At 74.0% G+C, this 115,343-nt stretch carries 93 protein-coding genes and 1 pseudogene (1 of these 94 only partly in view); 54 read left to right on the top strand and 40 right to left on the bottom strand.

The features are described from left to right. A protein-coding gene (locus tag STTU_RS01615; protein WP_009070712.1) for a PPOX class F420-dependent oxidoreductase crosses the window boundary here: on the bottom strand, positions 1-306 show its 5' portion. Its footprint begins 123 nt before the window's first position; only the first 306 of its 429 coding nucleotides appear in the window; the start codon lies at positions 304-306; its stop codon lies beyond the left edge, outside the window. Positions 307-402: 96 nt separating this feature from the next. On the opposite strand from STTU_RS01615, the gene STTU_RS01610 reads away from it, so the two are divergent. Beyond that, entirely contained in the window at positions 403-804 is a 402-nt protein-coding gene (locus STTU_RS01610) for a roadblock/LC7 domain-containing protein (protein ID WP_007819158.1), read from the top strand. A gap of 211 nt (positions 805-1,015) precedes the next feature. Next, positions 1,016-3,064 carry a DUF6397 family protein gene (locus tag STTU_RS36135; protein WP_420713541.1) on the top strand — a complete coding sequence of 683 codons (2,049 nt, stop codon included), beginning with the start codon at positions 1,016-1,018 and terminating at the stop codon, positions 3,062-3,064. A 68-nt stretch (positions 3,065-3,132) separates the two neighbouring features. On the opposite strand, the gene STTU_RS01605 is transcribed toward STTU_RS36135, so the two are convergent. Together STTU_RS01605 and STTU_RS01600 are read right to left on the bottom strand one after the other, a co-directional pair. Then, complete coding sequence (locus STTU_RS01605; RefSeq protein WP_043253747.1) at positions 3,133-4,059, bottom strand: acyl-CoA thioesterase; 927 nt, start codon at positions 4,057-4,059, stop codon at positions 3,133-3,135. 111 nt (positions 4,060-4,170) lie between these two features. Beyond that, positions 4,171-6,744: a DEAD/DEAH box helicase gene (locus tag STTU_RS01600; protein WP_007819153.1), complete on the bottom strand. Its 2,574-nt coding sequence runs from the start codon at positions 6,742-6,744 to the stop codon at positions 4,171-4,173. A 93-nt stretch (positions 6,745-6,837) separates the two neighbouring features. Between STTU_RS01600 and STTU_RS01595 the strand changes: the two genes are divergently transcribed. After that, complete coding sequence (locus STTU_RS01595; protein WP_043256988.1) at positions 6,838-7,629, top strand: metal-dependent hydrolase; 792 nt, start codon at positions 6,838-6,840, stop codon at positions 7,627-7,629. A gap of 794 nt (positions 7,630-8,423) precedes the next feature. On the opposite strand, the gene STTU_RS01590 is transcribed toward STTU_RS01595, so the two are convergent. Together STTU_RS01590 and STTU_RS01585 are read right to left on the bottom strand one after the other, a co-directional pair. After that, positions 8,424-10,205 (bottom strand): ABC transporter ATP-binding protein, encoded by a 1,782-nt coding sequence (locus STTU_RS01590; protein WP_043253743.1) that lies wholly within the window; start codon positions 10,203-10,205, stop codon positions 8,424-8,426. Next, a complete protein-coding gene (locus tag STTU_RS01585; protein ID WP_007819150.1) occupies positions 10,202-12,169 on the bottom strand; it encodes an ABC transporter transmembrane domain-containing protein in 1,968 nt (655 codons plus the stop codon). The genes STTU_RS01590 and STTU_RS01585 overlap by 4 nt, the downstream gene beginning before the upstream one ends. Positions 12,170-12,329: 160 nt before the next feature. On the opposite strand from STTU_RS01585, the gene STTU_RS01580 reads away from it, so the two are divergent. Next, entirely contained in the window at positions 12,330-13,064 is a 735-nt protein-coding gene (locus STTU_RS01580) for a lipoprotein (protein WP_043253741.1), read from the top strand. Positions 13,065-13,148: 84 nt separating this feature from the next. Here STTU_RS01580 and STTU_RS01575 read toward each other — a convergent pair whose 3' ends face one another. Both STTU_RS01575 and STTU_RS01570 read right to left on the bottom strand, forming a co-directional pair. After that, entirely contained in the window at positions 13,149-16,085 is a 2,937-nt protein-coding gene (locus STTU_RS01575; RefSeq protein WP_007819148.1) for an FAD-binding and (Fe-S)-binding domain-containing protein, read from the bottom strand. A 67-nt stretch (positions 16,086-16,152) separates the two neighbouring features. Next, the gene (locus STTU_RS01570; RefSeq protein ID WP_007819147.1) at positions 16,153-16,680 is read right to left on the bottom strand and encodes a MarR family winged helix-turn-helix transcriptional regulator; all 528 of its coding nucleotides are present in this window, start codon (positions 16,678-16,680) and stop codon (positions 16,153-16,155) included. A gap of 108 nt (positions 16,681-16,788) precedes the next feature. Between STTU_RS01570 and STTU_RS01565 the strand changes: the two genes are divergently transcribed. Together STTU_RS01565 and mltG are read left to right on the top strand one after the other, a co-directional pair. Further along, positions 16,789-18,651, top strand: a complete 1,863-nt coding sequence (locus STTU_RS01565; protein WP_007819146.1) for an ABC transporter ATP-binding protein — start codon at positions 16,789-16,791, stop codon at positions 18,649-18,651. Between the two features lie 31 nt (positions 18,652-18,682). After that, the gene (gene mltG, locus STTU_RS01560) at positions 18,683-19,582 is read left to right on the top strand and encodes an endolytic transglycosylase MltG (protein WP_007819145.1); all 900 of its coding nucleotides are present in this window, start codon (positions 18,683-18,685) and stop codon (positions 19,580-19,582) included. Between the two features lie 45 nt (positions 19,583-19,627). On the opposite strand, the gene STTU_RS01555 is transcribed toward mltG, so the two are convergent. Further along, a complete protein-coding gene (locus tag STTU_RS01555; protein WP_007819144.1) occupies positions 19,628-20,746 on the bottom strand; it encodes an FAD-dependent oxidoreductase in 1,119 nt (372 codons plus the stop codon). A 71-nt stretch (positions 20,747-20,817) separates the two neighbouring features. Between STTU_RS01555 and STTU_RS01550 the strand changes: the two genes are divergently transcribed. Continuing rightward, positions 20,818-21,246, top strand: a complete 429-nt coding sequence (locus STTU_RS01550) for a YjbQ family protein (RefSeq protein ID WP_007819142.1) — start codon at positions 20,818-20,820, stop codon at positions 21,244-21,246. A gap of 560 nt (positions 21,247-21,806) precedes the next feature. On the opposite strand, the gene STTU_RS01545 is transcribed toward STTU_RS01550, so the two are convergent. From STTU_RS01545 to STTU_RS01540, 3 genes and pseudogenes are all read right to left on the bottom strand, one after another. Then, the gene (locus tag STTU_RS01545; RefSeq protein ID WP_007819137.1) at positions 21,807-23,093 is read right to left on the bottom strand and encodes a saccharopine dehydrogenase family protein; all 1,287 of its coding nucleotides are present in this window, start codon (positions 23,091-23,093) and stop codon (positions 21,807-21,809) included. 822 nt (positions 23,094-23,915) lie between these two features. Then, positions 23,916-24,807, bottom strand: a pseudogene (locus tag STTU_RS32555) (IS5 family transposase). A gap of 103 nt (positions 24,808-24,910) precedes the next feature. Next, entirely contained in the window at positions 24,911-25,789 is an 879-nt protein-coding gene (locus STTU_RS01540; RefSeq protein WP_043253739.1) for an aldo/keto reductase, read from the bottom strand. Between the two features lie 86 nt (positions 25,790-25,875). Here STTU_RS01540 and STTU_RS01535 point away from each other — a divergent pair, with 86 nt between their 5' ends. Together STTU_RS01535 and STTU_RS01530 are read left to right on the top strand one after the other, a co-directional pair. After that, on the top strand, positions 25,876-26,577 hold the full coding sequence (locus STTU_RS01535) for a TetR/AcrR family transcriptional regulator (protein ID WP_043253738.1): 702 nt from the start codon (positions 25,876-25,878) through the stop codon (positions 26,575-26,577). 259 nt (positions 26,578-26,836) lie between these two features. Continuing rightward, positions 26,837-27,163, top strand: a complete 327-nt coding sequence (locus tag STTU_RS01530; RefSeq protein ID WP_007819128.1) for a hypothetical protein — start codon at positions 26,837-26,839, stop codon at positions 27,161-27,163. 43 nt (positions 27,164-27,206) lie between these two features. Here STTU_RS01530 and STTU_RS01525 read toward each other — a convergent pair whose 3' ends face one another. Together STTU_RS01525 and STTU_RS34820 are read right to left on the bottom strand one after the other, a co-directional pair. Beyond that, positions 27,207-28,409 carry a cytochrome P450 family protein gene (locus STTU_RS01525; RefSeq protein WP_052862306.1) on the bottom strand — a complete coding sequence of 401 codons (1,203 nt, stop codon included), beginning with the start codon at positions 28,407-28,409 and terminating at the stop codon, positions 27,207-27,209. A 557-nt stretch (positions 28,410-28,966) separates the two neighbouring features. Further along, positions 28,967-29,302 carry a hypothetical protein gene (locus tag STTU_RS34820; RefSeq protein ID WP_139121385.1) on the bottom strand — a complete coding sequence of 112 codons (336 nt, stop codon included), beginning with the start codon at positions 29,300-29,302 and terminating at the stop codon, positions 28,967-28,969. On the opposite strand from STTU_RS34820, the gene STTU_RS01520 reads away from it, so the two are divergent. From STTU_RS01520 to STTU_RS01500, 5 genes are all read left to right on the top strand, one after another. Next, on the top strand, positions 29,301-30,878 hold the full coding sequence (locus tag STTU_RS01520; protein WP_420713540.1) for a PP2C family protein-serine/threonine phosphatase: 1,578 nt from the start codon (positions 29,301-29,303) through the stop codon (positions 30,876-30,878). The two genes, STTU_RS34820 and STTU_RS01520, sit on opposite strands and share 2 nt — an antisense overlap. Continuing rightward, a complete protein-coding gene (locus STTU_RS01515; RefSeq protein ID WP_078518892.1) occupies positions 30,875-31,969 on the top strand; it encodes a cobalamin B12-binding domain-containing protein in 1,095 nt (364 codons plus the stop codon). The genes STTU_RS01520 and STTU_RS01515 overlap by 4 nt, the downstream gene beginning before the upstream one ends. Positions 31,970-31,992: 23 nt before the next feature. Then, complete coding sequence (locus tag STTU_RS01510; protein ID WP_007819118.1) at positions 31,993-32,349, top strand: STAS domain-containing protein; 357 nt, start codon at positions 31,993-31,995, stop codon at positions 32,347-32,349. Between the two features lie 393 nt (positions 32,350-32,742). After that, positions 32,743-34,119, top strand: coding sequence for an FAD-dependent oxidoreductase (locus STTU_RS01505; RefSeq protein ID WP_007819116.1), 1,377 nt, complete (start codon positions 32,743-32,745; stop codon positions 34,117-34,119). A gap of 47 nt (positions 34,120-34,166) precedes the next feature. Continuing rightward, the gene (locus STTU_RS01500) at positions 34,167-34,481 is read left to right on the top strand and encodes an antibiotic biosynthesis monooxygenase family protein (RefSeq protein ID WP_052862305.1); all 315 of its coding nucleotides are present in this window, start codon (positions 34,167-34,169) and stop codon (positions 34,479-34,481) included. 54 nt (positions 34,482-34,535) lie between these two features. On the opposite strand, the gene STTU_RS34475 is transcribed toward STTU_RS01500, so the two are convergent. The 3 genes from STTU_RS34475 to STTU_RS01490 all read right to left on the bottom strand — a co-directional run bounded on the left by STTU_RS34475 (position 34,536) and on the right by STTU_RS01490 (position 37,650). Further along, positions 34,536-34,712 carry a hypothetical protein gene (locus tag STTU_RS34475; protein WP_158678762.1) on the bottom strand — a complete coding sequence of 59 codons (177 nt, stop codon included), beginning with the start codon at positions 34,710-34,712 and terminating at the stop codon, positions 34,536-34,538. A gap of 84 nt (positions 34,713-34,796) precedes the next feature. Further along, complete coding sequence (locus tag STTU_RS01495; protein WP_007819111.1) at positions 34,797-36,041, bottom strand: M20 family metallopeptidase; 1,245 nt, start codon at positions 36,039-36,041, stop codon at positions 34,797-34,799. 118 nt (positions 36,042-36,159) lie between these two features. Further along, on the bottom strand, positions 36,160-37,650 hold the full coding sequence (locus STTU_RS01490; protein WP_234019112.1) for an MFS transporter: 1,491 nt from the start codon (positions 37,648-37,650) through the stop codon (positions 36,160-36,162). Positions 37,651-37,837: 187 nt separating this feature from the next. On the opposite strand from STTU_RS01490, the gene STTU_RS01485 reads away from it, so the two are divergent. The 5 genes from STTU_RS01485 to STTU_RS01465 all read left to right on the top strand — a co-directional run bounded on the left by STTU_RS01485 (position 37,838) and on the right by STTU_RS01465 (position 43,110). After that, complete coding sequence (locus STTU_RS01485; RefSeq protein ID WP_043253735.1) at positions 37,838-38,860, top strand: Lrp/AsnC family transcriptional regulator; 1,023 nt, start codon at positions 37,838-37,840, stop codon at positions 38,858-38,860. A 534-nt stretch (positions 38,861-39,394) separates the two neighbouring features. Further along, positions 39,395-39,856, top strand: coding sequence for an SsgA family sporulation/cell division regulator (locus STTU_RS01480; RefSeq protein ID WP_007819103.1), 462 nt, complete (start codon positions 39,395-39,397; stop codon positions 39,854-39,856). A gap of 250 nt (positions 39,857-40,106) precedes the next feature. After that, positions 40,107-40,934 carry a SigB/SigF/SigG family RNA polymerase sigma factor gene (locus STTU_RS01475; protein ID WP_007819101.1) on the top strand — a complete coding sequence of 276 codons (828 nt, stop codon included), beginning with the start codon at positions 40,107-40,109 and terminating at the stop codon, positions 40,932-40,934. Positions 40,935-41,124: 190 nt separating this feature from the next. Continuing rightward, on the top strand, positions 41,125-41,844 hold the full coding sequence (locus tag STTU_RS01470) for a GAF and ANTAR domain-containing protein (protein WP_007819099.1): 720 nt from the start codon (positions 41,125-41,127) through the stop codon (positions 41,842-41,844). Positions 41,845-41,976: 132 nt separating this feature from the next. Continuing rightward, positions 41,977-43,110: an ANTAR domain-containing protein gene (locus tag STTU_RS01465; RefSeq protein ID WP_007819097.1), complete on the top strand. Its 1,134-nt coding sequence runs from the start codon at positions 41,977-41,979 to the stop codon at positions 43,108-43,110. Between the two features lie 226 nt (positions 43,111-43,336). Here the strand turns inward: STTU_RS01465 and STTU_RS01460 are convergent, their stop codons facing one another. Further along, positions 43,337-43,936, bottom strand: a complete 600-nt coding sequence (locus STTU_RS01460; RefSeq protein ID WP_007819090.1) for a flavodoxin family protein — start codon at positions 43,934-43,936, stop codon at positions 43,337-43,339. 245 nt (positions 43,937-44,181) lie between these two features. On the opposite strand from STTU_RS01460, the gene STTU_RS01455 reads away from it, so the two are divergent. The 5 genes from STTU_RS01455 (at position 44,182) to STTU_RS01435 (ending at position 50,624) form a co-directional block, all read left to right on the top strand. Beyond that, a complete protein-coding gene (locus STTU_RS01455) occupies positions 44,182-44,631 on the top strand; it encodes an STAS domain-containing protein (RefSeq protein WP_234019111.1) in 450 nt (149 codons plus the stop codon). Between the two features lie 114 nt (positions 44,632-44,745). Next, positions 44,746-45,396: a PadR family transcriptional regulator gene (locus STTU_RS01450; RefSeq protein ID WP_007819085.1), complete on the top strand. Its 651-nt coding sequence runs from the start codon at positions 44,746-44,748 to the stop codon at positions 45,394-45,396. 171 nt (positions 45,397-45,567) lie between these two features. Then, the gene (locus STTU_RS01445; RefSeq protein WP_007819083.1) at positions 45,568-48,423 is read left to right on the top strand and encodes a DEAD/DEAH box helicase; all 2,856 of its coding nucleotides are present in this window, start codon (positions 45,568-45,570) and stop codon (positions 48,421-48,423) included. After that, positions 48,420-49,679, top strand: coding sequence for a hypothetical protein (locus STTU_RS01440; RefSeq protein ID WP_043253733.1), 1,260 nt, complete (start codon positions 48,420-48,422; stop codon positions 49,677-49,679). The genes STTU_RS01445 and STTU_RS01440 overlap by 4 nt, the downstream gene beginning before the upstream one ends. Before the next feature lie 159 nt (positions 49,680-49,838). After that, positions 49,839-50,624 carry a hypothetical protein gene (locus STTU_RS01435; RefSeq protein WP_007819078.1) on the top strand — a complete coding sequence of 262 codons (786 nt, stop codon included), beginning with the start codon at positions 49,839-49,841 and terminating at the stop codon, positions 50,622-50,624. Between the two features lie 127 nt (positions 50,625-50,751). On the opposite strand, the gene STTU_RS01430 is transcribed toward STTU_RS01435, so the two are convergent. The 4 genes from STTU_RS01430 to STTU_RS01415 form a co-directional block, all read right to left on the bottom strand. Next, entirely contained in the window at positions 50,752-53,046 is a 2,295-nt protein-coding gene (locus STTU_RS01430) for an ABC transporter permease (RefSeq protein ID WP_052862304.1), read from the bottom strand. Beyond that, positions 53,043-53,762 (bottom strand): ABC transporter ATP-binding protein, encoded by a 720-nt coding sequence (locus STTU_RS01425; protein WP_043253732.1) that lies wholly within the window; start codon positions 53,760-53,762, stop codon positions 53,043-53,045. The genes STTU_RS01430 and STTU_RS01425 overlap by 4 nt, the downstream gene beginning before the upstream one ends. Positions 53,763-53,791: 29 nt before the next feature. Then, entirely contained in the window at positions 53,792-54,199 is a 408-nt protein-coding gene (locus tag STTU_RS01420; RefSeq protein ID WP_007819072.1) for a hypothetical protein, read from the bottom strand. A 215-nt stretch (positions 54,200-54,414) separates the two neighbouring features. After that, a complete protein-coding gene (locus tag STTU_RS01415; protein WP_234019110.1) occupies positions 54,415-55,206 on the bottom strand; it encodes a DUF3592 domain-containing protein in 792 nt (263 codons plus the stop codon). Positions 55,207-55,468: 262 nt separating this feature from the next. On the opposite strand from STTU_RS01415, the gene STTU_RS01410 reads away from it, so the two are divergent. From STTU_RS01410 to STTU_RS01365, 10 genes are all read left to right on the top strand, one after another. After that, a complete protein-coding gene (locus STTU_RS01410) occupies positions 55,469-55,723 on the top strand; it encodes a type B 50S ribosomal protein L31 (protein ID WP_007819070.1) in 255 nt (84 codons plus the stop codon). Then, positions 55,720-56,880, top strand: a complete 1,161-nt coding sequence (locus tag STTU_RS01405) for a CobW family GTP-binding protein (protein ID WP_043253730.1) — start codon at positions 55,720-55,722, stop codon at positions 56,878-56,880. The genes STTU_RS01410 and STTU_RS01405 overlap by 4 nt, the downstream gene beginning before the upstream one ends. A gap of 116 nt (positions 56,881-56,996) precedes the next feature. Then, entirely contained in the window at positions 56,997-57,236 is a 240-nt protein-coding gene (rpsR, locus tag STTU_RS01400; protein WP_007819068.1) for a 30S ribosomal protein S18, read from the top strand. A gap of 119 nt (positions 57,237-57,355) precedes the next feature. Further along, positions 57,356-57,526, top strand: coding sequence for a 50S ribosomal protein L32 (gene rpmF, locus STTU_RS01395; protein WP_007819067.1), 171 nt, complete (start codon positions 57,356-57,358; stop codon positions 57,524-57,526). Between the two features lie 5 nt (positions 57,527-57,531). Next, a complete protein-coding gene (locus tag STTU_RS01390) occupies positions 57,532-58,704 on the top strand; it encodes a GTP-binding protein (protein ID WP_007819066.1) in 1,173 nt (390 codons plus the stop codon). After that, on the top strand, positions 58,701-58,931 hold the full coding sequence (locus STTU_RS01385) for a ferredoxin (RefSeq protein ID WP_052862452.1): 231 nt from the start codon (positions 58,701-58,703) through the stop codon (positions 58,929-58,931). The genes STTU_RS01390 and STTU_RS01385 overlap by 4 nt, the downstream gene beginning before the upstream one ends. 56 nt (positions 58,932-58,987) lie before the next feature. Continuing rightward, entirely contained in the window at positions 58,988-60,580 is a 1,593-nt protein-coding gene (locus STTU_RS01380) for an ABC transporter substrate-binding protein (protein WP_007819064.1), read from the top strand. Next, on the top strand, positions 60,577-61,530 hold the full coding sequence (locus STTU_RS01375; RefSeq protein ID WP_043253727.1) for an ABC transporter permease: 954 nt from the start codon (positions 60,577-60,579) through the stop codon (positions 61,528-61,530). The genes STTU_RS01380 and STTU_RS01375 overlap by 4 nt, the downstream gene beginning before the upstream one ends. Next, a complete protein-coding gene (locus STTU_RS01370) occupies positions 61,527-62,366 on the top strand; it encodes an ABC transporter permease (protein ID WP_043253726.1) in 840 nt (279 codons plus the stop codon). Before STTU_RS01375 ends, STTU_RS01370 begins: the two co-directional genes overlap by 4 nt. A 104-nt stretch (positions 62,367-62,470) precedes the next feature. After that, complete coding sequence (locus STTU_RS01365) at positions 62,471-64,003, top strand: ABC transporter ATP-binding protein (RefSeq protein WP_043253724.1); 1,533 nt, start codon at positions 62,471-62,473, stop codon at positions 64,001-64,003. 50 nt (positions 64,004-64,053) lie between these two features. Here the strand turns inward: STTU_RS01365 and STTU_RS01360 are convergent, their stop codons facing one another. Next, positions 64,054-65,727, bottom strand: coding sequence for a (2,3-dihydroxybenzoyl)adenylate synthase (locus STTU_RS01360; protein ID WP_007819056.1), 1,674 nt, complete (start codon positions 65,725-65,727; stop codon positions 64,054-64,056). Between the two features lie 217 nt (positions 65,728-65,944). Between STTU_RS01360 and STTU_RS01355 the strand changes: the two genes are divergently transcribed. The 13 genes from STTU_RS01355 to STTU_RS01295 all read left to right on the top strand — a co-directional run bounded on the left by STTU_RS01355 (position 65,945) and on the right by STTU_RS01295 (position 92,079). Further along, positions 65,945-72,586, top strand: a complete 6,642-nt coding sequence (locus STTU_RS01355; protein WP_007819054.1) for a non-ribosomal peptide synthetase — start codon at positions 65,945-65,947, stop codon at positions 72,584-72,586. Continuing rightward, on the top strand, positions 72,583-78,099 hold the full coding sequence (locus tag STTU_RS01350) for a non-ribosomal peptide synthetase (protein ID WP_043253723.1): 5,517 nt from the start codon (positions 72,583-72,585) through the stop codon (positions 78,097-78,099). The genes STTU_RS01355 and STTU_RS01350 overlap by 4 nt, the downstream gene beginning before the upstream one ends. Next, positions 78,096-79,268: a saccharopine dehydrogenase NADP-binding domain-containing protein gene (locus STTU_RS01345; RefSeq protein ID WP_234019109.1), complete on the top strand. Its 1,173-nt coding sequence runs from the start codon at positions 78,096-78,098 to the stop codon at positions 79,266-79,268. Before STTU_RS01350 ends, STTU_RS01345 begins: the two co-directional genes overlap by 4 nt. Next, the gene (locus tag STTU_RS01340; RefSeq protein ID WP_078518890.1) at positions 79,265-81,250 is read left to right on the top strand and encodes a Gfo/Idh/MocA family oxidoreductase; all 1,986 of its coding nucleotides are present in this window, start codon (positions 79,265-79,267) and stop codon (positions 81,248-81,250) included. The genes STTU_RS01345 and STTU_RS01340 overlap by 4 nt, the downstream gene beginning before the upstream one ends. Continuing rightward, positions 81,247-82,464 (top strand): cytochrome P450, encoded by a 1,218-nt coding sequence (locus tag STTU_RS01335; protein ID WP_043253721.1) that lies wholly within the window; start codon positions 81,247-81,249, stop codon positions 82,462-82,464. The genes STTU_RS01340 and STTU_RS01335 overlap by 4 nt, the downstream gene beginning before the upstream one ends. After that, the gene (locus tag STTU_RS01330) at positions 82,461-83,273 is read left to right on the top strand and encodes a thioesterase II family protein (RefSeq protein ID WP_234019108.1); all 813 of its coding nucleotides are present in this window, start codon (positions 82,461-82,463) and stop codon (positions 83,271-83,273) included. Before STTU_RS01335 ends, STTU_RS01330 begins: the two co-directional genes overlap by 4 nt. 64 nt (positions 83,274-83,337) lie before the next feature. Continuing rightward, on the top strand, positions 83,338-84,066 hold the full coding sequence (locus tag STTU_RS01325; RefSeq protein WP_007819033.1) for a class I SAM-dependent methyltransferase: 729 nt from the start codon (positions 83,338-83,340) through the stop codon (positions 84,064-84,066). Further along, positions 84,063-85,943 carry an ABC transporter ATP-binding protein gene (locus tag STTU_RS01320; RefSeq protein ID WP_078518889.1) on the top strand — a complete coding sequence of 627 codons (1,881 nt, stop codon included), beginning with the start codon at positions 84,063-84,065 and terminating at the stop codon, positions 85,941-85,943. Before STTU_RS01325 ends, STTU_RS01320 begins: the two co-directional genes overlap by 4 nt. Next, positions 85,940-87,775 carry an ABC transporter ATP-binding protein gene (locus STTU_RS01315; RefSeq protein ID WP_078518888.1) on the top strand — a complete coding sequence of 612 codons (1,836 nt, stop codon included), beginning with the start codon at positions 85,940-85,942 and terminating at the stop codon, positions 87,773-87,775. The genes STTU_RS01320 and STTU_RS01315 overlap by 4 nt, the downstream gene beginning before the upstream one ends. Beyond that, on the top strand, positions 87,772-89,136 hold the full coding sequence (locus STTU_RS01310; RefSeq protein ID WP_043253719.1) for a salicylate synthase: 1,365 nt from the start codon (positions 87,772-87,774) through the stop codon (positions 89,134-89,136). The genes STTU_RS01315 and STTU_RS01310 overlap by 4 nt, the downstream gene beginning before the upstream one ends. Positions 89,137-89,300: 164 nt before the next feature. Continuing rightward, positions 89,301-90,254, top strand: a complete 954-nt coding sequence (locus tag STTU_RS01305; protein WP_043253718.1) for a metal ABC transporter solute-binding protein, Zn/Mn family — start codon at positions 89,301-89,303, stop codon at positions 90,252-90,254. Between the two features lie 11 nt (positions 90,255-90,265). Beyond that, complete coding sequence (locus tag STTU_RS01300) at positions 90,266-91,174, top strand: metal ABC transporter ATP-binding protein (RefSeq protein ID WP_007819024.1); 909 nt, start codon at positions 90,266-90,268, stop codon at positions 91,172-91,174. Then, the gene (locus STTU_RS01295; protein WP_043253716.1) at positions 91,171-92,079 is read left to right on the top strand and encodes a metal ABC transporter permease; all 909 of its coding nucleotides are present in this window, start codon (positions 91,171-91,173) and stop codon (positions 92,077-92,079) included. The genes STTU_RS01300 and STTU_RS01295 overlap by 4 nt, the downstream gene beginning before the upstream one ends. A gap of 123 nt (positions 92,080-92,202) precedes the next feature. On the opposite strand, the gene STTU_RS01290 is transcribed toward STTU_RS01295, so the two are convergent. Together STTU_RS01290 and rpmG are read right to left on the bottom strand one after the other, a co-directional pair. Then, entirely contained in the window at positions 92,203-92,631 is a 429-nt protein-coding gene (locus STTU_RS01290) for a Fur family transcriptional regulator (protein ID WP_043253715.1), read from the bottom strand. A 72-nt stretch (positions 92,632-92,703) separates the two neighbouring features. Further along, on the bottom strand, positions 92,704-92,868 hold the full coding sequence (gene rpmG / locus STTU_RS01285; RefSeq protein ID WP_007819013.1) for a 50S ribosomal protein L33: 165 nt from the start codon (positions 92,866-92,868) through the stop codon (positions 92,704-92,706). A 70-nt stretch (positions 92,869-92,938) separates the two neighbouring features. Here rpmG and rpmB point away from each other — a divergent pair, with 70 nt between their 5' ends. The 3 genes from rpmB (at position 92,939) to STTU_RS01270 (ending at position 94,792) form a co-directional block, all read left to right on the top strand. Next, positions 92,939-93,175, top strand: a complete 237-nt coding sequence (gene rpmB / locus STTU_RS01280; protein WP_007819011.1) for a 50S ribosomal protein L28 — start codon at positions 92,939-92,941, stop codon at positions 93,173-93,175. After that, positions 93,175-93,480, top strand: a complete 306-nt coding sequence (gene rpsN / locus STTU_RS01275) for a 30S ribosomal protein S14 (protein ID WP_007819009.1) — start codon at positions 93,175-93,177, stop codon at positions 93,478-93,480. Before rpmB ends, rpsN begins: the two co-directional genes overlap by 1 nt. Positions 93,481-93,757: 277 nt before the next feature. Next, the gene (locus STTU_RS01270; RefSeq protein ID WP_007819007.1) at positions 93,758-94,792 is read left to right on the top strand and encodes a polysaccharide deacetylase family protein; all 1,035 of its coding nucleotides are present in this window, start codon (positions 93,758-93,760) and stop codon (positions 94,790-94,792) included. Positions 94,793-94,865: 73 nt separating this feature from the next. On the opposite strand, the gene STTU_RS01265 is transcribed toward STTU_RS01270, so the two are convergent. From STTU_RS01265 to STTU_RS01230, 8 genes are all read right to left on the bottom strand, one after another. Further along, a complete protein-coding gene (locus STTU_RS01265; RefSeq protein ID WP_043253712.1) occupies positions 94,866-95,561 on the bottom strand; it encodes a polysaccharide deacetylase family protein in 696 nt (231 codons plus the stop codon). Further along, positions 95,558-95,854 carry a hypothetical protein gene (locus tag STTU_RS01260; RefSeq protein ID WP_007819003.1) on the bottom strand — a complete coding sequence of 99 codons (297 nt, stop codon included), beginning with the start codon at positions 95,852-95,854 and terminating at the stop codon, positions 95,558-95,560. The genes STTU_RS01265 and STTU_RS01260 overlap by 4 nt, the downstream gene beginning before the upstream one ends. Positions 95,855-95,936: 82 nt before the next feature. Next, positions 95,937-96,785 (bottom strand): class II fructose-bisphosphate aldolase, encoded by an 849-nt coding sequence (locus STTU_RS01255; protein WP_007819001.1) that lies wholly within the window; start codon positions 96,783-96,785, stop codon positions 95,937-95,939. 49 nt (positions 96,786-96,834) lie between these two features. Further along, positions 96,835-97,608, bottom strand: coding sequence for a DeoR/GlpR family DNA-binding transcription regulator (locus STTU_RS01250; RefSeq protein WP_043253711.1), 774 nt, complete (start codon positions 97,606-97,608; stop codon positions 96,835-96,837). Beyond that, a complete protein-coding gene (locus STTU_RS01245) occupies positions 97,598-98,617 on the bottom strand; it encodes a D-2-hydroxyacid dehydrogenase (protein WP_052862302.1) in 1,020 nt (339 codons plus the stop codon). Before STTU_RS01245 ends, STTU_RS01250 begins: the two co-directional genes overlap by 11 nt. Then, positions 98,614-99,471 carry a carbohydrate ABC transporter permease gene (locus tag STTU_RS01240; protein ID WP_007818995.1) on the bottom strand — a complete coding sequence of 286 codons (858 nt, stop codon included), beginning with the start codon at positions 99,469-99,471 and terminating at the stop codon, positions 98,614-98,616. The genes STTU_RS01245 and STTU_RS01240 overlap by 4 nt, the downstream gene beginning before the upstream one ends. 51 nt (positions 99,472-99,522) lie before the next feature. Continuing rightward, on the bottom strand, positions 99,523-100,476 hold the full coding sequence (locus STTU_RS01235; protein WP_007818992.1) for a carbohydrate ABC transporter permease: 954 nt from the start codon (positions 100,474-100,476) through the stop codon (positions 99,523-99,525). A gap of 24 nt (positions 100,477-100,500) precedes the next feature. After that, positions 100,501-101,802, bottom strand: a complete 1,302-nt coding sequence (locus STTU_RS01230) for an ABC transporter substrate-binding protein (RefSeq protein WP_158678761.1) — start codon at positions 101,800-101,802, stop codon at positions 100,501-100,503. Positions 101,803-102,110: 308 nt separating this feature from the next. Between STTU_RS01230 and STTU_RS01225 the strand changes: the two genes are divergently transcribed. After that, positions 102,111-102,440, top strand: a complete 330-nt coding sequence (locus tag STTU_RS01225; protein ID WP_043253709.1) for a hypothetical protein — start codon at positions 102,111-102,113, stop codon at positions 102,438-102,440. 35 nt (positions 102,441-102,475) lie between these two features. Here the strand turns inward: STTU_RS01225 and STTU_RS01220 are convergent, their stop codons facing one another. Together STTU_RS01220 and STTU_RS01215 are read right to left on the bottom strand one after the other, a co-directional pair. After that, positions 102,476-103,234: a DeoR/GlpR family DNA-binding transcription regulator gene (locus tag STTU_RS01220; RefSeq protein ID WP_007818987.1), complete on the bottom strand. Its 759-nt coding sequence runs from the start codon at positions 103,232-103,234 to the stop codon at positions 102,476-102,478. Between the two features lie 187 nt (positions 103,235-103,421). Further along, the gene (locus STTU_RS01215) at positions 103,422-104,033 is read right to left on the bottom strand and encodes a hypothetical protein (RefSeq protein WP_043253707.1); all 612 of its coding nucleotides are present in this window, start codon (positions 104,031-104,033) and stop codon (positions 103,422-103,424) included. Between the two features lie 250 nt (positions 104,034-104,283). Here STTU_RS01215 and STTU_RS01210 point away from each other — a divergent pair, with 250 nt between their 5' ends. Then, positions 104,284-105,264: a hypothetical protein gene (locus STTU_RS01210; RefSeq protein WP_007818985.1), complete on the top strand. Its 981-nt coding sequence runs from the start codon at positions 104,284-104,286 to the stop codon at positions 105,262-105,264. 95 nt (positions 105,265-105,359) lie between these two features. After that, the gene (locus STTU_RS01205; RefSeq protein ID WP_007818984.1) at positions 105,360-106,562 is read left to right on the top strand and encodes a saccharopine dehydrogenase family protein; all 1,203 of its coding nucleotides are present in this window, start codon (positions 105,360-105,362) and stop codon (positions 106,560-106,562) included. 65 nt (positions 106,563-106,627) lie between these two features. Here STTU_RS01205 and ilvD read toward each other — a convergent pair whose 3' ends face one another. The 6 genes from ilvD to STTU_RS01175 form a co-directional block, all read right to left on the bottom strand. Beyond that, complete coding sequence (gene ilvD / locus STTU_RS01200; protein WP_007818983.1) at positions 106,628-108,274, bottom strand: dihydroxy-acid dehydratase; 1,647 nt, start codon at positions 108,272-108,274, stop codon at positions 106,628-106,630. A gap of 163 nt (positions 108,275-108,437) precedes the next feature. Further along, a complete protein-coding gene (locus tag STTU_RS01195) occupies positions 108,438-109,286 on the bottom strand; it encodes a fumarylacetoacetate hydrolase family protein (RefSeq protein ID WP_007818979.1) in 849 nt (282 codons plus the stop codon). 125 nt (positions 109,287-109,411) lie between these two features. Beyond that, complete coding sequence (locus STTU_RS01190) at positions 109,412-110,785, bottom strand: glycoside hydrolase family 4 (protein WP_007818977.1); 1,374 nt, start codon at positions 110,783-110,785, stop codon at positions 109,412-109,414. A 108-nt stretch (positions 110,786-110,893) separates the two neighbouring features. Continuing rightward, entirely contained in the window at positions 110,894-111,859 is a 966-nt protein-coding gene (locus tag STTU_RS01185) for an N-acetylglucosamine kinase (RefSeq protein WP_007818975.1), read from the bottom strand. Between the two features lie 69 nt (positions 111,860-111,928). After that, positions 111,929-113,086, bottom strand: a complete 1,158-nt coding sequence (locus STTU_RS01180; protein ID WP_043253705.1) for an SIS domain-containing protein — start codon at positions 113,084-113,086, stop codon at positions 111,929-111,931. Further along, positions 113,083-114,375 (bottom strand): D-tagatose-bisphosphate aldolase, class II, non-catalytic subunit, encoded by a 1,293-nt coding sequence (locus tag STTU_RS01175; protein ID WP_007818957.1) that lies wholly within the window; start codon positions 114,373-114,375, stop codon positions 113,083-113,085. The genes STTU_RS01180 and STTU_RS01175 overlap by 4 nt, the downstream gene beginning before the upstream one ends. A gap of 100 nt (positions 114,376-114,475) precedes the next feature. Between STTU_RS01175 and STTU_RS01170 the strand changes: the two genes are divergently transcribed. Further along, positions 114,476-115,255, top strand: coding sequence for a GntR family transcriptional regulator (locus STTU_RS01170; protein ID WP_267880717.1), 780 nt, complete (start codon positions 114,476-114,478; stop codon positions 115,253-115,255). Positions 115,256-115,343 lie beyond the last annotated feature (88 nt).

The following is a 115,343-nucleotide window of genomic DNA, read 5'->3' as shown; positions in this document are numbered from 1 at the left end:
GATCTTCGTCGCCCAGCGCAGCAACTCCTCGGGGTCCTCGCTGATTTCGGCGGAACCCTCGATCGTGACGAAGGAGAACGGCGGTCGCTCGTCGTCCACGCACAGTGCGACACGCCCGTCACGGGCCAGATTCCGCCCCTTGACGGTGCCCTTGCCGGTGTTGAGGACCAGGTCCGAACCATCCAGAACGAACCAGATCGGGGCGATGTGCGGACTTCCGTCAGCCCGCACCGTGGCCAGCTTCGCCGTCCGCGTGCCGTCCGAAACGAAGGCTCGCCATTCTTCATCGGTCATTTTATGGGTCATATGCTCATCATCCTTGCTGTCCGCCGAGTGGTGGGGAAGGCTTGCCGAAGGGTTCCTCCGAACAGGGGGAGCGGCTGCGGACGGGGAGAGCGGAACGTGGAACGGAACGCAAGACTCGGCTGGCTTCTCGACGAACTGACCCAGCGCGTCGAGCACATCAGGCACGCTCTGGTGCTCTCCAACGACGGCCTGGTCACGGGCCTCAGTGCCGATCTCGCACGCGAGGACGCCGAGCATCTCGCGGCAGTCGCCTCGGGCCTGCACAGCCTCGCCAAGGGCTCGGGCGCGCATTTCAAGGTGGGCAAGGTCCGCCAGACGGTCATCGAGTTCGACGAGGCGCTCCTCTTCGTCACGGCGGCGGGTGACGGCAGTTGCCTGTGCGTGCTGAGCGGCTCGGACGCGGACGTGGGGCAGGTGGCCTACGAGATGACGCTGCTCGTGAGCAAGGTGGGGGAGCATTTGGGGGTGGATTCCCGGCGGCCGGGGGCGGCTGGGTGAGGGGGTGGGGGCGCGGGGGAGGGGGGAGTCGCGGGGAGGCACCGGGGTGGGTGCGCGGGGATGGGTGCGAGGGGCGGGGTGATTTTCCGATCTTCGTCATGTTGATGAGCAGATCATCCGGTTACGGCTGAGTTATCCACAGGCGGGAAGAAGGTGGTGTCCGTCCCGCCCCATACGGTCTGTCCCAAGGTTCGGCTCCGAGGGGGACGGTATGGCGGTACGCGGCATGACGACGGCGGCGACGGTGGGCGGTAGGCCGGTCCGGGGTGACTTGCTCAATCCTGAACAGGCTTCCTCGCTGCTGGAGTTGACGAACGAAGAGGTGGAGCGGGCGGCAGTGCTCGACGTGCTGCCCTCCGTACCGGGGCGCGGCACGCTCCCGCGCCGTTTCACGGCCGGGGAGATCGCACGGCAGCGGGCGATGCCGGGCTTCCCCCATGCTCTCCGCGAGGCGGTACGGTGCGTCGGCACCGCCGACGCCGCCGACCTGCTCGGCATCGCCCCGCACCGCTTCACCCGCCTCGCCAAGCTGGGCCTGCTCGCGCCGGTCGACTTCCGCCTCAACCGCTACCGCGCCGTCGTGTGGGCGTACCTCGTCACGGAAGTGGAGGAGCTGGGACGGCGCAGGCCGGAGCTGCTGGTGGGCAGGCTTCCGGCCGAACTGCGCTCCATGGCGGAGGGGGACCGGCGCGCGCCGCGGTGGCGGGAGCGGCGGCGCGGTCACCTGCACCGGCTCAGCTCCGACCCGTGGGAGCGAGCGGCTCTCCTAGCGGTCCAGCTCGGCCCCGAGGAAACGGCGCGCGCGGCGGACCCCGACGAATGCGGTTACCTGCGGCGCCTCCTTCCCGCACAGGGAGCCCAGGCCCTCACCTCACTGACAATCGCTCAGGGGGCGGACGAACTCCGCTCCCTGCGGGCGCAGTTCCTGGATGAACTGCGTCTCGCGCGAGCCGACCGCCCGGCACCTCGTGCGGGGCGGAAGGCCGGGGCGGGGGCAGCGCGGGGCCCGGGGACGGAGGCAGCGGGAGGAGCGGCCAGGGCCGCGCTGCCACGCCGCTCCGCATCCCGTACCGGCCACTCGGCCTCACGCCCGCCCCTTTCGCCGTCCGTCGCGTCCCCGGCTCCTGCCGCGCAAACCGTGGCGCTCCCGGCACCGGCAAGCTTTCCCATGCCGCTGCCGACCTTCCCGGTATCCGCCACCGCGCAGCCGGGTCGCCCGGACCCGTCAGTCGCCGGACGGCCGTCAGCTTCGTCTTCGTCGCGGGTCCCGATGGGCCCAGAGACCGACGTGCCGTCTCCCGCCGCGAGGGGAGGGGCACCGTTCGCATCGGCGGCCTCGGAAACGGCGTCCGCCGCCCCGTCACGTGTGGATTCGCTCTCGGCCGGGCCTTCGCTCCCTCTCCCGCCCCCGCTTCCGTCCCGGGCGGCCGGTTCGTCCTCCTCGGCACCGCTCGCGCCCCGGCCGGAGGTCGCGTCCGGGCAGCCCGAGCCCGTTGGGCCGCCGACAGCCGTGCGAGGGACGGCCTCGCCCTCGGGCCGACCGCCGTCTCCGGTTCCGGCAGCGCCGGAGTCCGGGGGCCCGTTGCCCGCCGCGCCGCCCGCGCCCTCGTCCCCGGACGAGCCCGCGCTTATCGGAGCCGCTGGCCCCTCGTGCCAGGCGCCGCGCGTGGCCTCGCCTTGTGGCTCTCTTCGCCCCCCGGTGGGCCTGGAGACGGGCGATCTGTCCGCTGCCGGGCCGACCTCGGCTATGCCCGCGCCTTGGGCTGTGGAGGCCGGTGGGTCGTGTGCCACCGCACCGACCCCGGCTGTCGAAGCTGGTGACCCGTTTCCCGCCGCACCAGCCCCGGCTGGGTCCGCCCCCTCGGCTGCCGGTGCCAGCCCGTCCTTCGCGGCGTCGGTCCCGACTGTGTCCGCGCCCCCGCACGCCGAAGCCGGCAGCCCGTGTCTCTCCGCGCCGGTCGCGGCTGTGTCCGCGCCCTCGCCCGCCGAAGCCGTCGCCGCTTCACCCGGCGCGTCGCTCCCGGACCATCCCTCGGCGCCGACTCCGCGCCACTGCTGCGTCTACGCGTGCGCCCCGGCTTCTGCCTTCGGACCGCCCTCCTGCTGTCCCTCACTGCGCACCTCGTTGCCAGTCGAAGAGGGCGCTGACCTCGTGGTGCGGCGTGCGCGGCGACGGTTCGTGCCGTGGCCCCGGCGGGACAGCGGCATGCCGGACCGCGAGTGCCGCCGGACCGGCGCCGGGCAGGGACGGTGCCGGTGAACACGGCGATCGGAGTGCTCGTTGTCGTCCGGCGGCGGTGCGCCCAGCTCGTGCGGCGACCGCACGCCCTACTCGTGCGGTGGGGCCTCGCCGGAGAGCACCTGGATGCCGCCGCGCGAGCGGAACAGCCCCTCCTGCACGACCGAGACGAGCAGTCGCCCCGCCCGGTCGTAGATTCGGCCCCTGGCCAGCCCGAGCCCACCCGTGGCGACCGGCGACTCCTGCTCGTACAGCAGCCACTCGTCCGCCCGGAAGGGCCGGTGGAACCACATCGCGTGGTCGAGCGAGGCGAGGTCGAGCAGCCGCTCGCCCCACAGCGGCTCCACCGGCAGCCGCACGGCGTCGAGCAGCGTCGTGTCGCTCACGTAGGCGAGCGCGCACGTGTGCACGAGCGGGTCGTCGCCGAGCGGCGTCACCGCCCGCATCCACACGGCGCTGCGCGGCTCGGCGCCCGCGGTCTCCTCCGGCGTCCACCGCAGGCGGTTCACGTAACGGATGTCGAAGGGCTGCCTGCGGGCCATGCGCTCCAGCTCGTCCGGCACCCCGCCGAGGTGGGCGCGGACCTCGTCCGCGAGCCGGGGCAGCGACTCGGGGTCGACGAGCGGCCCGGGGCCGGCCGGAGGCAACTGGTGCGCGAAGGCGCCCTCTTCGGGCACGTGGAAGGAAGCGGTGAGCGCGAAGATCGTGCGGCCCTGCTGCACGGCGGTCACCCGCCGCGTCGTGAAGCTCCGCCCGTCCCGTACCCGCTCCACCTCGTAGGCGATCGGCACCCCGGGACGGCCCGGACGCAGGAAGTAGGCGTGCAGCGAGTGCACGGGACGGTCCGCGTCCACGGTCCGGCCGGCCGCGACGAGCGCCTGTCCGGCGACCTGCCCGCCGAAGACGCGTTGCAGCGATTCGTCGGGGCTCCGGCCGCGGAAGATGTTCACCTCGATCCGCTCCAGGTCGAGGAGGTCCACCAGACGCTCGGGCACGGGTCCGCCCGTGTCGGTCATGGTCACGTACGCCCTTTCACACAGCACGCCCCGCACCGGACCGGTACGGGCTCGGGGACGGAGGAGGAAGACCGGCGCGGGCGCGGGGGCCGCGCTCGCAGGGGGTCCGGCTCAGAGCTGCCCCACGGAAGTGACCCGGACCACCGCCCGGCCCTCCGCGTCCGACGCGGTGAGGTCCACCTCGGCGCTGATGCCCCAGTCGTGGTCGTCCTCCGGGTCGTCGAAGATCTGCCGCACGCGCCACAGCGCCTCCTGCGGCCGTTCCTCGATGAGCAGCAGCTTCGGGCCGCGCGCGTCGGGCCCCGTGCCCAGCTCCTCGTGCGCGTCCCAGTAGGCGTCCATCGCCTCGCCCCAGGCGTCCGCGTCCCAGCCCGCCTCGCCGTCCATCGCGCCCAGCTCGTCCACCCGGTCGAGCGCCGCGAGCTCGACGCGCCGGAACATCGCGTTGCGCACGAGCACCCGGAAGGCGCGCGCGTTGGCGGTCACCGGCTTGACCTGGTCCGCCTTCTCCTGCGCCTCCTCGGCGGTCATCTCGCCGGGATTGGCGAGCTGCTCCCACTCGTCGAGCAGGCTGGAGTCCACCTGGCGCACCAGCTCGCCGAGCCACGCGATGAGGTCCTCCAGGTCCTCCGACTTGAGGTCGTCGGGGACGGTGTGCTCCAGGGCCTTGTACGCGGAGGCCAGGTACCGCAGCACGATGCCCTCGGTGCGGGCCAGCTCGTACAGCGAGACGTACTCGGTGAAGGTCAGCGCGCGCTCGTACATGTCCCGCACCACGGACTTCGGCGAGAGCGGGTGGTCACCGACCCACGGGTGGCTCCTGCGGTACGTGTCGTAGGCGTGGAAGAGCAGCTCCTCCAGAGGCTTCGGGTAGCCGATCTCCTGGAGTCGCTCCATCCGCTCCTCGTACTCGACGCCGTCCGCCTTCATCGCGCCGACCGCCTCGCCGCGCGCCTTGTTCTGCTGCGCGGCCAGGATCTGGCGCGGGTCGTCGAGCGTCGACTCGACGACCGAGACGAGGTCGAGGGCGTACGAGGGCGAATCGGGGTCGAGCAGGTCGAAGGCCGCGAGCGCGAACGTGGAGAGCGGCTGGTTGAGCGCGAAGTCCTGCTGGAGGTCCACGGTGAGCCGGACGATGCGGCCCTCGGCGTCCGGCTCGTCGAGACGCTCCACGATGCCGCCGTCGAGAAGCGAGCGGTAGATCGCGATGGCCCTGCGGATGTGGCGGAGCTGCTGCCGGCGCGGCTCGTGGTTGTCCTCCAGGAGGTGGCGCATCGCGTCGAAGGCGTTGCCCGGACGGGCGATCACCGCGAGCAGCATCGTGTGCGTCACCCGGAACCGCGAGGTCAGCGGCTCGGGGTCGGAGGCGATGAGCTTCTCGAAGGTCTTGTCGCTCCAGGCGACGAAACCCTCCGGAGCCTTCTTGCGCACGATCTTGCGCCGCTTCTTCGGATCGTCCCCGGCCTTCGCGAGCGCCTTCTCGTTCTCGATGACATGCTCGGGCGCCTGCCCCACGACGAGCCCCGCCGTGTCGAAGCCCGCGCGCCCCGCGCGGCCCGCGATCTGGTGGAACTCCCGCGCGCGCAGCGTGCGCACCCGGTTCCCGTCGTACTTCGTCAGCGCGGTGAACAACACCGTGCGGATCGGCACGTTGACGCCGACGCCGAGGGTGTCCGTACCGCAGATGACCTTGAGCAGCCCGGCCTGCGCCAGCTTCTCGACGAGCCGCCGGTACTTCGGCAGCATCCCCGCGTGGTGCACCCCGATCCCGTGCCGTACATAGCGCGAGAGGTTGCGGCCGAACTTGGTGGTGAAGCGGAAGTTGCCGATCAGCTCCGCGATGTGGTCCTTCTCCTCGCGCGTGCACATGTTGATGCTCATGAGCGCCTGCGCCCGCTCAACGGCCTGCGCCTGCGTGAAGTGCACGATGTAGACCGGCGCCTGCCGCGTGTCGAGCAGCTCGGTCAGCGTCTCCGTGAGCGGCGTCAGCTTGTACTCGTACGAGAGCGGCACCGGGCGGGTCGCGGAGCGCACGACGGACGTCGGCCGGCCCGTGCGCCGGGTGAGGTCCTTCTCGAAGAGCGCGACGTCCCCGAGCGTCGCCGACATCAGCACGAACTGTGCCTGCGGCAGTTCGAGCAGCGGGATCTGCCAGGCCCAGCCGCGGTCGGGCTCCGCGTAGAAGTGGAACTCGTCCATGACGACCTGGCCGACGTCCGCGTCCTTGCCGTCGCGCAGCGCGATCGAGGCGAGGACCTCGGCGGTGCAGCAGATCACGGGGGCGTCGGCGTTGACCGAGGCGTCGCCGGTGAGCATCCCGACGTTCTCGGTGCCGAACATCTTGCACAGGTCGAAGAACTTCTCCGAGACGAGTGCCTTGATCGGGGCGGTGTAGAAGGTGACCTTGTCCTGCGCGAGCGCGGTGAAGTGCGCCCCCGCCGCGACCAGGCTCTTGCCGGAGCCTGTCGGCGTCGACAGGATGACGTTCGCCCCCGAGACCACCTCGATCAGCGCCTCCTCCTGAGCCGGGTACAGAGTGATCCCCCGGCTCTCGGTCCACGAGGCGAAGGCTTCGTAGAGGGCGTCGGGATCGGGGGTCGCAGGGAGCTGATCGATAAGGGTCACGCCCCCATCTTGCCCTTTCGCCGCCGGGGAGGGGGAATCGGCGGACGGCACGAAGATCACGACCGGTAGGGTGAGGGACCGCTCGTCCGGGCGAAGGGAAGCGGGACGGGCCGTCAACTGCACAGCGGTGCGTCGAAGGTGGGGGACACGCTCATGATGGGACCGGCACACTCGCTCTCCGGGGCCGCGGCCTGGCTCGGGGTCGGGGCGCTCGCGGAGGCCAACGGGCACGAGATGCCCTGGCCGGTACTGCTCGTCGGTGCGCTCATCACCGCCGGGGCGGCCCTCGCGCCGGACCTCGACCACAAGTCGGCGACGATATCCAGGGCCTTCGGGCCGGTCAGCAAAGCGCTCTGCACCTTCGTGGACGCCCTCTCCTACGGGATCTACAAGGCCACCCGCGGCAAGAAGGACCCCCGCAGGAACGGCGGGCACCGCACCCTGACGCACACCCTCGTCTGGGCCGTCCTCATGGGGGCGGGGGCCTCCGCGCTCGCCGTCGCGGTCGGACGCTGGGCCGTGCTCGGCATCCTTTTCGTACACATGGTGCTCGCCATCGAGGGGCTGCTGTGGCGGCAGGCGCGGGTCTCCAGCGACGTGCTCGTCTGGCTCCTCGGCGCGACCAGCGCGTGGATGCTCGCCGACTTCCTCGACCGGCCCGGGAACGGGGCGCACTGGCTCTTCACAGGTGATGGCCAGGCGTACATGTGGCTCGGCCTGCCGATCCTGCTCGGGGCACTGGTGCACGACATCGGCGACGCCATCACCGTCTCGGGCGCGCCCATCCTGTGGCCGCTCCCGATAGCCCGCAGGCTCTGGTATCCGCTCGGCCCCCCGAAGTTCATGCGCTTCCGGGCCGGCAGCTGGGTCGAACTGAAGATCCTCATGCCCGTCTTCATGGCCCTCGGCGCGGTCGGCGGCCTCTTCGCCCTCAACGTGGTCTGACCCGGCCCCGTCCATGTGCACAGCCGGAGGCGCGGATAAGTCGTACCCGTGGCCGGACCAGGGCGAGCGATGCGCGCCCGAACGACGCGGCTTGCCTGGAGTCCCCCCCCGGGCGAGTGCGCGCCCGGTCCGAGGGGAGACGCGCCGGACAGCCACACAGGCCCGGTGCCGCCGGGTACGGGCCCCGCCCACGTCCCCGGCGCAAGGCCCAGGCGTCAAGGCCCCGCGCACGCCCCCAGCGCAGAAACCCCGAGCCCGGACCTCGCACCGCGCGCCTACGACGGCGGTCCGCTCGCCCAGCACACCCTCCGGGGACCACCGTCACGCGCGCCGCCCCGGGCGAGAACCGCCCCGCCACCACCAGGGACGCGGGTCCGGTCCTGAACCGTTTTCTCCGGGGGCAGCTCAGCGAGAAACCGCCCCCGGTTCACCGCCGCGCGAAGCCGTCTCCGGCGAGCATCCCCGCGCGTGAAGCCGTCTCCGGCGACCATCCCCGCGCGCGAGTCCCGGGACGACGGCCCTGCGCAGGCTCTCGGTGCCCGCGCGGGCCCTGGAATCCCTCCCGCCAGGACGCCGCCGAGAAGCGGCTCCGCCTCACAGCCTGGCCCGGAACCGGCCCGCGCGCCTGCGAGGAAGAACTACGCGCCGAGCCGTCTCCCAGGAGCACCCCGCGAAAGCCCCCGGAGCGACAGCCCGGCCCCTGGACTCGTGCGCAGCCGGTTCCAAGGTCCGCGCCTGAGGCTCCTGCCCCCGCCGCGCGAACCCCCTCACCTCACACCCCCACCCCCCTCTCCTCACCCATGCCACGACTCCCAGAGCCTCGCGTACGCTCCCTCCGCCGCGACCAGTTCCTCGTGGCTGCCCAGCTCGCTGATGCGGCCGTCCTCCACCACCGCGATGATGTCCGCGTCGTGTGCTGTGTGCAGGCGGTGTGCGATGGCCACGACTGTGCGGCCCTCCAGGACCTTGCCGAGCGAGCGTTCCAGGTGGCGGGCCGCGCGGGGGTCGAGCAGGGACGTGGCCTCGTCCAGGACGAGGGTGTGCGGGTCGGCCAGGACGAGTCGGGCCAGTGCGATCTGCTGGGCCTGCGCGGGTGTCAGGGTGGCCGCGCCGGAGCCCACCTCCGTGTCGAGGCCCTTGTCGAGCGCGCGGGCCCACGGTGTCGCGTCCACGGCGGCGAGGGCCGCCCAGAGGTCCTCGTCATCCGTTCCGGCCCTGGCGAGGCGCAGGTTGTCGCGCAGGGAGCCGACGAAGACGTGGTGCTCCTGGTTGACGAGCGCGACGTGGCTGCGTACCGCCTCCGCCGTCATCTCCGACAGCGCTGCTTCCCCCAGCGTCACCGCGCCCGTGCGAGGTGCGTAGATACCGGCGAGCAGCCGCCCGAGCGTGGACTTGCCCGCGCCCGAGGGGCCCACGAGCGCGAGCCGGGTGCCCGGCTCGACCGCGAGCGTCACCTCGCGCAGGACGTCGACCCCCTCCCGGTACCCGAAGTGGACGTCGGCGGCGTCGAGCACGCGGCCCTGCGGCGCGACGCTCTCGTCCCCGGCGGCGGGCTCGATGTCCCGTACCCCCACCAGGCGCGCGAGCGAGACCTGCGCGACCTGCAACTCGTCGTACCAGCGCAGGATCAGCCCCACCGGCTCGACGAGCATCTGCGCGAGCAGCGCGGCGGTCGTCAGCTGGCCGACGTCGATCCACCCCTGGAGCACGAAGGCCCCGCCGACCATGAGCACCGAGGCGAGCACGGTGGTGTGCGTGACGTTGATGACCGGGAAGAGCACGGAGCGCAGCGAGAGCGTGTAGTTCTCCCACCGGGTCCACTGGGAGACCCGCTGGTCCGTCAGGGCGACGCGGCGCGCGCCGAGGCGGTGCGCCTCGACCGTGCGGCCCGCGTCGACCGTCTCGGCGAGTGCGGCGGCGACGGCCGCGTACCCGGCCGCCTCGGAGCGGTAGGCGGAGGGGGCGCGCTTGAAGTACCAGCGGCAGCCCACGACGGCGAGCGGTACGGCGACGAGCACGGCGGGCGCGAGCGGCGGCGCCGTCACGACGAGACCGCCGAGCAGCAGCACCGCCCACACGAGCCCGATCGAGAGCTGCGGCACCGCCTCGCGCATCGCGTTGGCGAGCCGGTCGATGTCCGTCGTGATCCGTGAGAGCAGGTCGCCCGTGCCCGCGCGCTCCAGGACCCCGGGCGGCAGCTTCACGGAGCGTACGAGGAAGTCCTCGCGCAGGTCGGCGAGCATCTCCTCACCCAGCATCGCGCCGCGCAGCCGCACCATCCGGATGAACACCGTCTGCACGAGCAGCGCGAGCGCGAAGAGGCCGAGCGTGCGCGGCAGATGGATCTCGTCCGCGTGGTCCGAGACCCGGCCGACGAGGTCGCCGAGCAGGTACGGGCCGATCATGGAGGCGATCACGGCGACCGCGTTCACCGAGATGAGGACGACGAAGGCGGTGCGGTGCCGGCGGAACAGGGCGCCGATGTAGGCGCGTACGGTCGCCGCGCTGCCGACGGGCAGCGTCTCGGCCGTCGTCGGCGCGGCCGGGTCGTACGCGGGGGGCTTGGGCCCGGTCATGCGGTTTCCTCGATCCGTACGGTGTCCTTGCCGGGCAGTTCATCGGCGGGAGCCGTCACGACGGCGCCCCCGGCGGGGCCGTCGACCGCGCTCCGGCTCTCCACGACCTCGACCTCGATGCCGGCCTCGACCTCGCGCGGCGTGCCGGGATCAGCCCTCTCCTCGTCGGTCTCGCGGGTCACGACCGCCCGGTAGCGCGGTTCGGCGGCGAGCAGTTCGCGGTGCGCGCCCTCGGCCACGACCGTGTCGCCGAGGACGAGCACAACCCGGTCGGCCGCGTCGAGCAGCAGCGGCGACGAGGTGAGGACGACGGTGGTGCGGCCCGCGCGCAGCGCGGCGAGGCCGCCCGCGATACGGGACTCGGTGTGCGCGTCGACGGCCGAGGTCGGCTCGTCGAGCACGAGGACGTCCGGGTCGGCGACGAGGGAGCGCGCGAGCGCGAGCCGCTGCCGCTGGCCGCCCGAGAGCGACCTGCCGCGCTCGGTGATCCGGGTCCGCAGCGGATCGCCGCCGCTCGCCCCCGGATCGGGGTCGGCCTGCGCGAGCGCCGCGAGCACGTCAGCGCACTGCGCCGCCGCGAGCGCCGCGGCGGGCGCGACGGCACCGGAGGAGGGCACGTCGAGCAGTTCCCGCAACGTCCCCGAGAGCAGCACGGGGTCCTTGTCCTGTACGAGCACGACGCGTCGCGCCTCGGCGAGCGGCAGCCCGTCGAGGGCCACGGTGCCGAGGAGTACGGAGGGCTCGGCCACGTGCTCGGGGGAGTGGCCGCCGAGCCGGTCGGCCAGGCGTCCCGCGGCGTCCGGGTCCCCGCACACGACGGCCGTGAGCCGTCCCTCGGGCACCCGGAGCCCGGTCAGCGGGTCGTACAGCTCGGCGAGGCCCGCGTACGCCACGGCGTCGGACATACCCGTACCCGATCCCCCGCCCGGGGACTCCGCCTGCCCGCCCGCGGGCTCCGCGACCCGCCGCAGCGCCAGCACGCGCGCCGCGCGCCGCGCCGAGGGACGCGAGAAGGAGTAGGCCATGGCGATCTCCTCGAAGTGGCGCATCGGCCACGCGAGCAGCGTCACCATGCTGTACACGGTGACGAGTTCCCCGACCGACACGGTGCCCTCGCGCGCGAGCCGCACCCCGTACCAGACCACCGCGATGAGCAGCAGCCCCGGGATGAGCACCTGCACCGCCGCGATGAGCGACCACAGCCGCGCGCTGCGCACGGCGGCGCCGCGCACCTCCTGCGAGGCCGCCCGGTAACGGCCGAGGAACAGCTCCTCGCCGCCGATGCCGCGCAGCACCCGCAGCCCGGCCACGGTGTCCGAGGCGAGTTCCGTCGCGCGCCCCGCCTTCTCGCGCTGGACGTCGGCGCGGCGCACCGAGGGCGGCAGGAGCGGCAGGACCGACAGCGCCACGACAGGTGCGCCGATCGCGACGACGAGCGCGAGGTGCGGCTCGTAGAAGAAGAGCCCCACGCAGATGAGGACGACGGTGAGCGCCGCCGCCATGAAGCGCGAGAGCGCCTCGACGAACCATCCGATCTTCTCGACATCACCTGTGGAAACCGCTACGACTTCTCCCGCCGCGACCCTGCGGGTGAGTGTCGAGCCCAGCTCCGCGCTCTTGCGGATGAGGAGCTGCTGGATGCGCGCCGCGGCGGTGATCCAGTTGGTGACGGCCGTGCGGTGCAGCATGACGTCGCCGAGCGCGACACCCGCGCCGCACAGGGCGAGCAGCAACCCCGCGAGCACGAGCCGCCGACCGGCCCCGTCCCCGCCGTCGGACACCGCCTCGACGGCGATGCCCACGGGGTACGGCAGCGCCGAGAGCGAGCCGAAGTTGAGCAGCCCCCAGGCGAGCGCGCGGAACTGGCCGCCCCGTTGCTGCCGCCCCAGCCAGTACAGGAAACGGGGGCCTGACCGTACGTCGGGGTTGCCGGGGTCCGCGTACGGAAGATCCTTGATGCGCATGAGAGTCCAGGGCCGGAGAGTCGAGCAAATGAGGTAAGCCTTACTTGCCGGACCCGGAAGAGCAAATGACTTTTCGCCGATCGGTAAAGGAATCGGCAGGTCCGGGCGCCGGGCGGCCCTCCGGCGGGGTGTCCCTGGGCGCGGGTGGGAGTATGACCGTATGCACAGTACGGGTGGCACGGTGAAGGTCCTGATCGGTACGGCGGCGGTGCTCGCGCTGCTCACCTCCTGCTCCGGGCAGGACGGCGGGGACGGTGCCAAGAAGGACGCCGCCGCGTCCTCGCCCGCCGCGCACCGCGCGCCCGAGGCCGACCCGACCCGCGTCCCCGGCGTCGGCGACCGCCTCCAGGGGCAGATCCCCGCCGCGAGCCGCCAGGTCGTCGCCGTCTACGGCAAGGGCGTCGACTCCGCCGACTCGACCGTCGTGCTCTACACGAAGACCGGGAAGACGTGGAAGAAGTCCGCCTCCTGGCAGGGCCACAACGGCAAGAAGGGCTGGACCACGGCCCACCACGAGAACGACAAGCGCAGCCCCGTCGGCGTCTACACGCTGAGCGACGCGGGCGGCGTCCTCGCCGATCCGGGCGCCCGGCTCCCGTACACGCAGACCGCGTCGATCCAGGCGCCGCACTACTGGTCGAAGTCCCACTGGCACGACTTCGACTACGTCATCGCCATCGACTACAACCGCGTCAAGGGCACCGCGCCCAACGACCCCACGCGCCCCGAGGGCCAGACCAAGGGCGGCAGCATCTGGCTGCACATGGACCACGGCAGCGGCACGTCGGCGTGCGTGAGCATCTCCAAGGCGGGCATGAAGTCCCTGCTCACGACTCTCGACCCGGCGCGGCACCCGGTCGTGGTCATGGGGGACAAGAAGAACCTGGCGGCCTGAGCGGCTCCTCCCGGCAGTACGGGTACGGGGCCGGGCCCGGCGGTACGGAACCGGCCGCCCCGGTCCCGTACCGCCCCGCCTCCCTCAGCCGCGCGGCGGCCGTGTCGCCCGCTCCAGCTGCATGAGCACCGAGGCGTACCCCTTGCCGCCCGTCGCGTGGTCCATGCCGACCTCGCACATGCGGTTCGCCGAGAGGTAGGCGTCGAACGGGCGGGCCGTCACCTCGGCCGCCTCCGCCGCCGTCGCCGACTCGGTCAGCTCCCGGTGCAGCATGCCCCGGTCGCCCGCGAAGGCGCAGCAGCCCACATCGTCCGGCACGACGACCTCGTGGGCGCACGCCCCCGCCAGCTCCACGAGCTGGTCGACGTCGCCGAGGTGCTGCATCGAGCACGTCGGGTGGACGACGGCGGACTCCACCCTGTGATGGACGGTCAGCTCCGGAAGCAGCTCCTCGGCCGCCCACACGAGCGAGTCCACGATCGTGAGCGCCTCGTGCAGCTCCTTGTTCTCGGGGGTCAGGTACGGGACCACCTCGTGGGCGATCCCGAGCGTGCACGAGGAGGCGTCCACGACGAGCGGCAGCCGCCCGCCACCCGTCCAGCCCCACGCCGCCTCGACGACGCGGTTGGCCATGACGGTGTTGGCGTCCTCGTAGCCCTTCGAGTGCCAGATCGTCGAGCAGCACGTGCCCGAGACGTCCTCGGGAATCCACACCGGCTTGCCCGCGCGCCCCGCGAGCAGCACGACGGCCTGCGGCAGCGAGGGCTCGTAGTCGCCCTCCGGACCGCCGAAGATGCGGTTGACGCACGCCGGGTAGTACACGGCCGTCGCCGCCGACTTCTCCGTACGGGGCAGCCGCCGCGCCGCCGCGCCGGGGATCTCGGGCAGCCACTCCGGTACGAGGTCCGGGCGGACCGCCTTGCGCGCCGTGCGGGTCACGGCCGTGAGCAGCCGGTCGCTGATCTTCTCCGCCGAGGCCACCGCGAGCCGCGCCCCGCCCTCCACGACCTTGAAATCCTTCGCCGTGTACGTGGCGATCCTCTCCTCGCGGTCGCTGTGCCGCTGGTGGCGGAACTCCTTCATCATGGCGCCCGTGTCGATGCCCACGGGGCACGCGAGCTTGCACGTCGAGTCACCCGCGCACGTGTCCACGGCGTCGTAACCGTACGCGTCGAGCAGCCCGTTCTCGACGGCCGAGCCGCCGGGCTGGCGCATCATCTCGCGGCGCAGCACGATGCGCTGGCGCGGCGTCGTGGTGAGGTTGTGGCTCGGGCAGGTCGGCTCGCAGAAACCGCACTCGATGCACGGATCGGCGACCGCCTCGACCTTCGGGATCGTCTTGAGCCCGCGCAGGTGGGCCTTCGGGTCGCGGTCGAGCACGATGCGCGGGGCGAGGACGCCCTCGGGGTCCATGACCTGCTTGATCCGCCACATCAGCTCGGTCGCGCGCGGACCCCACTCCAGCTCCAGGAACGGCGCGATGTTGCGGCCCGTCGCGTGCTCGGCCTTCAGCGAGCCGTCGAAGCGCTCGACGGTGCTCGCGCAGAAGGCGTCCATGAAGTCCGCGTAGCGGCGCACGTCCTCGGGCTTCGCCGCGTCGAAGGCGAGGAGGAAGTGCAGGTTGCCGTGCGCGGCGTGACCGGCGACCGCGGCGTCGAATCCGTGGGCGGTCTGGAGTTCGAGCAGCGCCTCGCACGCCTCGGCGAGGCGCGAGGGCGGTACGGCGAAGTCCTCCGTGATGAGCGTCGTGCCCGAGGGCCGCGTGCCGCCCACGGCGGTCACGAACGCCTTGCGCGCCTTCCAGTACCCGCCGATGACCTTCGCCTCGCGCGTGAAGGCGTTGGTCACCGAGGCCACCGGGGTGACCAGTTCAAGGCTCTCCATCACCCCTGCGGCGGCCCGCTCGTTCGCCTCCCGCCCCGCCTCGTCGGACGCGCGGAACTCCACGAGCAGCGCCGCCGTGTCCTTCGGCAGGTCCGCCCAGTCCGCCGGTACCCCGGCGACGCTCGTCGAGGCGCGCAGCGTGTTCCCGTCCATCAGCTCGACGGCGATCGCCCCGGCTTCGTTGAACTTCGGCACGGCCGCCGCCGCGGCGGGCAGCGAGGGGAAGAAGAGCAGCGCGGTGGAGTTGAGGCGCTCCAGCGGCAGCGTGTCGAAGACGACCTCGGAGATGAAGCCGAAGGTCCCCTCGGAGCCGACCATGAGCCCGCGCAGGATCGACACCGGGTCGTCGCCGTCGAGGAAGGCGTCGAGCCGGTAGCCGTTGGTGTTCTTGATCTCGTACTTCGCGCGGATACGGGCCATGAGCGCCGCGTCCGCCTCGATCTCCGCCTTCAGCGCCATGAGCCCCGCGCACAGCTCGGGCTCCGCCGCCGCGAGCCGCTCCGCGGCGTCCGGCGCGCCCGTGTCCACGACCGTGCCCGAGGGCAGCACGACGGTCAGCGAGCTGACCAGGCGGTACGAGTTCCGCGTCGTCCCCGCCGTCATGCCCGACGCGTTGTTCGCGACGACCCCGCCGACCGTGCACGCGATGGCGCTCGCCGGGTCGGGCCCGAGCACGCGCCCGTACCGGGCGAGCGTCGTATTTGCCCGTACGATCGTCGTACCGGGACCGAGTCGTACGCGCGCGCCCTCGTCCAGCACCTCGACGCCCGCCCAGTGCCGCCGCACGTCCACGAGGATGTCCTCGCCCTGGGCCTGCCCGTTGAGCGAGGTTCCCGCGGCGCGGAAGACGACCTTGCGGCCCTTGTCCCGTGCGTACCGCATGACCGCCGCGACGTCCTCGGCCGATTCGGGGACCACCACGACCTGGGGCAGGAAGCGGTAAGGGCTCGCGTCGGACGCGTACCGCACGAGGTCCGAGATGCCGGAGAGGACCTTCCCCGGCCCGAGCAGCGCGCTCAGCTCACCGCGCAACGGTTCCGGCGTGCCGCCCGCGAGCCCGGCGGGAACCAGGTCCGGTGCGGACTCCTCGCGCTCCGAGGGGCGCAGCGCGTTCGGGCTCGGTTCCAGCAGTGGCATGGGGCGGCGCTCCTTCGTCGACGGTTCGCCACCGCGAGCGCGGGGGCGTCCGGCGGCGGGGTCCCGCCTATTCTCGCCCTTCGCCCTCCCGCCCGGACGTCCGGGGCGGGTGCGCGCAGTGCCCGTGCGCGTCCACGGGGCCCGCGCTGACCAGCAGCTCCAGCAGTTCGCCGAGCTGGGCGCGCTGCCCGGGGGCCAGCGGCGAGAGCACCTCCTGGGCCGCCTCGCGCCGTGCCCGGCGCAGCGCCTCCAGGGTCTCGCGCCCCTCGTCGGTCAGCTCGATGCGCGTCACCCGGCGGTTGCCCGGGTCGGGCACCCTGCGCACCCGGTCGCTGGCCTCCAGGGCGTCCACGAGCGTCGTGATCGCGCGCGGGACGACGTCGAGCCGCGCGGCGAGATCCGCCATGCGCGGCGGCTCGGCGAAGACGGTGACGGCTCGCAGGAGGCGGCTCTGCGCGGGGGTGATGCCGAGTGGCCCGAACTGGTGGCGCTGGAGGCGGTGCAGGCGGCGGTTGAGGCGGAGCAACTGCTCGGCGAGGGCGGCGTCGCTGTCGCGGGCGGGGCCCGGGTCGGCCGACGGGGAGGGGGAGCGCATGGCGGGAACAATATCAGGACCACGTTCATTGTGTACATAGGTAACAATGAACTATGCTCCCCGAGAACCGCCCGTTCCTCCCCTGTCCGTCACCCCCTGAAGGAGCCCATGCGCCCGCCCGAGATCAACTGGACCCCACCCGGCAAAACCGCTCGTGAGGACCAGGAACCGCGCCAGATCCGCCGCATTCTGCGGCTCTTCCGCCCCTACCGGGGCCGCCTCGCCGTCGTCGGCCTGCTCGTCGGCGCCTCCTCGCTCGTCTCCGTCGTCACCCCCTTCCTCCTCCGCGAGATCCTCGACACCGCGATCCCCGACGGGCGTACGGGCCTGCTGAGCCTCCTCGCGCTCGGCATGATCCTCAGCGCCGTCCTGTCGAGCGTCTTCAACGTCCTCCAGACGCTCCTGTCGACCACGGTCGGCCAGCGCGTCATGCACGACCTGCGCACCGGCGTCTACGCGCGCCTCCAGCGCATGTCCCTCGCCTTCTTCACGCGCACGCGCACGGGCGAGGTCCAGTCGCGCATCGCCAACGACATCGGCGGCATGCAGGCCACGGTCACGTCCACGGCCACGAGCCTCGTCTCCAACCTCACGTCCGTCACCGCGACCGTCGTGGCGATGCTCGCGCTCGACTGGCGCCTCACCGTCGTCTCGCTCGTCCTGCTCCCCGTCTTCGTCCTCGTCAGCCGCCGCGTCGGCCGCGAGCGCAAGCGCATCACGAGCGAGCGCCAGCGCCAGATGGCCACCATGGCCGCGACCGTCACCGAGTCGCTGTCGGTGAGCGGCATCCTGCTCGGCCGCACGATGGGCCGCGCCGACTCCCTCACCCGGTCCTTCGCGCGCGAGTCCGAGGAACTCGTCGACCTCGAAGTGCGCTCCAGCATGGCAGGCCGCTGGCGGATGTCCGTCATCAGCGTGGTCATGGCCGCGATGCCGGCGTTCCTCTACTGGGCGGCCGGACTCGCCCAGGCGCACGGCGCGGCGATCTCGCTCGGCACCCTCGTCGCCTTCGTCTCGCTCCAGCAGGGCCTCTTCCGCCCGACGGTGAGCCTGCTCGCGACCGGCGTGCAGGTGCAGACCTCGCTCGCGCTCTTCCAGCGCATCTTCGAGTACCTCGACCTCCCGGTCGACATCACCGAACGCGAACACCCCGTTCACATCGACCGGGTCGAGGGCGAGGTCCGCTTCGAGAAGGTCGCTTTCCGGTACGGGGACGACAGTCCCGTACTCGACGGCATCGACCTGACCCTCCCGGCCGGCGGCTCCCTCGCCGTCGTCGGCCCCACCGGGTCCGGCAAGAGCACCCTGAGCCAGCTCGTGCCCCGCCTGTACGACGTCAGCGGCGGGCGCGTCACACTCGACGGCGTCGACGTGCGCGACCTCGACTTCGACACCCTCGCCCGCGCCGTCGGCGTCGTCTCGCAGGAGACGTACCTCTTCCACGCCTCCGTCGCCGACAACCTCCGCTTCGCCAAGCCGGACGCGAGCGACGAGGAACTCCGCGCGGCGGCCCGCGCCGCCCAGATCCACGACCACATCGCGGGGCTTCCCCAGGGCTACGACACCGTCGTCGGCGAGCGCGGACACCGCTTCTCGGGCGGCGAGAAGCAGCGCCTCGCCCTCGCCCGCACGATCCTGCGCGACCCGCCCGTGCTCGTGCTCGACGAGGCCACGAGCGCCCTCGACACCCGCACCGAGCGCGCCGTGCAGGAAGCCCTCGACACCCTCGCCGCGGGACGTACGACGCTCACCATCGCCCACCGCCTCTCCACCATCAGGAACGCCGACCAGATCGTCGTGCTCGACGGCGGGCGCATCGCGGAGCGCGGCACCCACGAGGAACTCCTCGCGCGCGACGGCGCCTACGCGGCCCTCGTACGCAGCGACTCCCGCAAGAGCGAGGCGCACGCGGACGAAGCACCCGGGCCGGTGATCCTGCCTTCCGCGCCGCCGTCCACCGTCAAGGCGTAGAAAACGGGTGATAAGTGATTAACGTGCCCTTATGACCGACCCCTCGCGCCCCTCGCGCTCGCGCTCCACGCCCGCTCCCGGCCGCCCGGGCCCTCCGGACGGCCGCCGGACCCGTATCACCCGGCGCGGCAGACTCGTCCTCCTCGCCACGGCCCTCGCCGCCGTCGCCGCCGCGATCGCCGTGCCGTTCGTCCTCGGCGGGGCCGAGGACGAGGGCCCGCGGCACGCCGGAACGCTCACCGTCCCCGAGGGTTGGCGCGCGAGCCAGGTGTACGCGGCCGTCGACACCGCCCTGCACCTGAAGAAGGGCACGACCGGGAAGAAGGCCGCCGACGCGGGGCTCGCGCTCCCCGGCGACGCGGGCGGCAATCCGGAGGGTTACCTCTACCCCGCGACGTACCCGATCACGGACGGGACCACTCCGGAGCGGCTGCTGACCGCGATGGTGGACACGGCCAACCGCACCTACGCGGGCGGCACCGTCGCAGCGGGCGCCGAGCAGAACGCTGTCTCGCGCTACCAGCTCGTCACCGTCGCGAGCATCGTCCAGTCCGAGGCCGCCACCGACAAGGACATGGCGCGCGTCGCCCGCGTCGTCTACAACCGGCTCGACGAGGGCATGCCCCTTCAGATGGACTCGACGCTGAACTACGGGCTCGGCCGCAGCACCCTGCACACCAAGACCTCGGAGACCCGCAGCAAGACCCCCTACAACACGTACGTCCACAAGGGCCTGCCGCCCACGCCCATCGCCAACCCGGGCGCCCAGGCCCTGCGCGCGGCGACCCGCCCCGCCGAGGGCGACTGGCTGTACTTCGTCACGGTCAAGCACGGCGACACCCGCTTCACCAGCGACTACGCGGAACACCAGAAGAACGTGGCCGAGTTCAACAAGCTGCACAGCTCGCCGAGCGCGAGCGCTTCGTCCTGAGCGGGGGAGGGGCCTGAAGCGGTTGCTGGTGCGGGGCGACAGTTCTCAGACGGTTGCCGGTGCGGGGCCGGGTGCGAGCGAGGCGGCGGGTGTGGGTACGGCTACGGGGGTGGGCGATGACGAGGACGAGGGCACCTCGCCGAGCAGGGCGCGGATGTCCCGTACGGCCGACCGCCCCGCCCGGTTGGCGCCGATCGTGCTCGCCGAAGGCCCGTACCCGACCAGGTGCACCCGGGGATCGCGCACGACCTTCGTGTCCTCCATGCGCACGCCGCCTCCCGGCTCCCGCAGGCCGAGCGGGCGCAGGTGCTCCAGGGCGGGCCGGAAGCCGGTCGCCCACAGGATGACGTCGGCATCGAAGCGGCTCCCGTCCGCCCACTCGACGCCCTCGGGCGTGATCCGCGCGAACATCGGGTGCCGGTCGAGAGTGCCGTCGGCGAGCCCCGCGCGGATCGCGTCGTTGAGGGGCAGCCCCGTCACGGAGACGACACTGCGCGGCGGCAGCCCGTCCCGTACCCGCGCGTCCACGAGCGCCACGGCGGCGCGCCCCTCCTCCTCGCCGAACGGCCCCTCGCGGAAGACCGGTTCCCGCCGCGTCACCCAGCGGGTCGCCGCCGCGTAGGGCGCGAGTTCGAGCAGGTGCTGCGTCGCCGATATCCCGCCGCCGACCACGACGACGCGTTTGCCCGCGAAGTACTCGGGACCCGGGTACCGCACGGTGTGCGGCTGCTCACCGAGGAACGTGTCCTGCCCCGGGTAGTGCGGCCGGAAGGGGCGGTCCCAGGTGCCGGTCGCGCTGATGACGGCGCGCGCCGACCACGTACCGTCCGAGGTCTCCACACGCAGCCGGCCGCCTCCGCCCTCGCGCACCGCGCGCACGTCGACGGGCCGCCGCACCGGCAGCGCGAACCGCTCCTCGTAGGCGCGGAAGTACCCGGCGACGACCTCGGACGAGGGCCGCGAGGGATCGGCCCCGGTCAGCTCCATGCCCGGCAGCGAGTGCATCCCGTTGACCTTGCCGTACGTGAGCGAGGGCCAGCGGAACTGCCAGGCCCCGCCGGGCGCGGGCGCGTGGTCGAGCACGACGAAGTCCATCCCCGCCCGCCGCAGGTGATACGCGGCCGAGAGCCCCGCCTGCCCGGCACCGACCACGACGACGTCCACCGCTCTGTCCTCACTCACACCCGCACCAACGACGCCGTGCCGCCGGATCTTCCCGCACGCGGTGCGCGAGGATGCCCCTCATGACCTTCCACACCGAGACCCTCCGCGTCCGCACCGGGAACCACGAGACCGTCCACGACCTGACCGCCGACTGCGAAAGCTTCCTCGCCGCCCACGCGGCCGGCCGCGACGGCCTCCTCAACCTCTTCGTTCCCCACGCGACAGCGGGACTCGCGATCCTCGAAACCGGCGCGGGCAGCGACGACGACCTCCTCGCGATCCTCCAGACCCTCCTCCCGCCCACCCACCCCTGGCACCACCGCCACGGCACCCCCGGCCACGGCCGCGACCACGTCCTCCCCGCCCTCGTCCCCCCGCACGCCACCCTCCCGGTCACCTCCGGCCACCTGGCCCTGGGCACCTGGCAGTCGGTGTGCCTGGTGGATACCAATGTGGACAATCCGGACAGGAAGGTGCGGCTGAGTTTCCTGGGCGCGTGATCCGGTGCGGCCGGGTGGGGTGGCCGAACGCTCAATGGTGTCCCTTGTCATGGGGCGGGACCGCGTACCAGATGAGCCCCACCCAGTTCGCCGACCCCGTCAACGAGGCGAAGGCAGGCAGCCTGGACGGGGTCTTCGCCGCCTGACGACGAGCTGCCCCGGAGCCCCCGCTCGCACGCCGGCCACAACGCCGACCGGCGCATGCTCCTCGGTTGTGTCACCGTCCCGGGAGCGCCGGCGAATGGCGGTAGCCATCGTCTCCGCCTCGCCTTCGTCGGCGGCCGTGCAGCTGCTCCGGCCGGGTCTCCGCGTCACGAACGTCCCGGCCTCCAGTATCCGTTGACCTCGAAGGGCGCGGGTCTGGTCGGCGCCGAGCGTCAAGGCCGCGGATGAGCGCGGTAGACGTCCGCCATCTCGGGCGCCGCGGTGTGCCGTTGGTGATGAGTCGAGGTATCTCGCTCACGCAGGAGAGGGCCGACGTCCGGGAACTCCATCCTGATGCCACAGGGCATGTGGGCGGCAGTGTCGTCGGAGCACCCTCCGCTCTCCCCACGCGTCCCTCAACGCCGGGCAGCCTCCCGGATGACCAGGCCCGCGGCGCGCAGCCGCGCGGTGAGCGCCTCGCCCATGGCGACCGCGGTCGTCACCTGACCCGCGACGTCCGGCAGCGGGTCGAGAGCGAGGCACAGGGCCGCCTCGCCGAGCATCCGAGAGGACTCGTCGTACCCCGGGTCGCCGCCGCTCACCTCGGTGTAGACGCGTCGGCCGCCGCCTTCCCCGATGAAGCGCATCGCGAACGAGCTGCGCGCCCGGCGCGCCTCGTCGGGGCCGGTGCCGGGCGCGATCCGCGCCGACAGCGCCCGGCGCGCCGCCGGCACCTGGGACGCCGCGACCAGCCCTGCCGCGCCGAGCAGGGTGCCCGCCGCCACCGGCAGGCGCCGCACGCTGAGGTGATGCCGGTAGCGGAAGTCGGGGCCGTACCGATCCAGGGCCCGCGCCGAGCGCTGCACCACGTATGGATCGAGGACCGGGAACGGCAGCGCCCACGCGTCGAGTTCGCCGACGTACCGCGGAACCCCGGGCGGTGTGCGCACCCGCCTGCCTTCTGTGGCGGGCGGTTCCACAGCGGCGCGCTCGCGTGCGGCCCGGGCCGTCGGGACGGGACGTCCCAGGACGGTCAGCACCGAGTCCAGCGTGCCGCCCGAGACGGCCCCGCTCGTCCGCATGAACCCGTCCACCTTCAGCGGCACTCCCTCCGGCAGACGTCCGACGGTGAAGAGCGCGCCGAGATCCGCGGGGAGCGAGTCGAACCCGCACGCGTGCACCAGCCGGGCACCGCTGCGCACGGCGCGCTCGTGGTGGCGCAGATAGGTGAGGTCGACGAACTCGGGCTCGCCGGTGAGGTCGGCGTAGTCCGTGCCCTCCGCGGCGCAGGCCGCGACCGTCGCGTCCCCGTGGCGCAGGAACGGGCCGACCGTCGAGGCCAGCACCCGCGTGCGGGCGGCGAGCGCGCGCAGGGCGCCGGTGTCCGTGGCGTCCGCGGTGAGCAGCGGCAGCTCCGCCGCGTGCGGCACACGGGTCGCGAGCCGCGCGCGCACGGCGCCGAGCCGTCCGGAGTCGCGTCCCGCCAGCGCCCACCGCAGATCCGCGGGGGCGTGCGCGGCCAAGTACGCGGCCGTCAGTTCGCCGACGAAGCCGCTCGCGCCGTAGAGCACCACATCGAACTCGCGGTCCCTGACCGGCTGCCGCGTCCCGGGCACGTCCCGCGCCTGCGCGTCGAGCGGCCCGGGCCGCTCATGGGCGCCGCCCTGCCCGGGGTGGTCGAAGTGCACCGGCTCTTCGGACATCGTCCGTTCCTCCGCTCTTTCGCGGGGCACCTCCGGGCAGCCGCCTCGCGTCCTGTCCGCTCATCTCGCCCCGGAAACCTGCCGGTTCCCCGTCGCCGCCGATCCATCCGCGCGGGTCGCGATCCGCCTCGAACACTGCCCCCGCGGACCCGCGCCGGGGCACCGGAAAGAGGTGCCGGGCACGGGTGACGCTGTGGCGCGGAGACGCCGACGAAACCCAGGGCGACGGGGTGCCCGCCGGCCGACAGTGAGCTGCCCCGGAGCCCCCGCTCGTACGCCGTCCTCGACGCCGACCGGCACATGCTCCCTGTCGTGGCTCCGCCTCGCGCCCGCCCAGGTTCTGTCTCCGGTGGCCTGAGCCGGAGATTCGTCGGCAGTGGGCGGCGACTTTGTCGAGGATCTCGTCGGCGGTCTGCGTCCGGCTCAGCCGCGAGGCCACCCGCCTCAACCGGGCTGGCGAGTTGGCACCCAGGACCACCTCAACGCGATGTGCCGCAAGCCGCCGGGCGGCCGAGCGCGATCCCTCAGAGCCGGAAGAGCAATCTCCTGTCGAAGGCCGCGCTCGGCTACTTGACGCACCAGAAGAAGCCCGTGCTCGGTGTGAAGGATGGCGACCCTGTCAAGTTGTGCGAAGGGTTCCGGGACCGAGGGCGCAGGAGTCGCTCGCACGTGGCACTACAGGATGGGCACGGTCTACCGGCGCACGGACCTGCGCAGGCAATACGGTGCTGTGCGGTATGAAGCGACACAGGAGGGAATGGTCTCTGACTGACGCGCGACTCCTCGGTCCCGTTCGCGGCTCTGGGCCGTGTCTGACAATGATCACGATGCTGGTTGGCGGAGCCACAGGATGAGCGAGGCGAGTTCGAGTCCGGCCTGGCAGCGGGTGGCGAGTTTGCCGAAGCGGGTTGCGACGGAGCGGAACTGTTTGAGCCGGTTGAAGCATCTTTCCACGACGTTGCGGCGTCTGTACGCCTGTGTGTCGAAGACGGGCGGACGGCCTCCCTGTGTGCCCCGGCGGAGCCGATTTGGCCTGCCGGTCTCGACGTTCCGGGATGGTGGCGGCGATGCCGTGGCGTCTGCACCACGCGCGAATAGCCCGGGATGAGCACACCTTGTCGCCCAGGACTCTGTCCGGACGAGTACGGGGACGGCCCCGCCCGGCGCGTGGGATGCGGATCGCGTCCATCACCGGGTACGAACACGGTGGAGTCGTTGATGTTGCCCGGCGTGAGGACCAGGGCGAGCGGGAGACCGCGGCCGTCGACAATCAGGCGGACCTTGGTGGTCAGACCGCCCCGGGACCGCCCGAGTGCCTGCCGCGTCGCCGCGCGTTCCGAATCCGCCGGTTCGTCGCCGCCGGCCTCCCTTTTTCGCGGGCGCCGGCGGCGTGCTGATGTGCACGGTTGATCGTCGAGTCCACCGAGACGGTCCATTCGACCTCGCCTACCGAATCGTTGCGGACCTGGACGTGCTCCTGGAGCTTCGCCCAGGTGCCGTCCGCCTCCCAGCGGGCGAAGCGTTCGTAAGCTGTCTGCCAGGGCCCGTACCGTGCAGGCAGATCCCGCCATGGTGCACCCGTGCGCAGCCGCCATAGCACCCCGTTGACCACCTGCCGGTGGTCCCGCCATGGCCGTCCACATCCATCAGCCCGAGGAAGCAGCGGCTCTATCTGCTCCCACGCCGTATCCGTCAACTCGCCACGGTCCGCCATGACATGCATCATCCCGGACGGCGACATGGGCGTTGCCACAGAGCCCCGAAGATCGTTCGTCAGATCGGCCGAGGGTCGATGGAGACATCCCCAGGGCCTCTGTTCAGCGGTGGCTACGAGCTGGAGGCGCGGGCTGGCCGAGGGTTGCTTGCGACTCGTCGACGAGTCCGGTCAGGCGGGCGACCTCGGTCTCGGTCAACTGTTCGGCAACCTCGGAAGCGGCGATGTCGGACCGGAGGTGGTCGGCACTGCTCGTGCCGGGGATGACGACCATGGAGGGCGAACGGCGCAGCAGCCAGGACAGTGCGATCTGGGCCGGTGTGGCACCCAGGCGTTCTGCCGGGCCGGTTAGCTCCTGGTGGTCACTGAGCCGTCCGGCGGCCAGCGGGAAGTAGGGGATGAAGAGGATGTCCTGGGTCTCGCAGTCGGCGAGGACCTGGACGCCGCTGCGGTCAAGCAGGTTGAAGCGGTTCTGCACCGCCGCGATGGGGGTCATCTGCTGGGCGCGGGCCAGCATTTGCGGTGACGCGCCGGAGAGGCCGATGCGGCGGATCAGTCCCTGGTCGCGCAGTTCGACGAGTGCGCCGAGCGACTCCTCCAGCGGTACGTCGTGGTGCGCGCCGGGGGTGTCGCCGACGAGTCGGAGGTAGGTCAGCTCGCTCAGGTCCGTTCCCATGTCGGTGAGGGCCTCGTGGACCTGCCGCCGGATCGTTTCCGGGCGGCCGTCGACGACCCAGGACTTGTCCAGGCCGCGCTTCGCGCCGACCTTGTTCCCCACGATCACGCCCTCGGGGATCGGTCCCAGTGCCTGCCCGATCAGCTGGTTCACCGTTCGCGGCCCGTAGGCGTTCGCGGTGTCGAAGAAGGTCACGCCCAGCTCTACGGCCAGGCGCAGCACCCGCCGCGCCTTCTCCGTGTCGTCCGGGAATCCCCAGACTTGAGGGCCCGCGAGCTGCATGGCGCCGTATCCCACACGATTCATCAATCTCTCCTGCCGTATCGCTGCGACGGTATTTTCCGTATCACTGAATGAATCAGTGATACGCCTTGTGCCGTAGCATTGCAACCATGGATGATGCGAAGACCCGCAGTCGCCGGCAGATCTTGGAGGTGGCAGCCGAGCTCTTGGAACGGGAGGGTGCCCAGGCGCTCTCCACCCGTGCCGTCGCGGCGGCAGCGGGCATCCGTGCCGCCTCCTTGTACCAGCTCTTCGGCGACAAGGACGGGCTCCTCTCGGCGCTGGCCATCCACGCTTTCGACCTTTACTTGGCGCAGAAGCACGCCTTTTCGTCGAGCGGCGACCCGGTCGACGACATGCGCCGCGGATGGGACATGCATGTCGACTTCGGCCTGAAGCATCCCGCCTTCTACCTGCTGATGTACGGCACCGACCGCCCTGGCCGCCGCCCACCTGCCGCGCGGGAGGCTCAGGAACTCCTTATGGGGTTCCTCGGCCGCACCGCCTCCAGCGGCCGCCTACGGGTACCGCCCGTCCTTGCCGCCCACCTCACGCTGGCGGCGGTGACCGGCGTCACGCTCTCCCTCATCGGCATCCCTGAGAGCGAACGCGACCCAGAGGTCTCACCACGCATGCGGGAAGCACTCATCGACGCCCTGACCACCGACGCGAGCCCAGCCTCAGACTCCACCCTCGCCGCTCGCGCCCTCGCGCTCGATGCCACCCTCAACGGGGCGAATCCAGCTACCATCCCGCTCCGCCCCGTTGAGACCGCACTCCTGCAGGACTGGCTCCAGCATCTCGCAAACTAGGATGAGCCGGGCACTTGAAGGTCATTTGTCAGACACGTCCCAGCAGCCGAGAGGCGCGAGCCCGTAGAGCCACTGGGTTCCGGCTGCCGTGGAGTTCCTGCTGGCGCGCCCGTAGCAGCTCGGCCCGGATGCGTGCCTCACGTCGAGCCAGTTCGTCCAGCGGATGACGCCAGGCGGGAAGATAGATCAATTTGAAATGGTTATTCCGCGCGATTCCATGGCTATCGGCCAGGCGAGAGGTCGCCGTCCCCAGCTGGCGGTGAGGGAGACACTTTCCTCGGCGCGCCTCGCCGAGCGGGCCGACGAGATCCGGGAAGCGGCGCTCGCCCGTACGTACGGCAACATGCGGGTGGCCACCCGCAAGCCTGCCACCGCAGCCGCGACGCCTGGGCTCGCCCGACCGCTCGCGGGAATGGTGCAGGCCGAGCGCCTACGCCTGGCACTCGCCTTCCAGTGCGATGTACGGGAGTGGACCACCGACGTGGCGGCCTGGACGACCGAGGTCTTCGCGGACTCGATCCGGACGGTGACCGGACTCTCCGGCCTTGTCCTCATCGCGGTGTCTTCGGACCCGGCCACGGCCTGACCGGCGCCCGTCCCGCCGCGACGCTGACCCCCCTCCCCTCGCGTCAGCCGCGCGGGCGAAGAGGCGCCACGTCCTCCGCTCCGCTGTGCAGGACCGGAAGCGACTCTGGGCCGCGGACCAGGCGGGTCCGGCGCCAGGGGATGTGTTCGGGCGGGACGGCGAGTTGGATGGCGGGGAAGCGGCGCAGTACCGCCCCCAGGGCGATCTCGGCTTCCGCCTTTGCCAGGGGGGCGCCGAGGCAGCGGTGGATGCCGTGGCCGAAGGCGAGGTGTCCCGCGGCGTCGCGGGTGAGGTCGAGGGTGTCCGGGGCCGCGAAGCGGGCGGGGTCGCGGTTGGCGGCGCCGAGCGCGATGAGGACGGGGCGGCCCGCGGGGATCTCCGTGCCGCCGAGCGTGAGCCGCTCGGTCGTGAAGCGGAAGGTGGCCGTGCTGACCGGGGAGTCGTAGCGGAGCAGTTCGTCGAGCGCGGCCGGGATCGCGTCGGGGTGCGCACGGAGGCGGTCGCGCTCGGCGGGGTGCAGGAGGAGAGCCAGGAGGGCGTTGCCGAGGTAGTTGGTGGTGGTCTCGTGGCCCGCGACGAGAAGCAGCACCGCGAGGGAGACGAGTTCGTTCTCGGTGAGCGCGTCGTCCCCGGCGTGGGCGGCGATGAGGCGGTCAAGGAGGTTGGTACCGGGGTGTGCGCGTTTCGACGCGACGAGTTCGGTCATGTACGTCGCGAGGGAGTGCGAGGCCGCGTCGATGACGTCGGGCGCGGCTGCCGCGAAGAGTTCGGCGGACCAGCGCCGGATGCTGGGCCGGTCCTCGTCCGGGACGCCGAGCAGTTCGCAGATCACGGTGACGGGCAGGGGGCCCGCGAGGCCGGCGACGAAGTCGAAGGGCTCGTCGGGCGTCCAGCGGTCGAGCAGTTCGTCGGTGATCCGGGTGATCGCCGGACGGAGTTCGGCGACGGCCCCGGTGGTGAACGCCCCGGTCACGAGTTTGCGCAGCCTGGTGTGCTCGGGCGGATCGCTGGCGAGCATGTGGTGCACCAGGGCCGGGTGAAGGGCGCGGCTTGATCCCTTGCCCGCGAAGAAGGCGGCCGTGTCCTTCGAGAGCCGGGCGTCGCCGAGGGCCTGCCGGGCCTCGGCGTAGCCGGTGACCAGGTAACTGCTTCTGCCGGTCGGCCCGGAGGAGACGACTTGCACGGGGCAGGCGGAGCGGGCTGCTGTGCAGGCGGTGTACGGGCCGTGGTGTGCGGGCTCGGTCATGGACTCAGGCTCCTACGGGTGGAGGCTCACCGCCGTCGGCGACGGGGCCGCTCTGACAGTTGTAGACGCGGGCTACGCGGACGAGCCACTTCGCCTCTCCGCGCAGGTCGGTCCGGGCGAGGACTCGGGGTGACGGAGGGGCTAGTTCGACGGGCGGCAGTTCGCGTTGAACGCGGCCAGGGCTGCCCTGACGAGCGCTGCTTTTACGGCCGCGGCGCTCTCGTCCGTGTCGGCTGTTTAGATGCGCTCCGCGCTCTTCCCACAAGGGTTCGAGTGCGGCCAGAGACCCCGTCTCCCAACGCATTCTCCGCGTGTGACTGATCGGGTACGCGATAGCGGGCAGAGTGAGGCCGACGCCGATCAGGATCACCGCGAGCGCGGGAGCGGTGACGCTGAAGGCGCGGGTACCGCTCACGAGCGAGGAACATGCGGTGTGGTGGACGAGACCGACGCCGACGGCCGTGGAGACGAGCCACCTTGTACGTGACGTACACCAGTGCGAACAGGCAACCTGCAGCGGCGATCCGGAGCCCGGGGCGAAGGCTCGCGTGACGGGCTCATTGCGACCGGCGCACCGCTTGGAGGAGGAAGTCCATGGCGGCGCTGCCGAGCTGGGAAACGAATACGAGGAGGTAGAGCGCGCGGAGTCGTGGCTTTTCACGTGCCGCGCGACGCGGGTCGGTCGTCAACAACGCGAGACCTCTGTCGGGCCAGGACGGCTGGTTGTCCACCGCGCGGAAACCGCGCTTGCCGTCGGTCGTTGTACACAGCGAGGCAAAGAGAGGATAGTTGTCTAGCGACAACAGTTCCCCCGTCGCCCTGAGAGGTGCAGATCCGCGCGTAGTGGGTTTATCTATGGCCTTTACCCCAGCAAGTACCCGCTCCAGTGCCATGAGCCTGGTGTCAGCGGCCTCGGCTCCCTACCCGGTGGTACTGGTGAACAGCGAGGGGCGCGCCGTGGAGGCGAACGCGGCGGCCCGCGAGGTGCTGGACACGGGGCGGGACGGCCTGCCGGTGCTGCCTGAGTGGCTGGTGGAGTCCGGCAGCGCACCGCACGTATTGTCCGGGCAGGTGGGGGGCAGTTCCTTCTCCGCTCACCCGACGGTGCTGGACGCGGCCACGACGGCGTGGTGGCTGATCGAGGAGACCGAGTTGCGGGCGGCGGCCGACGCGCTGCGCTCGCACCGCAGTCACTCGGCTTTCCTGATCGAGGCGTCCGGTGCTCTGCTCGCGTCGCTGAATCTCCAGCGGTCCATGGAGACGACGGCGCGTCTGGCGGCCGAACACCTGGCGGACGCGGCCGTGGTGATCGCTCCCGGCCGAGCCCGCCGCATGCCGCTCGTCCTCTGCGACCGGGACGGTGTGCTCAGCACGGGCAAACTGAGGGAGCCGCCTTCCGCGGTGCCGGGGCTGGCCGAAGCGTTGGAAGGCTTCCCCCCGCTGCCCGCCCGCTGGATCGATCCCACCGCGGCACCCTCGTGGATGGTTCCCGAGGGTTTCGGGCCGGTCGGCTCGGTGTCCATCGCGCCGTTGCCCGGCCACGGTGTCGCGGCCGGCGCGCTCGTGCTGCTGCGTCGCGCCGAGCGGCCCGCGTTCAGTGAGCGGGAGGAGGAGCTGGGGCGGCTGTTCGCGGCGCGGGCGGGTGCGGCGATGTCTGCGGCACGCCTGTACGAGGAGCGGGACGCGATCACGCGAGTGCTGATGCGCGAGCTCCTGGCACCGGAGCTGGCGCAGGTGCGCGGGGTGGAGTTCGCGGGCGGCTACCGCTCCAGCGAGGACGCCGAGCAGATCGGCGGCGACTTCTACGACGTTCACCCCCCGGCCGACGAGGACGGGGAGACGTTCGCACTGCTGGGCGATGTGTCGGGCAAGGGCCTGGAGGCCGCGGTCCTGACCGGGAAGATCCGTAACACCCTCCACGCGCTGCACACGATGTCGGCGGACCACCAGCACGTGCTGGGCCTGCTCAACGACACACTCCTCAGCCGCAGCGGGCCGATACGCTTCGCGACTCTCGTCCTGGCGTCCGCGCGCCGGGAGGGGTCGGACGTGAGGCTGCGGCTGACGTCCGCAGGTCACCCCACGCCGCTCATCGTGCGCCAGGACGGCCGGGTGGAGGAAGCGGCCACCTCCGGCAGTCTCATCGGCGTACTGCCCCACGTCACCTCCCGGACGGCCACCGTGCGTCTGGCGCCCGGTGAGTCGTGCGTGCTCTACACCGACGGCGTCACCGAGGCCCGGGGCGGACGCCGCGGCGACAGCATGTACGGCGAGGAGCGCCTGCGACGGCTGTTGGAGGGCTGCGCGGGAATGCCGGCGGAGGCGGTGGTGGAGCGGGTGCAGATGGCGACCGCGCAGTGGATCGGCAAGAACGCCCACGACGACATCGCCGTCATGGCGATCACGGCACCGCGCTCCCACCATCTGACAGCCGTTGACGGCACGACCCGAGGCAGGTACACCGCATGAGTTCCCCCACCAGACAGCAGCCGGCCCACCGCGTGGGTTCTCGCGCGCTGGAGGCTGCCGACGCCGAGCAGGCCCGCCCCTGGGCGGACAAGCTGTGGAGCGCGGTGCGCTCCCGGGACGAGTACGCCGCCCTCGACATCGTGCAGAGCGCGCTCGACGCGGGGCTGGATGCGGAAACGGTTCTGCTGGACGTGATCGGAGCGGCCCAGCACCGGGTGGGCGTCGAGTGGGCGGCGAACAGGATGAGCGTCGCGGACGAGCACACCGCGACCGCGATCAACGAACGCGCCGTCGCCGCCCTGCCCGTCCCCCGGCCCGACGGCTCCCGGGGCCAGGTCATGGTCGCGTGCGTGGACGAGGAGTGGCACGCGCTGCCCGCCCGGATGCTCGCCGAGACGCTGAAGCTGCGCGGCTGGCGCGTGGACTACCTCGGCGCCCAGGTACCCACCGGTCACCTGGTCGCCCAGGCCCGCAGCGCCGATCCGGACCTGGTGTGCCTGTCCAGCTCGATCCCGACCCGCCTGCCGATGGCCCACCGGGCGATCACCGCCGTCCAGGCCGCCGGGATCCCCGTCATGGTCGGCGGAGCCGCCTTCGGTCACGACGGGCGCTACGCCCGCCTGCTGGGCGCCGACACCTGGGCCTCCGAGGCCCGTTCCGCGGCCGACCAGCTCACCCGGGCGCTGCCCGACCGGCCGGACACCGCCCGGCTGACCGTCAACGACCTGCCGCATCTGGAGGACCAGGAGTACACGCATGTGGTGCGCTCCGCCGTCCGGCTGCTGGGGCACACCTTCGACGGCCTAGAGCAGCGCTTCCCCGCGATGAAGGACTACAGCGAGGATCAGCGTGACCGCACCGAGGAGGACCTGGGGCAGATCATCGACTTCCTGGGCGCCGCCCTCTACATGAACGAGGAGGACATCTTCACCCGCTTCCTCGCCTGGACCGCCCAGATCCTCGAAGTACGGCGCGTCCCCGCCCGCTCACTGCTGCCCGCCCTGGACCTGCTGGCCGAACAGCTCCACGATTACCCCCGCGCGTTGCACATCCTCGATGCCGGGAAGACGACCCTGGCCACCGCCAACTGACCCGACGACTTGCTGGACAGGTAGTGACGACCTCCTCCGAACCCCGCCCCCCGGCCGCGGCCCACCACGACGTCGAAAGCGTTCTCCGCCTGGAACCGCGCGGGGACCTGGACTACGACACCAGCCCAGAGTTCCTGCGCGAGGCCGCAGCCGCCCTGGCTGGGCGCGGAACAGCGAATGTCCTTGCCGTCGACTGCCGTGACCTGGGCTTCGTCGACTCGGTCGGCCTGTCAGCCCTCCTGGAAATCCACCGTGACGCCGCACTGGCCAACGTCGCGGTCACCTTCACCCACATCGGGCCGCGACTGGAAAAACTGCTCCGGATCACCGGGACCTACACCCACCTCACCGGTGCGACGGCACAGAAGAACACCAGCTGAGGACTGCTCCACCGCCCTCGCCGCTCGCGGTCCCCGTCGCCTCATCCGCGCCCCGGAACGCCGGCGCGTCGCTCTGTCCGCGCGGGAGACGAGCCAGTGCCGGCAGCGCTCCTTGACGCGGAGATGCGCAGGTGACGACGTTCCCTCGGGCCGGAACCGGAACGGCTGGTCACCCGCCACCTCTGGTGGCCCGCCTTGCGGCGCGTTTTCCGCGAAATGGTGGGCACAAGCGAGGCGATGCCGCTTCGGCCAGGTGACCGTCACGTCGGTGCCTGCGCGTCATCACCTTGACCACGGCCGACGTGGCCGGCGTGGCCTCGCGGAAAGGATCCGTTGGGGGCGTCCGCTTCCCCTCCATGCCTGCCGGAGCCGTCAACAGACCTGAGGGAGCCTATGAGTTCTGCGCACCAGATCGATGAACTGGACCGTCGGCTGAACCAGTGCCTGCGGGCCGAGCAGCTCTTCCGCCCTGGTGATCAGGAGTACGCCGCGTCGACGACGTTGTGGAACGGGGCGGTGGCCGCGCGGCCGGCCCTGGTGGTCAGGCCGCGTACCGGCGCGGAGACTGCCGCCGCGATCACCGCGGCACGGGCCTCCGGCGCGGGTGTGTCCGTGCGCGGCGGAGGCCATGACTGGGCGGGGCGGGCGCTGCGCGGCGAGCTGGTGATCGACCTCGGCGCACTGCGTGACGTGCGGGTCGAAGGGGACGCCGCTGTCGTGGGAGGGGGAAGCCGGGCGGGTGACGTGATAGCCGCCGCGGCTCCGCACGGCATGAACGTCGCCGCGGGCACTGTCAGCGCCGTCGGAATGGCCGGTCTCTCGCTCGGGGGTGGCTATGGCCCGTTGCTCGGCACTGCCGGGCTGGCGGCCGACAACCTGCTCGAAGCGGAGGTCGCGCTCGCCGACGGCCGACTCGTCTCGACCCGGGATGATCCCGAGCTGCTGTGGGCTCTGCGCGGAGGGGGTGGGAACTTCGGCGTGGTGACGTCGATGCGTGTCCGGCTCCATCCTGACCGAGGGCTCGCCGGTGGCATGGTGATGTTTCCCTGGCAGGAAGCGCGGACCGTGCTCTCCGGTTTCGCCGAGCTGCTGGCCGAGGCACCGGACGGACTGACGCTCCTGCTCGAGATGACCGTCGCGCCGGGAGTCGGCCCCGCCCTGGTGGTCGTGCCGGTCTGGTCCGGTGATCCCCGGCATGCCGACGCGCACCTCGGCCGGGTCCTGCGCCTCGGCACGCCGGCTCACAGCACTGTCGGCCGGACCACGCAGGAACAGCTGTGGGGAATGTTCGATCAGAGCGTCTCCAACGACATGCACTGGGATCTGCGCACCCGCGACGTCGCCGCGCTCACCCCCGAGGTCATCGATCTCCTGGCCGGCTGGGCGGAGGCCCGCCCCGGACCGGGAGCGGGAATCGGGCTACGGCAATTCCACGGCGCCGCCACACGCCAAGGTGCACAGGACAGTGCCTTCGGCCTGCGGGAACCCCACGTGGCCATCGAGATCTCCGCGGGCCGCGGGCCCGAGGAGGATCCCGCCCCCTACACGGACTGGGTGGACGGTGTCAGCAACGCTCTCGCACCCTTCGCGCTGCCCGGGGGCTACCCCAACTTCCTCCTGCCGGACCAGGAAGAGCAGATCGCGAGTGCCTACGGCGCCCATGCAGAACGCCTCGTCGAGGCCAAGGAGTTCTACGACCCCGAGCGCGTCTTCACCGCGACCCCGCTCCCCGACCGGGACATGCTGAAGACCTGTGCGCGGAAGCCCTGAACCGGACCGCGCGCTCGAACCCCGAGGAGAAAGCAGGAGGTAGCCGCATGGCGGTATGGGAAATTGTCCGGATAGCGGTGCCAGAGGGCAAGCAGGAAGATTTCGAGGCGGTGGTCCGGCGGTACCTGCCGGCCCTCCAGGCGGAAAGGGGCTGCCTGGATCTCAGGCTCCTGCGCGCCACCGACAGGGAGGGAGTCCTCCTGCTGTGCGTCGAATGGGAGTCGGAGGAGTACCACGTCGAGGTCTTCACGGAAACTGAGACCTTCGCCGAATTCGCGGGCGCGATGGCCCCCTATTTCGTGTCACCGCCCGAGACATTTCACGCCGAAGTCGTCATCAACGGCTTGGAATCCGCACGCTGATCGCCTCTGAGATCAGGCTGTAGCTCGCACAGCGGAAAGGGCGCTGTGCGAGCTTCAGAATTCGCATTCGGCCTCGCAGCGGTCCAAGCCGGTGAGGAAGTCGCTTACGTGGTCCAGCCGGCGGGCGTCATCCAGGATCGCGGGCAGAGAGCGGTCGAGGATGTTCCCGGCCACGAAGTCGCCGTACTCGGGCGCCGCTCTGTCCGCGAGTTCCGGGGAAAGCGGGACCACCTCACCTTTCCAGGACACGGTGGGGACGGGGGAGCGTGGCGGCCGGCTCCGCCGGGGCCGCGGTGGTGGGAGCCGGGGGGTGCTTCAGTGGTGCTCTGCCGGGTCCGGTTCTTTCTCCGTCCCGGGGTGGGGCGCGCGGCGCAGGGAGAGGGCGTGCAGGAGGCGTCGCCTCTCGTGGGGGGTGGCGGCGATCTCGGCGGCGGTCAGGGCGAGGGCCTTCGCACCGTCGAGCACGGCCGCGTCCGCCTGGGGGCTCGTGCCGTATGCGGCGAAAGCGGCCGTGTGCGGCTCGGCCCCGGCGGTGGCGTACCCGATCGTCGGGTGGATCGAGGGGAGGACCCGGGAGATGTTGCCCATGTCGGTGGAGGCCATCGTCCGGCCGCTCAGGTCCTCCGGGACCCGTCCGAGGGAGCGCGCCGCCCTCTCGTACGCGGAGCTGAGCGCCTCGTCCTGCCGCATGTCCGCGAACTCCTCGCCGTGCGGGACGAGTTCCAGAGTGGCGCCGGTCGCGAGTGCCCCGGCCTCGAAGCAGGCCCGCACCCGTTCGCGCACCACCGCGAGCTGTTCCGCGTCCGGAGCGCGCATCTCGCAGCGGCCCAGGGACAGCGCGGGGACGATGTTCACGGCCGTGCCCGCTTCGTGGAGCACGGTGTGCACCAGGGCGCCCGGCGGGAGTTGCTGGCGCAGCATACCGAGCGCGGTGTGCGCGACGGTGAACGCGTCGAGCGCGTTGACGCCCTCCCAGGGCGCGAGCGCCGCGTGGGAGGGGCGGCCCCGGTAGACGACGTCCCAGGCGCCGACCGCGAGCGAGGAAGCGCGCACGGTGTCGCGCGGACCCGCGTGCACCATCATCGCGGCGGCCGTGTCCGCGAAGACGCCCGCGTCCAGCAGGAGCACCTTGCCGCCGGCGTCCTCCTCGGCCGGGGTGCCGACCACCTCCACCGTCAGGTCCAGCGCCGCGGCGACGGCGGCGAGCCCGAGCCCGGCGCCGACGGAGGCCGCGCCGTTGACGTTGTGCCCGCAGGCGTGCCCGAGACCGGGGAGCGCGTCGTACTCGGCGCACAGCGCGAGGCGGAGCCCGCCCGTCCCGTACCGTGCCACGAACGCCGTCTCCATCCCCGCCACGCCCCGTTCCACCGTGAACCCCGCCTCCGCGAGCAGCGCCGTGATCTTCGCCGCCGAGCGGTGCTCGGCGAACGCCGTCTCCGGCTCTGCGTGGAGGCTGTGGCTCAGCTCCCGCAGGCGCCCGCCCCAGGCGTCCACCGCCGCGAGCGCGGCGGACCGCCATCCCTCGTCCTCGGGCATCCGTGTCGTCCGCTCGTCGTCCATCGTCCTGCTCCGTTCTCGTACTGCCGTTTGACCCGCGCCCGTTCGGAGGGGAAGCGAGGGCCGTCCCGCCCTCCCCGTTCGAAGGGAGGGCCTTCCCGCCCCCGCACCCCCGCCCCGATCACCCCCGCGCGGGCGGCACCGTCGCCGGGCGCTCCCGGAAGGCGCTGGGCACGAGGGCCGTGAGCGCTCCGAGGAGTGCCACGGCGGCGCACACGCCCCACGCCCAGACGAATCCGGCCTGCGCCGGGTGGCCGCCCCGGCCCGGATGGGCCGCGAAGAGCGCCCCGATCACGGCCGCGCCGATCGCCGCCCCCAGCGACAGGGACAGCTCGTTGACCCCCACCGAGACCGCCGTCTCCTCGCCCGGTACGGCCTCGGTCGCGAGGGAGCGGGTGACCGCCTCGAAGACACCCGTCGCGCAGCCCACCACCAGCGCGCCGAGCAGGTACTGCCCGAGCGAGCCGTGGAGCACGACCAGCAGCAGGAAGCCGAGCGCCGCGCCGATCCCGCCCGTCAGGAGCATCGCGCGGTCACCGGTGCGCCGCGCGAGGTACGGCGTCGCCGTCGAGGCGGCGCAGCCCGCGGCGACCATGCCGAGCGAGACGAGCGAGATCGCCTGGGAGCCGAGCCCCGGCCCGTACCCCGCCTCGCGCGCGTCGGTGCCGAGGAAGACGGCGTTGGCACCGAGGAAACCGATCGCGCCGAAGGCGAGACAGAAGGTGTGCGCGTTGACGACGGCGAGACGCGGGTCACCGAGCAGCCGCACCTGCACGAGCGGGTGCGTCGCGCGCCGCTCCACCAGCACCCAGCACACGAGCAGCACGACCCCGGCGAGCCCGCAGCCGAGGCTCCGCCCCGATGCCCACCCCCAGGCCGCGCCCTGCGCGAGTACCAGCACGAGTCCCACGAGGCCGAGACCGAGCAACAGCGCCGCCCCGTAGTGGAAGCGGCCCGCGCGCGCCGCTCGCCCCTCGGGCAGCAGCAGCGTGGCGAGCACCGCGAGCAGCGCGACCGGCACTGCCGTCCACAGCCCCTCGACGGCGTGGTGGTCGCTCAGCGTCCCCGCGATCAGCCCGCCGATGCCGATGGACAGCAGCAGCGCCCCGACCAGCACCGACATCCCTGTCCGGCCGCGTTCGGGAGCCCGGGTGCGCAGAATGCCCGCGAGCAGCGGGAAGAAGCCGACGACCGAGGACTGGAGCACCATGCCCGCCGAGAGCGTGGCGACCGAGGGTCGCAGCGCCATGAGCAGGGAGCCGAGGGCTACCGCGGCGACCGAGAGCCGCAGCAGCCGCCGGTGGCCGAAGAGGTCGCCGAGGCGGGACAGGAGCGGCGTCAGCACCGCGAAGGACACCTGCGAGAGCAGGTAGAGGTTGTTCTGCCCGACACCGCCGACGCCGACGTGCCGGCCGACTCCCGGGAGCAGCGGAGTGAGGTACCCCTGCGTGACACCGCTGCACACGACGACGACGGCCATGACCGGCAGCAGCGCCCCGTCCGGCAGCCGCCCGGTGAAGGCGCGGGCGGCGGACGCGGGTCCCGCGACGGCGACGGTGCGCTCCGGGGGAGCGTGTCCGGTGTTCTCGTGCGTACGTGCTTCCTCGCGCACCGTTCCCACACCTCATTCGTTCGTCCGCCGCGCGTGCGGGACCACGCGCCAGGGGGCGGGCCCCGGCCCGGCGGGACGGGCAGGGTCGCGCGGCCCGGTCGTGGCCGGATACCGTCGCGGCGGCCAGGGTGCGGGCCCGCACCGGATGAGGCGCCCAGAACGGCGAAATCGAGCAGGCGAGGCGTGGATGAAGACCGAAACCGTCACGGCGAGCGAGCTGGACCTCTCCCTCGTGCACGCGCTCCAGGTCCGCCCCCGGGCCACGTGGAGCGAACTGGCCGGCCCGCTCGGTACCACGGCGGCCACCCTCGCCCAGCGCTGGGAGCACCTGCGGCGCGGCGGCGACGCGTGGGTGCACGCCGTGCCGGGGCCCGGCTACTCGCGTACCCGGTGCAGCGCCTTCGTCCTGCTGAGCTGCGCACCGGGCTCGCGCGCCCGCGTCGCGGCCGAGGTGTGCCGCTACGAGGAGGTCGCGACCGTCGAGCTGACCGCCTCCGCCCGCGCGGGGCTCCTCCTGGATGTCCTCACACCGGATTTCGCCACTCTGGCCCGCCTGTTGACCGAACGGCTCGACACGGTGCCCGGGGTCACGGCCGTGGACTGCCGCATCGCGACCTCGTTGCACATGGAGGGCACCCGCTGGCGCCTGCGTTCGCTGGACCCGGCCCAGCTCGCGCGGCTCGGCGCCGCCGGAGCCCGGGAGAGCGCCGACGCGCCCCTCTCCGAGCCGGACGCACTCGACCGGCGGCTCATCGAGGCCCTCGTCCGGGACGGCAGACTGAGCTGGACCGCACTCGCGGAGAGGTGCGGAGCGAGTCCGGCGACGGCGCGGCGGCGCGTGCGCCGGCTCACCGCCTCGGGACTCCTCGCCTTCCGCTGCGACATGGCGGCCGGGCTCATGGGCGGCCCCGTCCCCGTCACCTTTCTGGGCCGGGTCGCGGCCCGCGACATCGGCGGGGTGGAGGGCGTGCTCGCCGCGCTCCCCGAGTGCCGGCTCGCCGCGGCCGTCACCGGGCCGGACAACGTACTGGCGACCCTGTGGCTGGGGGACGTGGGGGAGATCCAGCGCAGGGAGGCGCACCTCGCCGCCCGCCTGCCGGGCCTCACCGTCACGGACCGCCTCGTGGGCCTGCGGACCGCCAAGCGCATGGGCCACCTCCTCGACGAGGCGGGACGCCGCACCGGGACGGTCCCCATCCGCCCCTGGTGAACGGCGGGCCCGCACACAGCGCCTGCCCTCTCGGGATTCACCGACGAGCGGTCAGGAAGCGGCCGGGAAGGGTTCCGGACGCGGTGGGTGCGCGGGGCGTGGTGAGCTGCTCGACAGCTTCCGTGCCCGGAGTCGCCGAGTACCGCGCAGGGCGTTGTCCGTGGCACCCCGGCGGCCGTGAGGTCGGTCTGGGCGTGGGCCCGGTCGCCGATCGCCCTGCCGGTATGCCTCGCTGAGCGGGAGTGCGAGCCGGCTCGGTGTCCGCGCCCTGGGGTCCCCGTCTTGGCGTCCCGCACCAGCAGCGCGTCGGTGACCGGGGAGCCCGCGACGAGCGGCGCGTCGCACCGATGGACCGCGCCGTCGCGAACGTCCGCCGCACCGCGCGAGGAGTCCGGCGCGTGGGCCCGGTGGGTGACGCCGTCTCACTGCGGGGGACGCAGGTTCCGGAACCGGCACGTTTCAGCCGCGCAGCGGGGGAACCCACCCGGGGCACGTGACGACAGCGGGACGGCCCCGGCCGGAGAGGGAGCGGACATGACGGAACGAAGGGGCGGGGCGGCCTCGTACGGGACGCCGGGCGCCGGCGAGGAAGGGACGAGCGTGTGCGAGACGGTTTTCCGGCAGATCCGGGCGAGCGGGGTGCAGGTGCCGGTGGCCGCGCGGCTCTCGTACGACACGAGACGGCCGTACGAGGTGGCGCTCGACCTGCGCCCGGCGCGGGACCGCGGGGTGCGCTGGGTGCTCTCGCGCGATCTGCTGCTGGCCGGGACGCGCACCCGCTCCGGGCTCGGCGACGTACGCGTCGCGCCCGTGCCGGGCCCGGGGCGGGACGGAGCGGTCGTGGTGCGGCTCGGGCCGCCCGGTGCCTCGGCGTCCTTCGCGACCGACCGGCACGTGCTGCGGCGCTGGCTCGCGTACACCGGGGAACTGGTGCCGTGGGGTACGGAGGCGGCGCGGATCGACTGGGACGAAGTGGCGGCGCGGCTTCTGCGGTGACGGGGCGGCGACCGGCGCGGGATGCCGCCGCGACGGAGACGCGGAGCGAGGGGGGCGCGCAACGCGGCGGAAAAGGGCGGCGGAATGAAGCCCACAAGATGCGGTGTGAGAGGGAATCGAGAGGACAGACGAGACAGCGGTGCTTAGGAATCAGGCACGCGATGACCCCTGGTCGCGTGTACGCGGATTCCACGGCTCTTGCGCGCGTCCGGGCAGCGTCATCCCCTGGACCAGCGTTGACAGGAGCGACGTGGTGACGACGACCACTCCCCACCCACAGGAAACGGAGCGCCATGGCGGCTCCGGCGGCACGTGCGGCTTCACGCTTCTGCGACAGCTTCCCCCCGGTCCCGAGCGGGAGCGCCAGCGCTCGCGCCTCGTCGAGACCTGGCTCCCCATGGCGCACCGCATCGCCGGCCGCTACCGGGAACGCGGCGAGAACCTGGAGGACCTGTGCCAAGTCGCCGCGCTCGGCCTAGTCAAGGCCGTCGACCGCTTCGACCCCGAGGTCTCCGACGCCTTCGAGAGCTACGCGGTGCCCACCATCCGGGGCGAGCTCAAACGGCACTTCCGTGACAACACGTGGGGCGTACACGTACCGCGCCGCGTGCAGGAACTCCGGAACGCCGTCCGTACGGCACTCCAGGAACTCGCCCCGCGCACCGCTCCCCGCACACCCTCCGTGGCCGAACTCGCGGAGAGCGCGAAGCTCGGCGAGGAGGAGGTGCGCCGGGGACTCGAAGCTCTCGACAGCTACCGGCCCGTCTCCCTCGACGGCACTCCCACGCCAGAGGGCGAGCACCCGCTGCGCGACCGGCTCGGCGCGGACGATCCCGCCTACGCGATCGTCGTCGACCGGGAATCGGTCCGGCCCGCTCTTGCCGAGCTGCCCGAACGCGAGCGGTACATCCTCTACCTGCGGTTCTTCCACGCGCGCACCCAGCGCGCCATCGCCGCGGAACTGGGGCTTTCGCAAATGCACGTCTCCCGGCTCATCACCCAGGCGTGCGCGCAGGTCAAGCACCGCGTCGAGGCGCGTCCACCCCGTGCGGTGCTCACCGGGAGCGGTTCCGCCTGAGGCGCCGGAGGGACGGGCGCCGACCGGCGCGCACCAGGCCGCCGCGCGAGGCGTCGGGCCGCTCGGCAGGCCCGTCGGCCCGCCCCTCCCGTACCCGTGCCGCCGGGCACCGTGCGAGGGTGGAGGGACAGGACCCCAGCACCCGGCCGGTCCCGGCGGCACGCCGGAGCCCGGCGGGAGGGAGAGCCCCATGGCAGAGCACGTGCCCTTCGACGTGCAGTCGCTCCTCCTGGAGACCGACACCCTCGACGCCTTCCTCGCCGAAGTCGCCGCCGAGGCCCGGCGGCGCACCCCCGGCGCGGACGGCTGCGGCGTCACCCTGGAACGGGACGGACGCCCCTTCACCGTCGCGAGCGCGGGCGCGAGCGCGCCTCCGCTCGACGACAAGCAGTACGACATCGACGACGGCCCGTGCCTGGAAGCCCTCCGGAACGACAAGGAAGTGCACGTCAGCGACATGCGCGCCGAGAAGCGCTGGGGAGACTACCCGCCCTTCGCCGCCGCGCACGGCACGCTCTCCTCGCTCTCGCTGCCGCTGCGCGAACGGGACGGCATGGCCGGGGCGCTCAACCTCTACGCCCCGGCCCCCGACGCCTTCTCCGCGGAGGACGTCCACGCGCTGAGACTTCTCGCCGCACAGGCCGCGGGCGGCCTCGTGCTCGCGGTACGCCTCTCGGACGCCCAGCGGTTCGCCGCCGACCTCCAGGCCGCACTGCGCTCACGCACCGTCATCGACCAGGCCATGGGCGTGATCATGGGTCAGCAGCGCTGCACCGCGGAAGAGGCGTTCGCCTACCTCCGCGTGGCCTCGCAGAACCGCAACATCAAGCTGCGGGACCTGTGCACGCGCCTCGTCGAGGGCGTCTCGGGCACTCCTCCGCAGGAGGGCGCCTGGACCTCCCGCACCTGACGTACCGCCCGGAGCCGCCGTGAGCGGGAGAGACGGCAGGGCCCGGCGCGCGGACGGGCGCTCGATACTCTAGGGTGTTCCACGGGTCCAGCAGCGTGGCCTGTCGCTTCACGCTGCTCAGGAGATGTATCCGTGGCCCCCAGCCCCTTCACGCTGTCCCGCACCGCCCGGTCGTGGCCCTCCGCCGAGGTGACGACGGTGCGTCTCACCGGACAGCTGGACGAGGAGGCGTGGCCCGCGTTCACCCGCTGTCTGGAAGAGGCCAGGGCCGTCTCGGCCGGGCCCTACATCGCGGTCGAACTCGGCCCCGACGCCCAGCTCTCGGACACCGCCGCCCGGTGGCTCGTCCGCCTCGTCCTCGACGGCGGCCGGTCCGACGGCCCCGGACGCCTCCAGCCGCTCGTCCTCACCGGCGCCTGGAGCGCGGCCGGCGAGGACGGCGCGAGGCCGCCCGGTCAGGGCGCGGCGGCCGAACTGCGGGATCTGCGCGCGAACCTGCGCACCCGCCCGCTCATCGCCCAGACGCAGGGCATCCTCCAGGAGCGCTACGGACTGTCCGACGCCGACGCGGCCTTCGACCTGCTGCGCGTCAGCTCCCAGCGGCACAACGTCAAACTCCGCACCCTCGCCTCCGTCTTCCTGAGCGCGCCCCGTCCCGCCGAGCACAGCCCCCAGTGGTTTCCCGGCCGCACCAGGGCTCCCGCGCCGCCGCTCGCCTTCGCCCCGGGGCTGCGCCGCAGCCGGGTGCCGCGCAGCGCCTTCGCCGAGGCGGTGCTCCAGGCGGGGCTGCGCTGCGTCCACGGCGAAAGCGGACTGCTGCACGTGGTGGACCCGCTCATCGGCCTCCAGTACGAGGCCCAGCAGGGCATCCCGGACGCGCTCCTCGACCACCTCACGCGTGCCCCGGACGGCGCCGACCGGGGACCCGCGACGGACGCGCTGCGCGCGGGCGCCCGTATCGCGCTCGTGGACGGGCTCGCCGATGAGCGGCTGGACGAGGCGACCCGGCGGGCGCTCGGCGCGGCCGGTATCGACCGGGCCTGGTACGTGCCCTTGCCGTCGCTGAGCGGCGAGGGCGCGGGCGTCCTGACCGTGTACGGGGCCGCCGGGGGCGCCGAGCCGACGGACATCGAATGGAAGGCCCTGGACCTCTTGCTCGCGCAGGCGGGGGAGTGGCTCGACTGGCACCGCCGCACGGTGGTCCTTGACGCCCTGGAGTACCTCCACGCACGGGCGCGTGTGGCCGCCGGACAGGCGCGAGGGTGAGGGGCTCCGGGGGCCGTCCGCGGCCGGACGGCGTGCGGGCGCAACCGGCGGCTCGGCCCACGCGGCGCCGAACCGGCACGTTGACGGCTTCGAAAGCGGTGAGACGGGTCTCCCGCCGGGTTCGCCACCTCGTCGGCGCACCGCGTACGCGGTGCGCCGCGACAGCGACGGGCGCGCCCGAGTCGCGGGCCGACGGTGCGTCGCGCTCCGGACCCGCGCCCATGTTTCAGCTCGCCGGGTAGGGGTGCGCGCGCAGCAGCCCGGCCAGGTGGTGCGCGTTGACGGCGAGCGTGTGCGTCGTGGAAGCCACCGATTCGGGTGTCTCCGCCAGGTCCTGGTAGTCGGTGCCGTGCTGTGCCTCGCCCACCCAGTAGGTCACGGCGCCCGGCGGCAGCGAGAAGCCCACGTCGTCGAGCGCCTGGAACAGGTCCGCGCTCACCTTGTGGGCCCCGTCCTCGTTGCCGACGACGGCGACGAGCCCCACCTTCCCGTAGGTGAGCAGCCGCCCCTCCTCGTCGCTCTCCGAGAGTTCGGCGTCCAGGCGCTCCAGGACCCGCTGGCACAGGCTGGAGGGGTGCCCGAGCCAGATCGGCGTCGCGAGCAGCAGGATGTCCGCGCCGAGCACCTTCTCGCGCAGCGTCGGCCAGGCGTCCCCCTCACCCATGTCCAGGCCCACCCCGGGCCGCACGTCGTGATCGGCGACCCGCACCACCTCGGTCTCCACGCCGAGCCGGTCCAGCTCCGCCATCACCTGCTCGGCGAGCAGGTGACTGCTGGAGCGCTTCGGGGAGGGGTTGAGAGTGCAGACGAGGCCGAGCGCGCGCATGAATGCCTCCTGGAGCAGTAGTGGGACGGGCAAGGAAGCCCGGAACGGAAAGCCGTACGCGCCTGGGTACCCCGGCCGACCCGGTCGACACGCGGCACCGCGCCGGTCCGTACCCCGCCCGGCCCGGAATCCGTCACCGTTTCCTTTGCATGTCCCGAGCGCGCGGGGGCACACTCGGACGTGAGGTCAGGCAGCGGCCGCACAGGAACACCCGTTCACGGAGGAGTTCCATGAGGAACACCACCATGCCCGCTGACACCGCCCCCACCACCGACGCGGTGCTCGTCGTACCGTTCGACGGTCTCGTCGACCTCGACAACGAGGAGGAGGCCGAGACCGCGCTGTTCACGGCGCTCGACCGCGCGGCGGCGCGCCTCGTCGTGGTGCACGTCCGGTCGCGGATCGTCACCCCGGACGCCCTGCGCCTCCTGCTGCGCGCCCGCACCCGTACGGGGGAGCGGGGCACCGTGCTGTGCGTCGCCGCGCCCTACCCCGTCGCCCGTCGCGTCCTGCACCTCAGCGGGCTCGCCCGTCGGCTGCGTCTCGCCGCGACCGTACCGGGCGCCGTACGCCGCGCCTCGGGAGGCGGCGCCTGCGCGCACCTCGCGACGGTGCCCGGACAGCGCGCGACCGGCAGGACGAATGTCGCGAGCCGTCGCGGCGCGCGGCGCCTCCCGCGCCCGTACCTGCCCTGAACCGCCCTCGCGGGCCCCTGATCAAGACGCTTCCGCGGCCGTGAGCACGCCGTCCCCCGGACCCTCCGACGCGACCCCCGCACCCCCTGCGCGCGTGCCCTTAACCTGGAGCGCATGTCAGCCATCCGTCTTCTCGTGCTGGGAGCCGTGCGGCGACACGGGCGGGCCCACGGGTACCAGGTGCGCAACGACCTGGAGTACTGGGGTGCCCACGAGTGGTCCAGCGCCAAGCCCGGGTCGATTTATCACGCGCTGAAGCAACTGGGCAGGCAGGGGCTGTTGCACGCGCACGAGATCGCTCCCTCCACGGCCGGTGGCCCGCCGAGGACCGAGTACGAGATGACGGCCACGGGCACGGAAGAGTACTTCCGGCTGCTGCGCGCGTCGTTGACCGCGTACGACCAGAAGCCGGACGTGCTCGCGGCGGCGCTCGGCTTCCTCGTCGACCTGGAGCGCGCCGAGGCGCTGGAGCTGCTGCGCGAGCGGGCGCGGGCCATCAGGGAGTGGCGGAGGACCGTCACCGAGTACTACGCGCCGCAGGACGGTCCCGGGCAGTTCGGGCACATCGGCGAGCTGATGAACCTCTGGGTGCACTCGGCGGACGCGGGCGCCGCGTGGACGGACGGGCTGATCCGGCGCCTGGAGGGCGGGGCGTACACCTTCGCGGACGAGGGCGACCCGTTCGCCGGGGTGCACGCGGTGCTCGCGGACGGCGAGCCGAACCCGTACGCGACCGGCGAGCGCCATCCGCGGGACGAGCGCTGACGCCCTCGCGCAAGGAGCGGAGGACGCACGGAGCGCCCTGTAGTCAAGTTTGACTAATGGGGGGAACGGGTCTAGCTTGCGCCGAATCCGGTCGGCGGGAACCGGATCGCCGGACACGTCGTGCCGGATCGGTCGCACCGGCCGTCGGACCTACGGAGCAGGGGGCCCATTGTGTGGACGGCGCGTGAGGATGCCGGGCGGCTCGCCCGGTACGCGGTCGCCTTCGAACCGGCCGATCCGCCGCGCACCGGGCGGCTGGCGTTCTGGGACCCGGACGGCGCGGTCCCGCCCGCAGCGCCCGGCACGGTCGTGCCGGAGAGGGGGCTCGCCGACGCTTCGCCCGGCACGGTCGTGTCGAAGGCGGGGCTCGTCACGGCCCAGGGGCTGCGCGAAGCCCCGGTGCTGTGGCTGTCGGTCGGCGAGGCGCTGCCCGTCCTGGCGCTTGCCCGGCGCCGGTACGGAGAGGACGGGGTCCACGACGCGGCGGCCTTCTGGGGCGCCGCCCTCGCCCTCGCCCTCCACCTGACGGCGCGTGAACGGCTCCTGCCCGGTGTCTCGGACGGCGACCACGACGCCTGGCGGGTCGGCCCGCTCGACCCGGCGGACATCCTGCGGCTGCGCGAACTGGCCGCCGCCGCGCCGCCGGAGGCCCTGGCCGTCCCCGCCCCGGGGAGCGGACTCCTGCCTCCCGCGGACCGCCTGCTGCGCGCCTTCCTGGACGCCGTCGCCGACACCCTCCCGCGCACCCCGGCTGCCGAAGCGGCCACAGGACGCGCGGCGTTCGCCGCCGCGGCTCCCCAGCACGTGCCGCACCTACGCGCCTGGGCCGAGGAGATCGCGGTCGGCGTGGACACGGGCGTACGGATCGCGCTCTCCGTACGACTGGGCGACGGCGAGGACAGCGCGTCGGGACCCCACCTCGTCCCCCTCGTGTCCGACCTCGCGGACCCGACCGTCGAAGTGACCGCCTCGGACCTCTTCGACGGCACCCCCCACCTGCTCGGCCCGCGCGCCCAGGCCGACACCGTACGCGCCGTGCGCCGCGCGGCCACCCTGTGGGAACCGCTCGCCCGGCTGCTGCCGGTGCCCCGCCGCATCGACCTCACCGACGAGGAGTGCGTTGATCTGCTCGGCGGCGCGGGGGCCCGGTTGCGGGCGCACGGCGTCCCCGTGCACTGGCCGGCCGGGACGGGCGGGCGGCTGAGCGCGCGAGCCGTCGTGGGCCGGGACCGCACCCCTCCGGCCGACATGCGCGCCTTCCTCGGCGAGGACGGCACCGTGGACCTGCGCTGGCAGCTCTGCCTCGACGGCGATCCGCTCACCGACGAGGAGTCGGAGGCTGTCGCCGGGGCGGGACGTCCGGTGGTCCCGGTCCGGGGCGAGCAGGTGTTCATCGGTCCCGCACTCGCCCGGAAGGCCCGGAACCGCGCACTGCCACCGCTCACCGCCGTGGAGGCCCTCGCGGTCGCTCTCACCGGGTACGCGGAGATCGGCGGCGAACAGGTGCCCGTCGCCGACGGACCCTGGCTCAGCGCCCTGCGCACCCTGCTGACGGCCCACGAGGGGGAGACCACCGTCGCGCAGCCCGCGGCGCTCGCGGCGAGCCTGCGCGCGTACCAGCTCCGGGGCCTCGACTGGCTGGCGCGGATGACCTCGCTCGGTCTCGGCGGCTGCCTCGCCGACGACATGGGCCTCGGCAAGACGGTCCAGCTCATCGCGCTGCACCTCCACCGCCAGGAGCACGAGGGCACCCGCGGGCCCACGCTCGTGGTGTGTCCCGCGTCGCTGCTCGGCAACTGGGAGCGGGAGATCCGCCGGTTCGCCCCCGGCACGGCCGTGCGCCGTTTCCACGGCGCCGGGCGCACTGTCGAGGGCGCGGACAGCGGATTCGTGCTGACGACGTACGGGACGATGCGCCTGGACGCGGAGCGGCTCGGCGCGCACCGCTGGGGGCTCCTCGTCGCCGACGAGGCCCAGCACGTGAAGAACGCGTCGTCCGCCACGGCCGGGGCGCTGCGGCTCATCCCCGCCGCCGCGCGGGTCGCGCTCACCGGGACGCCCGTGGAGAACGGGCTCTCCGAGCTGTGGGCCCTCCTCGACTGGACCTCACCCGGTCTGCTCGGCACCCACGCCCGCTTCCGGCGCCGCTGGATCGCCCCGATCGAGGCGGAGCGGTCCGCCGCCGAGCGGGGCGAAGGGCCCGGCGCCACGGCCGAGCGGCTCGCCGGTCTCGTACGGCCCTTCCTGCTGCGCCGACGCAAGTCCGACCCGGGCGTGGCCCCCGAACTGCCGCCCAAGACCGAGACCGACCACCCCGTGTCGCTGACGGCCGAGCAGACCCGCCTCTACGAGGAGCAGGTGCGCGCCACGATGGCCGAGATCCGGTCGGCCAGGGGAATAGCCCGCAGCGGTCTGGTCCTCCGGCTGCTCACGGGGCTCAAGCAGATCTGCAACCACCCCGCGCAGTTCCTCAAGGAGGGGGAGCCGGAGCTGTCCGGCCGTTCCGGGAAACTGGCCCTGCTCGACGAACTGCTCGACACGATCCTGGCGGCGGACGGCGCGGTACTGGTCTTCACGCAGTACGTCGCGATGGCCCGGCTCCTCGAACGGCACCTGCGGGAGCGGGGCGTCGCGGCCCAACTGCTGCACGGGGGGACGCCGGTGCCCCGGCGAGAGGAGATGGTGCGCCGCTTCCAGGACGGCGAGGTGCCGGTCTTCCTGCTGTCACTGAAGGCGGCGGGCACGGGCCTCAACCTGACCAGGGCGGACCACGTCGTGCACTACGACCGCTGGTGGAACCCGGCCGTCGAGGCACAGGCGACCGACCGGGCCCACCGCATCGGGCAGACGCGGCCCGTGCAGGTGCACCGGCTGATCGCGGAGGGCACGATCGAGGACCGGATCGCGGCGCTGATGGAGTCGAAGCGGGAGCTGGCCGACGCGGTGCTCGGCGGCGGCGAGCGGGCGCTGAGCCGGCTCGGGAACGACGAACTGGCGAGCCTGGTGGCGCTGAGGAGCGGGCGATGAGCGACGGACACGACGAACGGGCGCGAGGTTTCGCGGCCTTCCCGGCCCACAGGGCCGCCCGGGGCCGCGGCCGGTCCTGGTGGAGCCGGGCCTGGGCGGAGGCGGTGGAGGACGGCTGGCCCGCCGGTGCGACGCCGCGCAAGGGCCAGGCCGTCGCCCGCTCCGGCCTCCTCGGTCCCCTGACGGTCGGTCCGGGACACATCGCCGCCCAGGTGTACGAGGAAGTGGACGAGCCGTACGCCGTGGCCCTCGCGCTTCCGGAACTGGACAACGAGCAGTGGGACGCCCTGTGGGAGCGGGTGGCCGACCGTCCCGCACAGACGGCGGCACTGCTCGCGGGGGAACTGCCGCCGGATCTCCTGGAGGCCGCGGAGGACGCCCGGCTCGGGCTGCTCCCCGGATACGGCGAGCTGGACGCCGACTGCGGCTGCGAGGCCCCGGACCATCCCTGCGCGCACGCGGTCGCCCTGGCCTGGCAGTTCTCGTGGCTGCTCGACGAGGACCCGGGGCTTCTGCTCCTCGTACGCGGCCGGGGGTGGGGGACGGCCCTGGAGGAGCTGAGGTCCGTCCTCTTCCTGCGCGCGCTGAGCGAGGACGAGCCGGCCGACGAGGGCACGGCGCCGAGCGACGCCCCCACAGCGGAGGGAACGCCGCCCGCCGAGGCGTACGCCCTCCCGCGCGTCCCGCTCCCGGACCTCCCGCCCCTGCCCGCACCCGTCGAGGACACCGCCGAGCCGGTCACCGGCATCGAGGCGGACCCGCTGGAGCGGCTGGTGGCCGACGCCGCCGCACGCGCCGCCGGGCTCCTCGCGTACGTCCTGGGGACGGCCGACGCGCCGCCCCCGCCACTCGACCGCTGGCAGGACACCGTACGGATCGCCGCGACCCACCCCGACCCCCGGGTACCCGCGCGGCTGCGGGACACCTGCGGGCGGCCGGACGAACTGGACCGGGCGGCCGAGGCATGGCGCTGGGGCGGGGCCGAGGGGCTGAGGGTGCTCGAAGAGGCCTGGCAGCCCGACGCCTCCGCCGTCACCCGGGCCCGCACGTCCCTCTCGACGGGCTGGGAGGACGAGACCCTTCCCGCCCCGGTCCTCGGCGACAACCACTGGACGCTCCCCGTACGGGGCCTGCAACTCCGCTACGGCCGCGACGCGCGCTGGTACCCGTACCGCGACCGATCCGGCACGTGGTGGCCCGCGGGCCCACCCACGCACGACCCCGCCCTGGCGCTTTCCGAACTCCTGGAGGGCTGACGCCGCGGCGGCGGCCGGGTGGTCGTCGCGTGTCCGCCGCCGGTCGGGGGGCGGGCGGGCGGATGTGACGGTGCCCCACGTGGTGTGCACGCGTCGTCCTATAGTCACCCGGGGACCACGACCACTCGGGGGGCGAAGGACGTGCCACGCGCAAGACCAGTGATCATGTTCGTACTGCTGGGCGCGGTCGGCGTACTGCTGCTCGGCGCCTGTGGGACGGTACGGGCCGGGTCCGGCGCCCCGCCGAGCGCGGCGGAGTCGCCGCACTGGCAGACGTTCGCGCCGTTCCGGGTCACCGCGGCCCGGCTCGCCGACGACCAGCGCGCGCTCGACGTCGATGCCGAGGTGCCCGGCGGCGGGAGGACGTGCGCACGCCGTCTGAAGGCGGTCGTCACCGACACCTCGGACCGCACCGTGTGGGTGCAGGTCACCTTCTCCGCGCTGACGGGCGGCCCCGCGCGCGCCGACTGCCGCGAGACCACGACGGCCACGGCGAAGGTACGACTGCCATCCCCGCTCGGCCACCGCGAACTGGCGACGGACACCCACACGGTGTTCACCATGGACGGCGCCCACCTGCCGGACCTGCGCCTGTGCGGCGAACTCGGCTGCCACCCCGCGCCCACCGGCTGCACCCCGGCCTCCTACGACCAGGCGGTCATGACGCTCGACGTGCCGAACCACACCTCGCGCGGCGAAGAGCACTGCGACGGCAAGTGGCTCGTGTTCGACGTCTTCTCACGCGTGGGCCCCGCCTGCCCCAAGGGCACGGCCCCCGGCTGCGACGCGAGCATCGGCGACCGCTGGTTCTTCCGGGCCGAGACTTCGGGCTGGAAGCCGGTCGCCCGTGGCACGAAGGCCGGATGCGCCGACGTACATCGCGTCGAGCCCGGCTTCCCGTCGTCCCTGTGCGCCGATCTTCCGTCGCTGATGCGGTCGAACTAGCGGGCTCGACCGCCAGGTTGAGCGGCCGTGAGTCGGTGGCCGGAGCACGCACGGGGTGGGCGGCCGGTGCCGCTCGTGGCCGCCTTCCTCGTGCGCATGGAGCGCCGCCGATCGACCGGCGCGCTTCTCAGTCCTTGCGCAGCACCTCCGGGTCCAGGTGCCGGCGGGCCAGCGGGAGGCAGGACACGGTGGCGACGATCAGGACGACGAGGGCGCTCGCCAGAAGGAGGGGGAGTCCCGCGGTGTCCCAGAAGACCGCTCCGCCGCCGGTGACGAGGTAGCTGGATTCCGCGAGTTTCCCGGCCACGAGGGCGGCGGTGAGGCCGCAGGCGAGGGGCAGGGCCACTTGGGCGCTCTGCGCCGCGCGCAGGGTGCCGGGCCGGATGCCGAGGAGGGTGAGGGCGGCTGTCCTCGTGCGGCGGCTCATCGCGTGATCGGCTGTCGAGACGAGGAAGGCGGCGACGCCGATCCCGAGGCCCAGCACCATGCCCGTACCGAGGAGTCCCTTGACGGCCGTGAGCTGGTTCAGGGTGTCGATGACGATGCCGACCGGGGTGATCTCGATGGTCGGGGCGATGGCCGCGAGACGGTCGAGCACGGCGCGGACGGTGTCCTGGTCGGGTGCGCTGCTCAACAGGAGCCGCGCAGCCGCCGGGTGGGTTCCGGCCGGGAGCGCGGACGGCGGGACCAGCACCAGGGCACTGGTGATGTTGGAGGGCTGGACGACGCTGACGGTGACCGTGCGCCGCGGCACCGTGAGCCGCTGCTCGCCCGCCGGGCGGCCCTCCGCGTCCCGGAGACGCAGGGTGTGCCCCGCGCCGGGAAGCCCCTCGGGCCCGAGCGGGACGTCGGGGTCGCGCAGCGCGAGGATCTCGCCGTCCTCGCAGCCCTTCACGCTGCCTGGACGCACGAAGGTCGCGAGCTGCGCGCACGTGGCGACGACCGCGGTCTCCCTGTCCGTGAAATCCGCTGCCAGAGCACGACCGTCGACACCGGACGCCCTCTCCGCGCGGCCCAGTTGGCTGGGCGTCAGCCGCTCGTACGGCAGCTCGTACTCCTGGTTCGGCGCGGCGCGGCGGCTCACCTGGTCCAGCTCGACGAGTACGCCCTGCGTGAGCGATGCGGCGTAGACGAGGAGGACGAGGCCGCTCACGACGCGCAGGGCCATGCCGGGATGGGCCTCGTGGTGGCGCAGGGCGAGGGTCAGGGAGACGCGCTGGGTGCGGGCCGCGATACGGCGGGCGAGCCACGCGGTCGCGGGTGGCAGGGACAGGACGAGCCCGGCGCCGGTGAGCAGCGCCCCGGCGGGGACGAGGAGGGAAGTGGTCGCGCTCGGTCCGGGGGCCTTGTCGACGAGCCCGAGGAGGCAGTACGTGGAAACGATGCCGAGGCCCGGCAGTGTGAGGACCGCCGCGAGCCGGCGGCGGGGCCGCGTCCCGTGTTCCCCCCGGCGTACCGCGAGGGGGCGCAGTGCCGCTTCGCGCGCGTGTCTCCGGCCCGCGACATGGGCGAGGGCGGGGCAGCCGAGCAGGCAGGCCACGAGCGTCGATCTGCTGGGCAGTCCGTCCGCCGGGTACCACGCGAGGCCGAGCCAGCCCGTCCCCGCGACCACCGCTTCGGCCGCGAGGTACAGGCCGAGGCCCGCGACGGCGCCGAGTGCGGCGGCGCAGACCGTCTCCACCGCGCTCACGCGCACGGTGTCCCGCGCGCTCAGCCCGAGCAGTCGCAGCGCCGCGAGCCGCCGGGAGCGCGACTCGGCGGAGAGCCGCACGCACACCGAGAGGTAGACGAAGAGGGGGAGCAGGACGAGGCAGCACAGCGTGAAGCGCAAGGGGTCGAGCGTGCCTTCGTCGAGCGCGGGGTGCGGAGCGTACGCGGCGCCGTAGCGCAGGACCTTCTCGCTGCCGGTGGCGGCGAGTTGCCGCGGGGCGCGGCCGACGTAGGCGTACAGCTCGTCGGGGCCGGTGAGGCCCGCCGGGCCGATCGTCCCCGTCACTCGCCCGGGGAGGCCGCCCTTGAGGCCGGGGGCCTCCGTCAGCAGAGCGCGCAGCGCGGGCGACACGAGGACTTCGCCGGGGCCGGGCAGGCGGCTCACTCCCGGCGGTGTGGGGCCCCCGCCCCGCGGCGGGCGTGCGACGAAGACGCGGGTGACGGGGCGGGAGCCGAAGGGGTCCCTGCGCTCCAGGGACAGGGGCAGCCCCGGCAGTGCCTCCGCACGCTGCTGGGCCGCCGCCTCGCGTGCCGGGACGGCGTCGCGGAGCGCCGCGCGCGTGTCGTGGGCGGCGACGATCGTCGGGATGCTGAGGACAGCGGCCAGGCACGCCACGCCGATCGCGCAGCCGGCCGTCATGAGCACGAACCGGACCCGGGTGGCGCGGTCGCCGCGCACCGCGAGGAGAAGCCCCAGCGCGAGCGTCTTCACGGCGCACCCGCTCCGGGATCGGCGGAGGGCGTGGGGGCGGGCACGGCGGAGAGGTCGCGCAGGCGTCCGTCGTGCATGAGGCAGCGGCGGTCGGCGCGCGCGGCGACGCCCTCGTCATGCGTCACCAGCAGCACCGCCGTACCGGCGTCCCTGGCCAGCGACAGGAACTCGTCGAGCACCGCCGCCGCGTTGACCGAGTCGAGCGCGCCGGTCGGCTCGTCGGCGAAGACGATGGCGGGGCGGTGCACCAGGGCGCGGGCCACCGCGACGCGCTGGGCCTGCCCACCGGAGAGCCGCGAGACGCGCCGTCCGCGCAGGGCGTCGAGGCCGAGCCGGTGGAGGACGGGTGCCGCCGCCGCGTGGGCCGCGTCCTTGCGCCGTCCGGCGAGCCGCAGCGGGAGCGCCGCGTTCTCCTCGACGGTCAGCTCGGGCAGGAGTTCACCGTGCTGAAAGACGTAGCCGAACCGTTCCCTGCGCAGGGCCGACAACTCCTCGTCGCCCAGCGCCGCGTAGTCCAGCTCCCCGAAGCGGACGGTGCCCGCCGAGGCGGGCACGATCCCGGCGAGGCAGTGCAGCAGCGAGGACTTGCCGCTCCCGCTGCTGCCCGTCACGGCGACGGTCTCCCCGGCGGCCAGCCCGAGCGTCACCCCCGCCACGGCACGCTGCTCCCCGTACGCGACCTCGACACCCTCGGCCCGAAGCACCCAGCCCGGCATGGCGGTCCGTCCCTCCGCTTCTGGTCTCGTCAGTCCTGGTCGGGGCCCTTGTACGAGCGCGTCGGGCTGCAGTTGTCAGGGCGGAGGGAGCCTCGGTCGCGGCACACGCGCAGGGCGGCGTGGCGCACGTACTGCGCCGCCCCGTCGTACACCACTTTGTTCAGCCGCACGGTCTTGCCCTGCTTGCCGTTGAAGCGGCGCCAGGAGTAGCCCTCCACCTTGGCCTGGACGTACACGTTGTGCCCGTCGCCCTTCGAGGTGTCCGCCAGGCCGCCCTCGAAGCCGAAGCCACCGTGGTTCGTGGACTTCGGGTAGAAGGTGTACTGCCCGTTCCTGAACGCGGCCCCGCCGGTCGTCAGGGTCCTCATCGAGTGCCACGAAGCGGCGACGGCACTGCCCGCCCCCAGGGCGAAGAGTGTCGTGGCGGCGACCGCCACCAGTGATCTGCGCATGTGGGCTCCCCTCGATCAACCGTACTCGCTCACTGTAATGGACTAATTACGCATAGCTACAAGCGTTTTGGGGGATCTCACCCGAACAAGCGAATGCCCGGCGACAGGTGGACACGCGCGCTGGTTTGTACCAGGCCCGCACGCGGTGTCCGTCAGGCCCGCACGCCGGTTGTCACCAGGCGCACACCCCGGCTTCCCCGTCAGAGTGCGACCGCCCCCACCACGGCTGCCGCCCCCACGACGACGAGACCCACGACGTTGACGGTCATGTCCGTCTTCCAGGAGCGGCGTTCGGCGCCGATGTCCAGGGTGAAGACCGCCGGGTCCTCGGGGGTGTAGTGGACCGTGACGTCGCGGCCGTGAGATCCGGCGGGGTCGCGCAGTCCTGACGGGCAGTAGGCCGTGACGGCCGTACCGTCGAGGGTGGTGAAGGCGATGACCGGCACCACGCGCGTGGAGGCGTTTCCGTCCTCGTCCGGGCTGATGCTCTTGAGCACGGCGATCACGCGGCCGGGTACGGCGGCCATGGCGGTCAGTGCGTCGAGGCGCCGCTTCCTGTCGCGTACGTTCCCGGGCGGGTGGAACAGGCCCGAGAGGGCCCAGGGTCCGCAGAAGCCGAGCAGAGCCGACGGCCAGCCCCGGTCGATCGCGGCGAAGACGACCAGGCCCGCGTAGCAGAGGAGCACCGCGAACGTCGGCCACCCGAGTCCGCGCCCGCCGTCGGCGGGGGCCCTGGTGAACCGGAACGCGTGGGGCCTGCCGGGCGGGTACGCAACGCCTACCTCCCGGCCCCGCCAGGCCATGTCGATCCGCTCGCCCGGCCCGCCGCCGTTGGTGACGGTGAACTCCCGCCCGCTCGAAGGGCCCTGGAAGGCGACGACCACGGCGATGCCCTCGCTCGGCGAGCCTCCGTGCCGGGGTTCCCCCACCCGCTCGATCCGCCCCTTCGTCCGCACCGCCCGCTGTGCCCTGGTCCTTCCTGTCAGGGCCATGCGGCGATACGGCCGCCGCCCGGCCCGGTGGCGGGGAAGGCCGAACGCGGGGCTGGGGCGGGCGCCTTGGTCCCGGCGCCCGGTCGGCCGGTGCTCCGGGGTCCCTCGGTCGCGCTGTCGCCGCCGTCCGCGACCGCTGCCCTCCCCGTCCGGCCGACCACCTTTCGGTAATGAAAACCATTGTCGTATGCTGTCTTCCGCGCCGCGCCACACCTGGCCTCGCGGCGGCCCCGCAGGGCCTCAGCAAGCACGAAGGACAGCCATGAAAACCGGAATCCACCCCCCGTACGGCCCCGTCGTCTTCCGCGACCGGGCGGCGGGCTTCGCCTTTCTGACCCGTTCGACGTTGACGAGCGAGCGGACCGTCGAGTGGGAGGACGGCCGGTCCTACCCGGTGGTCGATGTCGAGATCTCCTCCGCGAGCCACCCCTTCTACACCGGCACCGCGCGCGTCGTGGACGCCGCCGGGCGGGTCGAGCGCTTCGAGCGGCGCTATGGGCGAGGGGCCGGCCGATGACGGCCGGGGACGCGCCGCTGCCCGTCGTGCTGGTGGCGGGCATCCACGCCGAGGCGCGGGCGAGGACCGTCGCCCACCTGCTGCGCGTCGTGCCCGGCAGCGTCGTGCTCCACCACGACCTGCGCGACGCCCCCTCCGGAGCGGTCGTGCGTGAACTGCGCGACGCCTCGGGCACGCTCGCCACCGGCGAGACGCCGCTCGTCAACGACTGCGCGTGCTGCGCGTTGCGCGAGGACCTGGTCCCCGAGCTGCGGCGCCTCGCACGCGACGGCTCGACGCGCCTCGCCGTCGTGGAGCTGTGGGACTCCGTCGAACCGCGCGCGATGGCCGAGGTCGTCGTCGCGCACGCGGGGGAGTCGCTGCGGCTGGGCAACGTGCTGACCGCCGTCGATCCCGCGCTCGTCCTGGCCTGCCTCGGCAACGGCGACGAACTCGCCGAGGCGGGTCTCGCCGCCGCGCCCACGGACGAGCGCACCGTGGGGGACACCTTCGCCCGGCAGCTGGAGTACCCGGGCGTCCTCGTACTCGCCGGTCAGGACGGCGAAAACGCCCCGGACGACCTCGCCCTGCTCGCGCAACTGCACCCCACCGCACGGCGTTTGCCCCTCGGTTCCCCCGAACTGCCCGGACTGCTCCGGGCGGGCTTCGACACCGAGGCAGCCGCGGCGGCGCAACACCCGGCGATGGCGCTTCTTCCGCAGGAGGCGCACGAGGCCGGGATCGGCACGCTCGTCTGGCGGCACCGCCGCCCCTTCCACCCCGGACGCCTCTTCGAGGCGCTGGAGGAGCTGTGCTGCGCGGCGGTACGCAGCCGGGGCCGGTTCTGGCTCGCCGACCGGCCCGACACGCTGCTGCACTGGGACGCGGCCGGGGGCGCGCTGTGCGTCGAGACGTCCGGGCCCTGGCTGCGCGGACTGCCGGACGCGGCCTGGGAACTCGTCCCCCCGCTGCGCCGGGCCGCCGCCGCGCTCGACTGGGACCCCGAGCACGGCGACCGCGAGCAGTACCTCGTCTTCACCTCGCCGGACCTCGACCGCGAGGGCATCGCCGGCCTCCTCGCCTCCTGCGTGCTCACCGACGCCGAGATGGCGGGTGGCACGGAGGCGTGGAAGGAGTTCCCGGCCTCGTTCGACCAGTTCCTCGACCCCGTCCACTGACCGCCGCCGACCGCCACGTCTGCCGCCGACCGCCACGACTGCCGCTGAACGTCACGTCTGCCGCCGACCACCACCCGCCGCTCACCGCCGCCGCCCCGCACCAAGGAGCCCTCCCCGTGCCCCGCACCACCCACCACCGCCGTGACACCCGCGCGTCGCGCCCCAATCCGCTGGACGCCGCCGGGATCACCTACATCGACTACAAGGACACCGACCTGCTGCGGAAGTTCATCTCCGACCGCGGCAAGATCCGCAGCCGCCGGGTCACGCGCGTGAGCGCCCAGCAGCAGCGGCAGCTCGCCGCCGCGATCAAGAACGCCCGCGAGATGGCGCTCCTGCCCTACGGCAGCCGCTGAGCCCCTGAGCGGCGGCGGTCGCTGAGCCGCACCCGACGGGCCCTCGGCACGTACGAGGGCCTCCGCGCCCCGCCGCCACACCCGCACACCCCGCATCCCCACCCCGGAAAGGCAGCCTCATGGCCGTCCCCAAGCGCAAAACATCCCGCGCCAACACCCGTCACCGCAGGGCGCAGTGGAAGGCGAGCGCCCCGAAGCTCGTCACCGTCACCGTGGACGGAGTCGCCCACCGCGTGCCGCAGCACCTCGTGGCGGCCTACCGGCGCGGCCTGCTGCGCCCCGAGGAGTGAGCGCGGTGGCCGCGCACGCGCTCCCCGTGACCGTACTCTCCGGCTTCCTCGGCGCGGGCAAGACGACGCTGCTCCAGCACGTGCTCGACAACCGCGAGGGGCTGCGGGTCGCCGTCATCGTCAACGACATGAGCGAGGTGAACATCGACGCGGCGCTCGTCCGGGGCGGCCCGGCGGCGCTGTCCCGCACCGAGGAGCGGCTGGTCGAGATGACCAACGGCTGCATCTGCTGCACGCTGCGGGACGACCTCCTCACGGAGGTGGACCGCCTCGCCCGCGAGGGGCGCTTCGACTACCTCCTCATCGAGTCCAGCGGGATCTCCGAGCCCCTGCCGGTCGCCGCGACCTTCGCCTTCGCGCGCGACGACGGGGCGAGCCTCGGCGAGGTGGCGCGGCTCGACACGATGGTCACCGTCGTGGACGCGAGGAACTTCCTCGCCGAGCTGGACACGGGCGACGACCTCGCCGAACGGGGACTCGCCGCGTACGGGGACGACGAGCGCACGGTGAGCGATCTCCTCGTGGACCAGGTCGAGTTCGCGGACGTCCTCGTGCTCAACAAGCTGGACCTGGTCGGGGAGCGGGACGCGGAGCGGCTGCGCGGGGTCCTCGCCCGGCTCAATCCGCGGGCTCGCCTCCTTCCGGCGGTGCGGGGCCGGGTGCCGCTGCGGGAACTGCTCGCGACCGGGCGCTTCGACCTCGCGCGCGCCCAGGAGGCGCCCGGCTGGGTGCGGGAGCTGAACGGGGAGCACGTCCCGGAGACGGAGGAGTACGGCATCTCCTCGCTCGTCTTCCGCTCACCCGCCGCCTTCCAGCCCGGGCGGCTGTGGGAGTTCGTCACGGAGGGCATCGACAGCGGCCGGTACGGGCGAGTCCTGCGCTCCAAGGGCTTCTTCACCCTCGGCGGGCGCGAGGACGTGACGGGCCTGTGGTCGCAGGCGGGGGCGGTGGCCCGCTTCGAGCCCTCCGCCGTCCGCGACCGGGACGTGCCCCACGCGCAGGAAATCGTCCTCATCGGAACGGAGTTGAGGGCCGACGCACTCCGTGCGGCCCTGACGGAGTGCCTCCTCGGCGAGGGCGAACCGGTCCCCGCCGAGGACCCCTTCCCCGCCTGGGACACCGCGGAGGTCTGCGCCGAGCCGTACGCGCACGCGCCGCTCGTGGGGCGGTGGCGATGAGCACGCCCGGCGGTCCCCGGCCGCGGGTCGAAGCGCGCACCGAGGTGTGCGTGGGCGCCGGGCAGTGCGTGCTCGCCGCCCCCGAGGTCTTCGACCAGGACGAGGAGGACGGCCTCGTACGGCTCCTCGACGCGCGCCCCGAGGCCGCGCTGCTGCCCTCCGTCCGCGAGGCGCGCCACCGCTGCCCCTCCGGGGCGATCACCCTGCACGACGGCACGACGCACTGACAGACCCGCCGCACTGCCTCTCCTCCTGAATCCCCTTCTCCCGAACGGAGTTGTTCATGTCCTCTTCCTCCCTGCCCGCTTCCCCGGGCAGACGGCGCTTCCTCGCCACCGGCGCGGGCGCCGCGCTCGCCCTCGGCGGGGGTGCCGGTCTGCTCTCCGCGTGCTCCTCCGAGGACGCGAAGCCCGCCGGCGGTGCCGACTCCGGCAAGGGCCGCTCGGGCGGCACCCTGCGGGCGGCGTTCGTCGGCGGCGGCGCCTCCGAGACCCTCGACTTCTTCCGGGGGCCCACCGCACTCGACATGGTGCGCGCCCGCGCCTGGCACGGCACGCTCGGCAACCTGGACCCGAAGGCCGAGGACGGGGTGCGGTACGGAGTGCTCCAGGGCATCGACATCTCGGCGGACCTCGGCACGTACACCCTGCGGCTGCGCGAGGACGTGCGCTTCACGGACGGCTCGCGGCTCACCCCCGCCGACGTCCTGCACTCCCTGCGGCTCGCGGGCGCCAGCACACTGCCCGCCTTCAAGCTCGTCGCGCTCAACTTCGACCTGAAGCGCGCGAGCACGCACGGGGCGCACGCGGTGCGCCTGCCGACCCTGCGGCCCATCGCGGACGGGCGCCTGATCCTGTGCCAGGGCAACTTCCTCGTCGTCAAGGACGGCACGCGCCGGATCACCGAGCGGACGCCGGGCTGCGGCCCGTTCCGGCTCACCGAGTTCGTCCCCGGGCAGGGCGCCGCCTTCCGCCGCCACGACGACTACTACGGCGAGGGGCCGTCGCTCGACGGCCTCGAACTGCGCTCGATCGCCGACGACCAGGCCCGGCTCAACGCGCTCACGAGCGGGCAGGTCGATTTCGCGCACGACCTCTCGCCGGTCGCCGCGCGCACGCTCGGCAAGGACGACCGGGTCCGGCTCGCGCCCTCGAAGAGCCCGTACCTCGTCGCGCTGTCCTTCCGGATGAACATGCGGAGCAAGCCCTTCGACGACGCCCGGGTCAGGGAGGCGTTCAAGCTCGCCGTGGACCGCGAGGCGCTCGTGCGCACGGTGTTCCACGGGCAGGCGACCGTCGGCAACGACCTGCCCTCGCTCGGCTTCCCCGACTACGCGCGCGACCTGCCGCAGCGCGCCCACGACCCCGCACGCGCGAGGCGACTCCTCCAGCAGGCCGGTGCCGACGGCATGGAGATACGGCTGACGACCGGGCCCGAGACCCCGGGCATGGTCGAGGCGGCGACGCTGTACGTGGAGGACCTGCGGGCCGCCGGAGTGCGCGCCAGTGTGCGGGAGCTGCCCGCGGGGCAGCTCTTCGCCGACTTCGCCGCGTACAGCCGCCTGCCGTTCGTCGCGGCCTACCAGGTCCCTGTGCCCGCGCTGCCCACGTACCAGATGAACACGGCGGGCGGTTCTCCCTCGGCGCTCGGCTGGAACCGTCCCGACGTGGACGCGCTCGTCGCGCGGGCGCGGGCCAGTACGGGGGCGAAAGCGACGCGGACGGGCGGCAAGGCGCAGCGGAAGCTGTGGGAGGAGGGCAATACCGTCCTGCCCGTCTTCAAGCCCTACCTCAACGCGCAGGCGGCCGGGGTCAGCGGCATCGCCGACGACCTCTTCGAGCAGTTCCCCGGCTTCTCGCACGCGGCGCTGCGGTGAGCTTCCCGGTCTTCCTGGCCCGCCGGGCGGCCTGGTCCGCCGTCGTGCTCGTCCTGGTCACGGGCCTCGTCTTCGCCGCCACGGCGGCGCTTCCCGGGGACGCGGTGAGCGCGGTCGCGGGCGCGGACGCCTCCCCTGCGGAGCGGGCGGCGGTACGGCACGCGCTGGGGCTCGACCGGCCCCTCGCCGAGCGGTACGCCGCGTGGGCGGAGAAGGCCGTACGAGGCGACCTCGGCACCGGGCTCGTCGGGCACCGGCCGGTCGCGGAGGTGCTGGCGGACCGGCTGCCCGCGAGCCTGCTCCTCGCCGGGCTCACCCTGCTCCTCGTCGTGCCCTGCGCCGTGGGGCTCGGGCTGTGGGCCGGGCTGCGGCGCGGGCGGCCCCCGGACCGGCTCGTCTCGCTCGCGGCCCTGACGGCGGCGAGCGTCCCGGAGTTCGTGACGGCGGGGCTCCTGATCGCGGTCTTCTCGGCGGGGCTCGGGCTGCTGCCCCGGGTGGTCCTGGTGCCGCTCGGCGGCTCGCCGCTCCAGGCCCCGGCCGGGCTCGTGCTGCCGGTCCTCACCCTCGCGGGGGCCGGTCTCGCGACGGCCACGCGGCTCGTGCGCACGGCGGTCGCCGACGTGGACCGCACCGCGTACGTCGAGGCGGCGCGGCTCGACGGGGTGCGCGGGGCGCGGCTCGCGCTGCGGCACGTCCTGCCGAACGCGCTGGGCCCCGCCGTGCAGGGCCTCGCGCTGACGACGAGCGGCCTCGTGGGCGGGGCGGTCGTGGTGGAGAGCGTCTTCGACTTCCCCGGCATCGGCCGCGAACTCCAGCGGGCGGTGGCGGCCAGGGACGTACCGATGGTGCTCGGCATCGCGACGGCGCTCGCGGCCGTCGTACTGCTCGTCCTCGTGGTGGGCGACATCCTCGCCCGGCTGCTCGATCCGGTCGGAAGGAATCGCCGATGAGCGGGACGGTCGTGGAACGAGCCGGACGTGCCGGGCCGCGCCCCCGCGCCGTGCTGCCGTGGCTCGCGGCGGCGGGCGCCCTCCTCGTGCTCGGCCTCGCGCTCCTGGGACCCTTCCTCGCGCCGCACGACCCGCAGGCGCGCGTGGGAGCCGCGTACGGGGGACCGGCACCCGGACTGCCCCTCGGGACCGACGCCTTGGGGCGCGACGTGCTGAGCCGGGTGCTGTGCGGCGGACGCCGGATGGTGCTGACGGCGGGCGGCGCCACGCTGCTCACGAGTGCGGTGGGCGGTGCGGCGGGCGTGCTCGCCGGGCTGCTCCCGGCACGGGTGGGGGAAGGGGTGCAGCGGCTCTTCGACGTCCTCGCGGTGGTACCGCCGCTGCTGCTCGTCCTCGTGCTCGCGGCGGGTTTTCCCGGCAGCGACCTGGCCACGGTCCTCGCGGTCGTGCTGGCCACCGCGCCGTTCTCGGTACGCGTGCTGCGCGCGGCGACCACTCGCGTCGTGTCCACCGGGTACGTCGAGACGGCACGGGCGCGCGGGGACGGGGCGCTGCGCGTCGCCCGCCACGACATCCTGCCCAACCTCGCGGGGACCGCGCTCACGGAGGCCGGCCTGCGCTTCGTCGCCTCGCTCCACCTCGCCGCGACAGCCGGTTTCCTCGGGCTCGGCGGGAGCGGCGCCGCACCGGACTGGGGGCGCATGGTGAGCGAGAACCTGGCCGGTGCCTCGTTCACGGTCCTGCCGTTCCTCCTGCCCACCCTCCTGCTCGTGACCCTCGCGGTGTGCGTGGGCCTGCTCGCCGACCGCTACGCGGCAACGGGTGCGACGGCGTGAGCGGCGGCGGGGCGGTATGCGGGGGTGACGCCGTGAGCGGCGGTGAGGCGGTACGCGGGGGTGACGACGTGAGGGATACGGGGCCAGGGCGCGGAGGAGACGCGGTGACGGATACGGAGCCGGTGTGCGTGGAAGGGCTCACGCTCGGCCCGGTCGGCGGGGGAGCGCCCGTCCTCGCGGACGCGAGCCTCACGCTCGCGGCGGGCCGCGTCCTGGGGGTCGTGGGCCGCTCGGGTTCGGGCAAGAGCAGTCTGGCGCTCGCGCTGCTCGGGCACGTACGGCCGGGGCTCGGCCTGCGGGCGGGACGGGTGCGCGTCGCGGGCACCGACCCCTTCGCCCCGGGAGGCACGCGGCGGGTGCGGGGGCGGCTCGTCACGTACGTGGGCCAGGACCCAGCGGCGTCCCTCAATCCGGCGCGGCGGATCGGCGCGCACCTCGCGGACGCCGTGCGGCGCGGTGGCGTGCCGCGCACGGCGGCGCCGGAGCGGGTCGCGGAACTGCTCGCCCGCGTCCGGCTGCCGTACGACCGGGTCTTCCTGCGGCGCCGCCCGCACGAGGTGTCCGGCGGGCAGGCGCGGCGCGTGGCGCTGGCCGCGGCGCTCGCGAGGGCGCCGCGACTGCTCGTGCTGGACGAGCCGACGGCCGGACTCGACGACGGACTCGCCTGGGAGCTGCGGGAGTTGATTGAGGAGACGGTGCGCGAGGAGGAGCGGTCCGTCGTGCTCGTCAGCCACGACCCGCGATGGGTCGGGTCGCTCGCGGACGAGGCCCTGCGGCTGGAGGCGGGGCGGATCGTGGCCCGCGGGGCGCCCCGCGCCGTGTGGGCCGCCGGGCCGGGTGCGGGGCGGGAGAGGGACACGGACCGCGCCGCGCCGCGTGCGGGAGGGCTCCGTGCGTCGGGGCTCTTCGCGGCGCCCGGACGGGGCGCGCCCGTGCTGCGGGACGTCGCCCTGACGGTGGCCCCGGGGACGTGCACCGCCGTGCTCGGTCCCTCCGGGGCCGGGAAGACGACCCTGGCGCGCGTCCTTGCCGGACTGCTGCGCCCGGCCGCCGGGACCGTGGCCTGGGAGGAGCCGGGGGCGATCCGCCAAGGGCGCGCTGCGGCCGTGCAGTTGGTGGCGCAGGACGCGTACGGGGCGCTCAATCCGAGAGAGACGGCCGAGCGCGCCCTGACCCGTCCTCTCACCGCCCTGCGCGGGCTCGACCCGGACCGGGCGGCGGCCGAGGCGCGCGCGCTGCTCGCCCGGGTCGGTCTCGGCGCCGGGGTGCTCGCGCGGCGGCCGGGTGCCCTCTCGGGCGGGGAGCGGCAGCGCGTCGCGCTCGCGCGCGCCCTCGCGGCGGGGCCACGGGTGCTGGTGTGCGACGAGGTGACCTCCGCGCTCGACCCGGACACGGCGCGCGGGATCGTGGACCTGCTGGACGAACTGCGCCGTGCGGACGGGGTGACGCTGGTCCTCGTCTCGCACGATCTCGCGGCCGTCGCGCGCTGCGCGGACCGCGTCGTCGTCCTGGACGCGGGCGGGGTGGTGGAGTCGGGACCCGCGCGGGAGGTGCTCCGGCAGCCCCGCCATCCCGCCACGAAGGCGCTGGTGGGGCGGAGACGGGCGACGGGGCCGGAACACGGCCGTTCCGCGTAGGGCCCCTGCCGCCGCTCGCCTCGTCCCCTGCACGTCCCGGCCGAGGTGCCTCAGTCCGGCGCCTGCCCCGCCAGGGCCTTCTTGTCCACCTTGCCGACCGGCGTCAGGGGCAGCGCCGCAAGGACGATCACCTGGTCGGGGACCTTGTAGGCCGCCAGGCCGCGCTCCTCGCGCAGGTAGCGGGAGAGCTCGTGGACGTCCGGGTGCGGCGCCGCGGGGCAGGTGACGAAGGCGACGGCGCGCTCGCCCCGTTGGGGGTCGGCGACGCCGACGAGAGCCGCCGCGCCGATGCGCGGGTGGGTCAGGAGGTGTTCCTCGACCTCGGTCGCGGCGATCTTCTCGCCGCCCCGGTTGATCTGGTCCTTCACCCGGCCCACCACGACGAGGTGCCCCGAGGGCAGCCGTCGCACGAGGTCCCCCGTCCGGTAGTGGCCCTCCGGGGTGAAGGCGCGCGCGTTGTGCGCGGCGGCCCGGTAGTAGCCGCGCGGGGTGTACGGGCCGCGGGTGAGGAGTTCACCCGGCTCCCCGTCGGGGACCGGCGCGCCGTCCGGGTCCACCACGAGGATGTCGTCGTCGGGCGAGAGAGGACGCCCCTGCGTCGTGCGGATCAGTTCCGCGGGGTCGTCGAGGCGCGTGAGGTTGAGCAGGCCCTCGGCCATCCCGTACACCTGCTGGACCGTCACCCCGAGTGCCGGGCCGAGGCGTGCCGCGAGCGCGTCGGGCAGGCGGGCGCCGCCGACCTGGACGACGCGCAGGGAACGGGTGGATCCCGGGTCGGCGCGGGCCTCCTCGATCCAGTGCGGGACGAGCGGCGGGCTGAGCGCGGTGAGCGTGACGCCCTCGCGGGCGATGAGCGCGAAGCCGGTCTGCGGGCTCGGGTCGGGTGCCAGGACGACGGTGCCGCCCGCGAAGAGCGTGCCGAGGACGCCCGGACAGGCGAGCGTGAAGTTGAAGGCGGCCGGGAGCACGGCGAGGTAGACGGAGTGCTCGTCCAGGCCGCACACCCCGGCGGCGGCGCGGGCGTTGTAGGCGTAGTCGTCGTGGGTGCGCGGGATGAGCTTCGGCAGTCCCGTCGTACCGCCCGAGAGCAGCAGCAGGGCCAGGTCGCCGGGCTCCGGCGGGTCCTCGTCCGCGAGGGTCCCGGAGGATTCCCCGGCCCGCAGGTCCGCGTACGGGACGAAGTCCTCGTGCGGTCCCGGATCGCCGACGACGACCACCCGGCACGCGCTCGGGTCCGGGAGCCCGGCCAGGACCTCCCGCATCAGCGTGCGGTGGTCGTGGCGCGCGTGCCGGTCCGGCACGACGCAGGCGACGGCGCCGGAGAGCCGTACCAGGTGCGTCAGTTCGGCGCGCCGGTGTCCCGGCATGGCGTGCACGGGCACGGCGCCGAGGCGCTGGAGCGCGAACCACAGCAGGACGAACTCCGCGACGTTGGGGAGCTGGACGACGACGCGGTCCCCGCGCCGGATGCCGAGGCCGCGCAGCCCCAGGGCGAGACGACCGCTCTCCGCCGCCAGTTCCGCGTAGGTCCAACGGCGCGCGCCGTCCACGAGGGCGGTGCGGCCGGGGCGGTGGCGGGCCCAGTCGGTCACCTCCTGACCGAAGGTGCGTCCGCGCCAGTAGCCGGCGCGGCGGTAGCGCTCGGCCGCTGCCGGGGGCCACGTGGGGTGGGTGGGGTGGTCCGGGTATTCCCCGGGATCGCTCGGGTGCGGGGGGAGGGCCATGACGTGCTCCTGAGGGCCTGATCGGGAGGGAGGGGCGGGCGGGAACTGCCCCTTGAACGTCCTTGATTCTAATGATAATCATTTTCAGGAACGTGTGTGACCCCCTCGCGACCCCCGTTCGCGAGCGCACCGGGTCCCCGTCCGCGCGCCCGCAATCCCCTGCCCCCGACCGGAGGTCGATCCCGCCGTGAATGCCCATCCCCCTGGCCCGAACGCTGTGACCGGGACACCGCGACCGCCGGACGGCGGCTTCACCGCCGAGGACATCCGGGCGACGGTGACCGAGGCCCTGGGGGCCGGGGAACTCGACGAGAACCGCGACCTCTTCGCCCTCGGCCTCGACTCCCTCGGGCTGATGCGGCTCGTGGGCGCGTGGCGCCGCGCGGGCAGCTCCGTGACCTTCCAGGACCTCGTCGACAAGCCCGTCCTCAGCGCCTGGTACGCGATCCTGCGCGAACGGGCCGGAGGCACCGGGACTCCTGCCGTAGCCCCCGCGCCCACCAGCGGCGATGACGAGTCCCCCTTCGCCCTCTCGGCCATGCAGCACGCGTACTGGATCGGCCGCCAGGACGGACAGCCGCTCGGCGGCGTCGCCCCGCACTTCGCCGTCGAACTCGACGGCACCGGCCTCGACCCCGCGCGCCTGCGCACGGCGCTCGACCACCTCGTGTCCCGCCACGGCATGCTGCGCGCCTCCGTCGACGCGGACGGCCGCCAGCGGTACGGCGACGGCCCCGCCCGCTTCGCCGTGCACGACCTGCGCGCGCTGTCCGGCGAGGAGCTGAGCGCGCGCCTCGCCGAGCTGCGCGAGCGGCACACGCACGCGCGGCCCGACCCGGCGGCCGGGGAACTGTTCCGCGCCGCCCTGTGTCTGCTGCCCGGCGACCGGACCCGCCTCCAGATCGGGCTCGACATGATGGCCGGGGACGCCCTGAGCCTGCGCGTCCTCCTCGCCGACCTGCGCCACCTGTACACGCACCCCGACCTGCCGCTGCCGCCGCTCTCCCTGACCTACCGCGACTACCTCGCCGCACGCGCCGCCGACCCCGGCACGGCCGCGAAGCGCGCGGCGGACCGCGCGTGGTGGCACGACCGGCTCGCCGGGCTGCCCCGCGCGCCCGAACCCCCGACGACCGTTCCGCTGACCCGCCCCGTCGCGGCCGGCGACACCGCGCTCACGCACGCGCGGCGGCTGCACCACTGGATCGCCCCGGAGCGGAAGGACGCGCTCGCCGCACGGGCCGGGCAGCACGGCCTGACCCCGGCAGCCGCCCTCGCCACCGCCTTCGCCGAAGTCCTCGCGGCCTGGAGCGGCAACCGCCGCTTCCTGCTCAACCTCCCCCTCTTCGACCGCGAACTGTTCACCCCCGATGTCGCCTCCCTCGTCGGCGACTTCAGCTCCTCGCTCCTGCTCGACGTAAACCTGACCGCATCCGGGTCGTTCCTCGCGCACGCCCGCCGCGTGCAGGACGGCATCCGGGCGGGCGTCGCGCACGGCGCGTACGGCGGCGTCGAGGTCCTGCGCGACCTCACGCGCACCGAGGGCTCGCCCGTCCTCGCGCCCGTCGTCTACACGAGCGCCCTCGGGCTCGGCGAGATCTTCACCCCCGGGGTCCAGGAGGTCTTCGGGCGCCCGGTGTGGATCATCTCGCAGGGGCCGCAGGTCGTCCTCGACGCGCAGGTGACCGAGCTGGACGGCGGGCTCCTGCTCAACTGGGACGTACGGGACGGAGTCCTCGCACCCGGCGTCCCCGACGCCGCCTTCGCCGCGTACCGCGCCCTGCTCACCTCGCTCACCGAGGACGAGAGCGCCTGGGAGCGGCCGGTCGGCCCGCTCGTCCCGGCCGCGGTGCTCGCCGCGCGCGAGGCGGCGGCGCCTGCCCGCGTGCCCGAGTCCGGAGAGCCGCTGCACGCGCCGTTCTTCCGGCACGCCGCCGAGCACCCCGGTCGGCTCGCGGTCGTGCGCGAGGACGGCACGCGGCTGAGCTACGGCGAACTGGCCGACGCGGCCCGCCGGGTGACGACGCTGCTGCGGCGGCACGGGGTCACCGAGGGCGACACCGTGGCGCTCACCCTGCCCAAGGGGGCCGCCCAGGTCGTCGCCGTGCTCGGCGTGCTCGCGGCCGGGGCCTGCTACGCGCCCGTCGGCATCGAGCAGCCCGCCGTACGGCGGCGACGCGTCCACGAGACCGCGGGGGCCCGCCTGGTCCTGACCGACCCGGAGCACGCGCGGCTGTGCCGGGCGGTCCCCGGCCTCACCGTCCTGACGCTCGACCAGGCCGCCGCCGAGCACCCGGCCGCCGAGATCGCCGCACCGGGACCGGAGAGCCCCGCCTACCTCCTGTTCACCTCCGGCTCGACCGGCGTCCCCAAGGGCGTCGAGGTCCCGCACCGAGCCGTCGTCAACACGCTCGAAGCCCTCGGCGAACGGTTCGCCGTCGGGCCCGGGGACCGCACCCTCGCCCTCTCCGCGCTCGACTTCGACCTCGCGGCCTTCGACCTCTTCGCCCCGCTCTCGGCGGGCGGCGCGGTCGTGGTCGTCGGCGAGGAACACCGCAAGGACGCCCACCACTGGACCGCCCTCGTCCGCGGCCACGGCGTCACGCTCCTCCAGTGCGTGCCCGCCGTCCTCGATCTCCTCCTCGCGGCCGGAGCGGACACCGGGCTCGGGAGCACCCCGCGGCTCGCGCTGCTCGGCGGCGACTGGATCGGCCTCGACCAGCCGGCGCGGCTGCGCGCCCTCGTACCCGGCTGCCGCTTCGTGGCGCTCGGCGGCATGACCGAGGCGGCCGTCCACTCGACCGTCTTCGAGGTGGACGAGGTGGACCCCGACTGGGTCTCCGTGCCCTACGGGACCCCCTTGCGCAACATGCGCGCACGGGTCGTGGACCTCCACGGGTACGACTGTCCCGACCTCGTTCCCGGCGAGTTGTGGATCGGCGGCCCCGGCGTCGCCACCGGCTACCGGGGCGACCCGGAACGCACCGCCGAACGGTTCGTGGAGCACGACGGGGAGCGCTGGTACCGCAGCGGGGACCTCGCGCGCTACCGCCCCGACGGGGTCCTGGAGTTCCTCGGGCGCGCGGACCACCAGGTGAAGATCGGCGGGCACCGCATCGAACTCGGCGAGGTCGAGTCCGCCCTGGAGGCGGACCCCTCGGTGCTGCGCGCCGTCGCCGTCGTCATCGAGGAGCCGGCCCGCAGGCTCGCCGCTCTCGTCACCCCTGCGCCGGACGGCGGCGTCCCCCTGCCGGAGCAGGTGCGCGAACGGGCGGGCCAGCGGCTCCTCCGCCACATGGTGCCCGAGACCGTCCTCGTCCGGGACGCGCTGCCGCTGACCCCCAACGGCAAGCCGGACCGGGCCGCCGTCGCCCGCCTCCTCGCCGCGCACGCCCGCGACCGGCGGCAGGCGCGCGAGGCACCCGCGGGCCCCGCCGAGGAAGCCGTGGCCGCCGTGTGGAGGGAACTCCTCGCGGTGGAACGGGTCGGCAGGGACGACAGCTTCTTCGCGCTCGGCGGCGACTCGCTCCTCGCCACCCGGGTCGTGGGACGGCTGCGCGCGGCCGGTTTCGCCGACGCGGGTGTCGCCGCGCTCTTCGCCGCGCCCGCGCTGCGGGACTTCGCCGCGCGCCTCGCGCCGCCCGCCCGGGGGCCCGTCCTCGCCGCCCCCGTCGCCGCACCGGCGCACGCCCACGAACCGTTCCCGCTCACCGACGTGCAGACCGCGTACCTGAGGGGCCGTGACTCCGGCTTCGCCCTCGGCGGGGTCGGCACCTGGCACTACAGCGAGTTCGACGGCCCCGACGTGGACCTCGACCGCCTCGCCCGCGCCTGGAACCGCCTCGTGCGCCGCCACGGGATGCTGCGTGCCGTCGTCGCCGAGGACGGCACCCAGCGCGTGCGCGCATCGGTGCCGGACGTACGCGTCGCCGTCGAGGAGACGGACGCCGCCGGGGCGGACACCGCGCTCGCCGCGCTGCGGGAACGCATGTCGCGGCAGGTCCGCGACCCGGGCTCCTGGCCGCTCTTCGCCCTCGCGGCGCTCCGCTACCCGGGCGAGGACGGCCGCACCAGGACCCGCCTCGCGGTGGGCCTCGACTACCTGGTGCTCGACGCGCTCTCCCTCACGACGCTGTACGCGGAGCTGAACACCCTCTACGACGACCCGGACGCGAGCCTCCCGCCGCTCTCGCTCACCTTCCGCGACTACCTGACAAGCCTGGCACCCGACCCCGCGACGGTCGCGCGGGCGCGGGAGCACTGGAGCGGCAGGCTCGCGGAACTGCCGCCCGCCCCGGAGCTGCCCCTCGCCACCGAGCCCGCGCTCCTGGACGAGCCGCGCTTCACGCGGCGCCGCCTGAAGCTCGCCGCCGGGCGCTGGCGCGCCGTCAAGGAGTGCGCCGCCCGGCACGGACTCACCCCGGCGACCGTGCTGTTCGCCGCGTACGGGGAGGTCCTCGCGGCGTGGAGCGGGGCCGACGCGGTCGCGGTGACCCTCACGCTCTTCAACCGGCGCGAGGTGCACCCCGACGTCCACCGCGTCCTCGGGGACTTCACCTCGCTCGCGCCCGCCGCCTACCGGCGCGCGGCGGCGAGCTGGCTGGAGCGGCTGCGCGAGACGCAGGCGCGGCAGGCCGCCGACCTGGACCACCAGGACGTGCCCGTCGCCTGGCTGCTGCGCGAGACCGCGCGCCGCCCGTGGCCCGGCGCCGCCGTCGTCTTCACCGGAGCCCTCGGGGTCGGCGACGCCTCGCTCTCGGGCCCCGCGACGAGCTTCCCGCCGAAGGTCTGGGGCCTGTCGCAGTCGCCGCAGGTGTGCCTGGACAACCAGGTCACCGAGGAGGACGGGGCCCTCGTCGTGACGTGGGACGCCGTGGACGACCTCTTCCACGAAGGCGTCCTGGACGCCATGTTCGCCGCGTACGCGGAACTCCTGGACCACCTCGCGGACGGCGACTGGGACGCCCCCGTGCCCGCTCTCGTACCGACGGCGCAGGGAGAGGCACGCCGAAAGGCCGCGGCCGAGGCCGCCGGGCCCCCGGTCGCCCCGCGCACCCTGCACGAGACCTTCTTCACGCACGCCGCCGCCGCACCCGCCCGCACCGCGCTCGTCACCCCGGACGGCACGCGCACGAGCTACGCGCGGCTCGCCCAGGACGCGCTGCGCACGGCCGCCGCACTCCGGGCACACGGGGTGCGCGAGGGCGAACGGGTCGCCGTGAGCCTCCCGAAGAGCCCGGCACAGGTGGCCGCGGTGCTCGGAGTCCTCGCCGCGGGGGCCGTGCTCGTACCCCTGGGCCCCGGACAGCCCGCCCACCGGCGCGCCCGGGTGCACGCCCTCGCCGGTGTCCGCGTGACCGTCGCCGACGAGGACGGGCCGGGCGTGCTCACCCCGGCGCGGGCGCTCGCCCACGCCCCGCTCGCCGCCCCCGTGCTCCCCGCCCCGGACACGCCCGCCTACGTCGTCTTCACCTCCGGGTCGACGGGCGAGCCGAAGGGCGTGAGCGTCTCGCACGCCGCCGCCTGGAACACCCTCGCCGACGTCAGCGGGCGCCACGGCGTCCGCGCGCGGGACCGCGTCCTCGCGCTCTCCGCGCTCGACTTCGACCTCGCGGTCTACGACGTCTTCGGCCTCCTCTCGGCGGGCGGCTCGCTGCTGCTGCCGACCGAGGAGGACCGGAGCGACCCCGCCCGCTGGCCGGACCTCGTGCGCCGCTTCGACGTCACCGTGTGGAACACGGTGCCCGCCCTGCTCGGGCTGCTCCTCGACGCCGACGAACACGGCGGGGGCCCGCCCGCGGACCTGCTCGGCCTGCGCACGGCGCTCGTCTCGGGCGACTGGATCGGCCTCGACCTGCCGGGACGCCTGCGAGCGCGCACGGCGGACGGCTGCCGCTTCGTCGCCATGGGCGGCGCCACGGAGGCCGCCGTGTGGTCCAACACGTACACCGTCTCCACGCCGCTCCCCGGCTGGCCGTCGATCCCGTACGGCAGGCCCCTCACCGGACAGGAGTACGGGGTCGTGGACGAGGCCGGGCGCGACTGCCCGGACTGGGTTCCCGGCGAACTGTGGATCGGCGGTCGCGGGCTGGCCGAGGGCTACCTCGGCGACCCGGAGCTGACGGCTCGCAAGTTCCCGGTACGGGACGGGCGGCGCTGGTACCGCACCGGGGACGTCGGCCGGTTCAGGCCCGGCGGCCTCATCGAGTTCCTGGGCCGGCGCGACTCCCAGCTGAAGATCTCCGGGCACCGCGTCGAGGCCGGTGAGGTCGAGGCCGCGCTGGAGGCCCGGCCGGGCATCGCGCGGGCCGCCGTCGTCGGCGCGGGACCCCGTACGGCGCGCCGCCTCGTGGCCTTCGCCGTACGGGACGAGGACGCGGGCGCGCCCGCCGGGGGAGAGGACGCGGGCGACGCGGACGGCTTCGCCGAGCGGGTCCTCACCGGCCTGCGCACCCGGCTCGCCGCGCACGCGGTACCCGGGCGGCTCCACTTCCTTGACGCGCTGCCGCTCACCGGCAACGGCAAGGTGGACCGCGCCGCGCTCCTCGCCCGCGCCGAGCGGTACGAGCCCGCCCCCGGCACGGCGGTCGCGCCACCCCGCCCCGGCGTCGAGACGGAGGTCGCCGCGCTGTGGGAGTCCTGTCTGCCCGGCACCGCGCACGACCGGCACGCCGACTTCTTCGCCGCCGGAGGCGACAGCCTCACCGCGATGCGGCTCGTCGCCGCCGTGGGCCGCCGCTTCGGCATCCCCTTCCCCGTGCGCCGCCTCCTCGCGGCCCCGGACCTCGCCGCCCTCGCGGCCGACATCAGCACGAGCGTCGCCGCACAGGCGACCGACACCGAGAGCGGAGAGCTGTGAACATCACCGAACTGCTGGCCGAGTACGCCGCGGAAGGCGTCGAACTCTGGGAGGAGGACGGGCGCCTGCGCTTCCGCGCCCCCCACGGTCTGCTCACCGGGGAGCGCCGCGAGCGGCTCCTCGCGCACAAGGAGGAGATCCTGCGCCACCTCGCCGACCCCGCGTCACGGGCCCTGCGCCCCGACCCGGAGGCACGGCACGAGCCCTTCCCGCTCACACCGGTACAGTCCGCGTACCTCCTCGGCCGCGCCGAGGGGCACCCCTACGGGGGCGTCGCCTGCCAGGCGTACGTCGAGCTGGACTACCCGGAGCTGGACGCCGCGCGGGTCGCCCGGGTGTGGCGGGAGCTGACGGAGCGACACGACATGCTGCGCGCCGTCGTCCACGAGGACGGCTACCAGCAGGTGCTGCCCGAGGTGCCCGCCCCCGACGTCTTCGTGGCCGAGGCGGCACCGGGCCGGGAGGAGCCCGCGCGGGCCGCGGTGCGGGCGCGCATGACCGCGCGCCGCGCTCCCGCCGACCGCTGGCCGCTCTTCGACCTGGCGATCACGCGCGCCCCGGACGGCGACCGGCTCCACGTCGGCTGCGACATGCTCGTCGTGGACCACGCGGGACTCCGGCTCCTCCTCGCCGAGTTCGACGCCCGCTACCGGGGCACGGCACCGGAGCCCCCGCCGCTCGCGCTGAGCTTCCGCGACTGCGTGCTCGCGCGCCGCGCGCAGGCCGCGACACCGGCGTACGAGCGCGACCGCGCCTACTGGGCGGCGCGCCTCGACGAACTCCCGCCCGCCCCCGAACTGCCCCTCGCGGAACGGTGGGCGGCGGGGCCCGGCCCGGCCCAGGACTCCCCGGGCGCACCGACGGAGGGCCCGGTCGCGTTCCGGCGGCTCGAAGGACTGCTCGGCCCGGACGCGGCCGGGCGGCTCGGGGAGCGCGCCGCGCGGCGGGGACTGACCCTGTCGGGCGTGCTCCTGACCGCGTACGCGGAGGTCGTCGGCCGCTGGGCACGCACCCCCCGCTTCACGCTCAACGTGCCGACGGCGGACCGGCCGCCGCTCCACCCCGAGATCGGCCGGGTCGTCGGCGACTTCACGTCGCTCGAACTGCTCGCCGTGGACCTCGGCACCCCCGAGTCCTTCGCCGAGCGGACCCGGGCGCTGACCGGGCGGCTCCTGGAGGACCTGGAGCACGGGCTGTACGGCGGGACCGAGGTGCTGGCCGAGCTGTCGCGCCGGGCGGGCTCGCCCGTCCTGATGCCGGTCGTCTTCACGAGCGCGCTCGGGGGGAGCGGGACGGCGGCCCTGCCGGTCGCCTACGCCGCGACGCGGACGCCGCAGGTGTGGCTCGACTGCCAGGCGATGGAGCGCGGGGACGCGCTCGCGCTCTCCTGGGACGTACGCGAGGGCGTGCTGCCCGCGGGCATGGCCGAGGACATGTTCACGGCGTACACCGCCCTGGTGGAGAGCCTCGCGGCCCCCGGCGACGAGGCCGAAGCGGCCTGGGAGCGCCCGGCCCGGCTCCCGCTTCCCGCCGCGCAGGAGGAGCGGTGCGCCGCGTACCACGCGAGCGAGGGGCCGCTGCCGGACGAGCTGCTGCACGGGGCATTCCTCGCGCGGGCCGCGGAGCACCCGCACGCCGTCGCCGTCGAGGCACCCGGCCGCGCGCTGACGTACCGGGAGCTGGCCCGGCGCGCCGGGGAGGTGGCGAACCGGCTGACCGCGCTCGGCCTGGAGCCGGGCGAACGGGTCGCGGTGTGGATGGACAAGGGCTGGGAGCAGGCGGTCGCCGTCCTCGGCACACTGCTCGCCGGGGGCGCCTACCTGCCGGTGGACACAGCGCAGCCGGCCCGCCGCAGGGACACGATCCTCGGCGACGCCGCCGTGCGCCGGGTCCTGACGCAGTCGTGGCTCGCCGAACTCGCCGACCTCCCCGGGGACCTCACCGCCCTCGCGGTCGACACCCTCCCCGAGGCGCCCGCCGACCCCGTACCCGCCCCGGGTCCGTCCCCCGACGACCTCGCCTACGTCATCTACACCTCCGGCTCGACCGGGACGCCGAAGGGCGTCATGATCAGCCACCGCGCCGCCGTCAACACGATCGCCGACGTGAACCGGCGGTGGGGGCTCGACGCCGGGGACAAGGTGCTCGGCGTCGCGGGCCTCGGCTTCGACCTGTCGGTGTACGACCTCTTCGGGCCGCTCTCCGTGGGCGGGACGCTCGTGCTGCCGCGGGAGGAGCGCCGCGGCGACCCCTCGCACTGGGCGGAACTGCTCCTCGACCGGGGCGTCACGGTGTGGAACTCCGTCCCCGGACAGCTCCAGATGCTCTGCGACTGGGTGCGTTCGGAACCCGGGGCCCGCCCGGCGCCGCTGCGGCTCGCGCTCCTGTCGGGCGACTGGATACCGGTCGCCCTGCCGGACGAGGCGCGCGCGCTGTGGCCGTCCCTGGAGGTCGTCGCGCTCGGCGGCGCCACGGAGGCGGCGATCTGGTCGATCGCCCACCTCGCCGCCGACGTGGACACGGCGCGCCCCAGCATCCCGTACGGACGGCCGCTCACCAACCAGCGCGTGCACGTCCTGGACCACGCGCTGCGCCCCCGCCCCGAGTGGGTGCCCGGCGAGCTGTACCTCGCGGGCGCGGGGCTCGCGCTCGGCTACCTGGGCGACGAGGCACGTACCGCCGAGCGCTTCGCGCACCACCCGCTGACCGGCGAACGGCTCTACCGCACCGGCGACATGGGACGCCGGCTCCCGGACGGGACCGTCGAATTCCTCGGGCGCGAGGACACCCAGGTCAAGATCCGCGGCTACCGGGTCGAGCTGGCCGAGGTGGAGGCCGCCGTGCAGGCGCACCCCTCCGTGGGCGCGGGCGCGGTCGTCGTGGACGACGGCGCGAGCGGCGGGCGCAGGCTCGCCGCCTTCGTGGAGAGCGGACGGCGCGCGCCCGGCTCCGCCGCCGCGCTCTCGCGCGAGGCCGCCGAGGCGGCGCGCGAGGCGATCGCGGACGCCGGGGCGGCGGTCGACGGGGCACGGCTCCGCGCCTTCCTCGACGTCCTGGACTCCACCGCGCTGGACGTCATGGCGCACGTCCTCGGCGCGGCCGGGCTCTGCGCGGGACCGGACGGCCACACCGCCGACCAGGTGTGCGCGGCCCTGCGGGCGACCCCCCGCCACCGGCACCTCGTGCGGCGCTGGCTGCGCGCGCTCACCGCGCACGGGCGGCTCGCGCACGACACGGCGCGCGGCACGTACGCGGGGCTGACCCCGGTGGACGGCGCGGCGCTGGACGCCGCGTGGCGCGGCGCGGCCGGGCTGGAGGCGGAGGTCGGCTGGTCGACCGAACTGCTCGGCGTCATGCGCACGTGCGCGGAGCGGCTGCCGGAACTGCTCTCCGGCGAGGTGGAACCGGCCGCACTGCTCTTCCCGGGCGCCCGGACCGAGGCCGCCGACGCCGCGTACCGCGACAACCTGGCGATCCGCCACCTCAACCGGGCGGTCGTCGCCGCGCTCACCCGCGTCGCCGCCGCGCACACCGGCGAGGAGCGGCTGCGCGTCCTGGAGGTCGGCGGGGGAGTGGGCGGCACGACCGCCGAACTCGTCCCCGCGCTCGACCGCTACGGCGTGGACTACCTCTTCACGGACGCCTCGCCGTTCTTCGTCGACGAGGCCCGCGAGCGCTTCGCCGAGCAGCCGTGGGTCCGGTGCGCGCGCTTCGACCTCGACCGGGACCCGCGCGCGCAGGGCCTCGCGCCGAACTCCTTCGACGTCGTCGTGTGCGCCAACACGCTGCACGCCGCGGCGGACACGAACGCGGCGCTGGAGCGGCTGCGCGCCCTCCTCGTGCCCGGCGGACGGCTCGTCTTCGTCGAGAACACCAGGGACCTGCACCCGCCGCTGCTGGTGTCGATGGAGTTCCTGGAACTGGCGGGCGCCGAGTGGACGGACGAACGCCCGGCGCTCGGGCAGTCCTTCCTCACCGGGCCGCAGTGGCACGACCTGCTCGCGCGGCACGGGGCGACGGACGTCGTCGCGCTGCCCGGCGCCGGGGAAGCGCTCGCCCGCACCGGCCAGGAGCTGTTCCTCGCGGTGCTCAAGGACGACCGGGTACCGGTCACGGAGGGCGAACTCGCCCGCGACGCGGCCAACCGGCTGCCCGCCTACATGGTCCCCTCCGTGTGGCAGGTCGTGGACGCGCTGCCGCGCACCGCCAACGGCAAGACCGACCGCGCCGCGCTGCGCGCCCGGCTCCCGCGCGAGACCGTACGGCCCGGGGCGGACGCTGCCCCCGCCGAGCGCCCCATGGACAGCCTTGAACAGGAACTCGCGGCGCTCTGGGCGGAGTTGCTCGCGGTGCCCCGGGTCGGCGCGCACGAGGACTTCTTCGACCTCGGCGGGGACTCGCTCCTCGTCGCGCGCATGGTCGGCCGGCTGCGCGAGCGGGTGCCGTACGCGGGGGACCTGGAGTGGGAGGCGGTCCTGCGGCACCTGCTGCGGCGGCCCACCGTCGCCGGTCTCGCCGCCTTCCTGCGCGAGCGGGCGGGCGAGGCGGCGCCGGACCCGGCGGCCCCGGCGGACCCCCTCGTGCACCTGCACGGCTCGCGGTCCACCGACGAGCCGGTGACGGTCCTCGTCCACGCGGGTACCGGCACCGTCATGCCCTACCGGGCCCTCGTCACCGAGATCCGGCGGCGCTCGCCCGGACGCGCCACGGTGGCCGGTTTGGAGGTGCCCGGCCTCGACCGTTACCTCGCCGCCCCGCCGGAAGGGCTCATCGAGCAGCTCGCCGCCGAGTACGCCGAGGCCCTGACCCGGGACGGGGCGCGGCGCTTCCACGTCGTCGGCTACTGCCTCGGCGGCCTCGTCGCCACCGAGGTCGCCCGCTCCCTGGCCGAGTCGGGAGCGGTGGTCGAGAGCCTGACCGTCATCAGCAGCCACAGCCCGCGCTTCCGGCTGGACGACGAACTCCTCTCCGAGTACGCCTTCGCCGTCATGATGGGCATCGACCCGGCGGACCTCGGCTTCCCCGCCGACGAGAACCGGGTCGCGGCGGCGGCCGACGCCGTCCTCGCGCAGAGCCCCGGCGTGCTGCGGGACGGCGGACTCGCCGCGCTGGAAGGGGAGTTCGCCGATGTCGGCGCGTGCTTCGCCGCGCTCGCCGCCGTACCGCGCGAGACCCGCATCGTGCGGATGTGCGACGCGGTCCCCGCGGGCGCGGGCAACTACGCGCCGGACCACATGACGCGCCTGTTCTCCGCCTTCCGGCAGAGCGTCTTCGCGATCACGCGGTACACCGCCGAACCGTACGCGGGGGACATCACCTTCCTGCGCCACGACGGCGCCTACCCCTTCCCCGGCAGCAAGGCGGCGGTCACCACCTACTGGGAGGAACTGACGCTCGGTGACCTGACGATCGTGGACATCGGAGGCGACCACTTCAGCTGTCTGGCACCCGAGCACGCCCCGGCCGTCCTCAAGCTCCTCGACGAGCTGACCTCCGGGGCGGTGACCCGGTGAACGGGACGGAGACGATCGGGGTGCTCGGAGCCTCGGGCGCCGTCGGCCGCGCCGCCGTGCGCGCGCTGCGCGACCTCGGCCGCACGGGACTGCGCCTCGGCGGACGCGCCGAGGAACCTCTGCGCGCCGTGCTCGCCGCGGAACTCGACGGGCGGGGACGCGTCGTGCCCACCGACATGAAGGACCCCGCCGCGCTCGCCGCCTTCGTGTCGGACTGCGACGTCGTGCTCAACTGCGCCGGCCCGACCTACCGGTTCGGGGCCACGGCGGCCCGCGCGGCGCTCGCCGCCGGGGCGCACTGCGTGGACGTGGCGGGCGACGACCCCGCCGCCGAGGAACTGAACGCACGGCCCCTGCCCGAAGCCGCCCGCCGCGCGGTGGTCCTGTCGGCGGGAACGCTGCCGGGACTGTCGAGCCTCCTGCCGCGCCTGGCGGCACGCGAACTGGACACGACCGCCGCCCTGGAGGCGTACTGCGGGGGCCTGGAGCCCTGCTCGCCGACGGTCGCGGCCGACCTCGTCCTCTCGCTCACCTCCGGCGGCCCGGCGGGCGCCGCCTACGGCGAGGCGCTCGCGGCGGTACGCGGCGGACGCCGCGCCTCCCGCGTCCTGCGGGCCGAGCGGGACGCGACGGTGCCGGGCTTCCCCGGCAGAGTCGCCCTCGTGCCCCTCCTCGGCGAGGAGACGGTGCGGCTCGCGGGCGCGCTCGGCCTGGAGCGCGCCGACTGGTGGAACGTGCACCCGGGCTCCCGGGTCCACGCCGTGCTCACCGCCCTGCCCGCCGCGCTCGCCGCGGGCGAGGAGCCCCGGCCCCTGGAGGAGCGGCTGAGCCGCGCCGCCGCCGTGGACCTCGCGGGGCGCTCCCCGTACTACGCCATGGAGTTCCGCCTCACCGGCACGTCGGGCGGGGTCCCGGCGGAGCGGCGGCTGCGGCTGCGCACCACCAGCAGCTACCGGCTGACCGGCGCGGTGGGCGCCCTCGCGGCCGACGCCGTCGCGCGCGGCGCCGTACCGCCGGGCACGCACTTCGCGTGCGACGTGCTCGACCCGGAGGAGGTCGTGAGCGGCCTCGTGGCCCTCGGCGCCGTCGACGTCCTCGTACGGGACGCGCCCGACCCGGGCCGCCCGGCGGCGGCCGGGCGGGACGCGGAAGAGGAGGGGGAACTGTGAGCGGCACTCCCGCGGCCTCCCCGCTGCGCGTCCTCGTCTGCGGCACGAACTTCGGGCGCTTCTACGCGGAGGCGGTGCGCGCACGACCCGGGTTCGTCCTCGCGGGCGTGCTCAGCCGGGGCTCCGCCGCCTCCCGCGCGCTCGCGGAACGCCACGGCGTCCCGCACCACACCGAGGTGGGCATGCTGCCCGACGACATCGACCTCGCCTGCGTCGCGGTGGGTTCCACGATCTCGGGCGGCGAGGGCACGGAGCTGGCGCTCGCGCTGCTCGACCGGGGCGTGCACGTCCTGCAGGAGCACCCGGTGCACCTGGACGAGATGACACGCTGCCTGCGCCTCGCCCGTCGGAGGGGCGTGCACTACCGGGTCAACACGCACTACCCGCACGTCGCGCCGGTACGCCGCTTCCTCGCGGCGGCGCGGCGGCTGCGGGAGCGGCAGCAGCCGCTCTTCGTGGACGCGGCGAGCCCGGTCCACCTCATGCACCCGCTCGTGGACATCCTCGGGCGGGCGCTCGGAGCGCTGCGACCGTGGGCCTTCGACGAGGGACCCGCGCGCCCCGGCCGGCCGTTCCAGACGGTGAGCGGCACGCTCGCGGGCGTCCCGCTCACGCTGCGCGTGCAGAACCAGCTCGACCCCGGCGACCGGGACAACCACGCCCTGCACTGGCACCGCGTCTCGCTCGGCACCGAGGGCGGTGTCCTGACCCTCGCCGACACCCACGGGCCCGTGCTGTGGAGCCCCCGGCTCCACGTCGCCCGCGACGCCGGGCACCGCTTCGTCCTCGACGGGCCGGGCACGGAGCCGCTGGAGCGCGCGACGACCTCGGTGCGGGGGGAGACCGGCTCCTTCCGCGAGGTCTTCACCCGGCTGTGGCCGGACGCCCTGGGGCTGGCTCTCGACGGGATGCGCGCGGCCGTGGCGGAGCGCGCCGACCCGCTCGCGGGCGCGCAGTACGACCTGACCGTGTGCCGCATCTGGTCCGCGCTCGCCACCCGCCTCGGCCCGCCCGAACTCGTCCGCCCCGCACCCCCGCGCCCGCTCCCGGTCGAGACGCTGTTCCCCCGGGAGACGGACGCGGGAGCGGCCGACACGCTGAGCGGCGGGGGTTCCGGGGCCCGCTCCACCAGGCCGACGGCCGCACGCGAGCCGGGCACCTCCGCGCCCGCCCCGCACCCTGCCGGAGCCGGGGACAGCTCCCCCTATGACGCCTCCGCCGAGTTCTTCGACCTCGTCGCCGCCCCGCACACCGCGACCGCGAGCGCCCCGGCCGTCGCGGCACTCCTGTCCGCCGCCGACCTCTCGTACGGGCCGGTGGCCGACATCGGCGCGGGCACGGGCCTGCTCACGGAAGCCGTGGCCCGCGCACGCCCGGACACCGAGATCTTCGCGAGCGAACCCGCCACCGCGATGCGCGCCGTCCTCACCAGCCGGGTGTTCGGCGACCCCGAGCTGCGCGCCCGCGTCACCGTCACCGCCGACCGGGCACCGGAACTGGACCTGCCCGACCGGCTCGGCGCCGTCCTCCTGTGCGGAGTGCTCGGCCACCTCGACCCGGGCGAACGTGCCCTGCTGTGGCGGGAATTGCTGCCACGACTCGGTCCGGAAAGCCCCGTCGTCGTCGAACTCATGGGCCTGGAGCGGCCCGTCGAGCTGGCCGAGACACGGACGGCGACGGCACGCGCCGGGCGGCACACCTACAGCTGGTGGTTCTCCGGCGCCCCCGACCCCGGTGAACCCCGCGCGATGCGTCTGCACAGCACCTGGCGCGTCCACGAGGACGGTGCCGCCGCCCCCGTGCGCGAAGTGCGCGACACCCACCGCTGGTGGCCCTTCGGGCTGAGCGCCGTCGAGGAGGAGTCCGGGCTGCGCGCCCGCCTGCTCGACACCCGGCCCGGAGCACCCCCGCTCGCGGTCCTGACCAAGTCCCCTTCCCCCGACCGGCATCCCGCCGCCCACGACAGCGAGGCTCCCCGATGACCACTGCCCACGAACCGCCGCAGGCGAGCGCCAGGGACTTCCCCGTCCGCCGCACCTGCCCCTTCGCGCCGCCTCCCGCCTACGCGGAACTGCGCGCGGAGGAACCCGTGGCCCCGGTGACCCTCCCCACCGGCCGCCCCGCCTGGGTCGTCACGCGCTACGAGGACGTGCGCGAACTGCTCGCCGACCCGCGCGCGAGCGCCGACATCCGGCGCCCGGCCTTCCCCGCGCTCGGCGAGGGCGAGCAGGAGGTGGGTGCCCGGCTGCGGCCCTTCATCCGCACCGACGCACCCGAGCACACGCGCTACCGCCGCATGCTCCTGCCCGAGTTCACCGTCCGGCGGGTGCGGGCGATGCGCCCGGCCGTACAGGCGCTCGTGGACGGGCTCGTGGACACGATGCTCGACGGCGGGGCGCCCGCCGACTTCGTCCCGCTCTACGCCAACGCCGTCTCCACCTCCGTCATCTGCGAACTGCTCGGCATCCCGCGCGAGAACCTGGAGTTCTTCCGCGACGTGACCCGGATCTCGGGCTCGCGGCACAGCACGGCCGAGCAGGTGAGCGAAGCGCTCGGCGGGCTCTTCGCCCTCCTCACCGACCTCATCCGCGCCCGCGAGGAGAACCCCGGCGACGACCTCCTGTCCCGGCTCGTCGTCCAGCACCTGCGCACCGGCGCCCTCACCCTGCCCGAACTCCTGTCGACCGTGGGCATCACGATCAACGCGGGCCGCGAGACGAGCACGAACATGCTGGCGCTGAGCACCCTGCTCCTGCTCCGGCGACCGGACCTCGTCGCCGAGCTGCGCGCCGACCCCGGGCTCATGCCCGCCGCGGTGGACGAACTGCTGCGCGTCATGTCGATCGCCGACTCGATCCCGCTGCGGGTCGCGGCCGAGGACATCGACATCCCCGGCGGCACGGTGCCGCGCGACGAGGGCGTGATCGCGCTCCTCGCGGGCGCCAACCACGACCCGGAGCAGTTCCCCCACCCCGAGCGCGTCGACTTCCACCGCCCCGCCAACCACCACGTCGCCTTCGGCTACGGCGTCCACCAGTGCGTCGGCCAGCACCTCGCGCGCCTGGAGCTGGAGGTCGCGCTGGAGACCCTGATCCGCCGGGTCCCGACCCTGCGGCTCGCCGAACCCGAGGCGGAGATCGCCTTCAAGCACGACTCGGCGACCTTCGGCATCGAGCGCCTCATGGTGGCCTGGTGAACGCCGGGCCGGTGCGCGCCGGAACCGGCCGGCGCGGGGCGCTGCGCTGCTGGCAGCCCCGTCCGGCCGCGCGCTGGCGGCTCTTCTGCCTGCCGCACGCGGGCGGCGGCGCGGGCTCCTTCCGCGCCTGGGCCGCGCTGCTGCCCCCCGAGGTGGAGCTGTGGGGCGTGCAGTACCCGGGCCGCGAGGACCGCTTCGCCGAGCCGTTCGCACCGGACATGGGCGCGCTCGTCGACGCGCTCGCGGCCGAGATGGCGCCGCACACGCGGCGCCCGTACGCCCTGTTCGGGCACAGCATGGGCTCGGCCGTCGCCTGGGAGCTGGCCCACGCGCTCCGCGCGGTCGGGGCGCCCGAGCCGGACCGCCTCTTCGCCTCGGGCCGCCGTTCCCCCGCGACGGCCGTCACCGGCACGGTCCACCTCCAGGACGACGAGGTGCTGTGCCGGGAGCTGGACAGGCTCGGCGGGACGAGCGCGGAGGTCCTGGCCGACCCGGGGCTGCGGCCCCTCGTCCTCGGCTGCGTACGCGCCGACTACCGGCTCATCGAGACCTACCGGCCCGCGCGGAGACCGCCACTGGACTGCCCCGTCGAGGTCTTCGCCGGGGACAGCGACCCCGAGTTCCCCGCCGGGGCCGGGGAGCCGGACGGCGGCTGGGCCGCGCTGACCCACGGCCCCACCCGCGTCCGCGTCTTCGCGGGCGACCACTTCTATCTGACTTCGCGTCGTACGGAGGCCGTCGCGGCCCTCGTCCGGCGCCTGGACCCCGCCCTGCCGACCGGAGGCCGCCCGTGGCCGAGCACCCCGTGACCACCGTCCCCGCCGCACACCGGCGGACCCCGACGAGCCCCGGCTCCCGACCAGGAGCACCCCGGTGATCGACTACTACTCGCCCTCCGCCGAGTTCTACGAGATGGTCGCGGCCCGGCACACCGCCAGCAGCGGCCCCCCGCTCGCCCGCGTCCTCGCCGGGCTCGACGTCTCGCACGGCCCCGTCGTGGAGATCGGCGCGGGCACCGGGCGCGTCACCGAGGTCATCGCCGCCGCCCTGCCCGAGGCCGACATCCTCGCCGCCGAACCCTCCGCGACCATGCGCGCCGTGCTCACCTCGCGCGTCGCCCGCGACCCCGCCCTCCGACGCCGGGTCACGGTGAGCGACGGCGCGGCGCAGGACCTGCGCCTGCCCGAACGGATCTCCGCCGTGGTGATCTTCGGCGTGGCCGGGCACCTCACCGCGCCCGAGCGCGTGCGGCTGTGGCGCCGCCTCGCCGCACGCCTGCCGCCGGGCGGCCCGGTCGTCGTGGAGCTGATGGGCGTCTCCGCCCCCCGGCACCTGCCCCCCGCCCTCTCCCTGCGCGAGCGCGTCGGCCGCCAGACCTACGAGTGGTGGATCGGCGGCGAGCCCGCCGAGGGCGACGCGATGCGCTTCACGACCACCTGGAAGGTCCTGCGCGAGGGCCGCACCGTCCGGGAGGTCTCCGACAGCTACCTGTGGCACACCTTCGACGTCGCACGGCTGGCCGCCGAGTCCGGCATGACGAGCCGCCGCGTCACCGAGGCGGCGGGCCGCCCCGTCCCCGAGATCGGAATCCTCCTCGCATGACACCTCCTCCCCCTCCCCGAAACGTGTCGCCCGCGTCCGCGCTCGCCCTGCCCGCGCCCGTGCGGCGGCGCCTCCTGGTGGCCGTCGCGCTCCAGGCGTGCGCCGCCGCGACGGGCGTCGTCCCGCTCCTCGCGATCGCCCGGCTCGCCGCCCGCCTCACCGGCGACGGCCGGGCGGGCGCCGACGTGTGGCCGTGGGTGAGCCTCGCCTGCGCCTCCGGCGTCGCCGCGCTCGCTCTGGCCTTCGCCGCCGGACTCCTCGCCCACCAGGCCGACAACGACCTCCAGCTCTTCCTGCGGCGTCGGCTCGCCGACCACGTCGGCCGCCTGCCGCTCGGCACGATCACCCACCGCCGCGACGAGATCGAGAGCGCCGTGCGGGACGACGTGCACGCCCTGCACGCCCTCGTCGCGCACACCCTGCTCGACGTGACGGCGCTTCTCGTGGCGCCGCTCGTCGCGTTCGGCGTCCTCGCCGCCGCCGACTGGCGCCTCGCGCTCCTCGCCCTCCTCCCCCCGCTCGCCGGGGCCCTCCTCTTCCGCCGCGCGATGGCGGGCGCCAAGGCGCGGATGGCCGAGTTCGGCACCGCGCTCGGCCGCGTCTCGGCCGCCGCGGCCGAGTACGCCCAAGGGATCGCGGTCGTACGCGCCTTCGGCCGCGCCCGCACCGCCCACGAGCGCTTCCTGACCGCCACCGACGCCTTCGCCGCCTTCTTCACGTCCTGGGTACGGTCCACGCTCGTGCCCTCCACGGCGGCGCTGCTCGTCGTCTCACCCGCCCTCGTACTGCTGCTGCTCCTCGCCGCCGGGGCCCCGCTCCTCGTCTCCGGGAACCTCTCCGGGGCGTCGCTGCTCGCCTTCGTCCTGCTCGGCCCGGCGCTCGCCGCGCCGCTCGGCGTCGTCGGCACCCGCGTCCAGCAGATCCGCGGCGGGCAGGCCGCGGCCACCCGCGTCTCCGCGCTCTTCGCCACGCCCGCACTCCCGGCCCCGGCCCGCCCGGCACTCCCGGCGGGCGCGCACGTCTCCTTCCGCGACGTGTCGTTCTCGTACGACGGCGAACGCGACGTGCTCGCGGGCGTCGACCTCGACCTCGCCCCCGGTACGGTCACCGCGCTCGTGGGCCCCTCGGGCGCGGGGAAGTCCACGCTCGCCGCGCTCCTCGCGCGCTTCCACGACGTGACGGGCGGGGCCGTGACGATCGGCGGCGCCGACGTGCGCGACATCCCGCCCGCCGCGCTCTACCGTTCGGTCGGCTTCGTCCTCCAGGACGTACGGCTCCTGCGGGCCTCCGTCGCGGACAACATCCGCCTCGGGCGGCCGTCCGCGACGGACGAGGAGGTCGAGCGCGCGGCCCGCGCCGCCCACGCGCACGAGATGATCACGGCGCTTCCGCACGGCTACGCCACCGAGGTCGGGACCCTCGCGCGGTTCTCCGGGGGCGAGGCCCAGCGCGTGTCGATCGCTCGCGCGCTCCTCGCCGACGCCCCCGTCCTGGTGCTCGACGAGGCGACCGCGTACGCCGACCCGTACACCGAGGCGCTGGTCCAGGACGCGCTCTCCACGCTCGCGGCGGGCCGCACCGTCCTGGTCGTGGCGCACCGCCTGACGAGCGTGACGGACGCCGACCGCATCGTCGTCCTCGACGAGGGCCGGATCGCCGAGAGCGGCCGGCACGCCGGACTCCTCGCGGCGGGAGGGCGGTACGCGCGGCTGTGGCACGCACGGGCCGAGGAGACGGCACCGGACGAAGCGGCGGCTCCCGCCGGGGACGCTGCGTCCGGCACGGGGGCCGACCCGACTCCCGGAGCGTCACCGCCTCCCGGCCCGGACACCCCGCTGCCCCGCCCCACCGGCCCCCGGAAGGTCACGCGCCCATGATCCGCCTGCTCCGTCACGTCCTCGGCGCCGAGGGGTACCGGCCGCTGCGCCGGCTCCTCGCGGTGCTCCTCGCCGCCGCCGTCCTCCAGGGCCTCGCCTTCGCGCTCCTCGTGCCCGTGCTGCGCGCGCTGCTCGGTGGCTCGCCCGATGCGGTGTGGCCCTGGCTGCTCGCACTCGCCGCTGTCACCGCCGCCTTCACGGCCGCTCAGGCGGCGGCGCTCGCGGGCGGGTTCACCGTCGGCGGGCAACTGTCCAGGGCGCTGCACCGGCGGCTCGCCGACCACACGCTCACGCTGCCGGTCGGCTGGTTCTCCGGCGGCCGTGCCGCCGAACTGGCCAGGATCGCCGGCCCCGGCGTCATGCAGGTCATGAACATGCCCGCCCACCTGCTGCGCCCGCTCGTCTCGGCCGTCGTCACCCCGGCCGTCCTCGTCGCGGCCTCCTTCTGCTTCGACGTACGGGTCGGCTGCGTCCTCCTCGCCTCCCTCCCCGTCCTGCTGGCGGCGCACCGGGCGAGCACCGCCGTGGTGGCCCGCCTCGACCGGGGCCGCGACGCGGCGGGCGCGGAGGCCGCCGAGCGGGTCATGGAGTACACGCGGAACCAGCCGGTCCTGCGGGCCTTCGGGCGTACCTCCGAGGACCACGGCGCCCTGGACGAGGCCCTGGCCGCGGAGGCGCGCGCCGACCGGCGCCTGATCACCCGGGGCGTCCCCGGCCTCGTCGCCTTCGCCTTCGTCGCCCGCGCCGTCCTCGCGACCGTGCTGGTCCTCACCGTCCACTGGACGCTCGACGGCTCGCTCGACGTGCCGACGCTCCTCGCGCTGCTCGTCCTCACCGCGCGGCTCACGGAGGGCGTCTCGGCGGCGGCCGACCTCGGGGCCGGGCTGCGCGTCGCCCGGCACAGCCTGGAGCACGTCGCCGCACTGCTCGACGAGCCGCCCTTCCCCGTGCCCGCCGAGCCGCGCGTCCCCGACGGCTACTCGGTGCGCTTCCACGACGTCGACTTCTCGTACGCCTCCGGCACGGACCCCGACGACGGCGCCGCCGCGGGCACCCTGCGCGGTGTCGCGTTCACCGCGCCGGAGGGGAGCGTCACCGCCCTCGTGGGGCCCTCCGGTGCCGGGAAGACCACCGTGGCACGGCTGCTCGCGCGGTTCTGGGACGTGACGGGCGGCAGCGTCACGATCGGCGGCGTGGACGTGCGCGACATGGCGCCCGACGTCCTCGCCGCCACCGTCTCGCCCGTCTTCCAGGACACGTACCTCTTCGACGGGACCGTGGAGGAGAACGTCCTGGCCGGGAAACCGGGAGCCGGGGCGGAGCAACTGCGCGACTGCGCCCGCCTGTCCGGGCTCGACCGGGTGCTCACCCGGCTCCCGGAGGGCTGGGCGACACGGGTCGGCCCCGAGGGCACCGCGCTCTCCGGCGGCGAGCGGCAGCGCGTCGCGATCGCCCGCGCGCTGCTGCGCGACGCGCCCGTCCTCGTCCTGGACGAGGCCACGGCCTCGCTCGACCAGGAGAACGAGGCCCACCTGGTCGCGACCGTCCGCGCCCTCGCCCGGCACAAGACGGTGCTCGTCATCGCCCACCGCCTCAGCACCATCCGCGACGCCGACCGCATCCTCGTCCTGGAGCGGGGCCGGATCGCCGAGCGCGGCACCCACGAGGAACTGCTCGCCCACGGCGGCACCTACGCGGGCTTCTGGCGCAGCCGCACGCGCGCGCACGGCTGGCGCCTGACCTCGGCGAAGACCGCCGGGGACCACGACACGAGCCCCTCGCCGCCCCCTCCCGCACCCTCCCGCACCCCCGACCCCGGAGCCGCCCGATGAGCGCCACCCCCTTCGCCGCCTGGGCGGCGTCCCTCCCCGAACCGCCCCACCGCGCCGTCCTGGACGTCCGCGAGGAACCGGCCACCGCGGCGGCCCGCCTCGCCGCGTCGGGCCTCGGCGCGCACCACGTCGTCTACGAGCACGGCGGAGCCTGGCACTTCGCGGCCGGCTCGGCGACCTTCGAGGCCACCGCCACCGCGTCCACCGCCCGGCACGGCGAGCGGTCCTGGCACGCCCCGGCACCGCGGGGCCCCCTGGCGGCGGTACGGGCGGCGCTCGCGGCGCTGCGCGCGGCCTCGCCCCGGGACCGCACCGTGCACGGCTGGGCCGCCTTCGAACTGGCCCACCTCCTCCACGGCGACCCCGCCCGCGCCGGGACGGAGCCCCTGCTGAGCATCCTGGTCCCGTCCGTCGACATCGTGCTGCGGCCCGGCAAGGCGGAGGTGCGCGCGGTGGACCCGGCAGCCGCCGCGCGCGCGGCACGCGTCCTGGCCACGCCCGCCGCGACGGGGCCCGCTCCCGCCCCGCTCCCCGAGGCCGCCGCGCTGCTCGCCGCCGACCCGGGCGGCTACCGCGCCGCCGTGGCCGCCACCAGCGCCGACATCCGCGCCGGGCTGCTGGACAAGGCCGTCGTCTCGCGGGCGGTGCCGCTGCCCCGTACGCCCGACCTCGGTGCCTCGTACGCGGCCGGGCGGGCGGCGAACACGCCCGCGCGCTCCTTCCTCGTCGACCTCGGCGGCTGGCGCGCGGCCGGGTTCAGCCCGGAGACGGTCGTGGAGGTCGCCCCGGACGGCCGGGTCTCCACCCAGCCGCTCGCGGGGACCCGGGCCCGTACCGGCGACGCGGTCGAGGACGCGCGGCTGCGGGCCGAGCTGTACGCGGACCCGAAGGAGGTGCAGGAGCACGCCCTCTCGGTCCGCCTCGCCTGCGAGGAACTGGCACGGGTGTGCGCGCCGGAGAGCGTGGCCGTGGGGGAGTTCATGGCCGTGCGGGAGCGCGGCTCCGTCCAGCACCTCGCCTCGCGGGTCGTGGGACGGCTCGGCGAGGGCGCGGACGAGTGGGACGCGTTCGCCGCGCTCTTCCCCGCGATCACCGCCACGGGCGTGCCGAAGGCAGCCGCGCTCGCCGCCCTCGGCCGTCACGAGCGGGGACCGCGCGGCCTGTACGGGGGCGCCGTCTTCCGCGCCGACACGGCGGGCGCGCTCGACGCGGCGCTCGTCCTGCGGACCGTCCTGGTCCACGAGGGGCGGGCGTGGCTGCGGGCCGGTGCCGGGGTGATGGGCGTCTCCACCCCGGCCCGGGAGTTCGAGGAGACGCGCGAAAAGCTCCTGAGCGTGGCGCCCCACCTGCGCTTCTCCTGAGGCGCCCGGGGCGGCGGAGGATCAAATTTTGGAAACGAAAGTCATTACGGGCAGGGGGGAGGTCGTAGTGACATTCATTTTCATATAGCGTGACGAGCGGTCGCCGTCCTCCGTGGACGGTGCCGCTCGTCACGCTTTTCCCGTATCCCGTTCTGGAGACCCCTGTGCGTACCGCCCGCTCCCTCGCCGTCCTCATATCCGGCGCCTCCCTTCTCGCCGTGGCCGCCTGCGGCAACTCGTCGGACTCCGGCACGTCCTCCGACAGCAAGGGCGACGCCAAGCCCGCCGCCTCGGGCGGCTCCGCCGCCCCCGTGACCGTCGCCGCCTCCACCAACGTCTACGGCGACATCGTCAAGAGCGTCGGCGGCGACAAGGTCGAGGTCACCTCGTTCATCTCCGACCCGGACCAGGACCCGCACTCCTACGAGGCCGACACCCGCAACCAGCTCGTGCTCTCCAAGGCCGAGCTCGTCGTCGAGAACGGCGGCGGCTACGACGACTTCATGGACCGCATGCTCAAGAGCGCGGGCAACTCCTCGGCCGAGGTGCTCAACGCCGTGCAGATCTCCGGCCGGACCGCGCCTCCCGGTGGCGAACTCAACGAGCACGTCTGGTACGACCTGCCGAGCGTCGCCAAGCTCGCCGACCGGATCGCCGCCGCACTCGGCAAGGCCGTCCCCGCCGAGGCGGACACCTTCACGAGCAACGCCGGGAAGTTCAAGGCGGACCTCAAGCCCCTGGAGGACAAGGAGGCGGCCCTCAAGAAGGCGCACGGCGGCGAGGCGATCGGCATCACCGAGCCCGTGCCCCTCTACATGACCGAGGCCGCCGGGCTCGTCAACAAGACGCCCGAGGACTTCAGCGAGGCCATCGAGGAGGGCGACGACGTCTCCCCGAAGGTGCTCCAGGAGACCCTCGCGCTCTACAAGGACAAGAAGGTCAAGGCGCTCGTCTACAACTCCCAGACCTCCGGGCCGCAGACCGAGAAGGTCGCGGACGCGGCGAAGAGCGCCGGGGTGCCCGAGGTGCCCGTCACCGAGACCCTGCCGCGGGGCAAGGACTACCTCGCGTGGATGGGTGCGACCCTCGACTCCCTCGCCGACGCGCTCGGCAAGTGAGCGGCGCAGCGATGATCCCGAAACCCCGGAACGGGGCCGGAACGACGGACACGGCCGCGAGCGGGCAGGCCGCCGGGACGTCCGCAAGCCGTTCCGCCGAGGCCGCCGCCGCGCTGCTCAGCATGCGCGGCGGCGCCGTCGCCCACGGTCGGCGCACCGTCTGGCAGGACCTCGAACTCGACGTCCGGCCGGGCGAGTTCCTCGCCGTGCTCGGCCCCAACGGCGCGGGCAAGACGAGCCTGCTGCGGGCCCTGCTCGGCAGGCAGCCCCTGTCCGCCGGGACCCTGACCGTCCTCGGCGAGCCCGCGCACCGCGCCAACCGCCACCTCGGCTACATCCCCCAGCAGGCGAGCATCTCCGCCCAGACCCCGGTCCGCGCCCGCGACCTCGTCCGCTTCGGCGTCGACGGCCACCGCTTCGGCCCACGCCGCCCCGGCCGGGCCGACCGCGCACGCGTGGACGCACTCCTCGCCTCCGTCGGCGCCTCGGCCTACGCGGACGCCCCCCTCGGTGAACTCTCCGGCGGGGAACGCCAGCGGGTACGGGTCGCCCAGGCCCTCGCCACGGACCCGCGCCTCCTGCTGTGCGACGAACCGCTCGTCTCGCTCGACCCGCACCACCAGCGGGCCGTCACCGAACTCATCGACGCCCGCCGCGGCTCGCACGGCACCGGAGTCGTTTTCGTCACCCACGAGATCAATCCCGTCCTCGACCTCGTGGACCGCGTCCTCTACCTCGCCCCCGGCGCGCACCGCACCGGCACCCCCGAGGAGGTCCTCACCTCCGCCTCGCTCTCGCGCCTGTACGGCACGCACGTCGACGTCGTACGGGTCGGGGGCCGGGTCGTGGTCGCCGGCGCGTACGAGGAACCGGCCCACCACCCCGAGGAACCCCACCCGCACCTCGGAGTCCGCCGATGAACCTCGCAGACGGCGTCTGGCACCAGCTCTTCGCCTACGACAACTACGGGGAACTCCTCGGCCTCGTCCGCAACTCACTGATCGTCGGGGCGGCCCTCGGCCTCGTCGGCGGGCTCGTGGGAGTCTTCGTCATCATGCGCGACCTGCCCTTCGCGGTGCACGGCATCAGCGAGCTGTCCTTCGCCGGGGCCTCCGCCGCGCTGCTGTTCGGGGTCAACGTCGTCGCCGGTTCCCTCCTCGGCTCGCTCGTCGCGGCGGCGGTCATCGGTGTCCTGGGCGCGCGGGCCAGGGACCGGAACTCGGCGATCGGCATCCTCATGCCGTTCGGGCTCGGCCTCGGCGTCCTCTTCCTCGCGCTCTACAAGGGTCGCGCGGCGAACAAGTTCGGGCTGCTGACGGGGCAGATCGTCGCCGTGGACACGCCGCAGACGGCATGGCTGCTCGGCACCTCCGCCGTCGTCCTGCTCGCCCTCGCGGTGGTCTGGCGCCCCCTCACCTTCGCCAGCGCCGACCCCGAGGTCGCCGAGGCGCGCGGCCTGCCGGTCCGCTCCCTGTCCCTGGCCTTCATGCTGATCCTGGGCCTCGCGGTCGCGCTGTCGGTGCAGGTGGTGGGCGCCCTGCTGGTCCTGACCCTGATCGTCACCCCCGCTGCCGCCGCCGCCCGGATCACCAGTTCCCCCGTCCTGCTGCCGCTGCTGAGCGTCGCCTTCGCCGTCCTGTCGGTCGAGGGCGGCATCCTCCTCGCCCTCGGCAGCAGTGTCCCCATCAGCCCGTACGTCACGACGCTCTCCTTCGCGATCTACGTCTGCTGCCGCTTCGCCGCCCGCCTGCGCACGGGCGACAAGCGGCGCACACCGGCTCCCACGGACGCGGCCCCCGCCGAATCCGCCCTCGCCGGGCGGTAGGCCGGTCACGCACCCCCGCGGGAGCGCCGGAAAGCGCCCTGGGCGGGCCGGACGACGTGTCCGGCCCGCCCAGGGCGTGCGCGCGGCGGTACGCCGTACGGACCGAACCGCCGCCCCGTACCGTCAGGTGGCCGTCCCCGGCCCGTGCTCCTCCGGGCACCTGTCGCACACCCCGCTCAGCTCCAGGGTGTGCGCCACGGCGCGGTAGCCGCTCTCCCGCATCACCTTGGCCACCCACCGCTCGACCACCTCGGCGTTCACCGCGAGGCTCGCGCCGCACGCGCGGCAGACGAGGTAGTGCCGGTGCTCCCCGGGGGGCCGCCACCGGTAGAGGCGGCCCCCGGAGTCGTCGCGTGTCACGTCCACGCGGCCCGTCTCCTCGAAGAGCCGCAGCGTCCGGTAGACCGTGGTGAGCCCCACGGCCGCCCCGCCGGTGGCGAGGAGACCGTGGAGCGCCGGGGCGGAGACGAAGCCGTCCGCCGCGCGCAGCGCGCCGAGCACCGCGGCGCGCTGGCGCGTGGAGCGTGTCTCCCGGCGCGATGTTCCGTACACAGAAGTCGACTTCCCCTCGCGGACGTGTGCCCGCGAGGTGCGCGCGGGCGGGATGCGGAGAACGGGGGACCGTCAGCGTTCCTCGCGGAAGTCGACGTGCCGGCGCAGGAGCGGCTCGTACGTGCGCAGCACGAGGCGGTCGGGGTCGTTCCGCCGGTTCTTGCGCGTCACACAGGTGTATCCGGTACCGGCGGTGGGCCGGAGTTTGACGATCGGGCGTAGTTCGTCGCGTGCCATGGGAGGTAGCATACGACAACGATTTTCATTACCGAAAGGGGTCCCGTGCCCCGCAAGGAGAGACACGTTCATGTCCGCACACTGTCAACTCACCGGAAGCAAGCCCGCTTTCGGCAACAGGGTGTCCAACTCGCACCGGCGCACCTCGCGCCGCTTCGACCCGAACATCCAGCGCAAGAGGTACTGGCTCCCCAGCGAGGGCCGGTACGTCCGGCTGGTGCTGAGCGCCAAGGGGATCAAGACGGTCGACGCCATCGGCGTCGAAGCCGCCGTCGCCCGCGTCCGCGCCCGGGGGAACCGCGTCTGATGGCCAAGAAGAGCAAGATCGCCAAGAACGACGAGCGCCGCGCGACCGTCGCGCGCTACGCCGCCCGCCGGGCCGAACTGAAGGAGATCCTGCGCCGTCCGGACTCCGGCGAGGACGAGAGGAGCGCCGCCCTGCGCGAGCTGCGCCGCCAGCCGCGCGACGCCAGCGCGACGCGCGTCCGCAACCGCGACAGCGTGGACGGCCGGCCCAGGGGCCACCTGCGCAAGTTCGGCCTCTCCCGCGTCCGCGTCCGCGAACAGGCGCACGCGGGCTTCCTGCCGGGAGTGACCAAGTCCTCCTGGTGACGCGGCCGGAGGCCCGCCGCACGGCGGCCACGGCGCCGCCCGGCCGTCGCACGGCGGCCACGGTGCCGCCCGGCCGCCGCGCGACGGGCCTCGCGCGCGGCGGCCGGGCGGCACCGCTCCCGGCACCGGGGGTCGAGCCCGCTCGCGCCGCCGCCCGCGCACGGTGCGAGGCATCCGCTGGATATGAGCAATATCGTTCAAACGCTGAGCGTTATTGCTCAGGTCTTCCTGGTGGGAGCAGAGTGTGGGGGTCGTTTCTCCTGACCTAGGACCCACTATGTCCCTGCCTGACGCCTCGTCCGTCCCGCCCCAAGATCCCGAAGCCGCCCTCGAAGCCAGCCTCTCGCTGGTGGCCGCGCGGCGGGGTGTGCCCATGCTCGTATCGCTGCGCGAGGCGGGGCGGCGGCACCAGTCCGTGACGGTGGCGCCCGCGCCGGAGGAGGACGGGACCGACGCACTCCTCGCCGCCGAGTTCGAGGAGTTCCACGCGCGGCTCGCCCCGGCGGCCGGAGGCGGCGAGGCGGGGGTGATCGCCGCCCTGCAGGCGCTCGCCTACCGGCACCTCGGGCCGGGACGGCCCGCCGGGAGCGGCGGGACGGGCGCGGCGAGGACGACGCCGACCGGGGAAGGGCGGGTGAGCGCGGCGGAGACGGCCGCCGATCTGCGCGCCGGGCGCTACCTCCGGGTCGTGAACTACCACAACACCCCGGCCAGTTGGAAGGACGAGCTGGTCGAGGAACTGCGCGGGTACGCGCGGGACTTCGCGACCGTCGGCGTCGCCGACCTGGAGCACTTCGCGACGACGGGCCGATGGCCCGGGGAAAGGCCGGGGCTGCTGCCGGTCTTCTACGAGGGATACCGCGACAACTACGAGGTCGCCGCTGCCGCCTGCGAGGAGGCCGGTGTCACCGGCTGGTTCTTCGTCTGCACGCGGTTCGTCGACACCCCCGTGGCCGAGCAGTACACCTTCGCCCCGGCCCACCGGATCAAGCTCGTGGACGAGAACCGCCCGGGTGAGCGCCTCGCCATGACCTGGGAGGAGATAGCGGACCTCCACCGGCGCGGACACGTGGTCACCCCGCACACGGCCTCGCACGCCCTCGCCCGTACGACCCTCACCGCCGAGGACGTCGCGCGCGAGGTGAGCGAGCCGAAGCGGCTGATGGACGCCGTCACCGGGGGCAGCGCACCCGCCACGGCCTGGCTGGAGGGCACCGGCTGGTCGGGCGAGTCCGCCGCCGACCGGGCGGTCGCCGCGTCCGGGTACCGGTTCGTGTTCGGCAACACCATGGTGCAGCGGCTGCCGGGGTGACGCACGGAGGGGGAGGCGGCACCGGGCCGCCTCCCCCCTCCGTCGTCCGCGCCCGAGGGCGCGCGCATCCCGGTCAGTCCAGGTACTGGATCATCGTGTTCCCGAACTGGTAGCGGTAGCCCGCCTCGCGCAGTGCCTCGTCCACGCGGGGGTGCGCCCCGAAGGGGGTGCCCCAGAGGAAGGCGGTGGCGGGGGCGCTCTGGCCGGTCACCTCGTCCATGCGGCGCTTCGGCGCGAAGATCTCCCGTTCGAGGTCCTCGTCGGTGCGCAGCGAAGCGGCCTCCGCGTGCGAGGCCGTGTGCGGCGTCACCACGTGCCGGCGGCTGAGCGCGGCGACGTCGTCCCACGTCATGGCGAGCCGGTCGCCCTTCCGGTCCTCCTCCACCAGATCGATGTCGTGGGCGTTGGCGTAGTCGTACTGCTCGGCCACCGGCACGTCCAGGAAGGCCGTGCAGACGAAGAACCAGGCGGTGAGCCCGGCTTCCTCGGCGAGCGGCCCGGCCACCTCCGCGTTGTTGCGGTAGCCCTCGTAGAAGACGGGGATGACGCCGGGACGGTCCTTGTGCCAGCGGCCCGTGGCGCGGAAGCGGTCGAGGTCGTCCAGGCCGACCGGGGCGAAGTGGCGGGCGAGTTCCTGCAGCTCGCCGCGGATCTTCTCCGTGTCCGCGTGCGGGGTGTTGTGGTAGTTGACCACGCGCAGGTACTGGCCGGAGCGCAGGGCCTGCTCCTGCGCGGCGAAGGAGGGCAGGCGGGAGGGTGCGTCGGTCATCGGGGGTCTTCCTTCCGGGCGTCGCCGCCGCGCGGGGTCAGGTGTGCCGCGCCCATCACTTGGAGCACGTCGATGAGCGCGGGTTCCGCGTCGTCGTCGGCCTCGGGGGCGAGAGCCGCGCGGTAGTGGCGGAGCAGGTCGGCCAGCTCGGCGCCCTCGGCCTCCGGGGCCGCGTCCGCCGGTCGCGGAGCGGCCCCTTGGAGGGCGAGGACCATGGGAATGCCTTCCCTTTCCAGCACGCGGGCGCGCAGCGCGGTGAGGTAGGCACCGGGGTCGGGTACGGGATCGATCACTGCCGGACTCCTGTGGGGTACGAGAGGGGACCCGGGGGGACCCGGGGGTTCGAACGGGGACGGTCGTGGGGGAGCGGACGGCTCACCGGGCGGCCGGGACCGGGGCGAGCAGGTGCAGGAGCGCGGCGACCGCGTCGGTGACCGCCTCGCGGCCCGCCCCGAGATAACGGCGCGGGTCCACACCCTCGCGCGCGCCGAGTTCGGCGCGCACGGCCCCGGTGAAGGCCGTGTTCAGATGCGTCCCGAAGTTGATCTTCCGCATCCCGGCGGTCACGGCCGCGACGAGCGCGTCGTCGGGCACGCCCGAGGAGCCGTGCAGGACGAGGGGGACGTTGACGGCCTTCCGCAGCCGGGAGATCAGCTCGTGGTCGAGCGTGGCGGTGCGGCTCGTCATGGCGTGCGAGCTGCCGACGGCGACCGCGAGGGCGTCGACGCCGGTCGCGCGCACGTACTCCGCGGCCTCGGCGGGATCGGTACGCGCGGTCGCCGAGTGCACGCCGTCCTTGCCGCCTATCTCACCGAGTTCCGCCTCCACCCAGACGTCGTCCGCGTGCAGGCGCGCGGTGAGGGCCGCCGTGCGGGCGACGTTCTCGGCGTGCGGGAGGCGGGAGGCGTCGAACATGACGGATCCGCAGCCCAACGCGGATGCGCGCAGGGCGAGTTCCTCGTCCTCGACGTGGTCCAGGTGGAGTGCGAGCGGCGCCGCGCACCCTTCGGCGACGGCGGCGCAGGCGGCGAGGAGGGGGGCGGGGTCGTCGTGGTGGTAGCGCACCGCGTTCTGGCTGACGGCGAGCAGCGCGGGGGAGCCGGTGCGCGCGCAGGCCCGTGCCACCGCCTCGGCGTGTTCGAGGGTGATGACGTTGAAGGCGAGGACGGCGGACGACTCGCGCACGGCGTGCGACACGAGGGCGGCGGTGGGGACGAGAGGCATGGTGGCTCCGTTCGTGGAGGGAGAGGACGGGCGCGGGGCGCGGTGGTGCTCAGGCCGCGACGACCTTGCTCCCCCGGCGCGTGAGCGCCGCGCAGACCGGGTGGGCGGCGCCCGCGTCGGTCACGAGGGTGGACACCTGCTCCAGGCGGGCGAGGCGGACCGGGCCCCGTCTGCCGAGCTTCGACTCGTCGGCGAGGACGACGATGTCGCGCGCGGCGGCGAGCAGCGCACGGTCCGTCTGGGCCTCGTCCACGTGGGCGCCGGTGAGCCCGGTCTCGGCGTCGAGGCCGAAGGAGCTGGTGAAGATCTGGTCGATCTGCAGCTCGGCGAGCGCGCGTTCGGCGAGGTGCCCGAGCAGGGACTGCTCCCGGTGGCGCAGCACCCCGCCGAGCACGATGACGTCCACGGCGGCCGTCGCGGAGAGGACCTGCGCGATCGGCAGGGCGTTGGTGACGACGGTGAGCCCGCGCCGGTCGCCGAGCCGCGCGGCCAGGGTCTCCGTCGTGGTGCCGCCGCTGATGAGCACCGTGCTGTGGTCGCGGATGAGGGGCAGGGCGGCCTCGGCGATGCGGCCCTTCTCCTCCCACTGCGTCGCGGCCCGCTGCGGCTGGTCGGGTTCGAAGGCCCCGTCGAGGACGGTCGCCCCGCCGTGGACACGGCGCAGCATCCCCTCCTCCTCCAGCTCCCGCAGGTCACGCCGGACCGTGGAGGGGGAGATGCGCAGCAGGTCGGACAGCTCCTGGACGTTGACCGTGCCGCGGTGCCGCAGCCGGGTCAGGACCGCGTGACGGCGCTGGGGCGCGAGGAAGAACTCAGTAGCCACGGGCCCGGTCCACCAGGTTGAGCAGCTCCCGCCCGGCGAGGTGGCGCCCGACGTTGTCGCTGACGAGTTCCAGGGTCTGTTCCTCGTAGTCCGGCGCGAAGCCCGCCACATGAGGGGTCAGCAGCACCCCGGGCTCGTCCCACCACGGGTGCCCCGCGGGCAGCGGCTCGGCGTCGAAGACGTCGAGAGCCGCCCCGGCGACCCGGCCCGAGCGCAGCCCCTCGCGCAGCGCCTCCTCGTCGAGGATGCCGCCGCGCGAGACGTTCACGACCATCGCCCCCTCCTTGAGCCGGGCGACGGCCTCGGCGTCGATCATCCCGCGCGTCTCCTCGGTGAGCGGGCAGGTGAGGACGAGGTAGTCGCAGCGGGCGAGGAAGGCGTGCAGTTCGTCCGGCGTGTACAGCTCGGCGTCGGCCTCCTGCCCGGCGGCGGAGCCGAAGAACTCCCCGGCGCGCGTGCCGCGTCCCCGCTTGAGGCCGAGCACGGTCATGCCGAACTGCCCGGCGAGACGGCCGATCTCCTTGCCGATACGGCCGTAGCCGACGATCCCGACCGTGGCGCCGCGCAGCCGGCGTGGCATGAGCGTGTTCCAGCGCTCTCCGAGCGAGGGCCACACGCCCACGTTCTGCACCTGCACGGCGCGCGGCAGCCGGTGCGCGAGCCCGAGGATCATCATCATCACGTACTCGGCCATCGGCACCGGCGAGATGCCGCCGATGGAGGTCAGCGGTACGGGGAGGTCCCAGACGCTGGTGCCCTTGAGGTGGTCGGCGCCGGAGGTGTCGAGCTGAATCCACCGCAGCGCCGGGACGTCGGCCGCGGCGCGCGGGAAGACGGAGCCGGTGTGCAGGATCTCGGTGCGCCGCCAGATCTCCTCGGGTATCTCCTCGGGCGAGCCGGCCCGGATCTGGGTCACCTCCAGGCGGGGGTGACGGGCGCGCAGCGCGTCGAGCCAGCGGTCCGGGAAGGCGAGGGTGCTGAGGTAGTGGACGGGGGAGGGAGTGCTCACTTGATTCCCGATCGTGCGAAGCCCTGGACGAAGTACTTCTGGAAGCAGAGGAAGAGGACGACCATGGGCAGGATGGAGATGAGGGCGAGCGCCATGATGGCGCCGTAGTCCGCGGTGTACTGGCCGTTGACGAACTGCATGCCGACCGAGAGCGTGTACAGGCGCTCGTCCTTGAGCACGGTCAGCGGCCAGGCGAAGTCGTTCCACTGGTTGAGGAAGGTCAGCAGCGACAGGACGGCGATCAGCGGCTTGCACAGGGGCAGGACGACGGCGAAGAACGTGCGCAGCCGCCCCGCGCCGTCCATCCGCGCCGCCTCGATGACCTCGTCGGGGATGCCGAGCATGAACTGGCGGGCGAGGAAGACCCCGAAGGCCGTGGAGGAGGCGGGGATCACGACGGCCCAGAAGCTGCCGAACAGCCCCATGGAGCTGACGAGTTTGAACTGCGGCACCATGAGCACCTGCACCGGCACGGTCATGGTGCTCAGCATGAGCAGGAAGAGCAGGTTGCGGCCCCGGAAGCGCATCTTCGCGAAGGCGTAGCCGGCGAGCAGGTTGCTGGAGACGGTGATGACCACGACGAGGCACGTGATGACGGTCGAGTTCATCGTCCAGGTCCACACCGGCAGGCGGAAGACGCGGCGGAAGTTGTCCAGGGTCGGCGCGCTCGGCCACCACCGCAACTGCGAGGTGTGCAGGTCGGCGAGGGGCGAGAAGGCGACGAGGAGCATCCAGAACAGCGGGAGGGCCATGGCGAGCCCGATGACGGCGGCGGCCACCGCGCGCACCACGCGCGCGCGATCCCGCCGGCGCCCGGGTGCGACGGGCGGTTGCTGGGTCGAGGTGATGGACATCGGCGTCCTTCGTGAGGCGATGGCGTCGGGGGAGGGACGAGGGGGGGACGGTCAGCCGACGGTGTCCCGGTTCTTGCTGAAGCGCCACTGGAGTGCCGTGAAGATCATGACGATGACGTACAGCACGATGCCGATCGCGGCGGCGTAGCCCTGCTGCCTGCCCTGGAAGCCGTTGCGGTACGCGTAGGTGATCATCACGTCGGTGGAGTGGCCGGGGCCGCCCAGGGTCATGACGTACACGGTGTCGAAGACCTGGAACGAGTAGATGACGTTCATGATCAGCAGGAAGAAGGTGGAGGGGCCGAGCAGCGGGATCGTGATGTGGCGCAGCCGCTGCCAGAAGCCGGCCCCCTCCACGTCCGCCGCCTCGTACATCTCCGGTGAGATGCCCTGGAGCCCCGCGAGGTAGATGACCATGTTGAAACCGGCCCGCATCCACAAGGTGATGAGGACGACGGAGGCCATCGCGGCGGTCCCGCTGGTCTGCCACGGGGCGGCGGGCAGACCGAGCGTGCCGAGCAGCTTGTTGAGCAGGCCGATGTTCTGGTCGAACATCAGGGTGCCGATGAGCGCGGTCGCGACCCCGGAGAGGACCATGGGGAGGTAGACGAGGGTGCGCCACAGCGGCCGGGCGGGCATCACCTTGTTGAAGAGCAGGGCCACCCCGAGCCCGATCGCCATCTCCACGGGCACGGTGGCGACGCAGAAGATCCCGGTGTTGAGCACGGTGCGCCAGAAGACCGGGTCGTCCGCGAGCTGCCGGTAGTTGGCGAGACCGGCCCAGGAGGCCGAGTCGAGGCCGGTGCTGTACTGGAAGCTCAGCACGACGGCCATGACGAGGGGGACCAGCAGGAAGAGCGTGACCAGGACGAGGTTCGGCCCCAGGGTGCAGTAGGCGGCGAGCGTCTCGCGGAAGCGTGCCGCCCGGCGCGCGCGCGGCGCGGGGGAGTTGTTCGCGGGCGCCTGCGGGCGGACGGCGCGCGGCGGCGAGGCTGTGGTGGCCATGGCGGCTCCAGGATGCGGACGGGCCTAGGCGGAGGCCAGGGCTTTGCGGGTGGATTCGGCGATGTGGTGCAGGGTGACATCGGCCGGCTGCCGGTTGACGAAGGCGGCTTCCAGCTCGTCCTGGAGGGCGGCGTTGATCCGGCCGAAGGAGGGGACGGCGACCTGCGCCGTCATCGCCGGGGTGAGGGCCGTCGCCTGCTCGGCGTAGGTGGACATGAGATCGGGCCGGACGGCGTAGTCGAGGCGCTGGTTCAGGAGCGCGTTGCGGCTGGGGAGCATGACGCCCTGCTCGCAGAAGCGCGCCATGTTCTCCTCCTCGACGAGGAACTTGAGGAAGGCGGCGGCGAGTTCGGGGTTGTCGGTGTGCCGGGTCGCCGCGACGGCGTTGCCGCCGAGGTCGGTCGCCGTTTGCCTGCCGCGCGGCTGGAAGGTGACGCCGTACAGCTCCTTCTTGAGCGCGGGGTCGATCGTGGGGAGCAGGAAGTCCCCCGCGAAGCTCATCGCCACGGTGCCCGCGACGAACGTCGAGTCGGGGTACGCGGCGCTCTTGACGGAGCTGTTGGGCGGGACGAAGCCCTCGCGGAAGAAGTCCTGCGTGTAGCGCATCGCCCGCAGCCCCGCCGCGGACTCGATCGCGGGCGCGGAGAGGTCCTTGTCGAGGATGCGCCCGCCCGCCTCCCACAGCCAGGTGAGCCAGCGGAAGGCGCCGACCTGCTGCCACCCGTACACGAACGGGTAGACGCCGTGCACCTTCTTGCGGAGACGCGCGCAGATCTCGCTGAACTCGTCCCAGGTCCACGCCTCCTCCAGGGTGGAGGGGACGCTCGTGATGCCCGCCTCGCGGAACATGTCCTTGCGGTAGAGGACCGCCGTGGTGTCGGTGTGGTGCGGCACCGCGTAGGGCCGGCCCTCGTGGCACACGGCCTCCCACAGGGCGGGCGGGAAGCCCGCGCGGTCCGCGGGGGAGAAGTACGGGCTCAGGTCGAGAAGCTGACCGCTCGCGCTGTACATGCCGAGGTTGGCGTAGTCGCAGCGGAAGAGGTCGGGGGCCCGTCCGCCCGCGAGCAGGGCGTCCATGTTCGCGTACATCTGCTCGTACGATTCGAGGCGGATCTGTACGCGTACGCCCTGGTGGCGGCGCTCGAAGGCGCGCCCCAGGGCGCGGAAGGCGGCCACTTCCGCGTCACTTCCCCACAGGGAGAACGTGAGCGTGTCGGGCCCGCCCGCCCCCGTGTTGGAGGGCGAGAAGCCGGAGCGCCGGGCGAAGCCGACGGCTCCGGCTCCGGCGACGGCGGCGCCCAGCACCACTCTTCTGGCGACTGCCATGGGCACTTCCTTCGGGATTCGTGAAGTAGTCCTCGGCGGTGGGAGGACGGGAGGGGAGGCGCCGGAGAGGTGGCGGGAGGAATCCGGCCAGAGGGGCGCCTCAATGTCTGTTTCTAGTCCGCGCGACCAAGGCCGGTCAATATCAATCAGGCTCTGATTTTTATTGCTCATTTTGCCTTGACGCTGCCCGGGGACCGTCTTAGCCTCAAGCGGACACTTGCCGTCCATATGTCCCGTCACCTGCGACGACGTGGGAGTGACCGGCCTCGGGCAGTGTCCTGCCGCCCCCGCTCCGAGGAGGACCACCCATGCCGGTGATACAGGTGACCGCGCCCCGCGCGACCGAACCCGCGCGCGATCTCGCGCGTTTGACCTCGCTCTGCACGGCCGTCGCCGACGCGCTCGGCCTTCCGCCGTCCGGAGTGGTGGCCACCTTGTGCGAGGCCGCCGTGACGACGACCGGGGACGGCCCGGCCGGGGCGTGGCCGCTCGCCGTGCTGCACGGGTCCGACAGGGGGGAGCACGCCATGACGTCGGCGCTCGCCGCCGCGGCGCGTTCGCTCGCCGAGGGCTGGGGCGTCCCGCCCGGCGAGGTGTGGGTGAGCTGGTCGGTGGGCACGGCGCCCGCGCACGGCTGAGCGCCGCGGGGCGGCTCAGCTCCGCCGAGGGCCGCTCAGGTCCGGATGACCTCGACGCCCGCCGCCCGCAGCTCCCGTACGTCCTCCTCCGGCGCCGAGGAGTCCGTGATCACGCGGGAGAGCTGCGTGGCGGGGGCGACGCGGAGCGGGCCCGAGCGGCCGAACTTCGACCCGTCGACGAGCGCCGTGATGCGCCGTACGCGCGAGAGCAGCCAGCGGTCGGTCTCCGCCTCGTCCACGTGGGCGCCGCTTATCCCGGAGCCGGTGATCCCGTAGGCGCCCACGAAGGCTTCGTCGACGTGGAGTTCTTCGAGCGCCTGCCGGGTCAGGTGCCCGAGCAGGGACATCTCCCGGTGCCGCAGGTAACCGCCGAGCACCACGGTGCTGATCTCCTCGTGCTGGGCGAGTTCGCCCGCGAGGTGCAGGGAGTTGGTGACGACCGTCAGCCGGTCCACGGCCGCGAGCAGCGGAACCATCGCCGCCGTCGTGGTCCCGCCGGTGATGAGGATGGTCGTGCCGGGGACGATGTGCTCCACGGCGGCGCTCGCCAGGGCGCGCTTCTCCCAGGGGGCGAAGCCGCTCCGCTGCGGGCGGTCCGCCTCCACGGCGCCGGCCGACTCGGCCATGGCGCCGCCGTGCGTGCGGTTGAGCAGGCCCTGCGACTCCAGCGCGGAGAGGTCCCTGCGGATCGTGGAGGGACTGACATCGAGTCGCTCGGCGAGCGTGGCCACATGTGCGACGCCGTCCGCGCGCACCACGTGGAGCAGCCTCTTCCTTCGCTCGGCGCCCAGCATGACCTGGTCTCTTCTCCCCTCGGCAGGGGCCGCACGGGGTCTCGCCCCCCGTCGGCCGTCCCGCGACGGAGGGAGGTGGGCCGTCCGTCGCGAGGGAAACAGCTTACTTGCGAAGCGCGGCGGGCCGACCGGTGACGCGTACGGCGTCGGCGGACGCCCGCCCGTACCGCGTGATCCGGCGTCCGCCTCAGGCGGGGCGGGCCGACCAGGGGCGTACCGCGCCGAGGACCGCGTCCGTGCGGGCCGGTGCGTCGAGGAGGGCGAGGGCGGCGGCCGAGATCTCCTCGGGCGTGTGCCAGCGCGAGGCGCCCGCCGCCGCGTGCCAGCCGAGCACCAGACGCCGGGAGCCGGCCGTCTCCGCCGGGAGGTCGTCGGGCGTCCAGGCGGACGCCCCGGACGGGCCCGCGGCGTCCGGAGCCGCCCACGCGCTCGGCAGGATCAGCACGCGGGTACCCCCGAGCAGGTCCTTCGCGCGCGGCACCGGGAGGGCCGGGGTGTAGACCAGGGCGCCCGTGAAGCCGCCGCGGCCGCCCGCGTCGCGCAGCGCCCGCGCGAAGCCCGGTGCCCCCGCGTCGGCCGCGAGCGCGCGCACGAGCGGCCCGCACTCCGCCGCGAGCTTCGCGAGCGCCCGGCCGTCGCGCGCGACGGCGGTGACCGCGGTGCCGCGCGCGACGAGCGCCCGGACCGAAGGGCGCAGCACGCGCGTGGCTCCGACGACGAGGACGTGCGGCGTGCTGCCTTCGGCTGCCTTCGCGGGCCGCTCCGTCCCGACCGTTGCGCGGCCTTCCGTGTCCCGCATCGTGCTCCCACCTGTCCGGTACGTGGCTCATCGTCGCCCCCGTCGCGGGAGCGAGTCCTCTCCCGTCGCGCGAGCGAGTCCTCCCACTGTGCGGAGTCGGGGCGCTCCCCACCAGCCATGTGCTCATCTTTGCTCATTCGTGCTCATTGACGCGCGTTCCTGGAGTGCCTAGGGTTTTCGACGAGGTGCTGCCGGTCGCCGGCCCTGATGCGCGCCTCCTCTGTCCTCGGCCGGCTGCGAGGTTTTTCCCATGGCTGCTGCCCCGTCCCCCGCCCCGCGCACCGCTCTCCCGCCCCCGAACCGGGGCGGGCTCGCGTTCGCGCAGGGCCGGTACGGACTGCGAGGCAATCTCGAACTCCTCCTCTGCGACGAGGAGGACGGACTCTGGGTGCTCTGGTTCAACAACGACCCGGAGCACAACGCCCCCGAGCCGGGAGGTCCGCCGCCCGGCGAGTGGAGCGGCGCCCTGCGCTTCGGCACCGGCAGGCGCTACGACGGGGTCCAGGTGGTGCAGAGCGCGCACGGCCCGCACCACCTGGAGGTGCTCGCCACCTCGGGAGCGCGCACGCACCGTCTGCGGTGGAACCCGGAGACCGCCTTCACCACCGAGGAACCGCCCCCCGCGGGCCGCGTCCGCTCGGCGAGCCTCACCGAGAACCCGGACGGCACGCTGTGGACGGCCGTCCTCGCCGAGGACGGAAGCCCGCGCCTGTTCCGCGCCGACGCGGGCGCCTACCCCCGTCTGGCCTGGGAGCCGGCGCCGCTCGCGCCCGCGCGCCCGAGCGGTCCCGGCGCGGTCCTCCTCGTACCCCTCCCGGACGCCCCACGTCCGGGCCTCGCGCTCCTCGGTGCCTCCGGCGGGAGCTACCTGGCCCCGGACGGTGACGAGACCGCGCTCCCCGCCGGGCTCGTCGGCGCGGCGGTCGTGCGCGGCGCCGTCCCGTGCCTCTACGTGTGGAACGAGGCCGCGGAGCGGATCGACGTCGTCGACCTCGGCACCCCGGACCCGTACCGAGGTCTCCGGCTGCCCGGCGAAGGCCCGGTCACCGCGCTCGCCGCGACGACGCTCGACCACGACCCGCACCGCACGGACCTCGTGCTGCGCCGGGGCGGGCGGCTGTGGCACGTGAGCGACACGGGCGGCGACGCACCGGGCCGGTCCGTCCCGCTCCTCAGCCGCCTGACCCGGACCCCCGGGGACGAGGACCGGGCCGTGCACCGCACCCCCTGACCCTCCCCGTTTCCGCATCACCCCCCCGGCAGCCCGTCGCCGAGCCACGGCACGGCCGCTGCCGCCTTCCCTTCCGAGAGAGACCCAGGATCACCATGCGCATACTCATCGTCGGCGCCGGCGGTGTGGGCACCGCCGCCGCCCGCATCGCCGCCCGCCGTTCCTTCTTCGCGCACTGCGTCGTGGCCGACTACGTGCGCGAGCGCGCGGTCGCGGCGGCACAGGCCACCGACGACCCGCGCTTCGTCGCCGCCGCGATCGACGCGTCCGACGAGGCCGCCGTCGAGGCCCTGCTCCGCGAGCACCGCATCGACGTCGTGCTGAACGCGACCGACCCGCGTTTCGTGATGCCCCTCTTCCGCGCGGCGCTCGCCGCCGGGGCGCACTACCTCGACATGGCCATGTCCCTCTCGCGTCCCCACCCCGAGCAGCCCTACGCCCGCACCGGCGTCATGCTCGGGGACGAGCAGTTCGCCCTGGCGGGGGAGTGGGAGGCGGCCGGGCGGCTCGCCCTCGTCGGGATGGGCGTCGAGCCGGGACTCTCCGACGTCTTCGCCCGCTACGCCGCCGACCACCTCTTCGACACGATCGAGGAGATCGGCGTCCGCGACGGTGCCGACCTCACCGTGGACGGCTACGACTTCGCGCCCTCCTTCTCCATCTGGACGACGATCGAGGAATGCCTGAACCCGCCCGTGGTGTGGGAGAAGGACCGGGGCTGGTTCACCACGGCACCGTTCTCCGAACCGGAGGTCTTCGACTTCCCCGAGGGCATCGGCGAGGTGGAGTGCGTCAACGTGGAGCACGAGGAGGTCCTGCTCATCCCGCGCTGGGTGGACGCCCCGCGCGTCACCTTCAAGTACGGGCTCGGCCAGGAGTTCATCGACGTCCTGCGCACCCTGCACAAGCTCGGTCTCGACCGGACGGAGAAGGTGCGGGTCGGTGATGTCGAGGTCTCCCCGCGCGACGTGGTGGCCGCCTGCCTGCCCGACCCGGCCGCGCTCGGCGACCGCATGCGCGGCAAGACCTGCGCCGGGACCTGGGTCAAGGGGGTCCGCGACGGGGCGCCGCGCGAGGTGTACCTCTACCACGTGGTGGACAACGAGTGGTCGATGCGGGAGTACGGCTCGCAGGCCGTCGTCTGGCAGACCGCGCTCAACCCCGTGGTCGCCCTGGAACTGCTCGCGAACGGCACGTGGAAGGGCAGCGGCGTCCTCGGCCCCGAGGCGCTCCCTGCCGAGCCGTTCCTCGACCTGCTCACCGCCTACGGCTCGCCGTGGGGGATGCGCGAGCAGTAGGACGTACGGGAGAGGGGCCCCCGCCGACCGGCGGGGGCCCCTCTCCCGTGTGGCGGCGGAACGGCTCAGACGGTGACCGCGCCGTCCGAGGCGGAGCCGACGACCGCCACGTACTTGCTGAAGACGCCCCGCTCCACCTCCCTGACCGGGCGGCTCCAGGCCGCGCGCCGCCGCTCCAGCTCCTCCGGCGCGACATCGAGGTCGAGCGTGCCGCCCGCGCTGTCCACCGTGACGGTGTCGCCGTCCGCGACGAGCGCGATCGGGCCGCCGTGCCACGCCTCGGGGGCCACGTGCCCGATGACCAGGCCGTGCGAGACACCGCTGAAGCGGCCGTCCGTGACGAGCGTGACGGACTCGCCGAGCCCCCGGCCGACGAGCGCGCCGGTGATCGCGAGCATCTCGCGCATCCCGGGACCCCCGGCGGGGCCCTCGTAGCGGACGATCACCACGTCGCCCTCGCGCACCTCCCCGGCCTGGATGGCGGTGAAGCAGTCCTCCTCGGAGTCGTAGACGCGCGCGGGACCCGTACGGACGAAGTCGGGCCGGCCGCCCAGCTTGAGGACACAGCCGTCCGGGGCGAGCGAGCCGCGCAGGATCGCCAGGGCGCCCGCGGGCTTGACCGGCGCCGCGATGTCCCTGACGACGTCCTGGCCCTCGGCGGGCACGGCGTCGGCGGCGACGTCGGCGAGCGAGCGGCCGTCGATGAGCGACACCGCTTCGCGCAGCACCCCGGCCTCAAGGAGCCGGGCGGCCACGAGCGAGGTCCCGCCCGCCCGCCACAGATCGGCGGCGGTGTACGGACCGGCCGGCTTCAGCGCCGTGATGATCGGCACCTCGCGGCACAGACGGCCGATGTCGTCGATGGCGAGGTCCAGACCGGCCTCCCGGGCGATCGCCAGCAGGTGGAGCACCGCGTTGGTCGAGCCGCCCATCGCCGCGACGGAGACGATGGCGTTGTGCAGCGCGTCCGCCGTCAGGATCGCGGAGGGGCGCAGGTCACGGGCGAGGACGTCGAGCGCGAGTTCACCGACCCGCTCGGCGGCGGCGGTCTTCTCCTTCGCTGTGGCGGGGATGTCGCCGACACCGAAGGGGGCGAGACCGAGGAAGTCCGCCACCGTCCCCATGGTGTTCGCCGTGTACTGCGCCGCGCACGTGCCCGCACCCGGGCACGCGTGCCGGGCGAGGTCGTCCACGTCCTCCTGGGCGACGCGGCCGACGGCCCGTTCCCCGAGCGCCTCCCACATGTCCTGGATCGTCACCTCGCGTCCGCGCCACGTGCCCGGCATCATGCTGCCGCTGTAGAGGAGCACGGAGGGGATGTCGAGGCGGGCCATCGCCATCATGGCGGCGGGCACGGTCTTGTCGCAGCCCACGATGCACACCATGGCGTCGAAGCCGTGGGCCCGGCCCATGAGTTCGATCGAGTCCGCGATGACCTCGCGGCTCACGAGCGAGGCGCGCATCCCGGGCGTGCCCATCGTGAGGTTGTCGGAGACGGCGACGGTGTTGAACTCCATCGGCATGCCCCCGGCGCGCCGCACACCGGTGGCGACGTGCCGCGCGAGGTCCCGGTGCGTGAGGTTGCAGGGCATGGTGCCCGTCCACGTCGAGGCGATGCCCACGGTGGGGCGGCGCATGTCCTCGTCGCTCAGCCCCATCGCGTACAGGTGCGAGCGAGCCGGTGCGCGGTCGGGATCGTCGGCGATGTTCATGAGACTCCTTCGGTCGTACGGGGCGGCCTCCCCCGGAGCGGAGCCGGGGGAGGCCGAGGGACGGTGCGGGTGCGGCGGGCGGGGGTGCGCCGCGGGGGTACGGGCGCGGGCGGGGAGCCGGGTCCGGAAGGGCGGCGCGGCTCCCCGCCCGCGCCCGCGGGGCTCAGTCCTGGACGCTGATCGGGTTGCGCAGCACGCCGATGCCCTCGACCTCGACCTCGACCACGTCGCCGTCCCGGAGCCAGAGCTGCGGCTCCCGGCCCATGCCCACGCCGTGCGGGGTCCCGGTGGCGATGACATCGCCCGGGTACAGGGTCATGTACCGCGACAGGTAGGAGATGGTCTCGCCGATGCCGAAGATCATCTCCTTGGTCGAACTGTCCTGCACGGTGGCCCCGTTGACGCGCGCGGAGATCGCGAGCGCGTGCGGGTCGGGGACCTCGTCGGCGGTGACGATCCACGGCCCGAGGGGGCAGAACGCGTCGAAGTTCTTGGCCCGGAACCACTGCCCGTCGGTGAACTGCGCGTCGCGGGCCGAGACGTCGTTGGCCACGGTGTAACCGAAGACGTGGTCGGCGGCCTGCTCGGCGGTCACGTTCCGGGTGGTCCTGCCGATGACGACGGCGAGTTCGGCCTCCCAGTCGAGCTGTTCCGTCGTGCCGCGCGGCACGCGCACCGTCGCGGTCGGCCCGGTCAGGGTGTGAGCGGTCTTGACGAAGGTCAGCGGACGCCGCGGGGTCTCCAGACCGGTCTCGCGGATGTGGTCCGCGTAGTTGAGCCCGACGCAGACGATCTTCTGCGGCGCCGCGAGCGGGCTGAGCAGCTCCGCCTCGGCGAGCGGTATGCCGGGCACGTCGGCGCCCAGCACCTCGCGCACGGTGCCCTGGGCGATCAGGTCGCGCACGGCGTCGGCCATGAACCGGGGCTCCTCCGGCACGACCGGGTAGGCGGTCCCGCCGTCCACGCGGGCGGCGAGCACGCGGCCCTCGTGGCGGACGCGGGCGATCTTCATGGACTGTCTCCTGACTGAACGGGTGGTGGGGGAGCGGGGCTCCGTGAAGGGGGAGCGGGGGCTCCGCGCTGATCGGGGCGGCGCTCCGGGCGGCCCGGCCCGGGCCGTGGGTCCGGCCGCGGGGCTCAGGCGAAGCGCGGCAGGAACCGGCTCTGGGCCGCCAGCAGGTCCTTCACGAGGGCCGCCGCCGCGTCGCGGTCGGTCACGGCGCCGTCCGCGATGACCGCCTCGACCACCAGGTCCTCGTTGCCGGTCATCGCCGCCTCGACGGCGAGGTCCACGGAACTCAGCCGCCGGGACAGGATCGCGGTCAGCGGCGCGGAGAGGTCCGGGACCTGTACCGGGCGCAGCCCCCGCCCGGTCGCCACGGCGGGGATCTCCAGCGCGGCCTCGTCCGGGAGTCCGGGGACGCTGCCCCGGTTGGGCACGTTCACCGAGAACATCTCGCGGCGGTCGAACGTGATCGAGCGGATGATCGCGAGGAGCTGCTCCTGCTCGCCCGTGGAGCGGTCGAACGCGGAGGCGTCGAGGGGCGCGTCGCCCTCCGCCTGCTCGCGCATCGACTGGTAGCGCTCCTCGCCCCACTGCAGGATCTCCGGCACGGAGAACGCGTCCACGCCCAGCTTCTTGCCGTAGTAGTCGCCGCCCGCCCAGCGTTCCGGGAAGAACTCCAGGACGTGCCTGTCGTTGGCCGCCGGATAGGCGCCGTACGTGCGGAAGATCTCCCAGGAGAACGGGTTGTGCCAGGCCCGGCCGTTCTCCCAGATGGCGCCGATGTCCTCGGGCCGCGGCGGTTCGGCCAGCTCGCGGTCCACGCGGGCACGGACACCGGGCCAGGCGTCGCGGCCCTGGTGGCGGAAGTCGTAGATGAAGGTGAGGTGGTTGATGCCCGCGTAGAGCGTCGAGGTCTCCTCGAAGGGAAGGCCGGCGAAGGCCGCCAGCTCCCGCTGCACGTGGTGCATCCCGTGGCACAGCCCGACGACCTCGGCGCCCGCGTAGCGGGTCATGGCCTGCACGTTGGCCGTCATCGGGTTGCTGTAGTTGAAGAAGTACGCCTCGGGCGCGAGGTCCACGACGTCGCGGGCCACGTCGACCATGACGGGCGTGGTGCGCAGCAGGCGCGAGATGCCACCGGGCATCACCGAGTCGCCCACGGGCTGGTAGACACCGTGCCGCCGGCAGATGTCGTGGTCCGTCTGCCACGCGGGGCGCCCGCCGACGCCCACGCAGGTCACGACGTAGTCGGCGCCCGGGAGTTCGGCCCGGCGGTCGGTGGAGGACCGTACGGTGATGCGGTCCCCGGCGCCCTGCGCCTCCACCATGCGCTCGGCGAGCCGGGTGGCGACGGACAGCGCCTCGGGGTTGACGTCGACGAGCCGGATCTCCCAGCGGCCGAGGTCCTCGGCGGTGATGAGGTCGGCGAGCAGGCCGCGGGTGAAGACGGCGCTGCCGGCGCCGATGAGGACGAGCGACCGCTGGTCGCTGATGCTGTCGGACACGTGCTCTTCCTTTCTGGAGTGCCCTGCCGGGCGCTGGTCCGGCCCTGCCGGGCCGGGGCCCGCGGGCGGGGGAGGGGCGCGCCGGTCGGCACGCTTGGTGACTCTTGTTCAGGGGGCCGGGGGAAGCGTGGCCACCGCTTCCCCGCTCAGCGGGCTGCCGGAGAGCCGGGCCGCGTGGAGCGCGGCACCGACCACGGGAGTGGTGCGCGGAGCGCGCGGCGTGAACCGCGCGGGGGAGGCGGCGAGCGCGTGGAGGAACGCGTCGCGTACCTCCGCCACGCCGAGGACGCCGCCCGACCACGACAGCGGCACGGGCTCCTCGGGGGCCAGGCCGAGCGCGCGGTGCGCGGCGCCCGCGAGCGCCGCCAGTTCACGCCCCGCCTCCGCGAGCAGCGCCGCACAGGCGGTGTCCCCCGCGCGGGCCGCCTCGGTGACGTACGGGCTGAGCGAGGCGACCCGGGTACGGTCCCAGCCGCCCACGAGCACCGTGCCGACCAGGTCCAGGTCCGTGCCGAGCGCCAGGCGCTCGCGCAGCAGGGCGTGGAGCGGCCCGGTGGGGGCGCGGCCGTCGCTCATCCGTGTGAAGAGGCCGAGCCCGCGCACCGCGAGCCAGTGGGCCGAGCCCTCGTCGCCGAAGAGCTCGCCCCAGCCTCCCGTCCGGGCGCGCCGCCCGCGCACCTCGCCGTAGGCCATGGAACCGGTGCCGCTGATCACGTTGACGCCGTCGCCGAGGGCGAAGGCACCGGCCCAGCCGCACACCATGTCGTTGCCCACCGCGGCTGGTACACCGGGCAGGACCCGGCCGGGGAGCGCGTCGAGAGCGCCCGTCAGCTCCTCGTCCTCGCCGTGCCCCGGCAGCCCGAGGAAGGCGTACGAGAGGTGCGCGGGGTCCGTTCCGGCCGCACGGCAGACCTCGGCGATCCCCTCCCGCAGGACGCGGGCGGCCGTCTCCGTCCCGCCGGGCCCCGGCGCGGGCGTGGTGGACGGCCGGAGGGACGTTCCCCGGACGGCTCCGGAGGCGTCGAGAAGGCAGAAGGCGGTCTTGGTGCCGCCGCCGTCGACTCCCAGGTACACGGGTGTTCTCCCTTGTCCGCTGCGGCTGGTGGATGTGAACGGGCCGGTGCCCGGCGTATGCGTCCCGGGTCAGGGCAGCGGGTGCACCGTGACGCCCTGCACGACGCGGTTGACCTCGCCGTCCGGGAAGGGGTTGTCGGGTGTCACGCCGTACGCCAGCGAGGTGTGCAGGGCGACGAGCTGCGCGCAGACCACGGCGGGCAGCGCGAGCGCCGCGTCCTCCGCCTCCGCCATCCCCGGCAGCAGCCACGTGTGCGCGGCGGGCAGCCCGTCGGGGCGGCCCGCGACGGCGATGACCTGCCCGGCGGGCAGCGCCGCGCTCAGCTCGGCGAAGATGTCGAGGTCGTAGCGGCGCGTGTACGGGTCGTTGGAGACGAAGACGACGACGCCGGTACGCGGGGTCAGGAACGCCTTCGGCCCGTGCCGGAAGCCCAGCGAGGAGTCGGCGAGCGCGCTCACCGCCCCGCCGGTCAGTTCGAGGAGCTTGAGCGCGGACTCGTTGGCGAGGGCCTTGAGCGGGCCGCTGCCGAGGTAGACGAAGCGGTCGAGTCCGCGCCCGGTGAGCGCGGCGACCTGCCGTACGGAAGCCTCGCCGAGCACCGCTTCGGCACTCTCCGCGACGCCGCCGAGGCCGCGCACCTCCCCCGCGCCGAGCGCGCCCAGGGCGCCGAGCAGCATGCAGGTCAGGCTGGAGGTCATGGCGAAGCCCTGGTCCTCCGCCTCGGGCGGCGTCAGCAGCACGTACGAGTCCGCGCGCTCGCGGTGCGCGAGCGCGAGCGCGCCGTCCGCGTTGCACGTGACGAGGAGGTGGGCGCAGTGGTCGAGGAGCTGTTCCGCGAGCGCGGTCGCCGCGGTGCTCTCCGGGCTGTTGCCCGAGCGCGCGAAGGACACGAGCAGCGTGGGGCGGTCCCGGTCGGGGAAGCAGGCGTGCGGCGTGGCGACGATGTCGGTCGTGGCCACGGCCTCCACGGTGCGCCCGGTGGCCGCCGCGAGCGCGGGTGCGGCGATGCCGCCCGCGAAGGCGGAGGTGCCCGCCCCGGTGAGGACGATCCGCAGCGAGGGATCGGCGAGCAGGGGCGAGAGGAAGGCGCGCAGCTCCGTCCCCCCGGCCTCGACGCGTTCGGCCATCCGCCGCCACAGGCGCGGCTGCTGCCCGATCTCGCGGCTCGTGTGCGCGGCGCCGGGCGGCGCGGCGGGCAGGTCGCTGGTCTCGGGGGTGGTCGTCACGCGTACTCCTTGGGACGGGGGGCGCAGGCCGCCGCGTAGGTACGGAGCACGTCGCGCACCCGGTCGATCACGAGATCGCGGGGCCGGGCGGCGAGCACTCCGGACCTGACGCGCGCGTACTGCGCGGGCAGATGCGCGGAAAGAAGGGCGAGCGGCACGGGAGCGCCGCCCAGGTTCTCGAAGAGACGCCGCTGCGCGGCGGCTATCTCGGGGTCGGTCCAGTAGTAGCGGACCCGGTCGCTGTAGCCGTAGAGGCGGTCCAGCCGCAGGGCGCGCGCGTCGCTCCCGGAGGAGTACGCCGCCCAGCCGCCGGGCTCCTCGCGCATCCTGCGGTCCACCACCTCGACGAGACCGGAGCGAGCGGTGCCGACGGTCTCCTCCTCGATGGCGGCGAGCGCGAACAGCGCCTCGCGCAGGGCGAAGGTGAGCGCGGGCCCGACCTTGAGCACGGCCCAGTGGTCGCGGACCAGGCGGGCGAGGGAACCGGGGAGCTGGTAGTCGGTCGAGTGGGCCTCGAAGACCATGCCGGGCTCCTCGTCGAGGACGTGCCGCAGCTCCCGGGTGCGCTCCCCGCGGTAGTCGGCGATGTCCCGCTGGCCGAACTCGACGCCCGGCTGGACGACGAGCGCCATGACGCGTTCCCACGCCGCGCCGAGCCCGGCGGCGGCGAAGGCCGCACGGTGCGTCTCCAGGGTCTTCCCGGCCGCGGGGGCGGGAGTGGGCGGTACGCCGTCGAGGGCGTGGTCGGCGCCGCCCGGCACCGGGACCTCGGTGCCGATGACGTAGCGCAGGCGGCCCGCCTCCGCGCCCGCGGCCTCCTCGGCGACCCGGACGAGGCGCACCGCCCGCCGGGCCACCACGGCATCGGGGAGCGGGAGGCTCTCCCCGGCGCAGGCGAAGCTGCAGTCGAGGTGGATCTTGGTGAAGCCCGCCGCGACATAAGCGCGGACCAGGTCGTCCGCCTCGGCCATGGCCTCCCGCTCGGGGCGGTCGCGCCAGCGGTTGGGGCCGAGGTGGTCGCCGCCGAGCACGACGCGTTCGCGCGGCAGCCCGAGGCGGTCGGCGAGGGCGAGCACCAGGTCGCGGAAGCCCGCCGGGTCCAGCCCGGTGTAACCGCCGTACTGGTCCACCTGGTTCGACGTCGCCTCGATCAGGACGGCCGTGCCGGTCTCGACCGCCTGGAGCACGGCGGCCTCCAGTACCAGGGGGTGCGCGCTGCAGACGGAGGTGACGCCGTGCGCCAGACCGGCTTTCTGGTCTCGTACCAGTTCGTCCAAGGGGCCCGCCATGTACGCACCTCGTCCTTGCTCATCAGGGCCGTTTGCTTACGGCAGGCAGACTACTGGTACGAACCGGTATGGTCAAAAGTCGTTCTGGTATTATTCTGGTATGCCTAGCTATTCGGAGCCCGGCGCCGTCGGCGCGCGAGGCGAGACGCTGCCTCTCTACTCAGTGGTGGCCCGGCGGTTGCGACAGGACCTCACCGAGGGCGCCGCCCGCCCCGGCGACCGGCTGCCCTCGGAGCGCGTCCTCGCCGAGCGCTACGAGGTCTCGCGGGTCACCATGCGCTCCGCCCTCAACCGCCTCGCGGACGAAGGGCTCATCGTCTCCGCCCCCGCCCGCGGCTGGTTCCTCCAGGAGGACCGCTCGGCCGACCACCCGGCCCTGTCGCGCCCGACGGCCGGTCGTACGGTGCAGGGTTTCGCCGACTACGCGCTGCGGCACGGCCTCGCGGTGCGCACGCGCGTCCTCGAAGCGGGCGTGCGCGCGGCGACGATCGCCGAGGCGGAGGAGCTGCGGATCGCACCCGGCGCGCTCCTGTTCGCCATGCGCCGGCTGCGCTTCCTCGACGACCTCGTCGTGGTCGTCGAGCACAACCGGCTCCCCCTCGCCCTCTGCCCCGCCCTCGCCCACACCGACTTCGGCCGCGCCTCCCTGTACGCCACGCTGCGCGAGGCCGAGCCCCCGCAGGTGCCCCACGTCGCCGACTACTCGGTCGAGGCCCGTCAACCCGACGCACGGGAGAAGGAGTTGCTGGAGATCGAGGACGTGACCCCCGTGCTCGTCGCGACCCAGCTCGCTTTCAACCAGGAGGCCCGTCCGCTGGAGCTGACGGTGGCCATCTACCGCGGGGACCGGTACCGCTTCCGCGCCTCGATCACGGACTGACGGGGCGAGCGGGGCGGCGGGTCGCGCGGGCCCGCCGCGAGTCCCCGGGCCCCCGGGACGGGTGCGGGGGTCACCCGCTTTGCCGTTC

It is taken from the genome of Streptomyces sp. Tu6071, assembly GCF_000213055.1.
GTDB lineage: Bacteria > Actinomycetota > Actinomycetes > Streptomycetales > Streptomycetaceae > Streptomyces > Streptomyces evansiae.
The sequence above is the reverse complement of the archived record's forward strand: the minus strand, read 5'-3'. Positions and strand labels throughout refer to the sequence as shown.

Bases quoted from the DNA above. Each gene is read 5' to 3' on its own strand.
- STTU_RS36135 (WP_420713541.1), top strand. From the start codon at position 1,016: ATGGCGGTACGCGGCATGACGACGGCGGCGACGGTGGGCGGTAGGCCG.
- STTU_RS01605 (WP_043253747.1), bottom strand. From the start codon at position 4,059: ATGACCGACACGGGCGGACCCGTGCCCGAGCGTCTGGTGGACCTCCTC.
- STTU_RS01595 (WP_043256988.1), top strand. From the start codon at position 6,838: ATGATGGGACCGGCACACTCGCTCTCCGGGGCCGCGGCCTGGCTCGGG.
- STTU_RS01590 (WP_043253743.1), bottom strand. From the start codon at position 10,205: ATGACCGGGCCCAAGCCCCCCGCGTACGACCCGGCCGCGCCGACGACG.
- STTU_RS01585 (WP_007819150.1), bottom strand. From the start codon at position 12,169: ATGCGCATCAAGGATCTTCCGTACGCGGACCCCGGCAACCCCGACGTA.
- STTU_RS01580 (WP_043253741.1), top strand. From the start codon at position 12,330: ATGCACAGTACGGGTGGCACGGTGAAGGTCCTGATCGGTACGGCGGCG.
- STTU_RS01575 (WP_007819148.1), bottom strand. From the start codon at position 16,085: ATGCCACTGCTGGAACCGAGCCCGAACGCGCTGCGCCCCTCGGAGCGC.
- STTU_RS01570 (WP_007819147.1), bottom strand. From the start codon at position 16,680: ATGCGCTCCCCCTCCCCGTCGGCCGACCCGGGCCCCGCCCGCGACAGC.
- STTU_RS01565 (WP_007819146.1), top strand. From the start codon at position 16,789: ATGCGCCCGCCCGAGATCAACTGGACCCCACCCGGCAAAACCGCTCGT.
- mltG (WP_007819145.1), top strand. From the start codon at position 18,683: ATGACCGACCCCTCGCGCCCCTCGCGCTCGCGCTCCACGCCCGCTCCC.
- STTU_RS01550 (WP_007819142.1), top strand. From the start codon at position 20,818: ATGCCCCTCATGACCTTCCACACCGAGACCCTCCGCGTCCGCACCGGG.
- STTU_RS01545 (WP_007819137.1), bottom strand. From the start codon at position 23,093: ATGTCCGAAGAGCCGGTGCACTTCGACCACCCCGGGCAGGGCGGCGCC.
- STTU_RS01540 (WP_043253739.1), bottom strand. From the start codon at position 25,789: ATGAATCGTGTGGGATACGGCGCCATGCAGCTCGCGGGCCCTCAAGTC.
- STTU_RS01535 (WP_043253738.1), top strand. From the start codon at position 25,876: ATGGATGATGCGAAGACCCGCAGTCGCCGGCAGATCTTGGAGGTGGCA.
- STTU_RS01525 (WP_052862306.1), bottom strand. From the start codon at position 28,409: ATGACCGAGCCCGCACACCACGGCCCGTACACCGCCTGCACAGCAGCC.
- STTU_RS01520 (WP_420713540.1), top strand. From the start codon at position 29,301: ATGAGCCTGGTGTCAGCGGCCTCGGCTCCCTACCCGGTGGTACTGGTG.
- STTU_RS34820 (WP_139121385.1), bottom strand. From the start codon at position 29,302: ATGGCACTGGAGCGGGTACTTGCTGGGGTAAAGGCCATAGATAAACCC.
- STTU_RS01515 (WP_078518892.1), top strand. From the start codon at position 30,875: ATGAGTTCCCCCACCAGACAGCAGCCGGCCCACCGCGTGGGTTCTCGC.
- STTU_RS01505 (WP_007819116.1), top strand. From the start codon at position 32,743: ATGAGTTCTGCGCACCAGATCGATGAACTGGACCGTCGGCTGAACCAG.
- STTU_RS01500 (WP_052862305.1), top strand. From the start codon at position 34,167: ATGGCGGTATGGGAAATTGTCCGGATAGCGGTGCCAGAGGGCAAGCAG.
- STTU_RS01495 (WP_007819111.1), bottom strand. From the start codon at position 36,041: ATGGACGACGAGCGGACGACACGGATGCCCGAGGACGAGGGATGGCGG.
- STTU_RS01485 (WP_043253735.1), top strand. From the start codon at position 37,838: ATGAAGACCGAAACCGTCACGGCGAGCGAGCTGGACCTCTCCCTCGTG.
- STTU_RS01480 (WP_007819103.1), top strand. From the start codon at position 39,395: ATGACGGAACGAAGGGGCGGGGCGGCCTCGTACGGGACGCCGGGCGCC.
- STTU_RS01470 (WP_007819099.1), top strand. From the start codon at position 41,125: ATGGCAGAGCACGTGCCCTTCGACGTGCAGTCGCTCCTCCTGGAGACC.
- STTU_RS01460 (WP_007819090.1), bottom strand. From the start codon at position 43,936: ATGCGCGCGCTCGGCCTCGTCTGCACTCTCAACCCCTCCCCGAAGCGC.
- STTU_RS01455 (WP_234019111.1), top strand. From the start codon at position 44,182: ATGCCCGCTGACACCGCCCCCACCACCGACGCGGTGCTCGTCGTACCG.
- STTU_RS01450 (WP_007819085.1), top strand. From the start codon at position 44,746: ATGTCAGCCATCCGTCTTCTCGTGCTGGGAGCCGTGCGGCGACACGGG.
- STTU_RS01440 (WP_043253733.1), top strand. From the start codon at position 48,420: ATGAGCGACGGACACGACGAACGGGCGCGAGGTTTCGCGGCCTTCCCG.
- STTU_RS01425 (WP_043253732.1), bottom strand. From the start codon at position 53,762: ATGCCGGGCTGGGTGCTTCGGGCCGAGGGTGTCGAGGTCGCGTACGGG.
- STTU_RS01415 (WP_234019110.1), bottom strand. From the start codon at position 55,206: ATGGCCCTGACAGGAAGGACCAGGGCACAGCGGGCGGTGCGGACGAAG.
- STTU_RS01410 (WP_007819070.1), top strand. From the start codon at position 55,469: ATGAAAACCGGAATCCACCCCCCGTACGGCCCCGTCGTCTTCCGCGAC.
- STTU_RS01405 (WP_043253730.1), top strand. From the start codon at position 55,720: ATGACGGCCGGGGACGCGCCGCTGCCCGTCGTGCTGGTGGCGGGCATC.
- rpmF (WP_007819067.1), top strand. From the start codon at position 57,356: ATGGCCGTCCCCAAGCGCAAAACATCCCGCGCCAACACCCGTCACCGC.
- STTU_RS01385 (WP_052862452.1), top strand. From the start codon at position 58,701: ATGAGCACGCCCGGCGGTCCCCGGCCGCGGGTCGAAGCGCGCACCGAG.
- STTU_RS01380 (WP_007819064.1), top strand. From the start codon at position 58,988: ATGTCCTCTTCCTCCCTGCCCGCTTCCCCGGGCAGACGGCGCTTCCTC.
- STTU_RS01370 (WP_043253726.1), top strand. From the start codon at position 61,527: ATGAGCGGGACGGTCGTGGAACGAGCCGGACGTGCCGGGCCGCGCCCC.
- STTU_RS01360 (WP_007819056.1), bottom strand. From the start codon at position 65,727: ATGGCCCTCCCCCCGCACCCGAGCGATCCCGGGGAATACCCGGACCAC.
- STTU_RS01335 (WP_043253721.1), top strand. From the start codon at position 81,247: ATGACCACTGCCCACGAACCGCCGCAGGCGAGCGCCAGGGACTTCCCC.
- STTU_RS01320 (WP_078518889.1), top strand. From the start codon at position 84,063: ATGACACCTCCTCCCCCTCCCCGAAACGTGTCGCCCGCGTCCGCGCTC.
- STTU_RS01315 (WP_078518888.1), top strand. From the start codon at position 85,940: ATGATCCGCCTGCTCCGTCACGTCCTCGGCGCCGAGGGGTACCGGCCG.
- STTU_RS01310 (WP_043253719.1), top strand. From the start codon at position 87,772: ATGAGCGCCACCCCCTTCGCCGCCTGGGCGGCGTCCCTCCCCGAACCG.
- STTU_RS01300 (WP_007819024.1), top strand. From the start codon at position 90,266: ATGATCCCGAAACCCCGGAACGGGGCCGGAACGACGGACACGGCCGCG.
- STTU_RS01295 (WP_043253716.1), top strand. From the start codon at position 91,171: ATGAACCTCGCAGACGGCGTCTGGCACCAGCTCTTCGCCTACGACAAC.
- rpmG (WP_007819013.1), bottom strand. From the start codon at position 92,868: ATGGCACGCGACGAACTACGCCCGATCGTCAAACTCCGGCCCACCGCC.
- rpmB (WP_007819011.1), top strand. From the start codon at position 92,939: ATGTCCGCACACTGTCAACTCACCGGAAGCAAGCCCGCTTTCGGCAAC.
- rpsN (WP_007819009.1), top strand. From the start codon at position 93,175: ATGGCCAAGAAGAGCAAGATCGCCAAGAACGACGAGCGCCGCGCGACC.
- STTU_RS01270 (WP_007819007.1), top strand. From the start codon at position 93,758: ATGTCCCTGCCTGACGCCTCGTCCGTCCCGCCCCAAGATCCCGAAGCC.
- STTU_RS01265 (WP_043253712.1), bottom strand. From the start codon at position 95,561: ATGACCGACGCACCCTCCCGCCTGCCCTCCTTCGCCGCGCAGGAGCAG.
- STTU_RS01255 (WP_007819001.1), bottom strand. From the start codon at position 96,785: ATGCCTCTCGTCCCCACCGCCGCCCTCGTGTCGCACGCCGTGCGCGAG.
- STTU_RS01240 (WP_007818995.1), bottom strand. From the start codon at position 99,471: ATGTCCATCACCTCGACCCAGCAACCGCCCGTCGCACCCGGGCGCCGG.
- STTU_RS01235 (WP_007818992.1), bottom strand. From the start codon at position 100,476: ATGGCCACCACAGCCTCGCCGCCGCGCGCCGTCCGCCCGCAGGCGCCC.
- STTU_RS01230 (WP_158678761.1), bottom strand. From the start codon at position 101,802: ATGGCAGTCGCCAGAAGAGTGGTGCTGGGCGCCGCCGTCGCCGGAGCC.
- STTU_RS01225 (WP_043253709.1), top strand. From the start codon at position 102,111: ATGCCGGTGATACAGGTGACCGCGCCCCGCGCGACCGAACCCGCGCGC.
- STTU_RS01220 (WP_007818987.1), bottom strand. From the start codon at position 103,234: ATGCTGGGCGCCGAGCGAAGGAAGAGGCTGCTCCACGTGGTGCGCGCG.
- STTU_RS01215 (WP_043253707.1), bottom strand. From the start codon at position 104,033: ATGCGGGACACGGAAGGCCGCGCAACGGTCGGGACGGAGCGGCCCGCG.
- STTU_RS01210 (WP_007818985.1), top strand. From the start codon at position 104,284: ATGGCTGCTGCCCCGTCCCCCGCCCCGCGCACCGCTCTCCCGCCCCCG.
- STTU_RS01205 (WP_007818984.1), top strand. From the start codon at position 105,360: ATGCGCATACTCATCGTCGGCGCCGGCGGTGTGGGCACCGCCGCCGCC.
- ilvD (WP_007818983.1), bottom strand. From the start codon at position 108,274: ATGAACATCGCCGACGATCCCGACCGCGCACCGGCTCGCTCGCACCTG.
- STTU_RS01195 (WP_007818979.1), bottom strand. From the start codon at position 109,286: ATGAAGATCGCCCGCGTCCGCCACGAGGGCCGCGTGCTCGCCGCCCGC.
- STTU_RS01175 (WP_007818957.1), bottom strand. From the start codon at position 114,375: ATGGCGGGCCCCTTGGACGAACTGGTACGAGACCAGAAAGCCGGTCTG.
- STTU_RS01170 (WP_267880717.1), top strand. From the start codon at position 114,476: ATGCCTAGCTATTCGGAGCCCGGCGCCGTCGGCGCGCGAGGCGAGACG.